Consider the following 114,591-nt stretch of genomic DNA (forward strand, 5'->3'; position numbering starts at 1 on the left):
CCGCCGACGTCGGGCGCCACCACCCTGGCCCCCACCCGCCGGGCCATGCGCTGCACGAACCGCTCCAGGCTGGGATCGTTGCCGAGCCGGAAGAACGTGGTTTGGGTACCACCGCGGCCCAGCCGGTCGAGCTCCGCTACGGTGACCCGGATGGTTTCCGGATCCGAGGGCCAGCAGAACCACGGCTCGCCATCGGGCAGCAGGTGGGCGGTGGGTTCGCCGTCGGTCACCAGCAGCAGGACGTGCTGCATTGACGGGTGCCGGCGGAAGAAGCGGCCGGCCAGCAGCAGGCCGTGGTGCAGGTTCGTGCCCTGTTCCCGCCGCGACGGCAGTGCCGTCAGCTCGGCGATGTCCATGGACCGGGCATAGCGCCCGAACGTGATCAGTTCGAGGCGGTCGCCGCGGAAGCGCGTGGAAATGAGGTGGTGCAGGGCCAGGGCGGTGCGCTTCATCGGTACCCAGCGCCCCTCGGCCGCCATCGAGAAGGAGACGTCAACCAGCAGGACGACGGCGGCCTGGATGCGTGCCTCGGTTTCGCTGACTTCGATGTCGGCGGCGGTGAGCCGCAGTCCCTGGGCCGGCGTGCCGCCGTCGGCCACCGTGCGGTGTATCGCGTTGGTCATGGTGCGGGTGACGTCCCAGGGCTCGGCGTCCCCGAACTCCCAGGGCCGGCTGGAACCGGTCTGCTCGCCGGCTGCGCCGGCCGTGCGCGTGTCCCGGCGCCCCTGCCGGCCGGACAGCTGCTTCGCGGTGTCCCGCAACAGGGACCTGCCCAGTTGCCGCATGGCCTGCGGGGAGAGCCGCAGGTCGCCGTCACTTCCCTTGCGCAGGTAGCCGCCGTCCTGCATGGCCCGTTCAATCCCGGCCAGGGTGCGGGCCGTGACGGCGGCGTTCTGCCCGAGCTGGCGGGCCAGGGCATCGAGGTCCAGGTCGTCCAGGTTGGATCCGTTGTAGGACTGGGACAGCTGGTCGGCGAGTCCGTCCAGTTCGGCGATGTCCTGGAGTACTCCTGTGCCGTCGCCCAGTCCCAGGCCCTCCTGGCCCTCGAACCGCTCGGATCCGTTCCAGTCCTCACCCGGCCGCAGGGCGCGGAGGCTGTCATCGAGCTGGTCCAGCTGCGCCATCAGTTCCGGTGAGCCGAAAGCCTGGGCGGAAAGCCGCATCAGCTCCTCGCGCTGCTCAAGGGACATCGACTGCAGGAGGCGCTGGGCGGCGGCGGCGCGCCTGGCGAGGGCGTCGATCAGTTCCTCGACCGATTGTGGGTTCTCCGGGAAGAAGTCGCCGTGCTTTGCCATAAAGTCCTGGAAGTCCTGGTCCGTGTCCTCGCCGCGCCGGTGTTTGTCCAGCAGCCCGTTGAGGTCCCGCAGCATCTCTGCCACGGCTGCCTTGTCCTCGTCCGTGGCGTTTTCGAGTGCCTGCTTCATGCCGGCGAACCGCTGGTCGAGGACCTCGCGGCCCAGCAGGTCCTTGATCCGCTCGTAGGCTTCCCGGGCGGTCCCGGACTGCCAGTCATAGGAGGCCAGTTCGTTCACCGCCGCCGCCGTGGACTGCGGCAGGTTCTGCAACTGCATCTCACGGAAGGCCCGGTCGTTGTCATCCATCATCGCGTCGCGGGCGAGCTGCTTGCGTTCCTCCAGCACCGCTGTCTCAAGGAGCTTCTGGACCTCGTTGAGTGTTCCGTCCAGCCGGTGCCGGCCCAGCAGTTCGCTGCGGCGCTGCTGCACACGCCGGGCGAGGTCATCCAGGCCTTCCCGGTCCCGCCCGCCGCGGCGCAGGAACTCCTCCAGCGCATGCCGCGGCGAGTACCCGGCCATCACGTCCTCGGCGACGGCGTCCAGCGCCTCGGCAAGGTCAACCGGCGGCGCGAGCGGATCGGGCCCGCCCGTGTACCGGCCGTACCTGGCGGAGTGGTTGTGGCTGGCCATGACGCCTCCTCTGCTGTGCACCGGCGGTACTGCTTCCAGCCCGGCTAGCCGTAGATGGTTTCCTCGTCGTCGGATTCCTTCGAGATCCGGCGGGCGAGGTACAAGCCTTCCAGGGCAAGTTCGATGGCGGCGGCGCGCTGTCCCTGGTTCTTCGCTCCCAGGCGTCCGCTGATCTGGTCGTATAGTCCCGAGCCGTTCAGGGACGGCAGGTTGGCCAGGAACTCATCCGCCGTGACATGGTCCCCGGTGGTCACTGTCCGGTGGCCGTCCAGCGCGGCCACCAGCGGGCCCATGTCGATGCCCTGGAAGTGCGCCCGCACCGCTTCGGCAGTGGCCGTGCGCAGGAGGTGGTCGAGGACTGCCTGTTCCCGGCCCTCCTCACCTGATTCGAATTCGATCTTGCCCGTGAGGACGTCCACCGCGGTGCCGAGGTCAACGATCCTTGCCACGGCTTCGCCTTCCCCGCGCACGCTGGCCCGGCGCAGTGCAGCCGCCGCCACCGTTTCGGCGCCGGCGATCGCGAACCGCGCTGAAACGCCGGAGGTCTGGTTGATCGCCGGTGACTGCCGCAGCGCCCGGGTGTAGCGGGCCAGGATTTCGAGGATGACCGGCGGCACGTCGGCCACCAGTTGCCCCTCCTGCCGGATCACCGAGACCTCGTCGTCCAGCTCAAGGGGGTAGTGCGTGCGGATTTCGGCGCCGAAGCGGTCCTTCAACGGCGTGATGATCCGGCCGCGGTTGGTGTAGTCCTCGGGGTTGGCGGAGGCGACAACCAGGACATCCAGTGGCAGCCGCAGCACGTAGCCGCGGATCTGGATGTCACGTTCCTCCATCACGTTGAGCATCGACACCTGGATCCGCTCGGCGAGGTCCGGCAGTTCGTTGATGGCGATGATCCCCCGGTTGGAGCGGGGCACCAGGCCGTAGTGGATGGTTTCAGGATCGCCCAGGCGGCGGCCTTCGGCGACGCGCATCGGGTCCACGTCTCCGATCAGGTCCGCGACTGAGGTGTCGGGGGTGGCGAGCTTCTCCACGTACCGCTCCGAGCGGTGTCGCCATGCCACCCGCATCCGGTCCCCTTCGGTGAGGGCGCGGGCCCGGGACTGCACGGTGATCGGCTCGTAAGGGTGCTCGTTCAGCTCCGAATCCTCGATCACAGGAGACCATTCGTCCAGCAACCCCGCCAGCGTGCGCAGGAGCCGCGTCTTGCCCTGCCCGCGCTCTCCGAGCAGGACCACATCGTGGCCGGCGATCAGGGCGCGCTCCAGCTGGGGAATGACCGTGCGGCTGAAGCCGTACAGCCCGGGCCACGGATCGTGGCCTTCGGCGAGCGCGGCGAGCAGGTTGTCGCGGATTTCGTGGCGCAGGTCTTTCTGGACATGCCCGGCTGCACGCAATTCACCAACAGTGAAGATTTCGGGTCGATCAGTCACCACTCCACGGTAGCCCCAGGCCTGCCGGGAATCGAGGAAATTCCAGGAATCATCGCACGCGGTCCCGCCGGCCCATCTACTCTTGTGCTGATGACTGCCCAGCGCACCCTGATTCTCCTGATCCGGCATGGGGAGACGCCAACCACCGGGAAGGTGCTGCCGGGCCGCGCGCCGGGACTGCACCTGTCCGAGCGGGGCCGGGCCCAGGCCCAACGGGTGTCGGAGCGCCTCGCGGGCTTGCCCGTCGCCGCCATCTACTCCTCGCCCCTGGAACGGACCAGCGAGACGGCGGCTCCTTCCGCCACCAGCGCCGGCTTGGCGCTGCATCACGACGACGGGCTGATCGAATGCGATTTCGGGGACTGGACGGGCGCGCCGCTCGCCGAACTCGCAGCCCTGCCACAGTGGCAGGGAGTGCAGCACAGTCCCTCAACGTTCCGTTTTCCCAACGGGGAAAGCTTCACCCAGATGCAGGCGCGGATGGTTGGTGCACTCGAGGCGCTGCGGGCGGCCCACCCGGGCGCCGTCGTCGTATGTTTCTCCCATGCCGATCCCATCAAAGCGGCCGTGGCGCACGCCATGGGCACACACCTGGACCTGTTCCAGCGGATCATGATCAGCCCGGGATCGGTGTCTGCCATCGAGTATGAGGATGGCCACCCGCCGGCAGTGCTGATGGTGAATTCAACGTCTGAGCCGCTGAGCGGGCTGAGGGCGCTGTGATCACCGGGGGTAGAAAGCGAGGGGACGGCCGGTGTCCGGGCGGGAACTGACGCTGCTGGCGGAAGGGCGGGTGGACCTCATCGCACGCATCCCCCGCAGCAGCAACGCCACCTTCCTGGTCCGGGTTTCCTGGAACGGGGAGTCCGCCCATGCGGTGTACAAACCGGAGTCCGGGGAACGGCCTTTGTCCGACTTCGAGCCCGGGCTGTACCGGCGCGAGCGCGCTGCTTACCTCCTGAGCGAATACCTGCGGTGGGGCCTGGTGCCGCCTACGGTGATCCGCGATGACCCGCCCCTTGGTGTCGGCTCGCTGCAGTGGTTTGTGGCCTGTGACTACCGCGAGCACTACTTCACGTTGTACGGGGACGAGCCGCAAACCCACGGCGACCTGGCCCGGATTGCGCTGTTTGATGTCATCAGCAACAACACCGACCGCAAAAGCGGACATGTGCTGCGGGGCCGCGACGGCCGCGTGTGGGGCATCGACCACGGGCTGTGCTTTTCGGCGGACTTCAAACTGCGCACCGTCATCTGGGACTTTGCCGGGAACCCGGTCCCGGACGCCCTGCTGGTGGACATCGCGCCGCTCGCCGAGGAAGTTCCTTCCAACGTGGCGGAGCTGCTTTACCCTGCCGAAGTCCGTGCGCTGCGGCGCCGGGTTCAGCGCATATTGAGCAGTGGCGTCCTGCCGGCTGACCCCACCGGCATGCGCTACCCGTGGCCGCTGGTGTAGGTCGGTTCAACCATGCACTCCACAGCCAGGAACTGGCAGCCCGCAGACCATCTGTCCGAGCCGGCCCCCGGTGTCCATCACGTCCAGGGCCCTGCGTCGAACTGGGTGGTGGTCCGCGACCTGACGGGATTTATGCTCATCGACACCGGCTACCCCTCGGACCGGCCCCTGGTCCTGGCGTCAATCCGCCACCTGGGACTGGAGCCAGCTGACGCCCGGGCCGTACTCATCACCCACGGGCACGTGGACCACACAGGCTCCGCAGCCTACTTCGCCAGCACCTACGGGACGCCGGTCCTCTGTGCGGCGGAAGAGCTCGCCCATGTCCAGGGCAAGGAAAAGCACCAGGTCACGTTCGGCCAGGTTATGGTCCGTGCCTGGCGCCCGCGCGTTTTCCGCTGGCTGCTCCACGTCATCCGGTCCGGGGCCCTGAAGGCACAGCCGGCAACGCAGGCCAGTGCCTGGGACAGGGAAACGCTCCGGAACCTGCCAGGCCGGCCCGAAGCCATGCCGGTGCCGGGACACACACCCGGGAACTCCGCGATCCACCTCACGATGGCGGGCGCCGTGGCCGTCGGGGACTGCTTCGTCAGTGGCCATCCGCTGAGCCGGGAGACCGGACCGCAGATGCTCCACCCCATGTACCACTCGGACCCGGCGGCTGCCCTCGAATCTACGCACCGCCTGGCCGGCGTCGAAGCATCGGTGATCCTTCCCGGCCACGGTCCGGCACTGCACATGCCCTTGGCGGACGCCGTCGCGGCCCTCCGCCGCTAGGGTGGTTCCCTACTGCCCCGGAGGCATCACCGGCGGGACGAATTCGAACGTCATCCCCAGGAGCCAGACCAGCAGGAGCACCACCGGCAGGTGGAACACAAACTGCAGGAACGTGAAGCCCACCAGGTCGCGGGCCCGCAGCCTGAGGACCGCCAGCAGCGGCAGCATAAAGAACGGGTTGATGAGGTTCGGCAGCGCCTCGGCGATGTTGTAGATCTGCACGGTCCAGCCAAGGTTCATCTGCACGTCGGTGGCGGACTGCATCACGTACGGCGCCTCCACCAGCCATTTTCCGCCGCCGGACGGTACCAGCAGCCCCAGGACGGCCGTGTAGAGGGCAATCACGACGGCGAACGCGCCGTTGCCGCCGATGTCCGAGAAGAACCCGGCCAGGTGGGAGGAGATGGTCATGCCGCCGTGGCCCGTGGCCTTGGTCAGGATTGCTGCCATGGCCGCGTACAGCGGGAACTGGACCAGGATCCCGGCTGTGGCCGGGACGGCCTTGGTGACGGCCTGCAGGAAGTTCCGCGGTGTCCCGTGCAACACCAGGCCCAGGATCAGGAACACCAGCAGGTAGCCGTTCAGGCTGCTCACCACGGTGAGGAACGGTTTGGTCAGGAACTGGGAGACCAGCCAGCCGAGAGTCAGGATGCCGGCAAGGATGGGCAGGATCCGGCTGTATTCGAGCCATTCGCCCGGGCGGGACCGCGGAGCCGGTTCGCTGGGTTCGTCGTCGAGGTCGACGCCGAGATCCTCCGCCGTGCGGATGGCGCCGCCGCGGGGTGCCGAGAAATGGGCGATCACCGTGGTCAGTGCCATCAGGATGACGAGCGTGAGCAGGGACTGCCAGGTGAAGATGGTTGTGCTGAAGTCGAGGATTCCAGTGATCTTCAGCAGGGCAGGAGGCAGCGAGGCGGCGGTGGCCTGCAGCTGGGCGGCTGAAGAGGACAGGCCCAGTGCCCAGACGGCGCCAAGGCCCATAAACGCGGCCGCGCCGAGCGCCCGGTAGTCCACCGTGAGGTCCTTGCGCCGTGCAATCGCCCTGGCCAGCAGCCCGCCGAAGATCAGGCTCAGGCCCCAGTTCAGGAACGATACGGACATGGACATCAGTGCCACGAAGCTCACTGCCGTGCGGGCCGTAGCCGGGATCAGCGCCAGCCGGTTGATGAGCCTCGCCACCGGAGGGGACGTCGCCACCACGTAACCGGTGAGGACCACCATGGCCATCTGCAGTGTGAAGGCGGTCAGGTCCCAGAAGCCGTTGCCGAAGGAATCGGCGATGGACTGCGGTGAGGCCCCGATGGCCAGGGCCGCGGCGGCAATGATCACCACGCCGGCCAGGGCGAAGACGTAGGCATCCGGGAACCACTTTTCGGTCCAGGCCGCCATCCGCTGGGCAACCCGGGCCAGGCCCTGTTCTTCAGTTGCGCCTTCCGTCAAGACTGTGTTTCCCACAGGAACTACCTCTCCATCGAGTGCCACGTTGTTACCCGAGGGAGCTTAGTGCGGATCAGCACGGAAACCGGTTAATCAGCACTAACCCAGCGTGCCGCGGGCTGCTACACAGCGTCCTGAACGGCGTCCGTGTCGGTGGGCGCGGCGCGGTGGTCCACGCTCGCCGTCAGTTCGTCTATGCGTTCGACTGCCGAGTTGAGTTGCTGGACCGTTGCCCACAGAACGGGCTGCCCGTCACGGATCTCTTCAAGTGTGGCGCCGGCGGACCGCAGGGTGGCGAGGTCGAAACTGACGTTGGTGCGGGCCCCCGTCACTGCTGCCCGCAGGGCGCCGAACGCGACCACTACATCGGCAATGAGGGCCGGGTTCCCGTTGGCGGCAAGCCAGCCGAGGTCTTCAATGGCTTTGACAGCGTGGTCGCCCAGCACTGCCGATGCCTGGGCGGCGTTCACCGACGCCTGCCGGATGGCATCGTCACGTTGCGGCCCCGGTTCGAGGCGGAACGCGGCGCCAAACGCTTCGGAAGCGGCAGCATCGCCGTCGGCAAGTTCAAGCGCGGTCCGGCGCAACGTGCACGCCCGCGCGTGGACGTCCGCCAATTCCTTCCGCTGCTCTTCGCCAGGTTCGGTGTAGCCGGCCACCATGGAGGTCAGCGATGCGGCGATGGCAAGCATCACGCCGGTCCCGGCACCGCCTCCCGGGGAGCCCTTCGACTCCGCAAGGGCCTGGGTCCATGCTTCAACGGTCGAATCGTGGGTTGTCACCGCTTCAGTTTCAGCCATGGAACCTATTGTCCCCACATGTTTGGCCGATCCCGGGCAACCCGCTCAGCCCTTCCGTTCGGCCCGGTAGGCCCGCGGGCTGATGCCATGCAGCCGCCGGAACTGCCGGGAGAAGTAGAACTGGTCAGCCACGCCCACCTCTCGCCCCACCGCCGCAACCGTCAGGTCCGTGGTGTCCAGCAGGAGCCGTGCCCGCGCCATCTTCAGCGCTGTGTGGTGGGCCAGCACTCCCCCGCCCGTCGCTTCCCGGAAAAGCTTGCTCAGCTGTGAGGACGATACACCCACCAGCGCCGCCAGATCGGACAGCCGGACTGTGCCGTCCACCCTGTCCTCGAGGAACTTCATGGCTTCCTGCAGCGGCGTGCCCTGCCCGGGGACGCGGCGGTCCACGGCCAGGGTGGCCAGCAGCTTCCACGCCATCCCGGCCGTGGCCACCAGCCGGGCCGGCGACTGTTCCTGTTCCAGGGCCGAGATGATCTCGTCCAGCATGGCCGTCAGCCTGTCCACGGCCACCAGCGGAATAACGGGACGGTCCGGACGGACGCCCGACTCGGCGACGAGTTCGGCAGCGTCGGAGCCGCGGACGTGGCACCACCAGATAGTCCAGGGGTCGTCCCTGGAGGCACCGTATGCATGTGCCTCCCCCGTACCGCCGGGAAGCACGACGGCGGTGCCCTTGCCGACGTCGAACCGGGCACCTTGTGTTTCCACCCAGCCGGTTCCCGCGACGCAGAGGATGACGATGGTTTCCTGCGCGCCCTCGGGACGGTACCGGCCGTGGGCCTCAGCGAGGGGGAAGACTCCGGCGTCGGTGACCAGCAGCCGGCGGGTGACGGGACGGGCGAGTGCTTCGCGGACCAGCGGCCGCGGCACCACCACAAGCCGCTGGTTCCGGAACCCCGTTGCCCGTTCCACACCCGCTCCTTCCGTCACCAAACGTCCATACTATGGCGGACAGGATGACTCAGGCAGGCTCCTCCTGCCACGCGGCCCAGTGGATCAGTTCCACGCTGTCCAGGGCCGCCAGGTCGCCGTCGGCATCATCGCGCCTGCGCTGGGCCGCCTGCGGCACCCCCACCTTCGCGCCCTTCGGCAGGGGAAGGACCTGAAGCAGGACCTCAGCGCCGGGGCCGATTCCGGCGTCGTGCGTTTCGATGACCCAGGGGGAACCGTCCCAGAAGCGGTCGGCAACCACTGTGCCGTCAACGAGCAGCCTTGCGACGTCTCCTGCCCAGGCGATCTCCAGCTCCGCGTGCCCCTCTCCCGCCGGGAAGGGCGCCGTCGGCTCAAGCCGGTAGACCTCTGCACCTTCGTCCATGTCCCTGTCCGTGGGAGCGGCCGCCCGGCCGGCAAGGGAGCCGAAGGAATCGGGGACGGGCGCCGCGGCCCGGATGCGTTCGGCAGTGAGGGTTTGGCGCGTCGTTTCCGGGTCGGCCGCGGAGGTCCGCACATCCTCGAACCGGCGGGACTCTGCGGAGTACCGACGGATCGAAGGTGATCCCGGCGACCTTCCGGCCAGGAGTCCGTCCCCGCCGGTCCAGAGCGGATCGGCCGACAGGACCAGCAGCCTTCCGCGCCTTGTATCCAGGACCCAGGCCTGATCCGCCAGTTCAGCCGGCAGGACCAGGATGTTCAGCTCACTGCCCGAGGACCGCGCCGTCAGAGTGGCTGTCGTGGTGGGATCGGCGGCGTAGGCGTTACCGCCCAGGGCGGCAGCCGCCCCCTCAAGGACTGTTCCTTCAGGGAAACAGAGCTGCGGTTCGATGCCTGCTTCGACTGCCAGGACCAAGGTCGGTGCCGATTCGGGCCCGAGCAGGGTGAGCGGCGATGCCGTGGCCCACCTTAGGCGGACTCCGGCAATGTCGAGGTTGACCGGCCACGCAGCGATGGTGCCGGCCGGGATGGTGACAGGCTGTTGGGGAAAAGTCACCCTTACCGCCTCCAGTGACAGGCTGAACTGCGCGCCGCCGTGATCCGGCAGCGGGACGTGGGGCTGGTGCCAGGTGATGAACACGAACCCGGCCGCCCCATCCGAGCGCAGCGCCCAGCGGAGCGTCTCGGAGTCCTCCACACCGGCGGGCACCCGGTCCGGCAGCGTGGACGGCATCGGGGAGAGCCGGTGGCCGAACGCAGCCAGGAACGCGTGCTGCCTGCGCAGCAGTGCAAAGCTGCGTGCGAGCCTGCCGGCGGCGCCAATCGGTGCGTGGAAATCGTAATCGAACACCGGAAGATCGTTCGGGTAGCCGGTTGCCTGGGATTCCTGCAGGCCGCCGGGAGGATTGGTTCCGCCCGTGAACATGTAGTATCCCTGCCAGCCGGAACCGCTGCCGATCTTGTTGTTGGCCACGGCGGCCACGTCCTTGCCCGTGGGCCACGGCCGGCGCTGGTAGGCGGTGGCCATGCCGCCGGTCAGCTCGCAGGTGGCGGGCGGGTAGAGGGCCGACGGCGACCGGGGCGGCTCTGCCCCACTGCCGGAGAAATGCTCGCGGAGGTCGGCGCCGATGCCGGGGTCATCCCACTGGTGGCTGAAGAAGTAGTGCTGCCGGAAGGTGGGATCCCAGGGCGCGTCAGCGTCCACCCAGAAGCCGTCGCCGTAGCCGCCAAAGACCGGCAGGACCTCCTCCTCGGGGATGTCCGCCCCGCCCCAGGCTGTGGCGGTCCAGATTGGCGCGCTCAGTCCGGCTTCGCGGGCGAGCCTCTTGAGCTCGCTGATGTGTCCGGACTGGTCGTACAGTTCGTTTTCCAGCTGGATACCGATGACGTTGCTCTCCGGCCCGGTCAGCCCCGCCAGCTCCGTGCCGAGGCGGTTGAACCAGCGTTCCACGAGCGCCAGATAGGCGGGATCGTTCGTGCGGTGTTCGACGGCGGCTCCCTGGACCCAGTCCGGGAAGCCGCCGTTGCGGGCCTCGCCGTGCGCCCAGGGCCCAATGCGCAGGACCACGTCCAGATCCAGGGCAGCGCACAGCCGGACGAAGGCGGCAACATCCAGGTTGCCGTCGAAACGGGCCCTACCTTCGGTCTGCTCATGGTGGATCCAGAAAATGTAGCAGGCCACCACGGTGATGCCGCCCGCTTTCATCAGCCGCAGCCGGTCTTCCCAACGGGTCCTGGGGAGGCGGCTGAAGTGGATTTCGCCTGACACCGGTACGGCCGGACGGCCGCCGCATTCGATGTACTGGCTGGTGAGCCGCCATCTGCTGTGCTGGTCTTCCCTATTGCTCATGAGCGGGAGCTGAAGGGCCCGCTCGTGGGGCCGGTGAGTGGCCGTGAGGAGTTCGAGGGTGGTTTGTTCAGAAGGCATAGGGTTTCTTTCAGCTCACGGGGCGGTCAGGATGACGTTGTTCATGCGGCGCTGCCACCCGTCGTCGGCCCACAGAGGGTGGTGCGGGGCAGCGTTTGAGCACAGGACCATGCCCCAGATTCCGTGCTGCAGCGCCGTGCGGATGCCGCGTTCGGCCAGGTCCTTGCCGAGGGGGCCTTCCTCGAAGGTGCCGTGGAGCGGGGTGTAGCCGATCCAGCCTTCGCCCACCACGGCCGGCACGTTCTTCCAGCGGGCCCAGGCCGCGATGGCGATGACCCGCGACTCGACTTCCCGCCTCATCACCTCGCGGTAGGGCCCGTACTCGTTGTAGAGCCAGGTATCCCACGCCTCCGGATCAATCCAGTCGTACCCGTAGAACATCTGGTCTGTCACCACAGTGCCGCGGTACTTCCAGTCGGCCAGGCGTCCGTACTCTTCAATCGACGGCGCATCGGGGCGCAGCAGGGCACGCAGGGCCGGGTTGGGAAAGTCCGCCGTGCCTTCGGAACGGATGTCGATCTGCTGCTGCAGCGCATCCAGCACACCGTAGCTGTAGACATGGAATGCGCCGCACCGAGCCCGCCAGGGACGGTGTGCATCGCAAGGTGCGGTGGTTTGCCGTAGCTGGCGGTGACCAGGAGGTCCGGATGCAGTGACCGCAGCCGGTGCAGCTGCCCGCTGCCGCCGTCGGCCAGCGCGGGCAGGATGGAGAAATCCACCTCGTTATGCAGTTCCACCATGGCGATGCGGTTCCGGTGGCCGGCCGCAGTGAGCGCGTTGATGAGCCGGTCCCAGGCGTCCGCCAGCATGCGGTACCTGTCAGCGAGGGGGACGGAATCGATGGCGTCGAACCACTCCGGGGACCGGGCGAACACCGTGGACTGCTGGTACTCCCAGCTGGCCAGGATGACAACGAATCCGTGCCGGGCTGCGGCGTCGAAAAGTTCCAGCAGGCGCTCCCGGAGGTTCAGGCGGTAACCACCCGGCACGTCATACCAGCGCGTGCCCCGTCCGTAGATGCCGCCGTCCGGGGCCTGCCCCAGGCCCTCGATCTCAAGGTCAGTGGCCAGGTGATCCAGCCCCAGCCCGCCGAAGAGCAGCAGCGGGGCGGAGCAGATGCGGATGGTGTTGTAGCCCAGCTTTGCTGCTTGAGCGCAGGCAGCGTCCAGGTCCGCGTACGGGCCGCCGTCCTCGGCGCGGGTGTACCAGGAGAAGTCCCACAGGCTGATGGTCAGGCGGGATGGAAGGTGCGACGGCGGTGTTCCCGTCAGGGCGCTCGGGCCGGCTTCGAGCGTTCCGGAGCCGAGGTACCGCGGTGCCTCGGTCACAGGCTTGCCCCTTCCTTGTGGTGCGGGCCTTGGTGCGGGCTTCCCCGTAAAGCCCGGCCCTCCGCGGCGAGCAGGCGGAGTGAGCGGCCCGTTGTGTTCCGGGCGGCGGCTGTATCAGTATTGAACAGCAGCAGTTCGGGCAGGGACGTCGCAAAATAGTCGGGCGCGGCCGGGGCGGCCGCCAGCTCATCAGCCCGGTCTTCGAGGCACTGCCAGGCAGCTTCCGCTTCCGTCTCCCGGCCCAGCCGGGTGAGGGCCACGCCCCGCCAGTAGTCGGCGGGGCCGGCGGGTGCGGGGTCCACGGCCAACGGGCTGCTTTTCCGGCAGGCCAGATTCCACGCGCCGGTTGCTGCCCCTGAATCTCCGGCCAGTTCGAGCGCGTCCCCCAGCGCCACCAGGCGTTCGGCCATGGTGTCCGCCGGATGCCGTCCCTCGCCCAGGTTCGCCGGGGCCTCGACGCCGGCGCGCAGCAAGGCGATTGCCGCCCTCGGGTCTTGCTCCATCAGCGCCCTGGCCTGCCGGACCGCCGCGCGGTCGTAGGCTGCGAGCGCCTTCCCTTCACCGCCTTCGAAGGGCTGGAAGGTGCGGGTGGACATGATCTCCAGGGCCTCCTCGACGCGTCCTGCATCAATCAGCAGGTTGACGTAGAGCAGCACCAGGTCATCGCGGTCCAGGACCGAACGGGAGTGCTGTTCGATGGCGGCGATCCGTTCCTCGATCGGCGCCGCGCGGAGCCCGGCCAGGACGGAGCGTTCAAAAACCAGCCGTGCATCATCGGGGCTCAGTTTAAGGGCATGGTCGAAGTACCGGTCGGCGGCGTCGGGATCACCGCCGGTATTGACGGTGGCAATGGCCGCATTCCGCCAGACCACCGGATCCGCAGAACCGAGCAGCATGGACTTTTCCAGGTGGGCCAGGGCGTCGCCGGTGCGCCCGGCGTCCAGCAGCCAGCATCCCAGGAGCCCGTGTGCCACCTCGTCCCTGGGATCCGCCTCAAGGGCCCGGTGCAGCGCGTCGTATTCGTCCAGTCCATAGGGGAAGGCATAGGCGGTATCGCTGCGCCTTGCCGCCATACGTTCTGCCGCAGCCGCCTCCGGGTCCAACAGATCCTCGAACCAGGCGGAACGGAGGTAGTGTCGCAGGGGCTCCGGGTTGCCGAAGACTTTGTTGGCGCCTGCGGCTGGCGCCTGTCCGGTGAGGTCCAGTGCACGCTGCCACTGCCCTGCCCGCGCCAGCCAGCAGGCCACTGTCAGGGAGGTCTTGGGATCCACGGCGTCAAGGGAGCCATCCAGTGCCAGTGCCACGGGGTCCAGCGGATCCGACACGAGGATGTCCTGCAGCAGGCGGGCGCTTTCGTCCAGGCGTCCGGAGCCTGTCAGGGCAAGGAACAGCAGGTGCTTCGCCTCCGGGCTGGCCGGATCCAGCCGCAGTGCGGCGTCCGCGTGCCGGTGTGCTTCAGCGGGCTGTCCTGACCTCAGGGCCAGGCGGCCAAGTGCCAGGTGTGCCGGATGGGCCCAGGCCCTGTCCCACGCTGCCTTCCCGAACCGCTCCTGCGCTTCATCCAGGTGGCCCGCACGCTCCAGCACGAGGCCGAGCCGGTAGCTGGCCTCCCCGCTGGGCGGGTTCAGGTTGCGCCGGGTCAACCGCGCCAGCGCGCTTTCCAGCAGCTTCCGGGCCTGTGCGTAGTGGCCGGCCCGGTACTTGGCGGCTGCCAGGGCTGTCGACGCGCGGGAGTCCTGCGGGTCCCGGCGGAGCATCTCCTCCAAGTATGGCAGGGGCGAGCGCGTGGGATGCCGGTTCTGCGCCAGGTGGGTTGCTGTCACGAAGAGCTCGTCCGGGCCATCGACGTCCGACGGCGCTGGCGGCTCAGCCGCTATCCAGGGTTCAACAGGAGTGTCCTCGTGCTGGCGCGGAGTCCATGAGATCAGTTCCCGGTCCCCGTCCAGGACCAGCAGGGTAAGGTCGGTTTCGCATACGGGCCCGGGCAGTTCGGCTGTCGCAGTGAAAGGGTTGGCCGGTGAGATCCGGGCAGTCCATGCGCGGACGGCAACATCGCGGTGTTTGAGCACCACGGTGGCATTTTCCCGGTGGGCCGTGGCGGACACGCCGGCGGTAACCGTGCGGCCGTCCTCCTGCAGCCGGAGTGCCACGGCCACGTCCAGGTTCGCCTGGTGCGCCGGGCCCAGCTTCCGGATCGGATACCAGAACTCGCTGAAGGTGCGGGTCTCGCCCGGAGCCAGGTAGCTGAAGTCGGGCTGGTTGTCTGTAAACACGCCGGACATCAGCTCAACGTAAGGGCCGTCGTCGTCCGTCAAGTGGGCATCCCATACCGCGCCCACGGCGCCGTTCCCCCACGTCCACTGCTTTTTGCCCGGGGAAATGCTGTGGTCGGCCCAGTGGACAAAGCCGGCACCGGCGTCATGGTCGTAGCCGCCGAAGAAGCTGTCCTTGGTGTCCGTGACCATGTAGGAGGTGGGGACCGGGATGTTGGCGTAGAAATCGATGCGGTCCGCGTCCTCCCGGCCGTGCTGTCCGGCCAGCGCCGGGTAGTCCACGCCGTAGTAGGGCCGGTCGGCGCGCGGGAAGGCGGTGACCGCGCGCCGGGCGTGGTCGGCGACGTACCGGACATCGGTGGGGAAGAAGGACTGGTATTGATCGTGGACGCGGGCCGCGGCGTTTGCCCACCAGAGGAAGGTCTGGGGTTCATCGGTCCTGTTGTACAGCCGCGCCTCGACCTCGATCAGCGAGCTGCCGGGGCGCAGCCGGACACCGTGGCTGCCCCGCATCCGTTGCAACGGGTCGAGGTCGCTGTGCCACACGGTGACCTGGCCCTCGTCGCCCCGCTCCACCGAGGTTTCTACGGGGAGGAGCGTCCCGGGGCGGTGGTGCTGTGGCCAGTTGAACTCGACACCGCCGGAGATCCACGGCCCTGCCAGCCCCACCAGGCCGGGCTTGATCACGTTGTTCCGGTAGAAGAAGTCGTAGCCGGCCGTTTTGTCGAAGCCGATATGGATGCGGCCCCCAACCTCCGGGAGCAGCATCAGGCGCACGTATTCGTTTTCCAGGTGGACAGCCTGCCAGAGCCGGGGCTCCTTGGTGGCCGAGATGCTGTCGATGAACGGCAGCGGGTACACCTTGCCGCTGGACCCCTGGTACACGCGCCGGTCCAGGAACAGCGGGTAGCGGTCGGGCTCGCCGGGAGCGTACGTGTCGATGGTGACCGGCTCGGACCAGCAGGCAACACCGCCTGCATCCAGGACGGTCTGTTGGTCAGGCGGCGCGGCAGGCAGGACTATGCGGCTTTTGTTCTGATCCATCACGAATCAAAGCCTATGGACTTCGCGTGGCCTTTCCCATGGCATATCCACGCGCATACATGGACGATCGTGTACAGCAGGGGCGTGCCCTGGGTGCGGAGAGCTGTTGCGAAGCGGACACTGTGTAGAGCTGTACTGGATGCAGGGCTCGCACTGGCGTTATTCCTGGAGGAAGCGGACACCGCTTCCGCTGTACGCGTTGGAGTGGCTGCGCGGCAATCCCGGGTACGTCGTTGAACCAGCCACAACCTGGGTGCTCTGGCTGAGCTCCAGCCTGTCGAATCCCGACAGAAGTCAAACCGAAGCTGGTTTTTCCGGTCCCGCTCCGGCAGGACTGCCGCCCGGCGGCCCGGTGAGCACTGTGGGAACGTATTCGAGCAGTTGCAGCCGGCCGTCGAAGGTCCGGCTCTCCACCATCTCCAACAAGACGTCGGGGTAGCCGTCGTAAATCCGTTCGCTGCCTGTCCGGCCCGTGATCACCGGGAAGACCACCAGCCGGAACCTGTCCACAAGGCCGGCCGCCAGCAGGGAACGGCACAGGCTCAGGCTGCCGAGGGTGCTCATCGGCCCGGTTCCGGTCCGTTTCATCTCCGCGACTGCCTCCACCGCGTCTCCAGCCACCAACTGCGAGTTCGGCCAGGTTAACGGGGCCTTCAACGTGGAGGAGAAAACGACCTTAGGGACGCCAGCCAGGCCGCTGAGGCTGGCCCCCTCGTTGTCAGAAAATCCCGAGTCCCCCGCCGCGGCTTCCTCAGACATGCCGGACATCAGACGGTAGGTGTTGGCGCCCATCAGGAAGGTGTAGTTCTTTTTCCCTTCCTCCTCGAGCCAAGCCAGGTATTCCGGGCCCTCCAGGCCCCACCAGCCGGGCCAGCCCTCGGCAGAGGCATAACCGTCCAGTGAAATGATCAGGTCCACCATCAGGTTTGCTGCCGGCGTTTTTGTCGTTTCCTGGCTCATGGCCGTCTCCTCGTTGAATCGGCGGATCCCGGAGCGGCAGCCGCGCCTTCCGGGCAGCAGGATCCGGTGCGGGTCATGCTATCCCCGGGATGCCGCCGGGTCTACCCGTCCGCCGGCCTGCGTGAGAGCATACGGGCATGCCAGCCATCCAGCGCATCCGTCCCGAAGGGCTCGTTGCAAGCCCTGCCTTCAGCCATGTTGCTGTTGTCCCGCCGGGCGCCACCACCATTTATGTGGGCGGCCAGAACTCCGTGGACGCCCAGGGGGCGCTCGTTGGCGGGAGCGACGTCGCAGCACAGTCCGCCCGCGCGCTCGAGAACGCGAAGACCGCCCTCGCTGCCGCCGGCGCAAGCATCGGCGATGTTGTGCAGTGGACCGTACTGTTCGTCAACGGCGCCGACATCGCCGCGGGATACCGGGCCATCGCAGCAGAACTGGCGTCTGACGAGCCGGCACTGGTGACCGCTGCCATCGTGGCCGGGCTGGGTGTTCCCGGCGCACTGGTGGAGATCAGCGCCGTCGCCGCCGTGCTCCCGGACACGGCGCCCTAGCAGGGCGGGGAACCTGGTCTGAATAAATGCCTGCGCCTACTCGAAGCGAACGGGGTCCCACTCCAGGATCCGCGGAACGGCGAGGCCTTCCAGAACGAACGGATCGTCGGCGATGAACCGCTCGGCATCCTCGCGCGAGGTGAAAAGCCCCATGGAAGAGCCGGCCGGATCCGGTGTCAGGAACGGGCCCAGAGCCAGCAGGCCGCCACCATTGGCGCGGAACGCTTCGAAGTACGCCTGGTGGCGGGGGTATGTCTCGAGGACGCGTGCCCGGTCGGTGCCATCACTAAGGCTGTAAATAACGATGGATTCCATGCCGCAGATCCTACCTGCCGCTTGCCCAAGGGGTGCTGGGAGCAATCCCTTCCAGCCGCCGTCGGACGCCATTAGCATGGCCGTTAGCCCCTCCCCGTCCTGACCACCACAGCCACCATCCGAGGAAAGCAATGAGTACCGTCACCTCCGATCTCACCGTATCCGTCGACGGCTTCCTCGCCGGCCCCAACCAGAGTCCGGAGAATCCCCTGGGCGAGGGTGGAGAGGAGTTGCACCGGTGGCAGTTCGAGGAGCCCGCTGCCAACGCCAAAGAGCTGGAGGGCATCCTCTCCGCGGGGGCGTACATCATGGGCCGCAGCATGTTCGCCGGCCCCGGGACCGGTCCGTGGGATACGGACTGGCGCGGCTGGTGGGGCGAAGAACCGCCGTATCACGCGCCGGTTTTTGTGCTCACGCATCATCCGCGGGCGCCCCTGAAAATGGAGGGCGGCACAACGTTCTATTTCGTGGAGGACGGGATCGAACCGGCACTGGCACAGGCACGGGACGCCGCGGCAGGCAAGGACGTGGCCATAGCCGGCGGCGCGCAAACCGCCCGCCAATATCTGTCGGCCGGGCTGATCGACGAGTTGCGGCTCCATATCTCACCGCTCCTCCTCGGAGCCGGCGAGCGGCTCCTGGACGGCGTCCGGAACCTCAAGCTTGAGCCAACGGAAGTCAGCGGCACACCCCTCGTGACGCACATCCGCTACCGGTGCGGATTAGGTAGCTGAAGAGTGCCTGCGGCTCTTGACCCGCATGGGGCCCAGGCGTATACCGAGAGGGTCATAGCGCTGGCCCTCGCTGGGACTCGAGACGGAGCTGGCTGCCCTGTGGTCTCTGAGAGAATCTGGAATTGCCATGGGTAGCGATCGATTTGACGTACTCCGCGAACAGGTCCGCGGGCAGGTCATTGAAGAGGGCGATGCCGACTACGAGTCGGCCCGTCTCGTGTACAACGGCATGATCGACCGCCGCCCCGCGGCGGTGCTGCGGGTGTCCCAGGTGGCGGACGTGATGGCCGCCGTCCGCTTTGCGCGTGGTCTTGATATTGAGGTTGCCTTGCGCGGCGGCGGACACAGCGCGCCCGGCTTTGGAACGGTCGACGGCGGCCTGGTCCTCGATTTCTCGGCCCGCCGCGGGGTCCGGGTGGACCCTGCCGCGAGGACTGCGAGAGTGGAGCCGGGCGCCACGTGGGCTGATTACAACCACGCGACTCATGCGTTTGGCCTCGCCAGTACGGGCGGCATCGTCGGCTCAACCGGCGTAGCAGGTCTCACGCTGGGCGGCGGCATAGGATATCTTTCCCGCAAGTACGGCCTTGCCTGCGACAACCTGTCCTCGGCGGACGTGGTGCTTGCGGACGGAACGTTCGTGACGGCCAGCGAAGCGGAAAACGTGGATTTGTTCTGGGCCCTGCGTGGCGGCAGCGGCAACTTCGGTGTAGTCACGTCCATGGAGTTCCGCCTGCACCCAGTAGACACGGTCCATGTGGGGATCATGTTTTTTGATGCTGCCACAGGAGCTGACATCGGCGCGGCATACCGCGAATGGATTGCCGCCGAACCGGAGGAGATGGGCGCTTTCCTGGGATTCCACCAGGGCCCGCCGGTTCCCTTCCTTCCTGAGGAATGGCACGGGCGGCCGGTTGTTGTTGTTGCCGGCATGTGGACGGGGGATCTTGACGCCGGACCTGCACACTGGCAGACCATGCTGGACGCGGGGCCCGCACTGGGCAGCTTCTTTGCGCCGATGCCTTACCCGGCACTGAACATCATGTTCGACGGGCTCAGCGCCGTCCCTGGGCTCCAGGGTTACTGGAAGGCAGATTTCCTTCGGACCCTCAGCGACGATGCGCTGCGCACCGCCGTCGAATTCTCCCCCGGGATCCCCACGGTCCACTCGGCCAACCACTTCTATCCCATCGACGGGGCCGTGAATCGGGTCGCCCCTGAGGCCACCGCTTTCGCCTACCGTGATGTGAAGTTCGCTCCGGTTATCGCTGGGCAATGGCCTGACGCAGCTGACAACACGGCGAACATCGCCTGGGTCCGGGCCTATTGGAATGCGCTGCACGAGTATTCGGAGCCAGGCGGCTACATCAACTTCCAGGACGCCGATGACCAGTCCAGGATCGAGGACACCCTCGGGTCGAATTATGCACGTCTCGCAGAGCTCAAAGCGAAGTATGATCCGGACAATTTCTTCCACATCAACCAGAACATCAAGCCGGCCCAAGCCGCCACCGCGGTCCCGTCCCAGCCGCCTGCGGCACTTCAGGCAGCACCAGCGGAACCGCGTCCGGCCGAAGCGGCACTGCCGGAGGCCACGCCGCCTGAAGCAGCACCGACCGCATGAACGAAGCGGCCGCCGGGCCCTCATTGGAGGGTCCGGCGAGGTACCGCTGATGCAGCCGCTGTCCACGTCATTGGTTCTGATCGCGTTGCTGGCTGTTGCGGCGCCCCTTGCCGCCCGTTTCCTGGACCGGGTGCTCAAAGTGCCCGTCGTAGTGTTCGAAATTATCCTCGGAATCGTGCTGGGCCCCAGTCTGCTGGGTTGGATACAGTCCACGCAGTTCACTGACACCCTGGCGGATTTCGGGCTGGCCATGCTCTTCTTCGTCGCGGGCAACGAGATCGATTTCACCGCAATCCGCGGCCGGCCCGCCAACCGTGCCGCGGCTGGCTGGACCATCTCATTGGCGGCCGGCATCGGTGCCGGCCTTGTCCTGGCGCCCGGCCCGGAGGCTGCAGTGATCATCGGCGTGGCGTTGTGTTCCACCGCCCTCGGCACGCTTCTGCCGATCCTGCGCGACGCCGGCGAGTCAAAGTCCCCGATGGGTGTCACGGTGGCGGCGTTGGGTGCAGTCGGCGAATTCGGTCCTCTGGTGGCAGTCTCGCTGTTTTTCAGCGGGCGGGAACTGGGACCGGCCACAGGAGTTCTGCTCGGATTCGTCCTGTTGACCGGCCTGGCGATATTCCTGGCCTCCCGCGCACGGCATTCCCTGCTCCACTCCCAGGTCACCAGGACACTGCACACCAGCGGCCAGTTCGCCGTCCGGTCCATCATGTTCATTCTGAGTGTGCTGGTTGTCCTCAGTATGGTTCTGGGGCTGGACATGCTGCTGGGTGCCTTCGCCGCGGGCGTCCTGTGGAAGGTTGCGATCGCCCGGGCTCCCGAACACGACCGGCACATCATCGAGATGAAGATCGAAGCCATTGCCTTCGGCTTCCTGGTGCCGATCTTCTTCATCGATACCGGCATCGACTTCGAGCTGAACGCGCTGACCAGCAGCCCGGCAACCCTTGCCCTGGTCCCCCTGTTCCTTGTACTCCTGCTCGTCATCCGCGGGCTCCCGTCCCTGCTGGCCGCTCCCCCGAAATCCAGTCCCGGCGACAAACGGGCCATCGTCCTGTTCGCGGCAACAGGCCTGCCGATCATTGTTGCCGTGACCGGCATTGGCCGGGACGAAGGGCTGATCACCAGCGGAACCGCCTCCGCCCTGGTGGGGGCAGGCATGCTGTCGGTCCTCCTGTTTCCCCTGCTGGCACTCCGGCAGCACCAGCGAAGCCAGCCAGGAACCCATCGGCCGTCGGTACGGACGCGCTGATCCAAGATGCCTCCTGACCGCGGCTCTTCCGCGGCTGGTGGCACGGCACAACGAGAACCACGGTCTGCTCATCCCTGCGCGCCCGCCCCTGCCCTTGACAGGCATTACTGAGTACACTCATAATTGAGGAGAATCAAATATAGAAAGGCCAGCCATGAAAGCTTTTGTCGTTACCAAGTACGGAGAGCCGCTGCGTGAAGCGGACGTCGCCGAGCCGGCTATGGGGGAACGGGACGTGCTCGTCCAGGTGCAGGCCGCGGGCTTGAACCAGCTGGATGAGAAGATCCGCCTTGGTGAGTTCAAGCAGATCCTCCCCTACAAGCTCCAGTTAGTCCTCGGCAATGACGTGGCCGGTACGGTTATCCGCGTCGGGGCACAGGTCACCGGGTTCAAACCCGGCGATGAGGTCTATGGCCGGCCCAGCAAGGACCGCATCGGCACGTTCGCGGAGCGCATCGCCGTTGCCGAGGATGACCTGGCACTCAAACCCGTAACGGCATCCATGGCGGAGGCCGGCTCGCTGCCGCTGGTGGCGCTCACCGCATGGCAGGCCCTCGTCGAGCGGGGCAATGTGCGCCCCGGGCAGAAGGTCCTCATCCACGCAGGCGCCGGCGGGGTTGGCACGATCGCTATCCAGCTCGCCAAGCACCTTGGCGCGACTGTTGCCACCACCGGCAGCGGCTCGAACGCTGATTTCCTCCGGGAGCTCGGGGCTGACGTGGTCATTGACTACCGCACAGAGGATTTTGAGGAACACCTCGGCGGGTATGACCTTGTCCTCGACAGCCTCGGCGGCGAAAACCTCGAAAAGTCCCTGCGCGTCCTCAAGCCAGGCGGGAAGGCCATTGGGATCTCCGGTCCGCCGGATCCGAAGTTCGCCCGCGATGCCGGCCTGAATCCTGTCCTGCGCCTGGCGATCACGGCACTCAGCCGCAAAATCAGACGGCAGGCCAGGAAGCTCGGAGTCAGCTATGAATTCCTGTTTATGCGTGCCAGCGGGGACCAGCTGCGCCGGATCGCCGCGTTGGTCGACGCCGGGACGCTGCGCCCCGTCGTCGGAAAGGTTTTCGATTTCGCCCAAACTCCAGAGGCGTTGCAGTCCCTGGCCGACGGCGGCTTCCGCGGCAAAGCGGTGCTCACCCTCAACCACTGAACCGCCACTGATTCAACAGGCCAAGCAGCCAGACCAAATAGGAGAAAAATCGCTCATGGACACTACCGATCCCGCAAGGGAGTCCGCAGTCACCTCGTACGCGGAAGCACCTACCCGAACCATCACCGCAGGAGGTGTCACCTACGCCTACCGCGAACTGGGGCCCAAAGGCGGCATCCCCGTTCTCTTCTTCGTGCACCTCGCCGCTACCTTGGACAACTGGGACCCCCGCATCATCGACCCCATCGCGAAGAACCGGCACGTCATCACTTTCAACCAACGGGGCGTAGGCGCCTCCACCGGGGAGGTTCCCGGCACCATCGAGGAGATGGCCGATGACGCATACGCATTTATCACGGCCCTCGGATTCGACATGATTGATGTCTTCTCCTTCTCCATGGGCGGCATGATTGCCCAGGACCTGGCAATTAAGCACCCAGGATTGATCCGCAAGCTTGTCCTGACCGGAACCGGGCCGCGTGGAGGCAAGGACATGGACAAGGTGGTCGGCGTTACTTACTGGGATAGTTTCCGCGCGGCCTTGACGCGTTCAGACCCGAAGGAGTTCCTGTTCTTTAACCGCAACGCTACGGGAAAGCCCGCCGCGAAGGCATTCATCAAGCGCCTGCAGGAACGGGCGGACCACCGGGACAAGCCAATCAGCACCAAAGCATTCCAGACGCAACTGAAGGCAATCCAGAAGTTTGGCCGCGCCAACCCATCCGACCTGGCCAGGCTCACCCTCCCCACCCTCATCGCGAACGGTGACAATGACCGTATGGTGCCGTCGGTCCTCTCCGAAGACCTGCACAGGCGGATCAAGGGATCCGAGCTGATCATCTACCCGGATTCCGGGCATGGAAGCATCTTCCAGTACCATGCCCAATTCGGCCCGGTGGCAGCTGAATTCCTTGCTGCGCCAGAACGTCCGGTTGACTGACGACCGGCCCTGGGAGACCTTATACTCATAACTGAGTCCAGTCACTTAATCCGGAAGGAAAACCTCATGCCTGTTGCGTCCCAGCCGCTCGGACGGCGCGAGCGGAACAAGCAGCAAAAACTCGAGCGCATCACGGCCGCCGCCAGCGAATTGTTCGCCGAACATGGCGTCGAGGATGTCACGACGCAGCAGATCGCTGACAAGGCAGACATTGGCACAGGGACTTTGTTCCTCTACGCCAAAACCAAGGGCGAACTCCTTCTGCTCGTGCAGAATGCCCACTACGCCGAAGCCCTGGAACGGGGCATCGCCGACGCCGAAACCCAGGCGCATGCGCTGGATGCGGTCCTGGCCATTGTGCGGCCGATCGTGGAATGCAACCGCGTCCAGATCGGCAACGGCCGGATTTACCTGCGGGAGATGGTCTTCGGCGATCCGACGGAGCCGCACCACGGCCAGGCTCTTTCCATCGTTGCTGAAACCGAGGAGGCCATTGCCGCCGTCCTGGGCAGGCACCATGCGGCCAGCGACGGCGACGCCGCCACAATGGCCCGCATCGTCAGCGCAATCATGTTCCTCAGCATGGCGGCCAGCGTGAACGCCGGTCTGAGCATCGACGAGATTGTCCAGGACATCCGCGGCCAAGTCAGTCTGCTGATCCCGCGCTGACGCCAAACTAACCTCAGTTCCACAGAATGCCCGTGGCCTCGGACCGCACAGCTTGGGTAGGTCAGGGAGCCGGGACGAACCCGAGGCTTTTATCCACAATGTTGTGCAGCGGATCGCCGTTGCGGTAGCGCTTCAGGTTTGCCACGAACAGCTCCCCCAGGTCATCGAGGTAATTTTCTGTGTCGCCGCTCATGTGGGGGGTCAGGATGACGTTCGCCATGCTCCACAACGGGTGTTCCCCGGGCAGCGGTTCGGGGTGGACCACATCAAGGGCGGCACCGGCAATGGATCCGGCGGTAAGGGCCTCCACCAGCGCGTCCGTCTGGACCAGCTCACCGCGGCCCACGTTGATGAGGTGCGCGCCGGGTTTCATTGATGCCAGGACCTCAGGGCCCACCAGTCCCCTGGTGTCTTCCGTCAGCGGAGCTGCCAGCACCAGGTAGTCAAAGGGATGAACGCTGGTGGCCAGATCCTTTGAAGAACTGATTTCGTCGAAATGCCCGTCTCCCGGACGGCTGCTGCGGCCCGCGCCGCTGACCTGCAGGCCTGCGGCGCGGAACAGTGATGCGATTTCCCTGCCAATGGAACCCGTACCCACCACCAGTGCGCGCTGGCCCTGGATTTTCCGGGTTACCCGGTGCTGCCACCGCCGCTGCTGCTGAAGCGCCAGTGAACCCCGGGAGTCCTTGGCGATGTCCAGGACAAAGCCCAGCGCAAACTCCGCGATAGCGCGGCTGAGGACATCCCGCGAATTTGTGTAGAGCACGTCGCTGCGGATCAGCTCATCGAACAACAACTGGCTGACGCCGGCTGCTGAAACGTGAACCCACTTCAGTGACCCCGCTGCAGCCCAGCTCTCCCGCAGCGCCGGGGAAAACGAATGCCACTGGTACAGGACATCTGCCCCGTCCAGGACCTTGGCCAGCCCGTCTGCCCTGGTCAGGCGGACCTCCGCCAGCTCCTCGATCTCCGACAGGCGGGGCGGCAATGCCTCACGGTACAGGACGGCGACGACGGGCTTCCGGGTTCGACGGGGCATGGTCACGACGGCGCTGCTGCCGCCGGCGCAGCTGAGGTTCCGGAGACGAGCTGGGCAGCCACGGAGGGTAGCTCGATGGCGTCTATCGCGGCCAGAACCGCGGCAGTGAACTCCGACGTCGACGATGGTCCTCCCACATCACGGGTGCCAAGGCCATCCCGGAGGGCGGATTCGAAGGCCGCCTCAAGGTGCCTGGCCGCCACCGGGAAACCCAGGTGCTCGAGCATCATCGCTCCGGACCACATCTGGCCCACCGGGTTGGCCAGTCCCTTACCCGCAATGTCCGGGGCGGATCCGTGGACCGGTTCGAAGAGGGAGGGATAATCGCCTTCGGGATTCAGGTTGGCGCTGGGAGCCACGCCGATGGAACCGGTGACGGCGCTGCCCAGGTCCGAAAGGATGTCACCGAGCAGGTTGGAGGCCACAATGACATCGAGGGTCCAGGGCTTGAGGACGAGGTGCGCAGCCAATGCGTCCACGAGCTCGCTGGTCAGCGTCACCCCAGGATAGAGCCGGGTGGTCTCTTCCACCACCTCGTCCCAGAATGGCATGGTGTGGATGATGCCGTTGCTCTTGGTGGCGGAGGTCAGGCGGCCCTTCCGGCCGGCCGCCAGCGAGGCGGCAAAATGGGCGGCCCGGGATACCCCCAGGCGGGTGAAAATGGTTTCCTGGACGGCAGCTTCGTGCGGCAGGCCGCGGTACACCCGGCCACCCACCTCCGAGTATTCCCCCTCGTTGTTCTCACGAACAATGAGGATGTCGATCGGCTCCGTCGACGCCAGGGGCGACTTCACGCCGTCGAGCGTTTTCACGGGACGGAGGTTGATGTACTGCCGGAATTCGCGCCGGATGGGGATCAGGAGGCCCCAAAGAGATTCAGCATCGGGGACGTCCGGCGAACCTACGGCGCCGAGGAAGATGGCGTCGTGCAGCGCCAGCTGCTCCAACCCGTCCAGGGGCATCATCCGTCCATGGCGGGAGTAGTAGTCCGATCCCCAGCCGAAATACGTGAACTCCAGGCTCAAGGAGTGAATTTCGGCGATCCGCTCAAGGCATTCGACGGCGACCGGGACCACTTCCTTGCCAATGCCGTCGCCCGCGATCACCGCGATTTTATGGGTGGTCATGATGTATTCCGTTCTGAAGTACGCGTCAGCCGCTGCCAGCCGGTGGCCGGCGCGGCCAGTTTGATGATGGTGCTTTTCGGTTCGGTCATCTCACGAACGGCGTGCTTCACGCCCTCACGCCCCACCCCGGACTTCTTAAAGCCGCCAAAGGGCATCGAGTCGATCCGGACGTCGCTGGTTTCATTGATCACCACCGCCCCTACATGCAGCTTGTCTGCAATTGCCAAGGCCGTGTCGATGGATTCGGTGAAGACGCCGGCCTGGAGCCCGTACTCAGAGTCATTGGCCGCCTGTATGGCGTCGGAGACCCGGATGAACGGCGTGATGCTGACCACCGGCCCAAACACTTCTTCGCGGATGATCCGGGCGTCTGCGGGCACGTCCGTGAGGACGGTGGGCTGGTAGAACGCGTTCCGGCGCTGCCCGCCCACATGGATCGTGGCCCCGGCTTTCCAGGCCTCGTCCACCCACTCCTCCACCCGGCGCGCCTCAGCTTCGCTGATGAGGGGACCCACGTCGGTGGAACGGTCGAACTTCGCGCCGGTGCGGAGCGCCCGGGTCCCCGACACCACCTTTTCGAGTACCTGTTCGAACAGGGAAATGTGGACGTAGACACGTTGGACTGAGAGGCAGTTTTGGCCGGCTACTCCGAATGCCCCCGCCACGATCGCCGCAGCCGCCTTGCCAGGTTCGGCGTCGGCGCACACGATCGTTGCGTTGTTGCCGCCCAGCTCCGAGAGGATCCTCTTGGCTCCGGCGGCGGCAGCGATACGGTCCGCGGTCCGGGGTCCCCCAGTGAACGAGATGAGGTCCACCTGCGGGTCCGCTACGATCGCCCCGGATACCCCCGGGCCCGATACTATGGCGGCCAGGCGGCCGGCAGGGACGCCTGCTTCCAGCAGCAGCTCAATGAACGCAAGCCCGGTCAGCGGCGTCCGGCCTGACGGTTTAAGGACGACGCCGTTGCCTCCAATGAGTGCCGGGCCCAGCTTGTGCGCCACGAGATTGAGCGGATCGTTGAAGGGCGTGATGGCCGCGATGATTCCCACCGGTTTGCGGTTGTACCAGCCGATCTTGTCCGCTCCTGCCATGCTGTCCTCAAAGGAGAGGGTCTCACCGGCAAGTTCGCTTGAGGCAGCGGCGGAAAGACGGAGGGTTTCAATGCACCGGAGTACCTCGCGTTCGGCCTCCCTGATGGTTTTGCTGCTTTCCGCGGCGATGATTTCCGAAAACCGTACGGACTGTTCCGAAAGGAGACCCGCAGCCCGTTCCAGGGCTTCCCGGCGCTCCCGAAGCGGCCAGGCCTCCTCCTGGAGGCTGCGGTGCAGGTAGGCAACGGCCCGGCGCACATCCTGTGCGGAGGAAGAGCACACCGTACCGAGGAGCACACCGTCCTCGGGATCACGGATTTCCAGGTTCCTGTCCGTTGTTTGCCAGCGGCCCTCAAAAAACGCTCCCCCGGGGAGTTTGGCAGCTTTTGCCCGCCTGAACGCGGTTTCCTGCCCGGTATTCGGGCAGGCTCCAGCCACGTTTGTTACTGAGCTCATGGGAACCTTTTCCTTGGTCAGCTGAACCGGTCGATGATTTTTGCGGCCGCGCCGATGAAGGGCAGGAACCATGGCGGGCCGAAGTGGCCGGGCACCGGCGGGTTCTTGAGGTCTTCCCACACGTTCGCCTGCTTGTCTCCGGCCATGTAGTGCGCCATCTTCTTGCCCATGTGGGCGGCCATCTGGACGCCGTGGCCGCTGTAGCACAGGGAATAGAACAAACCATCATGCAGCCCTGCATGCACCATTTGGTCCATGGAGAGGTCAACCAGGCCGCCCCAGATATAGTCCACCTTCACGTTGGCAAGGTAGGGGAAAAGTTCGGTCATTGCCTTATGCAGGATTTCTGCGCTCTTGACGTCCGAATCCGGGCTGGACAAGGCGAACCGGGCCCGGCCACCGAACAGCAGCCTGTTGTCCGGGGTGATCCGGAAGTAGTAGGTCAGCATCTTGCTGTCCGAGGCCTGGCGCCTGTTGGGGAGGATGCGGTTGACAACCTCCTCCGGTAAAGGCTCGGTGCAGATGATGAAGCTGCCCACCGGGATCACCCGGCGCTGGAGCCACGGGGTGAGGTTGCCCGTGTAACCGCTGGTGGCCACCAGGACCTGCTTGGCACGGGTAATACCGCGTGTGGTGTGCACGTCGTGAACGGTCCCCGCGACCTTCTTCAACTCGGTGACCGCTGCGTTCTCACAGATATCGGCTCCGTTGTCTGCAGCCGCCTTGGCCAGCCCGTGGACGAACTTCCCCACGTGGAGCCCGGCACCCAGCGGATCCATCATTGCCCCCTGGTAAAAGTCCGTTCCAATTTCAGAGTGGATCTCGGACTTGGGGATGACTTTTACGTGGTGATCCACGAGGTTCGCGAGCAGCTCCTGGGACTTCAGGAAACCGTCATAGTGGGACGAGTGAAAAGCCAGCGAGAGCTTGCCGAACCGTTTGAAGTCGCAGTCGATGCCGTTATCGTGCACCAGCTTCTCAATGGTTTCGATGGCGTCGTTATATTCACGGAACATCTCGACGGCGCGGGGCGCCCCGTACCGCTTGACCGCGGTGCTGAAGCCGATGGCCAGCCCGGTGGTTGCCATACCCCCGTTGCGGCCTGATGCACCCCAGCCCACGGTGTGACGCTCGAAGACGGCAACGCTGGCACCTTGCTTGGCGAACTCTACTGCTGCGGAGAGCCCGGTAAAGCCGGCACCGATAATCGCAACATCGACGTTTTCCGGAACTGGAGTGCGCCGGTAGTCGCCGGAAGGTTCGGCAGTGTCCAGCCAATAGGGGACAAGTTTCATGGTGTGTGACCTTTCGCCTCGAAGTCTTCTAGAGACCCAGGTGCTTGTTGATCTCGTCCAGGGACTTAACAGTGTTGTAGTCATAGCCCCCGGTAATGGGGTCGTAGCCGCGGTCCAGCAGCCAAAGGTTACGGAAGCCCATGTCGTGCATCGGATGCATGTCGTACCGGGTGTGCGAGGAAATGTGCAGGAACTCCTCCGGCTTGGCATTCAGGGTGTCCAGCATGTACTCGAAGGCCTGGTAGCGCGGCTTGTAGGCCTGGGCCTGCTCAGCGGTGTAGACGGCGTGGAAGTCTGCACCGAGCTTGGGAATGCTGATATCCAGGAAGCTGGTGTCAGCGTTGGACAGAGCCACCAGCTTGTAGTTGTCCCCCATGAGCTTCAGTGGGGCCGGCACGTCGTCGTGTGCAACCCAGCCGCGCACAGCGTCAGCAAACTCTGCGCCCGCACCAGGGGTCGGACCGATGCCCCACCGCTTGCATACCCGGTCAAAGGAATCCTGAAGGATCTGCTCGTAGGGCTTGTAGTCGCCGAGGACCTCGTCGAACCGGTACCCGCGGAACTGCTTTTTGAAGGCAGGCCACTGCTCTTCAGGCAGGCGCCCGTCGAGCAGGCGCCGGGTGGTGGGATCGATGTCGAAGTTGATCAGCGTGCCGTAGACATCGAAGGAGATGTACTTCGGACGGAAGTGGCTCTCTGCCATGGGGTATCCGTTCTTTTTCAGGGGATGGAGGATGGTCGCTGCGCCTGCGTTTGGAAATTCGGGCAAGCGCGCCGTGAGTTGGAAGTCGCTGCCGGCACGCGGGTAGGTGCCTGTCAATACACCGACTCTAGGTGGCCAAATTGTAAATTGTCAACAGTTTCAAGGTTGCGTTTCCGCGTGCATCCGAAGTGAAAGCCGGCGACAAAAAAGATTTCGTCAATTGTTGACAATCTACGCTTTTGGGGGTTGCATTGCTTTAGATGACGGAGAGATCCGGATCACATTCCAACCCCAAAACTCCTCCCTCCCGGCGAACTCGCCAGCTGACAACCCCTCGAAGGGAAGCACAATGAAGACTTTGAAAAAGGCCCAGACTGCCGCCGCAGGCCTTGCCGTATTGCTCACGCTCAGTGCGTGCGGTGGAACAGCCAGCAGCTCGTCCACGGATGCAAGCAAAACCTCCAACACGGCCGACATTTCTGAGGGTGTCCAGCCCGACCAGGCCGCCGTGGCGCTGCTGCCCCAGTCCGTTAAGGACAAGGGTGAGCTGTCGGTGGCTATGGACCTTCACTACCCGCCCACAACCTTCCTCGCCGAGGACAACACCACCGCGATCGGACTGAACCCGGATATCGCCCGGCTGGTTGCGAAGAAGCTGGGCCTGAAGGTGACGTTCGTGGACACGAAGTTCGACACCATCATTCCCGGCCTCGACGGCGGCCGCTTCGACTTCACCGCCACCACCATGTCCAAGACCGACGAGCGGCTCCAGGTTCTGGACATGATCGACTACTTCAAGGCCGGCAACTCCGTGGCCGTGGCGGCGGGAAACCCGCTGAAGCTCACCGTTGAGACCTTGTGCGGGAAGAGTATTGCCGTCACCCAGGGCTCAACAGGACAGCTCAAGCGCCTTCCGGCCCTGAGTGAGCAGACCTGCACCTCCAAAGGCCAGCCGGAGATCAACGCCGTGACGCTGCCGAATGTCCAGGAGGCCCTGACACAGCTGCATTCCAAGCGGATCGACGGTGTCCTGTATGACACCACCGCACTCGGCTGGGCGGCAAAGCAGCAGCCGGATTCCTTCACCCTGCTGGGCCGTGTCAATGTGGGCTCCAGCGACCTGACTGCCGTCGGCCTGAAGAAGGGCTCAGCCCTGACCCCTGCCCTTCAGGCAGCGGTCCAGTCCGTTCTTGAGTCCCCCGAATACAAGGAGTCCCTCGGGACCTGGGGCCTTGATTCCGGTGCCATCACCGACGCCAAGCTCAACTAGTGGGTTCACAAATGAAGCAAGCAATTATTGAAAGAAGCGAACCGGCAATGAATGGGATCGATTCAGCGCTCAAGCCTCGGCTTCGCCGGCGAAGCACATTTGAGTATGTGGCGTGGGTGGTATGCATCCTGCTCGGCTTGGGAATCCTGGTTTCCGTGTCGACGAATCCGAACTTCAAGTGGGGCGTGGTGGCGAAGTACTTCACCCACGAGTCGATTCTCCGTGGCCTGATGCTTACGCTCTTCCTCACGGTTGCGAGTATGGTCCTGGGCACGCTGCTGGGTCTTGTCATGGCCATCATGCGGGCCTCGAGCATCAAGCCGATCGCTGCGACAGCCGGGGTGTACATTACGTTGTTCCGCGGCACCCCGGTCCTGGTCCAGTTGATCTTCTGGTTCAACATCGCCGCCCTCTACCCGAACCTGACCATCGGGATCCCCTTCACGGACATCAGCACCGCGATCGATGTGAACGCCCTGATGGCACCGATCACCGCGGCATTGATCGGGTTGACCCTGAACGAGGCCGCCTATATGGCCGAGATCATCCGCGGCGGGTTCTCCGCCGTGGGCAAGGGCCAGCTCGAGGCAGCCGACTCGCTGGGCATGAGCGGGGCGATGAAGATGCGCAAGGTCATCATTCCCCAGGCGATGCCCGCGATCATTCCCGCCACCGGCAACCAGGTCATCGGCATGTTCAAGGAAACCTCGCTGGTCTCCGTCCTGGGCGTTGCCGAGCTGCTCCAAAGCGCCCAGCTGATCTATGCCCGCACCTACGAGACCATCCCGCTGCTGATTGTTGCCAGTCTCTGGTACCTGGTGATGACACTGGTCCTGAGCTACCCGCAGTCCCAGCTTGAGAAGAAGTATTCGCATACATCCGCCCGGGTCCCCCGCAAGGCCAGGAAGGTTGTCTTGACCGCACCGGAAGGAATCGCACGATGAGCAACGACGGCACCATCCATGCCCGGCGGATCCGGAAATCCTTCGGACCCAAAACGGTTCTCCACGACATCGACCTCGATATTGCCAGCGGCGAGATCTGCTGCATCATCGGCCCCAGCGGCTCCGGCAAATCCACCGTCCTGCGCTGCATCAACGGCCTGGAAACCGTCGACTCCGGGGTCCTGAAAGTCAACGGCGATGATTTCGGTTACTACGAAACCGACAACGCCTACCACGCCCTGCCGCCCAAAAAGCTCGCCGAACAGCGCACCAAGGTGGGCATGGTCTTCCAGCAGTTCAACCTCTTCCCCAACATGACTGCGCGCGAAAACGTCATGGCCGGCCCCGTCCTGGTCAAACGCGCGGACAAAAAACAAGCGACTAAACGCGCGGATGAACTGCTCGCCAGCGTCGGGCTTGGCAACTTCGGGGACTACTACCCCGCCCAGCTCTCCGGCGGACAACAACAGCGCGTCGCGATCGCCCGCTCCCTGGCTATGGACCCCGAAATCATCCTCTTCGACGAACCCACCTCCGCCCTGGACCCCGAAAAAGTTGGCGAAGTCCTCGCCGTCATGCAGGACCTGGCCAAGAAGGGCATGACCATGGTGGTGGTCACCCACGAAATGGGCTTCGCCCGCGAAGTAGCCGACTCCCTGATCTTCATGGACGACGGCTACGTCGTCGAACGCGGGGACGCCCGCGAAGTCCTCGCCAACCCGCAGGAACCCCGCACCCAGGCCTTCCTGAAACAGGTCCTCTAAACCATGGACGGAAAACTCGCCGTCATCGGCCTGGGCAGCATCGGATCCATGGCCCTCTGGCAAGGCTCGCGCCTGACCGACTCCGTCACCGGATTCGAAGCCTGCTCCCCCGCCCACGCCAGGAGCGCCGTCGGCGGCGACACCCGGCTGTTCCGCATGATCTACCGCGGCAACCCCGGCTACTACCCCATCCTGGAACGCTCCGCCGGTCTCTGGGCCGAACTCGAAGCCGAAACCGGCCAGGACATCCTCACCCGCTGCGGCGGACTGTCCATCGGCACCCAGGACGGCGCCTACCTCAGCGCCCTGCTCGAAACCACCCGAACCAACAACGCCGAGCATCACATCCTCACCCACAAAGACATGACGGAGCGCTACCCCCAGCACAACCTCCGGGCCAACGACATCGCCGTCTACGACCCCAATGCCGGCGCCCTGCGCACCGACCGCGCCGTCACAGCCGCCATCACCGCGGCCCAAGCGAACGGCGCAACCGTCCACACGAACACCCCCATCACCAGCATCGAAGAAACCAACAATGGCGTAACCATCACCGCCGGCGACAAGTCCTGGACCTTCGAAAACATCATCATCGCCTCGGGCGGCTGGTCCCAACGCCTTATGCCCGACAGCCTCAAAACCCACGTCCACACACGGCGTATCTTCCTCACCTGGTTCCTCGCCCGCGACCCGTCACAATTCACCCCGGGCAGGTTTCCCGTCTTCAGCAGGATTTATGAGGACAGATCCATGTACGGCGCCCCCGCCGTCGACGGAACCACCGTCAAAGCAACCCTCGACGGACGCGGTGCACCGACCCCCGACGCCGCCAACGTGCCCAGGGAACTCACCCACGCGGAAATCAGTGAAACCACCGAAACCGTCACAGAGTTCTTCCCCGGACTCCACCCATCCATCGTCCGCTCGGACGCCTTCCCGGACCTCTTCACCTCCGACACCCAACCCCTGCTCGGCTTCCTTAACCACTCCCGCAGGATCTACTCGGCCACTGGATTCTCCGGCGGCGGATTCAAAATGGCCTCAGGCTATGGCGAAATCGCCGCACACGAAGCTCTCGGCAAGCGGTGGATCGACGGCTTGGACTTCGTGCGGCCCCAGAGGTTTCAGGACTAGGCGCTCCTAACTTCTCCAACCCAACACGCAATAGTACATTGTTGACAATCTACAGTTATCAGGAAAGTATAAAGCCATGGCAACACTCAGCCCCATCCTGAAGCAGGCGACGCCCGTGGTGGTCGATCACGCGTCCGGCAGCTGGATCCACGCCACCGACGGCAAGAAGTATCTGGATTTCACCACCGGGATTGGGGTCACCAGCACCGGCCACTGCCACCCGGATGTGGTGGCCGCAGCCCGTGAGCAGGTGGGCAAGATTATCCACGCCCAGTACACCACCGTGATGCACAAGCCGTTGCTGGAACTCACCGAACTCCTGGGCGGGGTACTGCCCGAAGGATTGGACAGTGTCTTCTACGCCACTTCGGGCTCAGAAGCCGTCGAGGCGTCCATCCGGCTGGCCCGGATGGCCACCGGCCGGCCGAACATCATCTCCTTCCATGGTGGATTCCACGGCCGCACCGTCGCTGCGGCTTCACTAACCACGGCGGGCAGCAAGTTCCGCTCCGGGTTCTCCCCCCTGATGGGCGGGGTGCACGTAGCCCCATACCCGCACTGGTACCGCTACGGCTGGGATGAAGCAACCGCCGTCGAATTCGCCCTGAAAGAACTCGATCACCTCCTTCTCACCATCAGCACCCCGGCCGATACCGCCGGGTTCATCATCGAGCCCGTCCTGGGCGACGGCGGATACATCCCCACCCCTGTCGCTTTCCTCCAGGGCCTGCGCGAGCGCGCAGACAAGCACGGAATCGTACTCATCCTCGATGAAGTGCAGGCCGGCGTGGGCCGCACCGGAAAGTTCTGGGGCCACAACTGGGCAGGGATCCGTCCCGATGTGCTGATCACGGCCAAGGGCCTTGCCAGCGGCTTCCCGATCTCAGCGATCGCCGCCTCCGCCGACCTGATGGGCAAGGCCTGGCCCGGTTCCCAAGGCGGCACTTATGGCGGGAACGCTGTTGCCGCAGCAGCCGGCGTCGCCACCCTCGGTGTTATCGAGCGCGAAAACCTCGTAGAAAACGCACTGCTGCGCGGCGACGAACTGCGCACCGGCCTCGATGCCCTGCAGGCGGAATTCGCCGGGATCGGCAACGTCCGCGGACGGGGCCTCATGCAGGGTGTCGAATTCACCGCGGCGGACAACACCCCGGATGCGGCTACGGCACTGGCGGTCCAACAGGCTGCAGTCAAGGAAGAACTCCTGCTCCTTACATGCGGCCCGCACGGCAACGTCATCCGCCTTATCCCCGCCCTGAACGTTACCTCCGACGAAATCCAGTCAGGCATCACCAGATTCACCCAGGCACTCAAAGCGGCAACGTCCTAGCCCCCTGATTCTTGAAAGAGCGACCATGACCCCCACCTTTGATCCCAGCACTCTCCAGACGGATTTGTTCATCGACGGCGCCTGGCAAAAAGCCGCGAGTTCAGCCACTTTCCCGGTCGAAAACCCGGCTACCCACGAAATCATTGCCCACGTCGCGGACGGGGGCCCCGAAGACGCCGCACGGGCCATCGAGGCCGCCGGCCGTGCCCAGGCGGCATGGGGCAAGTCCACTCCCCGGGAACGGGCCGAAATCCTGCGGCGCGCTTTCGACCTGGTGATCGCCAATACCGACCGGCTCGCGGCCATCATGACCGCCGAAATGGGCAAGCCCCTTGCAGAAGCAAAAGGCGAGGTGGCCTACGGCGCCGACATGCTCCGGTGGTTCGCCGAAGAAGCTGTCCGTGTGGGCGGCGACAGCACAACATCGGTGGATGGCAATACCCGCATCCTCATCACCAAGGAACCGGTGGGCCCCGCAGTGCTGGTCACCCCCTGGAACTTCCCGCTCGCCATGGGCGCCCGCAAAATCGCCCCGGCCGTCGCAGCCGGCTGCACCATGGTGTTCAAACCGGCGGAACTCACGCCGTTGACGTCCCTGGCCCTGGTCGCCATTTTCAAGGAAGCCGGACTTCCCGACGGTGTATTGAACGTTGTGACCACGTCGAGCGCTTCCAGCGTGGTGCGGACGTGGACGGACAGCGGCATCGCCCGCAAAATCAGCTTCACCGGCTCCACCGAAGTGGGCAAAGTCCTCCTTCGGCAGGCTGCCGACAACGTCATGCGGTCCTCGATGGAGCTTGGCGGGAACGCGCCGTTCATCGTGCTTGCCGATGCGGACGTTGAGAAGGCCGTGGACGGGGCCATGAAAGCGAAAATGCGGAACATGGGCGAAGCCTGCACAGCCGCAAACCGCTTCTTCGTCCACCGTTCCGTCGTGGCTGAATTCGGTGAGAAGTTCGCCAAAAAGATGTCAGAATTGCAGACAGGCAATGGCGCCGTGGCCGGCACCGACGTTGGGCCCCTGATCGAGCAGAAGGGGCTGGACAAGGTCGAAAGCCTGGTTGCCGATGCCGTCTCCAAAGGTGCACGGGTACTGACGGGCGGAAGCCGTCCGGAAGGCCCCGGCTACTTCTACTCCCCCACCGTCCTGGTGGACGTGGCACCGGAATCCGAGCTGATGAGCACCGAAATCTTCGGCCCGGTGGCCGCCATCACGGCCTTCGACAGCGAGGACGAAGTCCTCCGCCTGGCCAACGATACCGTCTGGGGCCTCGTGGGCTACGTGTTCACCGAGAGCCTGGATAAAGCGATGCGGTTCTCGCGGGACCTGGAAGTCGGAATGGTCGGACTGAACACCGGCCTGGTTTCCAACCCGGCAGCTCCGTTTGGCGGCGTCAAGCAATCCGGGCTCGGACGCGAAGGCGGAAAAATAGGGATTGAAGAATTCCTGGAGTATAAATACACCGCACTGGCGGTCTGACAGTTTCAAATTGCCGAAGCATGAAATGAGGGGATGTCAATGGCGGCACCGGAGGGAATGTTCGTACTGGAGGGCCGGCCCACGGCGCAGCTGATCGCTGATCAGTTGCGTGAGCTTATTGTCCAGGGCGCGTTCAGGCCTGGACAGCAGGTCAACGAATCTGCGTTGGCCAGCCAGCTCAGCACGTCACGGGGTCCACTCCGTGAGGCACTGCAGCGGCTGTGCCAGGAGGGCATCCTGGTGAGCAAACGCAACCGCGGGGTCTTTGTACTGGAGCTTTCCGGCGAAGATGTCAAAGAGATCTATGCGGTGCGTGAGGCAGTAGAACTGGCCGCGGCCAATACCCTCCTGGACTCCGCGCCGGAGCAGGTCACGGATACCTGCCGGGAGCTCAAAGGCATCATCAGGAACATGGCGAAACAGGTTGCGGCATCGGACTGGCAGGCGATTGCCCGTCTCGACATGCAATTCCATACCGCCTTTGTTTCAGGCACCGGAAATACCCGCCTGATCCGCATCTATCAGACCCTTGCAGCGGAATCCAGGATGTGTATCTTGAGCCTTGAGGTCGCCTATCCCCGCATTGATGTGCTGGTGCAGGAACACCAGACGCTCCTGGACTTGCTGGAGGCCCGCGACCGGAGCGGTCTCCAACAGGCCATCAAACGCCATATGCAAAAGGCCGTAGAGGACCTGACTTCCCCACCGGAGGCATCCGGGATTACGGCCTAGACATGGCGACTTCTCCAATATGGGGAATCGCCAGCGCAGGGAGGGCCCGGTTCATCCGAACTGGGCCCTTCTACGTATCAGACCGCATCGGGGAGCGGCGGCTTTTCCATATCGATGACGGCTTCTTTGTTGCACCGCAGGGTGGCGGAGTCCCGAACCGCTGGTCCCGGCAGGCCTGCAAGAGTAGCGTCAGTGTGACGATGCAGCGGGATACAGGCCCGGAACCATGTCCAGGGCCGGCCGTGCTCGTCTTGGGAGTGGTCACATGGCTGGATGGAACGCTGATACGGCGGCCGGTCCCCTCGGCGCCGGGACGGTCACCCTGGTGGAAGGAACTTCCTTCTGCATCTCGTTGCCCAACGGGGATATTCATCCGGACCAGCCGCACGGAATGTTCTTCCAGGACACCCGGATACTTTCCGATTGGGCCCTCTCCGTCAACGGCCAACCAGTGGAGCCCTTGACCGCGCAGACGAAAGAGCCGTACCGGGCCGTCTTCGCCGGCCGGATCACGAGGTCCGATGGATACGCGGATACTCCACTGATCGTGGAGCGGATGCGGGAAGTAGGCATTGGAATGGTGGAGCACCTCACCGTGCGCAACTACTCAATGGAACCCGTGGAATGCACAGTAGCCATGGATGTCGGGTCAGATTTCGCAGATGTCTTTGAGGTCAAGGAAGCACGGGTCCAAAGGCAATGGGAAGAGTCCCGGGAAGTGACACCGAACGGCTTGACCATCCGGGGCCGATGGAAGGACATCCGGAAGTCCGTCGTCGTAAGTTCTGACGCTGCCGAAGCAACTGCCCGTGGCTTTGCCTGCCGGACCACCATCCCGGCACGTGGCCACTGGAGTGTGGTCCTTACCGTGGCGCCCGGCAGTGAGGCGGCGGCAGCTGTGGTGCGTCCCGCCGTCGGCGAATTGTCCCGCAGCGACCGCCGGCGCCAGGAATGGGTGGCAAGGATTCCTGTACTGCAGATGGGCAACCGCTCCATCGAAAAGACGCTTCGGCGCAGTTATGACGATCTTGGCGCGCTCCGCATCGAGGATCCCGCCCACCCTGACAGGGTTGTGGTGGCGGCCGGCGCGCCCTGGTTCATGACCTTGTTCGGGCGTGACTCGTTGTGGGCATCAGAGATGGCTATGCCCGTTGATCCGTCACTGGCCCTGGGCACGCTGCAAACGCTGGCCGACCGGCAGGGCAGGGTTGTTGATCCGGTGAGCGAGGAGGAACCGGGAAAAATCCTTCATGAGGTCAGGCTGGACGTCTCCAGTGGCCTGGCTCTGGGTGGCAAATCCGTCTATTACGGGAGCATCGACGCCACTCCCCTGTTCGTGGTGGTCCTGGGTTCGGTCAGCCGCTGGGGTTTTGCCAAGGACACCATCGCGGCCCTGCTGCCCAACGCCGACCGGGCGCTTGATTGGATCCGGGACTATGGGGACAGGGACGGTGACGGGTTCGTCGAGTATGAGCGCCTCAACGACCGCGGGTTAATCAACCAGGGCTGGAAGGACTCGTGGGACGGGATCAACTTTGCAGACGGCCGCCTCGCAGAGCCACCCATCGCACTATGCGAGGTACAGGCCTACGTTTATGACGCCTACATGGCCCGAGCCTGGATGGCATACGACGCCGGTGACGCACCTTTAGCATCCGAACTCGCCGACCGGGCGGTGCAGTTAAAAGTTCGGTTCAACGAGCAGTTCTGGATGCCCGACCGGGGGTATTACGCCATTGCCCTGGACGGCAAAAAACGGCAGGTGGACGCATGCGCCTCCAACATGGGCCACTGCCTGTGGGTAGGGCTGGTTGACGACGACAAAGCGCCGCTGGTAGCCGAGCGCCTGATGTCCCCCGAGATGTTCAGCGGCTGGGGCGTCCGCACCCTGGGTACCGACATGGGTGCCTACAACCCGGCCAGCTACCACAACGGATCCGTTTGGCCGCACGATAATGCCGTCATCGCGGCAGGCCTGATGCGGTACGGGTTCGTGGCGGAAGCCCAAAGGATTTCCACGGCACTTCTTGAGGCTGCCGACTACTCCGAAGGCCGGCTTCCCGAGCTGTTCTGCGGTTTCAGCCGGGAGCAGTACAGTGAGCCGGTCCCCTATCCCACCGCTTGCTCGCCACAGGCCTGGGCCGCGGCCTCCCCCATTCAGCTTGTCACGAGCCTGATGAGGTATGACGCACATGTATCCCGCGGCGGATTCTGGATGGATCCAGCCCTGCCGCCCTCCTACGGCGACCTGCACATTACCAACGCGCCCATGGCGGGCGGCCGGGTGACCATCGACATCGCCAATTCCGTGCCCATCGTAAAGGGACTCCCGGAGGGGATGGTGTTCCATCAAGGACACAGGCCGTGGCTGACGGAGCTGGTGCAACAGGCAGGACTGCGGAAAGAGAACTGACCCTGAACGGACGTAGGGACCCAGCGGAGGGCCGGCCCTGAGGAAGCCTGCCAGTACCGGCAGGCTCCCTTTGCCTTTCGCCTCCCCTGTGGTTGTTTTTACTCCGCCGGCTTGCCCACCATTAAAGGGTGGGAATGAAGTACGGGCGGCACATGCTCGCGTTCGCTGTGTGCCTGCTGATCCCCCTGGGCGGAACGGCGGGCTGCACCTATGAATACCCCGAGCCCTCCCAGACACAGGCATCCGACGCGGAGCGAGTGCATGAGCCAACAGTCGAGCCTGCATCGGACACGGGTGCCCCGAAACCGTACAGCGATCCCCACGTACTCGAGCAGGAGGCCGTGAACTACGCCCAGCTGGACCGGCTCCTGGGAGCATCGCCGGAGCCAGACCTGCTTTCGGAGGTGGGCCCGTTGGACGGCCCACTCAGGGGATTTGGCAATACCGGAAAGGTGCCGGCGGCCGGGCGGTACACCGTCACGGCGGCCTGCGTTGGTGCTTCCGGGGCCAAGGTGTCCGTGGGGCAGGAGCACCCGGGTGCCCCCTTCCGTCCGCTGGAGCTCGCCCTGGATTGCACCGGCCCCACATCGGAGGTCATTGCACTTGAGCAGGGGTCCGTATTCGCACATCTGTCCCTGTCCGCCCCCGGCGATACGCCGTGGACGGGTGCGGTTGGTGGTGTCCGTGTGGGCGCTGCCCCTACGGAGTGACAGTCAGGGGTTCGGTCCTGGCCGCGCACGAGGCCCGTTGCAAACCTGACGGGTGCGCCATCCGGTTGTTCCGGCCCGTATCGTCGCACCAGTCCAGGGCATAGGGAACAGCTTCAACCGATGCCTCCCCTGCGGACGCCCGTTGCGGGAGGACGAAGCGGAAACTGAATCCGCCGGCGTCGTTCATCGGGGCAGTTTCCCTGATGACATTCCGGCCGGCTGCATCGGTCACGGTGACCTGAACGAGGGCATCCTGGCCGTAGCGGGGATTGCAGCGCGCGTCCTCGGCATGAACCGTGATGCTGTCGCCGGGCTTCGCAGATGACGGGCTTACGGCGTAGTCGGGCGGCAAACACGGCGGCTCGTCCTGCCAGGAAGAACGGCAAGCGGAGGAAGCCGCAACGAGAAAAACGCCAGTTGCCGCTACCAGGGTTGTCCTCTGACAAATCTGGGCCGCCCCATCCGTTACGAGTCCCATGGGCCCATTATGGAGGGCACTGACGGCAGGTAGCCCCTGTCGCCGGGGAATTTTCCACGGCTCTATTGAGGGAATAGATTCTGAGCGTGGTCAGTTATGAGGATAACCACTAGAACAACCTCCGCATCGATCCTGCCGCGCACCTGACAACAAAGAAAGAATTCAAAATGCCTTCACTCACTGGAGCAGTCGTCCTCGTCACCGGAGCAAACGGCGGCATCGGAACCAACTTCGTCCACCACGCGCTCGCCCGCGGCGCCAGCAAGGTTTACGCCACAGCCCGAAATCCCCGGACCTGGGATGACGAGCGCATTGTGCCGCTCACCCTCGATGTCACAGATCCCGCCTCAATCCAGGCAGCAGCCGCGGCCGCCGGGGACGTCACGGTGTTGATCAACAACGCAGGAGCCTCTGTGGCCAGCGCGGGGATCCTCACCCACACCGCTGAGGAAATCCGGACCAACGTCGAGACGAACTTCCTCGGCCCGCTGTTCCTCGCCCGAGCGTTCGCACCGATCCTGTCAGCGAAGGACGAATCGGTCATTATCGACATCCACTCGGCCATGAGCTGGTACGCCGTGGGTGGCATTTACAGCGCCACCAAAGCCGCACTCTGGTCGGCCACCAACTCCTTGCGCCTGGAACTCGCTCCCGCAGGGGTCCACGTGGTGGGCGTTCACGTCGGTTATGTCGACACTGCCATGGCTGCCAACGCCACCGACCCCAAGATGGAACCGGCCAATCTTGTCCGCATGGTTTTGGATGCGGTCGAAGCCGGCGAGTACGAAGTACTCGCCGACGAGACATCCGTCCAGCTCAAGGCCGGACTCAGCGCCCCGATTGAGGCCATGTACCCACAGCTGGCAGCAAAGAACGTGTAGAAATGCCTGGTCGCCGTACCAGATTCTCTTCCTAACCGGCGGGCACGCCATCACATGCTAGGCTGCCCGGAACCCCACGCGGCTGTATATAGGCTGCAACCACCCAGGAGGTTCGCGGTGCCGGATACTACCTGCCATATGTCAATCTCGCTGGACGGCTTTGTGGCCGGACCGGACCAGAGCCTCGAGAACCCCTTGGGAAGGCGGGGTCTGGAGCTGCACGGCTGGCACATCGGCGACCCTCGGGCCAACGATGCGGACAGGGTCGCGAACGAGTGGCTCATGCGTCCACGTGGAGCGTACGTGATGGGGCGGAATATGTTCGGCCCCATCCGCGGGGACTGGGACGAGGAATGGAGCGGCTGGTGGGGCGCCGAACCGCCGTATCATGCTCCGGTGTTCGTGCTGACCCATCACCCGCATGATCCCATCCAGATGAACGGCGGGACGACCTTCCACTTCGTGACCGAGGGGTTCGATGCCGCCTACGCAGCAGCGCGCGAGGCTGCCGGGGACAACGGCGTAGATATCGCCGGTGGAGCCTCGACCGTCCGGCAGGCACTGATCGCCGGCGTCGTGGACGAACTCACCCTCGACATCGCCCCGGTCCTGCTCGGTTCAGGCGAGCGCATCTTCGACGGGGTGGAATCCTTCGACTTCGTGCCCACCGAGGTGCTTCACTCACCGCTGGCCACCCACATCCGCTATCGCCGGGTCGGCTGACCGCATAGTCGGAAACGGTATCCTGGCAGTCTCCATGCGGCGGGAAATGCCCGGTTCATGGAACGGCCCGCGGGTCCGGGGGCTACCGGGCAAAGAGGGCGGTTCCTCCGCAGTGCCAATGGATTCAACCATGGCCAGGATTGCCCAGGTCCAGCAAGTCGCACTCCAGGGCGGTAGGGAGCAAGCGACGGCGGGCTTTCTTGGCTTGTGGGACCAGATCGGCACCGACGGCCTGCCGCTGCACCGCGTTACCATCGCGCACTACCTCGCAGATTTGCAAAACGACCTGGCGGAAGAACTGCTATGGAATGAACGGGCACTTGCAGCTGCCGACGCAGCGCAGTCCAAAGAAGAAGCAGACGCCGTACGCCCCTTGCTTGCATCTCTCAATTTGAACACCGCCCAGACGCTGTTTCGGCTCGGCCGACGCTCCGAGGCGCTCCGCCACTTGAGCAAGGCAGAGCAGGCGCAGACGCACCTGCACCATGACGGCTACGGGGAAATGCTTCGAATTGAGATTGCTGCATTTCGCGCGAAGATTGATCCCCAGCCTGAGCTCCCGCTGTAGCCGGTGGCGGGGCACCCCGCGCCTGTCGAAGCGCTACGGCATGGGCACCTTCGCCGACGGTCGGCTCTCGGGCCGGTGGCGGAAGGACTCCGTGTCCCGGCCCATCTCCGGCGCCCGCCCCAGCATGTGGTTCGGCATGACCAAGCCGCGAACCAGCGCAAGCCCGACATCGTGGAGGAACTGGCCCAGGTAGCCCAATGGGCCAGCGTCGCGCTCATCGAGCCTGCCATCGCGTTCGTCATCAATCACCGGGCGTCACCTCAGCCTCGTGTGACCGCACCATGGAACAGCAGGAGTGCCGCTTTCGCTCCCAACGGCAACGCGTGATGAGCCAGGTCCTCCTGGCCTCACACGAGTTAGGTATGCTGATTCGAAAGGCAAGGGGATCGGGATGGGCAAACGTAAAGCGACGGCACTGGACGTGGCGCAACGGGCGGGGGTGTCCCGCAGTGCGGTCTCGCTGGTGCTGAACGGCAGGGCGGACGGCAACGTCACCGCCGAACGCCAGGAGCGCGTGCTCCGCGCCGCGGCAGAGCTGGATTACACGCCCAACTCCGTTGCCCTCAGCCTGCGCAACCAGCAGACATCAACGATCGGCATCATTACCGATGACATCGTCACCAGCCCCTTCGCCGGCCGGCTGATCAGCGGCGCCTCACGTACCGCCCTGGCCCGCGGGTACATGGTCCTGGTGGTCGATTCAGAACATGACACGTCCCGCGAGAGCGCCGCGGCACAGCAACTTGTGCACCGGCAGGTGGACGGGATCATGTATGCCACCGGCAGCCTGCGCGAAATTACCTCCCCGCCGGCGATGCTCACCCTGCCGGCCATTCTGGCCAATTGCACTGATGCCGGCTCCCAGCTCCAGTCGGTGATACCGGCAGAGGTGGACGGCGGGCGATCAGCGGCACAGCTGCTGCTTGACCTGGGCCACCGCCGTATCACCCTCTTGACCGGAACTCTCAGCTCGCCCGCCGCCCCGCAACGCGAACAGGGTTACCGCGCGGCGATGGAGGAGGCGGGGCTGGGCCTTGAACAACAGCACGTCCACATGACCGGATGGGACATCGACGAGGGCTACCGGGCCGCTTCCGCTGTCCTGGCCGGCAAAGACCGGCCGACGGCGATCATTTGCTCCAACGACAGAGTCGCCACCGGCGTTCTGCTGTATGCCGCTGCCGCAGGACTGCGCGTACCGCAGGACCTCTCCGTGGTGGGCTACGACGACCAGCAGAACCTCGCCGCCAACCTGGTTCCCGCCCTGACCACGGTGGCACTTCCGCATGCCGAAATCGGAGCAGCGGCCATGTCCCTGCTGTTGGATGCGGTAGAAGGAAAAGCCCCGGCAGCCGGAAAAGCGGAGACGGAAACGTTCCACATGCCCTGCCGGATCATCCCGCGGGCCTCCACCGCAACGGTCCCGGCCGGGTAAACCAGGCGGGACGCCGTCCAGCCACCTGGCTGCGGAAACCTACGGCACAGATGATGTGTCCCAGCTGCAGCGGAAGCCCGCTGCCCGCACGTCCTCCAGAGGCCTGCAAATTCCGCCTGCAAATTCCAGTCCGATAAATGCCCGACAAGTGCCACTTGACACGTGTTAGGCCTGCTCACTAACGTACTTAACACGTGTTAGGAGGAGACGACAATGACGTCTGAAAAGACACCGGGGCAGGCAAGTCCCCCGGATGGCCTGCGGTCCGGCAGCGGACTTTCGCAGCTCACGCGGCGTTCCATGCTGGGCCTTACCGGGCTCGCTGTTGCGGGAGCCACGGTGGGCGCCTGGCCCCGCCTGACCGGAAGTGACATTCCCGGCCGCGGAAGCAAAGCCCTGAACATCGCCATCCTCGGAACGGCAGCGGATGCGTCCGCCCGCCAGGGTCTGGTGAACGCCTTTACCGCCGCCCACCCTGATATTCCGGTCCGCTTGCAGGCCATTCAGGGCGCGGACTGGAAGGATTTCTTTTCCAAGATCCTCACCATGGCCGCCGCCGGCACACCGCCGGACGTTGTCTACGTAGCCACCGAGGGCGCCCAGCTGTTCGCCGACAAGCTTGCCGAGCCGCTGGATGACTATGTCCGCCGGGATGCCGCGGACATGGGCGACTACTTCGATGACGTTCATCCGAGCCTGCTGGAAGCCTTCATGTACCAAGGCAACCTGTACCAGCTTCCGCTGGACTGGAACGCGGCGAACATGTACCTGAATACCACCACCTTCGCCCAGGCCGGGCTGGACCGGCCCAAGGACGATTGGACACAGGACGACTTCAGCGCCACGCTCCGCGCCCTGCGGAAAGCACGCCCGGCCGACTTCACCCCGTACTACTGGACCAACCGGCTTTTCGGCGGAGTAGTACCGTGGCTCTACGCCAACGACACCAGCTTTCTGACCGAAACCAAGGCCTCCGGCGGGGACTGGCTTTGGGACCGTTTCTACCCGAACGATCCCGCCCGGGCCACCCGCGGGGGCGGCTACCAATGGCTGGCTCCGAATGCCGAAGACGGGCGGGTTATCGAAACCTTTGACTACCTGCGCGAACTCGTCGCCGAAGGACTTGGCGTGCGTCCCGAATCCGGGGGCGGCAACGCCCTGGTTGGCCTGTTCGGCAACAACCGCATCGGCACCACGCCTGCAGGGGGCTACTGGGCGCAGGGCCTGCACGACGCCGGAATGACCGCCGGCCAGTTCGACGTCCAGTTCTTCCCCCGTTGGCGGACGCAGCGGCATCAGTTCGGTGCCGCCGGCTACGCGATCATGCGCACGGCCAAAGACAAGGACGCCGCCTGGGAATGGGTCAAGTTCTGCTCCAGCCGCGAAGCGATGCAGTTGGCCATTCCCAAGCCGAACACCACGCCCACCCGCCGTTCGATGGTCAACGAGTCCTTTTACGCGGCCACCGGACCCAGGCACTGGAAAGTCTTCTACGACACCCTGGACAGGTTCCCCACCTCCGGCCCCATTCCCGCTCCGCCCCAGCAGGCCGCCGTCGAAACTGCCCTGATGAAAAACGTTTCCACCGCCGTCAGCGGCAGCTCCGCTGATGTAAAGGCCGCAATGGGCACCCTGCAGCGCGATCTCGAACTGGCCCTGAGGAGGACCTCATGACCACCACTTCCACCGTTCCACACCACACCGTGCAACCAGCTGCCGCGCGCCGCTCGTTCGTCGAGCGGTGGCTGGCCACGATCTTCCTTGCCCCAACAGTGCTCGGGATGGCCCTGTTCACCTTTCTGCCGATCATCGGCTCACTGGTGCTGGCCTTTTTCCGCTGGGACATCATTTCGGCACCCCAGTTCGTCGGTTTCGCCAACTTCGCCTCGCTGGCAGAGGATCCCACTGTCCGGGTGTCCTTCCTGAACACCATCGTGTTCGTCATTGTCGCAGTGGTGCTTCAACTGGGCATCGCCCTGGGTCTGGCTTCCATGCTGCAAGCCAGGATGCCTTCCTGGCTGAGGGTGTTCCTTCGCTCCACCTTCTTCTTCCCCCTGGTCCTTTCCGCCGCGTCGGTATCCATCTTCATGCGGTACATGTTCAACGAACAGTTCGGCGTAGTGAACTGGCTCCTGTCCCTGATCGGCATTCCCGCAGTGCCATGGCTGACCAGTCCCGTGGCATCCGCAGCCGTGGTGGTCCTGGTCTACGTATGGCAGAACTTCGGATTCTCCTTCCTGCTCTTCCTCGGCGCCTTGACCAACATCCCCAAGGAACTGCACGAGGCCGCGAACCTGGACGGCGCCACAGGCTGGAAACAATTCAGCAATGTCACCCTTCCGCTGATCAGTCCCACGGTGCTCGTTGCCTCCGTCATGGCCATCATCAGTGCCCTGCAGGTCTTCGACCAGCCCTACGTCCTGACCAACGGCGGACCCGGCGATTCCACCCGCACCGCCGTCATGGTGATCTTCGAATCGGCCTTCCAGCAGCTGGAGTTCGGCGAAGCATCGGCCATAGGCCTGATCCTCACCGTGCTCATCCTTGCCGTCACCGCACTGCAATTCCGCCTCAGCCGCCGCTTCGTCTTCTACCAGTGAGGTCCCCATGTCCAGCCAGATCCTGCACACCGGGACCGACAAGTATTCCGGTTCCACCACCGGCACACCCTCCACACCCAAGCGCTACCGCAACCGCCGCCGGCCGGCTGCCGGAACCGTCGGCAGATACACCGCACTGGCCGTGGCGGCCGCGCTGACCCTTGGGCCAGTCCTGTGGACCCTGTCCACCTCCCTGCGGACGCCGTCGGAATCCTTCAACCTGCCACCGTCCTTCCTGCCCATCAACCCGGACTTCACCGCTTACCAAGAGGTGTTCAAACAGATCAACGTGGGCCTCCTGGTCCTGAACAGCGCGCTGGTGACCGGGCTGATCGCACTTGGCCAGATGGCGTCGGCCACCCTGGCCGGCTACGCCTTCGCCCGCCTGGACTTCCGCGGCAAGAAGGCCATCTTCTCGCTGGTCCTGGCCACCATGATGGTCCCGGTGCAGGTCACAATCGTCCCGGTGTTTATGCTCATTCGAGGGATGGGTCTGTCAGACACCCTGCTGGCCCTGATCCTGCCGGCCATCCCCACAGCCTTCGGCACCTTCCTGATGCGCCAATACTTCCTCGGCCTGCCAAACGACTTCGCAGAAGCGGCCGCCCTGGACGGCGCCGGACCATGGCGGATCTTCCGTTCTGTCTACGTCCCGCTGGCGGTCCCCGGCATGGCCATCGTCGGCATCCTGGCCTTCAATTTCCACTGGAACGAATTCTTCCGGCCGCTGATCCTCACCATCAGCGAACAGAACTTCACCCTCCCCCTCGGCCTGGTCACACTCCAGGGCAACCTCGGCACCGGGAGCATATCCGTGGTCCTCGCCGGCGTGATCCTGTCCATGCTGCCCGCACTTGTGGTCTTTATCTTCGGCCAGCGCACCCTCCGCGAAGGCCTCACGGCCGGCGCGAGCAAATAACACAAACCCTCAAAAGGAACCTCGTGGATACACTTACTCCGACTCACACGGCAGCCACAGCAGGCAGCTACCGCCCGGCCCTGCACTACACCGCACAAGACACGTGGCTCAACGATCCCAACGGCCTGATTTTTCATGAAGGCGTCTATCACCTCTACTACCAGAACAACCCGCTGGGCAACGTGTGGGGAAACATGTCCTGGGGCCACGCCACCTCTACCGACCTGCTGACCTGGACCGAGCACCCCGTCGCCATCGCCTGCGACGAGAACGAAGACATCTTTTCCGGCAGCATCGTCTACGACCGTCACAACACCAGCGGATTCGGCACCGGGTCCGTTGCCCCGCTCGTGGCGATCTACACCAGTGCCTTCAAACCGGGCTCCGCGCATGAGGGCACCCAGGCCCAATCGCTGGCCTACAGCCTGGACGGGGGCTACACCTGGACAAAACACAAGGGCAACCCGGTACTGAACCGCGGGTCCGCCGAATTCCGCGACCCCAAAGTCTTCCGGTACGACGGCGACGCGGGCAGTTACTGGGTGATGGTCGCCGTCGAAGCCACAGACTTCCAGGTGGTCCTCTACAAGTCCGCGGACCTGAAGGACTGGGAGCTGCTGAGCACCTTTGGCCCCGCAAACGCCACCGGCGGGGTCTGGGAATGCCCCGACCTCTTCCCCCTGCCCGTGGACGGCGATCCGGAAAACCTCAAGTGGGTCCTTACCGTCAACCTCAATCCAGGCGGGCCCAACAACGGCTCAGCCGGCCAATACTTCATCGGCCACTTCGACGGAACCACGTTCACCTCCGCCAGCACCGTCACAGAGGGCACCCAAGACCCCGACCGGCTGGCCGAATACTTGTGGCTGGATTGGGGCCGGGACTACTACGCCGCCGTCTCCTTCAGCGACGCCCCGGACAACCGCCGCCTCATGATCGGCTGGATGAACAACTGGGAGTACGCCAACCACATCCCCACCACACCCTGGCGCAGTCCCATGAGCCTCGCCCGCGAAATTTCACTGCAGACAAGGAACGGAAAACTGTGCCTGGTCCAGCAGCCGGCGGGTGACTGGGCTGCGGTGGCCGGTCAGGAGACATTCTCCCTTTCTGGAGCCACCATCCACGAGGGCGTGCAGGTCCTGGCCGGCGCGGCCGGCACGGTCCAGCGCATTGACGTCAGTTTCACCCCCGGAAGCGCAGAGGAATTCGGCCTCGTCCTGCGCGGGGACGGCGCCAACGGAACCCGAGTGGGAATCCGCCCCGATGAAGGAACCCTGCTGATGGACCGGCGGGAATCCGGGCGGACAGATTTCCACGCATCGTTCGCCTCCATCGACACCGCTCCCGTCCCGGCAAAGCAGGGGACCTACGACCTCACCATCTTCGTGGACCGCTGCTCGGCTGAAGTCTTTGCCCAAGGCGGCCAGGTGACCATGACCGAACTGATCTTCCCTGCCGGGAGCAGCACCGACCTCGCCGTTTACGCCGTCGGCGGCACGGCAACCCTCAGCAGCATCCAGGTCACGCAGCTCGCCTAGGCGGCACTTAAGGCAAGGAAAAAAGACATGCACATCAACGGCAAGCCGAGACCTCCGCGGCAGGCGTTGGACGTCGTGGTTATCGGGGAAGCCCTGATCGACGTCGTCACCACACCAAAGGGCACCATCGAATACCCGGGCGGGTCGCCGGCCAATGTCGCCTACGGCCTGGCCCGGCTGGGCGTTGGCACCGGGCTGCTCACTTCCCTGGGCGCCGACCGCCGCGGTGATGCACTCGAGAAGCACCTCACCGGCGCCGGGGTGACGCTCTTGCCCGGCTCCCGCTCGCTGGAGAAAACGTCGACGGCGACCGCCACCATCGCCAGTGACGGCTCGGCGACCGCCACCATCGCCAGTGACGGCTCGGCGGGCTACGCCTTCGACATCGCCTGGGATGTGGAACCGCCGGACCTTGCGCACACCCCGCCCAAGGTCCTTCACACCGGGTCGATCGCAAGTTTCCTCTCACCGGGCGCCGGCAAGGTCAAGGCCATCCTCCAGCAACTCCAGGATGCGTGCACCATCACCTACGACCCCAACATCAGGCCGGCCCTGCTCGGAACCCACGCCCAAGCACGGGGCACTTTCGAGGAACTGGTGCACCTCACCAACGTCGTAAAACTCAGCGACGAGGACGCCCCGTGGCTCTATCCGGAAAAGACCCTGGAGGAAACCGCATTGCACCTCCTGGATCTGGGCGCGGATCTGGCGGTCATCACCAGGGGCTCATCAGGCTCGTTGCTCGCAACCCCCTCCGCCTCCCTCAGCATTCCTGCCGCTAAGACCTCAGTTGTTGACACCATCGGCGCCGGCGATTCTTACATGTCCGCCCTGATACTGGGACTCCTTACCCGCGGAGCCGGCGGCCTGGCGCCTTCTGTCCTTGACCAGCTGGGGCGCACGGCGGCCGCTGCGGCCGCGATCACCGTATCCCGGGCCGGCGCCCGGCCCCCCACTGAAGACGAACTCCGCGCAAAACTCCAGCAGCCTGCACACGCGTAGCACGCGCCCTCCACGTGACAGCGTGGAGGTAACGTCGCTTCGGTCTCGGAGCCGACAAGTTTTCCTCTTGACAGCCATTGAGTAACGCGCGTAACCTAAATCACAGGTAACGCGCGTTACCTTCCACCGCAGCATCACTCACACCACCGGAGCATTCAATGGCGAAGACCACCACCTCGAACCCTGCCGGGGCTGCACGGCAGCGGGGTGTCACCATGAATGATGTCGCCAAGCACGCCGGCGTTTCCCGGACCGCCGTCTCCTTCGTGCTGAGCAACCGCGAAAATGCCAGCATCTCCGAGGAGACCCGCGCCCGGATCAACGACGCTGTCCAGGCCTTGGGCTACCGCCCGAATGCCGGGGCACGGGCGCTGGCATCCCAGCGCAGCGACTGGTACGGGATCGTTACCGAGATCGTGACGGCACCGTTCGCCGTCGACATCATCAAAGGCGCCCAGGACCAGGCCTGGCTGGACCGCAAGTTCCTGCTCATCGCGCCCTCCGACCAGGCCGATGCTGTAGGACCGAACCAGGGCCTGGAAGATGCCGCCATTGAAAAGCTGCTGGAACAACGCGTCGAAGGCCTGCTCTACGCAGCCACGTACCACCGGGGCGTGCACGTTCCCGAGAGCGCCAGTGAAGTACCCACCGTCCTGATCAACTGCTTCGATGCGGACGGAAGGCTGCCCTCGATCGTCCCCGACGAGCGTGCGGGCGGCCGCGTCGCCGTCGAACGACTGCTCCAGGCCGGCCACCGCCGGATCGGAGTGATCAACCTGGACCCGGATATTCCGGCAGCTGTCGGCCGTTTGGCGGGTGCCCGCGAAGCACTCGCCGAGGCCGGGCTGAAGCTGGACCCGCAGCTCGTGGTGCCCGGGCATGCAACCGCGGACGGCGGGTACGAGGCCGCGTGCCAAATCCTGGACCGCTACACGGAAAAGGACAGGCCAACCGCGCTGTTCTGCCTCAACGACCGCATGGCGATGGGCGCTTACGACGCCATCAAGGAACGGGGCCTGACCATCCCCGCAGACATCGCCGTGATTGGCTTCGACAACCAGGAACTGATTGCGGCCTACCTCAGGCCCAAGCTGACCACGGTTGCGTTGCCGTTCGAAAAAATGGGCGCCCTGGGAGTCCAGACGCTCGCAGCTCTGACAGCGGGACAGCCGATAATTGCCGACCAGCAATTAGTCGGCTGTCCGCTGCTAGAACGCTCTTCGGTCTGACCGCGAAATCAATAGCGAAGAGCAACCCCTCCCCCACCCCTTCACCTTGCTGATGAAGATAGGAAAGAGATAACCATCATGACACAACCCCGATTCCTGAGGGCTGCCCGCGTGACGGCAGCCGGACTGGCGGTAGGCGCACTGCTGCTGACCGGCTGTGCAGCCAACAAGCCTGCCGGCACCGACGCCGCAGCGAACGCCAGCGCATTTCTCACCATTCCGCGCGAGGACATGGGCACGTTCGTCCAGAACTTCAACCCGTTCGCGCCCACCGTCAGCCCGATGGTCCAGCAGTCCATCTACGAGTCGCTGCTGGTCTTCAACCCGGCCAAGGGAGACACCGTGCCGTGGCTCGCCACAGAGTGGAAGGCCGCCGACGACGGCAAATCCATCACCTTCACCCTCCGGGACGGCGTGAAGTGGTCTGACGGCCAGCCCCTCGTGGCCGAGGATGTCGCCTACACCTTCGAGCTCCAGAAGAAGATTAAGGGTGGCTACGACTACCTGGACACCGTTGCCGCCGAAGGGACCAACAAGGTCACCTTCAACTTCAACAAGCCATGGTCCCCGGCCCTCCACGACGTCGGACAACTCAGCATCCTGCCCAAGCACATCTGGTCCGCCCTCGCCGATCCGGAAAAGGACGCCAACGCCAAGCCCGTCGGCACCGGCCCGTACACCGAGGTTGACAGTTTCCAGGCCCAGTCCTTCGTGCTGAAGAAGAACCCCAACTACTGGCAGCCGGAAAAGCAAAAGATCGCAGGCATCAAGATGCTCGCGTTTGCCGGGAACGACGGCGCCAACCTCGCCGCCGCGAACGGCGACGTGGACTGGGCCCCGCAGTACATCCCGAACATCGAAAAGACGTTCATCTCCAAGGACAAGGACCACCGCCACTACTGGTTCCCGGCCACGGGCTCCATGATCAACTGGCAGCTCAACACCACCAAGGCCCCCTTCAACGATGTTGACGTCCGCAAGGCCCTGAGCATGGCTGTTGACCGGGAGCAGGTCACCAAGATCGGCATGAGCGGCTACGCCAAGCCCGCAGACTGCACCGGACTCTCCGGCAACTACGAGACCTGGAAGAACAACGCAGTCAAGGACAACTGCACCTGGACCAAGCTGGACGTCCAAAAAGCCAACGAGCTGCTGGACAAGGCGGGCTACCCGAAGGGTGCTGACGGCAAGCGCACTCTCAAGGACGGCAAGCCCTTCGAATTCAAGATCTCCGTGGGCGCGACTTCTTCTGACTGGCTGTCCGTAGCCAACGTGATCGCGCAGAACCTGGCAGAGGTCGGGGTCACCGTCAAGGTGGAGTCCCCGGACTGGGCTGCTGTGGTTGCCGGTTACGAAACCGGTGACTTCGACTCCGGAATCGTCTGGAGCGCCAACGACCCCAGCCCGTACAAGTACTTCAGCACCTCCATGGGCACCGCCACCGTGAAGCCTGTCGGCACCAAGACGTTCGACAACTACCACCGCTTCGGCGATCCCCAAGCCGACGCCCTGCTCGCAGAGTTCGCTGCAGAGGCAGACGAGTCCAAGCAGAAGGACATCGCCAACAAGCTGCAGGAAGAGTACAACGACGCCGCACCGCTGGTGCCGCTCTTCTCCGGCCCGGAATGGGGCGCCTTCAACGACACCCGCTTCACCGGCTGGCCCACCGAGGACAACCCTTACGCCACCCTCTCGGTGAAGTCGCCCACCACAGTGCTCGTTCTGACCACACTGGAACCGCGCAACTAAACGCAGCGGGCCGCCCCGGGCGGACCCCACACTGCACGCCCGGCGGGCGGCCAACCCCCGCCGGGCGTGCCCCAAATTCCCCGCAATTCCCGAAATGGAGGGAAACCGTGCGCTTCATCCTGCGCCGCCTGGGTTTCTACCTGATCGCCTTCTGGGCATCCATCACCCTGAATTTCCTGCTCCCGCGCTTCATGCCCGGGGACCCCGTCTCCCGCATGTTCGCCCGCTCCCAGGACAGAATGCAGCCTGAACAGATCGAGGCCCTGCGCAAGCTGCTCGGCGTTGACGACCGGCCTCTCTGGGAGCAATACATTGACTACCTTCACAACATCGTCACCGGGCAAATGGGCGTCTCCATCTCACGTTTCCCCACCCCGGTGACCGAGGTCATTTCGTCCCAGATCGGCTGGACCCTCCTGCTCGGTGGAACCGCACTGGTGATTGCCGCCGTCGTAGGTAACCTGCTGGGCATCCTGGCCGCCTGGCGGCGAGGCGGCGCGGTCGACTCCGCACTCCCCCCGCTGCTCGTGTTCATCGGCTCGTTCCCGTACTTCTGGCTGGCCATGGGTGCCCTGTACCTGTTCGGCGTGGTGCTGAACTGGTTCCCCATCCGCCACGCCTTCACCGATGGCTTGGAGCCCGGGTTTACGTGGGAGTTCATCGGCGACGTCGGCGCCCACCTGGTGCTTCCGGCCCTTACCATCGTGCTGGTTTCCGTCGGCGGCTGGATGCTGGGCATGCGGAACACCATGATCGCCACCAACTCCGAGGACTACATCACCATGGCCGAAGCCAAGGGACTCCGCCCGGGCCGCATCATGCTCCGCTACGCAGCACGGAACGCCATGCTGCCATCGGTTACGAGCTTCGGCATGGGCCTGGGATTCGTAGTGGGCGGTGCGCTGCTCACCGAGGTGGTGTTCGCCTACCCCGGCGTCGGCTATCAACTCCTCAACGCCGTCCAGGGCCTCGACTACCCCCTCATGCAGGGCCTGTTCCTGACCATTACCGCCGCCGTGCTGCTGGCCAACTTCCTGGTGGACATCCTCTACGTCCGCCTCGACCCGCGCGTGCGCAGCAACTAGAGGAACCAATCATGACAACCGCACTTCTGAAGCAGCCAACTCAAACCCCGGCTGTCCGCAAGCCCAACCGCAGCTTCGTCCACGGCCTCCTCAGCAACAAAAAAGCCCTGACGGGCATGGCTGTGATGCTCGTCTTCATCGCACTGGCCCTGCTGGCACCGGTGCTTTTCCCCGGCGACCCGTCGCGGATCACCGCCATGGCCTCCCTGGAACCATCGGCCGAGCACTGGCTGGGAACTACGGCCAAGGGACAGGACGTCCTCGCACTGACCGTCCACGGCTCCCGGAGTTCCCTGTTCGTCGGGCTGACAGTGGGCTTCGCGTCCACCTTCATCGGCATCCTGGTGGGCCTTGCCTCAGCGTACTTCGGCAGGTTCATCGACGAAGCACTGTCCCTGGCAACCAACGTCTTCCTGCTCCTTCCCGGCCTGCCGCTGCTGGTCATCCTGGCCGCATTCCTGCCTCCGGGCCTGGGCACCGTCATTCTGGTCCTCGTCGTCACCGGCTGGGCAGGCTCAGCACGCGTCCTGCGCTCACAGGCCCTGTCCATCCGCTCCAAAGACTTTGTGGCCGCCGCGGTAGTGTCCGGCGAACGGGCCGGCCGGATCATGTTCCGCGAAATCCTGCCCAACATGGCCTCGATCGTGATGGGCACCCTGCTGGCCTGCGTCATCTACGGCATCGGCGCACAAGCGGGCCTGGAGTTCCTGGGCCTGGGCGATGTCAGCACGGTCTCCTGGGGCAACAACCTCTTCTGGGCCGGCAACGAAGGCGCCCTGCTCACCGGCAGCTGGTGGGTTTTCATCCCCTCGGGTGTCTGCATCGCGCTGGTCGCCTTCGCGCTCGCGCTGATCAACTACGCCGTGGACGAGGTCACCAACCCGCGGCTCCGGAAGATCAAAACCCCGAAAAATACCGAAAGGAGCGCCTCCAAATGACCATCTCCCAAGTCTCCTTCGGCTCCCACGAGCCCGTCCTGGACGTCAAGAACCTCACCGTCAAGTACATCGGCGACACCCGCTCAACCACCGCCGTCGACCGCGTTTCCTTCAGCATCGGCACCGGCGAGGTGTTCGGCCTTGCGGGAGAGTCCGGCTGCGGGAAGTCCACCATCGCCAACTCGATCATGCGGCTCCTGAAGGATCCCGCGAAGATCGCAGGCGGCAGCATTTCCTTCGGCGGCAAGGACGTCCTGGCCATGAGCGCGGAGGAGCTGCGGCGCTTCCGCTGGCAGGACGTGGCCATGGTGTTCCAGTCAGCAATGAACTCGCTCAACCCCGTGTTAACCATCGGCGAACAGATCGTGGACATCTTCACCACCCACGCCGGCTACTCACGCAAGGAATCCCTGCGGCGGGCCGGCGAACTGCTCGACCTTGTGAGGATCGACCCCGCGCGCCTCAAGTCCTACCCGCACCAGCTCTCGGGCGGGATGCGCCAACGGGCTGTCATAGCCATGGCCGTGGCGCTGAAGCCGTCGCTGCTGATCCTGGACGAACCCACCACCGCGCTGGACGTGGTGGTTCAGCAGGAGATCATGGCGCAGATCAAGGAACTCCAGCGCGAGCTCGGCTTCTCGGTCCTCTTCATCACGCACGATATGTCCCTCATGGTGGAACTCTCGCACCGCATGGCCGTGATGTACGGCGGCAGGATCGTGGAGACCGCGAAGGCACAGGACGTATACGCCACTCCCCGCCACCCCTACACCCAGGCACTGATGGGTGCGTTCCCGCCGCTCACCGGCCCGCGTATTCCGCTCACGGGGCTGCCCGACGGCGTGAAGTTCCGCAATATCCCGGACCTCAGCGAGGCGGCTCCCGGCCACTTCGTGGCTCCGGTTGGTGCCGACGCTTCAGTGATCGATTCCGCAAACCTGGCAGGAGCCGCACGATGAGCCACTCCCTGACGTCGCCCGCGGCCGGCTCCACCGCCAGCGCCCCCGCCCTTGAAATCCGTGGCCTGGGCAAGTCCTTCCCTATTGGCGGGCTGTTCTCCCGCGGATCGGTCCGCGCCCTGCACGGTGTGGACCTGACTCTTGGCCGCGGCGAGATCGTGGCGCTCGTGGGCGAATCCGGTTCCGGCAAGAGCACCCTGGCCCGCTGTGTTGCCCGGCTTGAGAAGCCGACCGCCGGCGCGATCCTGATCGACGGCGTCGACATCCTCAAGCGCGACCGTTTCCAAGCCTCCCGGGCGTTCCGCTCGCAACTGCAGATGGTCTTCCAGGACCCCTTCGGTTCCCTGAACCCGGCCCACAGGATCGAGCACTTCCTGCGTCGTTCGTTGGCGATCCACGGCAAGGGCGGCGGTTCCGGGGAGGAGACCCAGCGGCGGCTCGAGGAACTGATGGCCACTGTGGGCCTGCAGTCTGACATGCTGAATTCATATCCGCACGAGCTCTCCGGCGGCCAGCGCCAGCGTGTTGCGATTGCCCGGGCCCTCGCTGTTGAACCGCAGGTCATCCTGGCCGACGAACCCACCTCCATGCTTGATGTTTCCGTCCGGATCGGCGTGCTGAACCTGATGCGCAAACTCCGCGACGAGCAGGGGATCTCCATGCTCTACATCACCCACGACCTCGCTTCGGCCCGCTACCTGGCGGACCGGACGGCGGTCATGTTTGCCGGGGAACTCGTTGAGGAAGGCGAGTCCCTGGACCTGCTGTCAAACCCCGCGCACCCCTACACCCAACTGCTGGTTTCGGCTGTGCCGGACCCAGCCCGGGCAGGCTCGTACGATCCCGTGCGCCGCGCGGAACTGCGGCAAGCGGTGATGGCTTCGACGCAATGCGCTTACGACGGCGACCCGAACCAGGCGTGTTCGGCCCAAGAACCCGTGCGCCATCAGGTGGGAGACCCCGAAAACCGCCATTGGGTGCGCTGCCACCTCTACCAGCCGTGGGCTGGTGCCGACGGCCATGCCCTGGCAGGCGAACCGGCGCAACCCGACCTCCCGGCGTCGAATGCCAAAGAAAAGGCCTCCGCATGACTGAACTGACGCACCCGCTCGCCACCGTTCCCCAGGATGAGTTGGTGGCCCGCGCCGAGGCCGATCCCCTCCGGCCACGCTTCCACTTCGTGTCGCCGGCCGGCTGGCTCAACGATCCCAACGGCGTCAGCCAATGGAACGGCGTCTACCACCTCTTCTACCAGTACAACCCGGAGGGCGCATTCCATCACCGCATCCAGTGGGGCCACGCCACCAGCACGGACCTCGTCACCTGGACGGACCAGCCCGTTGCCTTGACACCGTCCGAAGGACCCGACGCCGAGGGCTGCTGGTCCGGGGTACTGGTGGACGACGGCGGCACGCCCACCCTGGTGTATTCGGGGCGGTTCGAGGGCAAGGAGCTGCCCTGCGTCGCCGTAGGATCCCCGGACCTTTTGAGCTGGACGAAGGACCCGGGAAACCCCGTGATCTCAGCGCCCCCGGCTGGAGTAGACATCACGGCTTACCGCGATCACTGCGTCTGGCGTGAAGGAACGAAGTGGCGGCAGTTGGTGGGATCGGGCATTCGTCAGTACGGCGGTACGGCGTTTTTGTACGAGTCCTCCGATCTGCGGCAATGGGACTATATCGGGCCGTTGTTCATCGGCGATGCCTCACAAGGCGATCCTGCAGATACTGACTGGACGGGGACCATGTGGGAGTGCGTGGACCTGTTCCGGGCGGGGCAGGGTTCGCTGGGGTCCGCACCTTCTGACGGGGCGCCTGACGTACTGGTCTTCTCCGCCTGGGACGACGGCGACACCCGCCACCCGCTGTACTGGACCGGCCGGTACTCCGGGGACAGCTTCGAGCCCGCGGCGCTGCACCGCCTCGACTACGGAGGCCGTTTCTTCTACGCACCGCAGTCGTTCCAGGATGAGTCCGGCCGGCGGGTCATGTTCGGCTGGATGCAGGAAGGCCGAACCGACGCCGCGATGGTGGAGGCCGGCTGGTCAGGGGTCATGAGCCTGCCGCGAATCGTCACGGCGGCGGAGGACGGGACTCTCCGCTTCGCGCCCGTACCTGAAATCAAAAAGCTGCGCCGTGAGCACACCAGTTTCCCCGGACAGGTGCTGACCGGCACGTCAGGGCCCTTGGAAACCGGCGTGTCCGGCAAGCAACTCGACCTCGAACTGGGCTTCCAACTGGCACCGGGCGCTCTGCTGCGGCTTGGCGTCCTGGGCTCCACGGAGCCGGGCACCTTCGGCAGCCCCCGCGAGGAAACGATCATCGAGCTGCGCAGGGCGGCTGACGAAACCACCGGTGGCACGCTCCGCCTGGACCGCAAGGCAAGCACCCTGGATCCAACTGTTGATGTGGAAGACAAGTCCGGCCCCGTTCCCATGCCCGAGGGGCGGGTGCACCTGCGGGTCATCCTGGACCGGTCCGCCGTCGAAATCTTTGCCAACGGAGTCCCGCTCACAGCCCGCGTCTACCCCACCTTGGGCGGGGATCAGGTCAGCCTTGCCGCCGAAGGCACAGTACAGATACTCTCCCTCGACGCCTGGACCATGGCCGACATCCATGAGGGTACGCGGCCCCTCTTCCCCTGACGCGCGGGACCAGTACATCGAAACCCACTGACACAGCAGCATCGAGGCTGCCCAAAAACACGAAGGAACTCATGGAAGATTCACCTACGGTCTCTCGTCGTTCACTCCTTACCGGAAGCGGGGCGGCGGCACTCGGCGGATCGCTCGCACTTTCAGCAGCGTTCGCGGCACCCGCCACAGCCGTACCAGCCAAGACACGTGACCCCGGATCAAAAGGCTCAATGTCAAAAGGATCACGCCGGATGCGCCCGACCTATCACTTCAGCGTCCCCGACAACTGGAAGAACGACCCCCAGCGCCCCATCTATATGGACGGGGAATACCACTACTACTACCTGTACAACGCTGACTACCTGCAGGGCGGCGGAGGCACGTCATGGCGCCGCGCGACGACCACCGATCACGTGGTGTTCACTGACCGCGGCGTAGCCATCCCTAAGTTCAGCGACGGCAACGGCGACTGCTGGTCCGGATCCGTTGTGGTCGACGAGCAGAACACCGCCGGATACGGCGAGGGCGCGGTGATCGCCCTCGTGACGCAGGCCCCCGAAGGGCGCCAGGCCCAGTACCTCTGGTACTCGACCGACCGCGGACGCTCGTTCCAGGCCGGCGGTTCAGCCCCGGTACTCCCGAACCCCGGAGTGCAGGACTTCCGCGATCCCAAGGTGATCCGGGACGCTGACCGCCAGCAATGGTTCATGGTGAACGCCGAGGGGCAAAAACTTGGCTTCTACACATCCGCCAACCTGCGGTCGTGGCGTCGGGTCGGCGAGTTCTTGCGTACTGATCTGGGGGTGCTGGAATGCCCAGATATCTTCCGTATGACGGCTGATGATGGCAGCTCGCACTGGATCCTCGGTACGAGCGCCAACGGCAAAGGCCGCGGCCTGCCCGCAACGTACGCGTACTGGACGGGCGCTTTCGATGGGGCATCGTTCACGCCTGATCGGGCCGAGCCCGAATGGCTCGACTACGGCTTCGACTTTTATGGGGCAGTCACCTATCCACATCACGACGCATCGGGTGCGGAAGATGAGACCCTCCGCCGGGCTATCGGGTGGGCGAACTTCTGGGACTACCCCCACAACACGCCGACGCTTGAGACGGATGCCTACAACGGGGATGACATGATCGTGCGCGACCTCAGCCTCAAACAGGCGGACGACGGGTACCACCTCGTCTCCGCCCCCACGTCGGCACTGGAAAATCATGTGAAGCGCACCCACGTGCTGGGCGACGTAGTTGTCAGCGGCACCCGCGACCTCGACGTCCGCGCAGCCGCTTACGACCTGACCTGCGAGCTCGTGTGGGACCCTGCTTCCGCGCCTGCCAACCTGGGTTTCGAGCTGTGCCGCGCAGAGGGCGGCGGCAGGCACGTCGCCGCCGGCGCCTTCCTGCGGGGCCCCTTCGCCTACCTCAACAGGCGGCCAACGATCAACCCCACCGGCGGCGAAACCCAGACCCCGATCGACCCTTCGGCAGGACGGCTCACCCTCCGCATCCTCGTGGACCTCACGAGCGTGGAAATGTTTGTCGGAGACGGGCGGGTGGTGCAGTCACACCGGGTATTCCCGCTGGAGGGCGACAACGGAATCGGCCTTTACTCCCATGAAGGAGCCGCGACTTTCCGGAACCTGACCATTCGCGAAATCAAGGCAACGCAATAGTCCACGCGCCAACGGTCCGGCAGGGGCCTGCAATTGCCAACGTACCTGCCGGTTCCGTTGCCGCAGGCAAATATCACGCCTGCTCTGGACTCTTTGGCCGGGCGCAACCAGACTGTCTACAACAGCTGGCCCGGCGGGCCGGAGTTAGGACATTTTGACCTCCAACGTTGGACGGCTGGGTTATTCGACGCTTTACGCGATGCCTGTTCCATTCCTTGAAAGGATCTGGTCATGCCGGACTTCTCAGCGTTCTTCCGCTTCTCGCCACGATTCTGGGGGTGCTGTTCGCCATCGCCGTCATTTGGGTGGCGACAAAGCTGATGTGGAAGGTGGCTGAGCCCAACGAAGCACTGATCATTTCCGGGCTGACCCGCGGAACCCTTGAAACCAGAGCGGGGATGGATTTCAAGATTGTCACGGGCAAGGGTGCCCTGGTGCTTCCGGGCCTTCAGACGGTGCGGGCCCTGTCCCTCACGCTGAACGAAACTGAGCTGAAGGTTTCCTGTGTTACCTCCCAGGGCATCCAGGTCATCGTGGAGGGCGTGGTCATTTACAAGATTGGCGACGCACCGCCGTTTATCGCCAATGCGGCCCGGCGATTCCTCGGCCAGCAGCCCAAGATGGAAAGCCAGGTGTACAACGTGTTTGAGGGCCACCTGCGCTCCATCATCGGCAGCATGACGATGGAGGAAATAATTCGGGAACGGGACAAGCTCGGTTCCCAGGTCCGGAGCGCCAGCGGTGTGGAGATGGAAAAACTAGGTCTTGTGGTGGACTCGCTGCAGATCAAGGACCTGCAGGATCCCACAGGGTACATCGAGAACATCGCAAAGCCGCATATCGCCCAGGTGAAGATGGAGGCACGCATTGCCGAGGCCACCCGCAACCGGGAGGCGGCAGAGAAGGAAGCGGAAGCGGCGGCCCTGATCGCGGACGCGCAAAGCGTTTCGGCTATCAGGCAGTCGGTAGCGCAGGCGAACGCCGAGCGCGCCAAGGCGAATGCCGCCCAGGCCGGCCCCCTGGCCGATGCCACCGCGAGGCAACAAGTGGTGGTCCAGGAAACTGAAGTGGCCAAGCTCGAGGCGGACCGCGAAGAGCAGAAGCTCCAGACAATCGTCAGGAAACCGGCCGATGCAAAAGCCTATGCCACGCGAACCGAAGCGGAAGGCAAGAAGGCGGCGGACATCAGCGCCGCGGAGGCACTGGCACGCCGCACCGAGCTGGAAGCCCAGGCCAACGCCCGCCGGACGGAACTCCTGGCCCAGGCAAACGCCACCGCAGCGGCTGCCACTGCCGGAGCCACCAAGGTCACCGGCGAAGCGGAAGCCGCGGCAACCAAGGCCAAAGGTGATGCTGCGGCTTCTGCTATCAAAGCAAAGGCGCTGGCCGAGGCAGACGGCATTAAGGCGCGGGCTGAGGCCTTGGGGACCAACCAGGACGCCGTGATTTCGCAGCAGCTCGCCGAGAACATGCCGGCCATCATCGCCGCAGCCGCCGAGCCGTTCTCCCACGTGGGCCAGATGACCGTCCTGAACGGCGGCGACGGCGTCAACAAAATGCTCGGCGGGATCCTGGCACAGGCGGGCGACTACCTTCCCGCCCTGGCCTCCGCCCTCAAGAACGGCAAGGACCCCAAGCGGACGCCGCCGGCTCCGGGCGCCTAGGGACACTGGATGCACCGCGAGGTTGACCGGAGCCTGACCGGGAAGGTCGGACGGGTAACCGGACGCATCGGGCCCGGCACCATCGGCGAAGTCATGCTGCCGTACCTCGGCGGCACCATGGCTTTCCACGCCCACCCATTCGACAAGACCAGCGTCTTCGCCGTGGGTGATGAAGTGCTGGTGATCTACTTCGAGCCCCCGCAGACGGTGTACGTGGACGAACTGCCTGACGTGCTGAGGCATGGGGAATGAGTGCCGCAGGTCGACCGCACGCTTTTCCCCTGCGGGAGGGCACGCGGCGGTTTCGGCCTCGGCTTTCACGTCGGCCTTCTCGGTGTTGTACAGGGTGTCCGCCGCTGGTGGACGGCGGGCACCCTGGCTGTATCGATTACGTCAGTTGCTACATTCCCGGGATTTGCTGGGCCTCGTGGACTTCGATTTCACAGCCTCCGGGCATGTTAAGGTGCGGGTGGACTTTGGCCAGCTGCACGGCGGCATCCAGGTTGTCCGCCTCGATGATGCTGTATCCGGCTACTTCGCGCTGGCTTGGCGCCGTGGAGCCGTCAGCCGCCACGCGGACTCCATTGGCGAGCGGCGTGCCAAAGTCCACCAGGCCATTGCCCACCTTGCCTGCCCAGGCGTTCCACTCCCCCATCACTGCTGCCATGTCCTCAGGCGCTGGAGGTGCTGCTTCGGCCGGGGTCATGGGTGCGTGATAAACAAAAACATACTTGGACATGATGGTCCTTCTTTTCTTGATTGTTGGGTTCAGAGGGTGACATTGCGGCCGGTGAACGCCAGCAGCCGCTCGAGGCTGCTTGCCGTCTCGGCGGTCGGCTGCGCCGGCGCGAAACTGCCGCTCGAACGCACCTGTTCGGAAATGGTCTGCTGCGCCAGTTCCGTCACGAAATCGCTGACGACGTCGGACACGGCCACGTGCTGTCCGGTCGCCGTCGCGAAGTCCCAGGCATGAACCAAAAGCTCCAGGTTCAGGATCCCGGCAACCATCGTTGCGGGGAGTTCCGCAAATCCCATATCCACGTTTCCTTCGACGCCGCGATACGTGAAGGCCTCCACGGTGGGTTGCGCGAGTTCGGCGATGCGTGCTTCGGGGGCGGCCTCCTTGACGTCCACCGGGTCCGCGCCGAGCGCGCGGCCAATGTTCTGCAAGGATCCAGCGAGGTGGTCCAGCAACTGGGCGACGTTGAAGTCCTCACAGGGAGTGGCCTTGTCCGAGTCGGCTGCGGTGACGTTGCGCAGCACGCCCAGGAGGATGGCCAACGTTGCATCGGCAGAGCTCAGGTAGTCGATGGGGTCCGGCGCCCAGGCCCAGTCGTCGGTCCCGGCCCCGCCGTCGGATGTGGTTTCAGCCACGAGGCGGTCCAGGTAGTGGTTCCATCCCATGGCATGCGATGCGGCCTGCTCCTCGGTGAGTCCCTCGTGCACCAGCCGCAGGGATGTTCCATTGGCCTCAGGTTCCAGGGTGATGGTCACCGTGGACGCCCCCGGCGGAAGATCGCCGCCGCCTTCCCAGCCCCAGGTGAAGACGACGCGCTTGCCCGGCTCTATCTCCTTGAACGTTCCGGCTGCGTTGTGTCCAGGGGTGACTGTCCAGCGGAAATCACCGGCGATCCGGAGATCCACCCTGGCGGCAACCGTCTGCCAGCGCCTCAGCCGCTCCGGCTCCGTCAGCAGCGCGAACGCTTCATCGGCCGTGACCGGCAGGTGGATGGTTTTGTCGAAACTCATGTGCGTCCTCGCCTAAGAAAAATTGTTAGTGATCGGGCTGTTCGTGTTGGGCATTACCCCGCCGGTCGGCGAGGGCTGCGGCGTCGGAGGACAGCAGGTCCAGTTCATCGGTCCAGAACTGGGCGACAAGTGATCGGAGGCGGCCCATCCCCTGGGGGTTGAGCCTGTAGTACCTGTTCCTCCCTTCCCTGCGCGCCGTTACAAGGCCTGCCTTCTCCAGCAAAAGCAGGTGCTGGGAGATGGCGGAGCGGCTGACGTCGAAATGTGCAGCCAAGTCGCTCACCGCCTGCTCCTTGCCGGCCAGGAGATGCAGCAGCCGACGCCGATTGGGCTCAGCTGCTATCTCCAAGGCGTCCAACACAATTAGTACGTTAGTGGTCACTAACGTATTAAGCAAGGATGGGCCCTGCGAGGAGCACGTTGACGAGGGGCCGCTGTAAGTGCCCGGCAGGCGCGGGCTAAAGCAGGGTTTCGCTTTTGACGACGTTGATCATCGGTGACAGCAGCTGCATGAGGGTGAGCGCCTGCTCATGTGCGGCGTCGCTCTGGCCTGCGCAGGCGTCCTCGACAACCGTTACGTAGCGGCCTGCGTCCGCGGCACCAAGGGCGGTAGCCAGGACGCAGCAGTCGGTTGCCACGCCTGTAAGGATGAGTTCCTCACCGACCGGGATTCGTTGAGCCATTGCTTCGCCCCACTTGGTGAACGTTGGAAGGTCAATGGAACTGCGGGCGTCAACACCAGGCAGTACGAGATCCCAGATAGGATCCGCAGGATCCCGGCGCATGCCGGGCCAGCGGTTGTAATAGGAGGACCACGAACCCAATTCCGCCGGGTCCGGGACAAACCGTGTGGTTATTGGTTCAAATCCTGCGCCTGCAAGGCGTGCGATGGTTCGCGCCGCCTCGTCATACCGCGGGATGTGCCAGTCGCCTGGTTGACGGAAGGCCTGCTGCATATCGATCACAACCAGCTGGCCCTTTACTCCGCTGGTTGCGGCTTCAGGCTTGGGGCTGTTCATATTTTCTGCCTTCCTGGCCGGCGTAGGGGTCGGCGATGCCGATGTACTGGGTGGTGGTGTATTCGGCGATGCCTTCTGATCCGCCTTCGCGTCCCAGGCCGGATTGCTTGACTCCGCCGAAGGGGGCTGCGGCGTTGGAGATGACTCCGGCGTTGAAGCCGACCATGCCGAACTCGATCTGTTCGGCCACCCGAAGCAGCTTGTTGAAGTCGCGGCTGTAGAGGTAGGACGCGAGCCCGTACTCGCTGGCGTTGGCCAGCCGGATGGCGTCGTCCTCCGTGGTGAACGTGGTCACCGGAGCGACGGGTCCGAAGATTTCCTGGCCCAGGATCGCGGCGTCATTGGGGACGCTGCTGAGGACCGTCGGCTGGTAGAAGTAGCCCGGCCCATCCACGGGCGCGCCCCCGGTAATGGCGGTCGCCCCGGCGTCGACGGCGGCGGTGACGAGGGCGTGGACGTCGTCGCGGGCGCCGGCGTCGATGAGCGGGCCGACCTGGGCTGCCGGGTCAGTGCCCCGCCCGGTGACCAGCGCGCGCATCGCGGCGGCAAACTTCCGCGTAAATTCCTGGGCCACGGATTCGTGGACGAGGAACCGGTTGGCAGCGGTGCAGGCTTCGCCCATGTTCCGCATTTTGGCGGCCATGGCCCCTTCGACGGCGGCGTCGAGGTCTGCGTCTTCGAACACGATGAAGGGGGCATTGCCGCCGAGTTCCATGGAGGTCCGGAGCACGTTCTGGGCGGCGTCGGCCATCAGCCGCTTGCCGACCGGGGTGGAGCCGGTGAACGAGACTTTCCGCAGCCGGGAATCCTTGAGCAGCGGCCCGGAGATCCCGGAGGCGGACGAGGAGGCGACGACGTTCAGGACCCCGGCGGGCAGGCCGGCGTCGAGCATGGTCTGCGCGAAGTACTGGGCGGTGAGGGGTGTGAGTTTCGCGGGTTTGAGGACCATGGTGCAGCCGGCCGCGACGGCCGGTGCGACCTTGCGGGTGGCCATCGCGAGCGGGAAGTTCCACGGCGTGATGAGCAGGCAAGGGCCGACCGGTTTGTGCTGGACCAGGATCTTGTTCTTGCCCTCGGGGGTGGTGAGGTAGCGGCCGTAGTCGCGGACGGCTTCCTCGGAGAACCAGCGCAGGAACTCGGCCCCGTAGGTGACTTCGCTGCGGGCTTCGGCCAGGGGCTTGCCCATTTCCAAGGTCATCAGCAGCGCGAAGTCCTCGGCACGTTCGGTGACCAGGTCAAAAGCCCGGCGCAGGATCTCGGCCCGCACCCGGGGCGCTGTCCGCGCCCAGGACGCCTGCACGGCGTCGGCTGCGTCGAGGGCGGCGACAGCGTCGTCGCTGGTGGCGGAGGCGAGGGTGGCGAGCACCTCCCCGGTGGCGGGATCATGCACGTCAAACGTGCCGCCGTCGGACGCCTCCCGCCACTGCCCGCCAATCAATAGGCCGGTAGGAACGGCGGCGAGCAGGCTTGCTTCTTGGTCAATCGTCAAAGTCGCGTGTGCGGCCATAGCCGACTCCTTACTATGTGTAGCTCAATTGGGGGTTGCCGGACCCGTTGCCGGCAGAACCCCGCGGGTTCGGACCACGGGAGCGGGGTTCTTTGCAGTGGGAAGCGTGCTGTCGAGGACGATGTCCAGCCAAGGAACCCGGTTGGAGAAGCGGCTGATCTTGGCGGGAGCGGCCCAGCGGTAGGCGTCGTGCTCGTCATTGATTGTCAATCGACGCCACTTGCTGACGGCAGTGTAGGTATGGACCTGCCACGGGATGCCCGCGGGGTCAGGAATGAGAAGCTGTTCTCCGGCCTGGAAACCGGCGAGATCTTGAAGGGTCAGGCCTGCTTCTTCCTTGAGTTCAGTCAAGGCCTGCTCCTGTGGGGCTACGCCGGGCTCGAGGTATCCGGTGATGCAGTGCCAGAGGCCTCGCTCGTGTCCAACAGACTGGCTGCGTTTGAAGAGGGCAATCCGTCCGCGCCATTCAATGACCACGGCCACCACCGCCCGGGGCGGGCAGGCAGCGATGAAGTCCTCTGCCGTGCCCGTTCCTTGCAGTGTTGCGGTACTCATCTGGCGCTCCTGGCAGTTCCCCGGCAATCGGTCGTGGTCGTGCAGAGGTTGGGGAGGATCCTGGCGGGACCCTCCCCAATCTCTGCCTCATTGGTAATTACAGGGTTTGAGCCGCGGGGCTGCTGTCCAGCATTTCCAGGCCTGAGAGGCGCTTGCGGCGGTGGGTTGCGAAGTAGACTCCGGCTGCGACGGCAGCGCCAATGTAGTAGGAGAGGTCGCCCATCTCCGGGAAGGCGGCAGCAATGGGGCCCGTGTAGATCGAGGACATCCAGAACGGGGAGGAAAGGACGACGCCGGCCGCCCAGGCCACGAAGCCCCATTCGAACTTCCGGCTCTTATCGAAAAGTTCCCGCAGTCCCCGTTCGGTGCGCCGGCCTCCGAACAGGTAGTCACAGACCAGGACAGCAACGTAGGGCGCGATGCAATAGGCCGTCAGGTTGAGGAACGCGGTGAAGCCTTCGTTGAACCCGGTCTGGCCCCACTGCGCCACGAGGTATGACGCGATGCAGATGAAGACGACTGCGGTGTGGCGCTTGACGGGAACGCCCATGGTCTGGATCGAAATGGCACCACCGTAGACATTGAGGAAGTTCTGGGTGAAGGAGGACAGTGCGACGACGCCGAGGCCGACGGCGGCCCAGGGACCCATGAGTTCCTTCAGCGCACCGATGCTGTCGGACGCCGTGGTGGTTGTTCCCAGGAGGGTCCCGAGGATACCCATCCAGACAAGGGTGACGAAGTTGCCGAGCATGGTGGCCCAGCCGGCCCCGCGCCTGTTCCCGGCCGTGTTGGGAAGGTAACGGGAGTAGTCGGAGGCGAAGGGCATCCAAGCGACGATGAAGGAGAAGAACCAGCCGAAGAAGATGATCCAGCCGCCCACGCCGTCAAAGCCCTTCGCAGCGGTATTGAAGTCAGTTTCGACGCGTCCGTTGGCTGCTGCCACGATCGTGATGAAGACGAAGCCGATCACCAGGACAAAGGACAGGATCCGCTGCAGGAAGTGGATCAGGTTGTAGCCGATGACGGCCACACCAAGCTGGATTGCCATGAGGATCAGCGATGAGAGCCAGAAGGGGATGTCGGTGAGCAGGGCGATGGCCTTCCCGCCGAGGATGACAGTCACGGCAGCCCAGCCGATTCCGGCGAACACATTCACGTAGGCCACCGGGAAGAGGTTGCCGATGAACCCAAGCGGTCCGCGGCCCTGCATCTGCTGGGGAACGCCTAGGCGGACTCCCATCGCTGACAGGTAGCCCATTCCTGCCGAGGAGGTCACGCCGGCAAGGATGATCGCCAGGGCCGCGGCCCAGAATGGCAGGCCGAAGTAAGTGGCGCTGAAGCCCAGGACGACGATGGGAAAGTTCATTCCGGCGGCAAACCAGAGGAAGAACTGGGACCGGGGTTTGCCATGGCGTTCGACGTCGGGGATGTGCTCGATGCCGTAAGGCTCGATTTTGGTGAGGCTGTCGCGGTACCCGCGGTCTTCGGCGACGCTGCTTTCAGCAGCGCGCATGGTATCTGGGCTCATTTTTGTCCTAATGTTGGAGGCGCACCTCGGTGCGCTGCTTACGAGCAGTTCGGTCGGCGCGGTTCGTTTCCTGTCCGGGATTGTTGGCCGCGCCGGCCGTCTAAAGTTCGGCGAGTTCGGCGCCGTGGAAGAAGTGCCCGGCCTTGTAGACCATCGGCGCAGTATCGCCGATTTCCGCATGGCGGACCCTGCAGATGAAGACCGTATGGGTCTTGGCTTGGAAACGTTCCTGGATTTCAGCTTCAAGGGAAGCGGCAGAACCGTCCAACAGCGGGCTTCCTTTGGGCCCTTCGTGCCAGTTGAGCTCGGCGAACTTGTCCGCGGCCTTCGAGGCGAAAGTCTTCACCGTTCCGAGTTGCTCCGTGCCCAGGATGTTGATGCCCAGGTGGCTTGAGGAGAAGAGCGCGGGGTAGGTGCTGGATGTCTTCTGGACGCAGACCAGCACCAGCGGGGGTTCCAGGGACACTGAGCAGTAGGAGTTGGCGGCCAGCCCCTTCGGGGTATCCCCTTCCTTTGTGGTGACAACGGTAACTCCGGTGATGAACTGGCGGTTGAAAGCCTTCATCAGGTCCGGATCCAACTCGGGAAGCTCACCTCCATCCGGGACCACAGGGGAAGCGATGCCACGGAGCGGCCGGATTCCAAGGCTGGCGAGCAGCTCGCTGCCGTCCCAGGTCACGGTTTCCTTCAGGATTTTGCCGTCCTGAAGGACCAGGATGTTCGAGCCCCGGGTCTGGACGGTGAGTCCGGTGGCCGGGACGCCGAGGTATTCATGGATGTGGGTGCCGGTGGAGGTCCAGAAAACGGCGACGGTGCCGTCCCCCTCGACGACGTCGTCGACCGTAGTGCACAAATCGGGGAAAGCCTCCCGAACGGCCGCGATCTCTGACTTGAGCCCGGCGAGGTCGACAGTTGCACCTGTCGCCTTGCTGGTGCGCGTATAACCGGGAGCTACCAGGCCGTCCAGGGCGTCAAGGTCTCCCTTGTCCCAAGCGGCGAGCCAAGCGGACGTGATAAGTGGTTCGAGCGTCTGTTGCATACCACTGACGGTAAGGCAGGTCACATCACCAGGTCAAGAGGCCGTCGAAAAATAGCGAGATGGCGGGAAGAGTCGCGCATTCATAGAAATTGCTTCGCACCTGTTGACGGGACTGATGCATGCAACATACGCTTTGATGTATGCAAGAGAGACTCGAAGTAGTGAGTGAAGCCGCTGAACGGGACGGACTTCTAGATCGGATCCGCCGGCTTGTCCTGGGAGGCGACTTTCCTCCTGGCGCAGTTGTTCCTGAGGCTTTCCTGGCCCAGGAGTTTGAGGTAAGCCGGACCCCAATCCGGGAAGCCCTCAAGCAGCTTCAGCACGAAGGGCTGGTTGAGATCCGACCGAAGGTGGGAACCTTCGTGCGGGAGCCAACCCGCCGGGAGATCATCGAGCTCTTCCAGCTCAAGGAGTCGCTGGAAGGACTCGCGGCCTCCCTGCTTGCCCGGCGCGGTGAAGTCCAGGAACTCTCGATCCTGCGGCGGAACCTTGAGGAGTCCGAGATGACCTCCCTCACCCATGACACTGACGCCTATGCCCGGCTGGTGCACGAGTTCCATTGGACGATCGTTCGCGGCTCCGACAACCGGAAGCTCGTTGAGCACTACGAGCGGCTTATGAACCAGCTGGCGTATCAGCGGCTTGTCCTGCGCACGGTTGAACACCCCGGCAGGCTCGAAGCCTCCACCCGCGAGCACCGCGCCGTCCTGGAGATGATCGAGCATAAAGACCCCTTCGGGGCCGAATCCGCTATGAGGAACCACGTTCACGCCTCATCGAGAGAAGCCCTGACCGACCCGGCTCCGGATGGCCGGCACTGAACCACCACGACGAAAGGAAGCCGTGTGCTTCTCCATGACCGAAAAGATTCGACGATGAACGACCAAAGACTCGGCATCCGCAAGATTGTGTACTACAGCGAGGAGATCCTGCTCGAAAACGGTCTCTCCCCCGCCGTTCCGGCAGTACGCGCAACGGCAGCTGCCGTGGTCACCAACCCCTGGCTTGGCGGCAGTGCGACCGATGACCTGGGCGAGGAAGTAGTTCAGCTCGCTCCTGTGCTCGCACGTAGACTCACTGACCTCCTGGCGGCCAACCTCGGCGGCGTGGAGTCCATCGAGGCCTTCGGCAAGGCCGCACTCGTCGGCACCGACGGCGAAATTGAGCACGGTGCTGCCCTCATCCACACACCGTTCTTTGGCAATCTCGTCCGTGAATACTTCGAAGGCGAATCCATCATCTGCTTCGCCGACGACCGTGGCGACGCCGGCACTTCGCTCGTCGTGCCGCTCTGGCACAAGAACGCCGCCGCCACCCGCACCCACTACCAAACCATCAGCACACGCATCGGTGACGCTCCCCGCCCGGGTGAGATCGTCGTCGTCCTCGGCGCCTCGACCGGGCCCAGGCCGCACTCGCGCATCGGGGACCGCCGCACCGATCCCGTAGTCAAAGCAGACACCCTAGGAGAACTGGTTTCATGAGCATCCGTAAGATCGTCACCCTGACCGAAGACGTCCTAATCGAAGGAGGCCGCGAAGTCAGCCCGGCCGCAAGAGTCGCCGTCGTCGCAGCCATCGTCAAAAACCCCTGGGCTGGACAAGGCTTCGTCGAGGACCTTTCAGCGGGAATCGACGGGAACGCCTCCGATATCGGCGCCCTGCTCGCCCCCCGCGTGCTCGAAGCGCTCGGCTCCCCCGCCGAAGCGTATGGGAAGGCTGCCATCGTGGGCCTGAATGGCGAGATTGAGCATGGTTCCGGGCTCATCCACACGCTGGCCTTCGGAAACCATTTCCGTGACGCTGCCAATGCCACCACCCTCTTGCCGGCAGTGGAAAAGCGTGGCCCTGCCGGTGTCGTGTTCGACATTCCGCTCAAGCACATCACTGATGCAACCATTCGGTCCCACCACCAGAGCATCGAGGTCCGGATTAACGACGCGCCGCATGCCGATGAAATCGTGATCGCCCTCGCTGCGGCAGCCCAGGGGCGACCCCAGCAGCGCCTCGCCGCCTTCAGCACCGAAGCGAATTAAGGGAGACTGCCTCGTGGGCCGCGAACGGATCGCACTCATACACGGAGTCGGCCTCGACGGGTCGATGTGGGGGCCGCTCCGCGATTTCCTCGAACCGGAATTCGACATCCAGATCATCGAACTCCTCGGCCACGGACGCCGGCAACAGGTCGCCCCGGAAGGGGTCACCCTGGCAGAGCTCGCCGCGGATGTCGCGGAACTCCTGGAGCCCGGCACCCACGTCGTGGGATTCTCCCTGGGCGCCCTCGTCGCGCAGCACCTCGCCCGCTTCCGGCCAGATCTGGTGGCATCCCTGGTTTCGGTCGGATCAGTTTGTGACCGGACAGTGCAGGAGCGCGCTGCGGTTACAGCCCGGTTGGAGTCAGCTGCCTCCGACTTCCCCGGGACCGTGGAGGCGTCCATCCTCAGGTGGTACCCCGCCGGGTCCCCGGTCCCAGCCGGAATGGTCGAGGCCACCAGGGAAGTCCTGTTGCGCAATGACCCCGGTTCCTTCCTGGCCTGTTACCGCGTATTCGCCACAGCAGACGCGGAAATCGCGCCGGAGCTTCCGCGGATCACCGTTCCAGCCCATGCTGTCACCGGTGAGCTGGACCCCGGATCGACGCCGGAGATGAGCGCCCGGCTGGCCGCCGCCATACCGGGCTGTACGTACTCCGTCATCAGCGGGGCCCGGCACATGATGCCCGTCGAACGTCCCCAAGAGCTCGCCAACGAACTGACAGCCTTCATTAAGGAGCATTCGCATGTCCACTGAACGCCGCTACGAGCACTTCATTAACGGCGAATGGGTCGCGCCATCGAATGGGGATTACTTCGACAGCACCAACCCAGCAACCCTCGAGGTGCTGTACCGGGCCGCACGCGGCAACGAAGCCGACGTCTCCAAAGCAGTTTCAGCCGCATCTGCAGCCTTCGAAAACCCTGCCTGGCGGGACCTCAGCCAGACCAGGCGCGGTCACCTGCTGCGCCGCCTCGGTGACCTGGTGGGCGAGCACGCCGACGAACTCGCCCGCATGGAATCACTGGACAACGGCAAGCTACTGCGTGAAATGCGCGCCCAGCTGGCCGCAATGCCCGAGTACTACTACTACTACGCAGGCCTCGCCGATAAGATCCAGGGCGACACCATCCCGGGCTCAAGCCGGGCCATGCTGAATTACACCCTGCGCGAACCACTCGGCGTCGTCGGTGCCATCACCCCGTGGAACTCACCGCTGACACTGACCACGAGCAAGCTCGCCCCGGCCCTTGCTACGGGCAACACCATCGTCATCAAACCCTCTGAATACACTTCAGCCACCGTCCTGCGCCTTGCCGCGCTGGCCGATCAAGCAGGCTTCCCGCCCGGCGTGATCAACGTCGTCACTGGATTCGGTGCAGAAGCCGGCGCCGCGCTGGTGGAGGACCGCCGCCTGGCAAAGATCTCGTTCACCGGCAGCACCGCCACCGGCGCCCGCATCGCTGCCTCGACCGCTTCCCGGTTCATCGGCTCCACACTGGAACTCGGCGGCAAGTCCCCCAACATCGTTTTCGGTGACGCTGACGTTGCCAACGCCTCCATGGGCGTGGTGGCGGGCATCTTCGCCGCAGCCGGCCAGACCTGTATCGCCGGAAGCCGCGTGTTCGCCCACAAGTCCGTCTATGACGAGCTGCTCGAGCGCGTAGCCAACCGTGCCCGCAGCATCGTCATCGGAGATCCACTCCTTGACGCCACCGAACTGGGCCCGTTGGCCTTCCAGGACCAGCGCGACAAGGTGGCCAGCTACGTTGATCTTGGCGTCTCCGAAGGAGCCACCGTCCTGACCGGCGGCGGCCGCCCGAACATTGGCCTGGGCGGCTACTTCTTTGAGCCCACCGTCCTCACCGACGTTGACAACTCCATGCGAGTGGTCCGGGAGGAAATCTTCGGGCCCGTCGCCGCGATCATGCCCTTCGAAACTGAAGAGGAAGTCCTCCGCCTGGCGAACGACACCACCTACGGACTCGCAGCCGGCGTCTGGACCACCAACCTGGCCCGGGCGCACCGGATGGCCAGCCGCCTGGAGGCGGGAACGGTCTGGGTTAATACCTACCGCACCATGTCCCCCCAATCACCGCGCGAAGGCTTCAAGACCAGCGGCGTCGGCGTCGAGCACGGCATGGAAAGCATCCGTGAATACACCCGGGTTAAAAGCATCTGGATCAACACCGATGAATCCCCCATTGCCGACCCCTTCATCATGAGGAGCTGACCGCCTTGCCCCTGATCGAAGTCTCCATTGCCCGGGGCCGGACGCCCGCCCAGCTCCGCTCGCTCATCGATGGGCTTCACCGCGCCGCCGAAACCTCTGTGGGCGCAGCGCCCGAAAACACCACTGTCATCATCCGCGAAATTGAGCACGAACACTGGTCCCGCGCCAATCAGACCATCGCCGAACGCACTGCAGCAGCCCAGGAAGCTGCACCGAACACCGATTCGCCGGCGCAGACCGCCGCAGAACCAAGGAGCCACTAATGCGCTTTTCCCTCTTCGTCCACATGGAGCGCTGGGACGAGTCCGTCTCGCACCGGGAATGCTTCGAAAACCTGACAGAGCTGACGCTTCTCGCGGAAGCCGGAGGATTCAGCACCGTCTGGATCGGTGAGCACCACTCGATGGAATACACCATCTCCCCCAGCCCCATGCCCCAGCTCGCCTACCTTGCAGCGCGTACCTCCCGCATCCGGCTCGGCGCAGGAACCATCATCGCCCCCTTCTGGAACCCGCTCCGCGTGGCCGGCGAGACCGCACTGCTGGACGTCATCAGCAACGGAAGAATGGAAGTAGGGCTGGCCCGCGGCGCCTACCAGTTCGAGTTCGACCGCCTTATGGGAGGCATGTCCGCAGTCGACGGCGGCAAGCACCTGCGCGAGATGGTGCCCGCTGTGCGCGCGCTCTGGCAAGGCGACTACGCCCATGACGGCGAGGTCTGGCAGTTCCCGACCTCCACCAGCGTCCCGAAGCCGATTCAAAAGCCGACGCCGCCCATGTGGATCGCCGCCCGCGACATTTCCTCGCACGAGTTTGCTGTCGCCAACGGCTGCAACGTCATGGTGACACCCCTCATGAAGGGCGACGAGGAAGTCGAAGACCTCGCGCGTAAATTCGATACCGCCGTCGAAAACAACCCCGATGTCCCCCGCCCGGACCTCATGGTGCTCCGACACACCCACGTGCACTCCGCCGACGATCCCGAAGGCTGGCGGCGCCCGGCCGAGGGCATCAACAAGTTCTACCGGACCTTCGACGCCTGGTTCGGAAATAAGAGCACACCCCAGAACGGCTTCCTCGAACCCAGCCCTGAAGCGAAGTTCGCGGACCGCCCGGAGTTCACGCCTGAGTCCCTGCACCAGACAGCGATGATCGGGACGCCCGATGAGGTCATCGAGCGGCTCCGCCACTACGAGGCACTGGGCGTCACCGAATTCAGCATCTGGTCAGACAACAGCCTCACCCACGAGGAGAAGAAACGCTCCCTCGAACTCTTCATCGAGCACGTCGTACCTGCCTTCCAGGAACAACCCGCCGCCGCTGCACGCTGACAGCAGCCGCCGGCTGAACGGGCACCCGCTCCCATGCCTTGCCGGACGGGTCCGAGGCTGAGTCCCCGCCTGATCACATCGGGCGGGGATACCGCCATCGTTGAAGCACTTTTCGTTCAGCGGGCGGTCACCTTGCAACGATAGGAGGGGCAAGGACAGGGCCTGCCTCTTCCTCGGGAGTCCCGGCTCGGGATCCGGTTCGCTTCGCTTCGGCTCTTAGTCCCGCAAGGGCTCCGAGGAGGATTGCCAGGGGCACGAGGATCGCCAGGAAGATGGCGGAGAGACCCAGGCCAGCGCCAATCAGGGTGCCCCCGGCCGCTCCCCCGGCCGCCGAACCAAGCCGGGCGCCAAGTTCTGTCATACCGACACCGGTGCCGCGGACCGCCGTCGGATAAGCAGCCGCGGCGAGGATGTTTCGTGTCGGGCCGAAACCTGTCGGCAGGATGAAACCGGCAATCGTGAAGAGTGGCAGCAAGCTGGAGAACCCCGGGCTCGGAATGAACGCGATGACGAGGGTCATCACGACAGACATTGCGAGGACAATGCTGATTGTCATGTAGCGGGAGACCTTCATCAGAATGACCCCGAGGAGCAGCCCGCCAAGAACGCTGGAGAATCCGTACGCGCCTACGATTGTGCTGCTCTGCACAGTATTCAGGCCAGGGAAGGGCTGCTGGAGGAGCGTCGGAAGGTACTGTGCGATCAGCAGTTGTGTACCAAGCGAGAAGAACCCGAACACCCAGAGGAGCACCGTCGTCCGGGCGAAGCGTTTGGTCAGAATGACCCTGATGGAATCCTTGTTCTCCTCCTTCGCCGGTGGTGTCAGATCTACATTGGCCAGGTCAGCCTGCGGAACAAGGCGGGCCAGTCCTTGCCTGGCCCTCTCTGTTGCCCCGCGCACAGCGTAGAAAGCAGGGGGCTCGGGCACAACCAAAGCCAGCACAATGATGATGGCGACCGGGGCCAGGCCGCCTGTAACTAGAAGCGACCGCCACCCGCCAGTGGGTATGAGCGTCCCGGCCAGTGCCGCACCAACCGTGGTCCCCAGTCCGACACCTGCGTATGCAGCGGCAACCATTGCCCCGCGCCGCTTTGCGGGAACGAGATCAGCAAGGAGGGTGACACCGGTAGGCATCACTGCGCCGATACCGAGGCATGCGATAAGCCGCCACACCGCGAAGCCGGTGAAATCCTGGGATGTTGCCCCAAGTGTCGTCGCGATGGAGAAGAGCCCGGCGGCGCTTGTCAAAACTGTCTTTCGTCCAGCCAGATCCGCAAGGCGGCCGGCGATCATCGCGCCGGCTCCCATGGTAATGAAGCCGGCGGTTACAACGAGGGTGATTCCGCCGCCGACGGAGACACCCCACTCCTTGACGAGCGACGGGAAAGTGTGGCTGATCAGCGTCACTTCCATCCCGTCTGCCAGGAGGATGAGGGTGATGAGGGCGAAGTAGAGCCAGTGGCGCCAGGTAAGGCCGGCAGAGTCTGTAAAAGACGACAGACTCTGCTTTGCTGTGGGTGATGCAGTCATAATCCAATGAACCTCTCTGTTCAACGGTCCCGCTCGTCGTTAGGCGACGGCGATTTTGTCCCGGGGTTTACGTCGTCTGCAGTCGTGTCATGACTGGACGTCCCCACGTGGGATGCGGTTAGTTAGCGCGGACAGGCTCTGCCGACACGGCCAGGCTGCGCCGGTCAGGAACGAGTGCGCCGACTTCCTGTTCGGCCTGGTTCCGGATGGAAAGGTCAATTCCTGACCGGTCCCGCACCAGGGAGACGGCGACGAGGGAGATGACCGTCATCCCTGCGAGATACAGGGAAACGGCGTCTGTTCCGCCTGTGGCCTGCACGAGGGCTGTGGCAATGGTCGGGGCAAAGGCGCCGCCCAGGATCGCCCCCAAGGCGTAGGAGATGGACACGCCGGAAAAGCGGACTGAGGCTGGGAACATTTCTGCATAAAGGGCTGCCTGTGGGCCGTAGGCCAGTCCCAGGCCAATAGTGAATATCGTCATTGCCAGGTAAAGCATCGGCAGGGATCCTGTATTGATCATCCAGAAAAGCGGAAAGCAGGAGAGCAGCTGGGCGCCGAAGCCTATGAGGTAGGTGCGCTTTCGGCCAATCCTGTCTGCGAGGAAACCGGCGAGGTAGGTGAAGACGAGCCAGACTGCAGAACCGTAAGCGACGGCGATGAGCACGTCAGTGCGTCCGTGACCAACGGCCGGGCCGGTGGCATAGCTGGGGATGAACCCGCCGGTTGCCATGTAGCCTGCGGCGTTGTTGCCGGCGAAGATCAAAGCGGCGACGATCACGAGCAACCCATGGCGTCGAAACAGCTCGACGATCGGTACCCGGGGTTGCTTTTTGGCTGCTGCAATCTCCTGAAAGATGGGGGATTCGTCCACCGCGCGGCGTACGAAGTAGCCGACGACGATGAGGACGATGCTCAGCAGGAAGGGCACGCGCCATCCCCATTCGAGGAATGCCGCTCCCGGGGAGATGGCACCGGTCATGAGCGCCGTGACGCCGGTGGCCAGCAGCAGCCCCAGCGGAACGCCCAGCTGAGGGAACGCTCCTGCCCGCCCGCGGCGGTCGCTCGGGGCGTGCTCAACTGCCATGAGGACGGCCCCTCCCCATTCACCGCCGGCGGAGATGCCCTGCAGAATCCTCAGGAGCAGGAGCATGACGGGGGCGATAACACCGGCGGTTGCATAGGTTGGCAGGAAGCCGATCAAGGTGGTTGCCGCACCCATAAGGATCAAGGTCATCACGAGCATGGCGCGGCGCCCGATCCTGTCTCCATAGTGGCCGGCCAGGAAGGCACCGAGGGGCCGGAAGAGAAAGCTGATGCCGACGGAGGCGAAGGACAACAGCAGGCCGATGGACGCGCCGGCCGGTTCGAAGAACAGCTGGGCGAACACCAGGCCGGCGGCGGTGGCGTAGATGAAGAAGTCGTACCACTCAACAGTGGTACCGATGACGGTGGCGAAGGCGACGCGACGTTGGTTCGCCGTTGAGCTGTGGGTGGACGTGCTCATTTCTCTCCAATTGGGTGTGAGCGTGTAACCCCCTGGGGAAGCCCTGGGGATGGAACATGCCGCAGATTCTTGAGGTGGGGACGGAAGAACGGTCAGGCAGAGACGGGGATGATGGGCCTGCCGGCGGCAGCCTTGAGGGTGAACCCCCCGCTATCCGCTTGGCCACGGGTGATGGCAGTGCCGGCGGAGAGTAGTTTGCGGGCTGCCATATGGTCCGCAGCGCTGTTCACCGATTCCACGGCCGCAAGGATGCCGTCCCTGAAACAGAGGACGGAGAACTTTGCTGCCCCCTGATCGCCGAGGACCAGGATGTCGTCATCGGGTCGTGGAATTCCTGCCATCTGAAGCTTGTATGGGCCCTGCGTGGACCAGAACCACGGAAGGGCCATGTAAGGGTGCTCCGCTCCCAGGATGGTACGTGCCGCATGGCGGGCCTGGTCGGTTGCGTTTTGGACTGATTCCAGCCGCAAGCGGCCCTGGGCGTGTGCGCTGGGGAAACTGGCGCAGTCCCCAATCGCCAAAACAGCAGGGTCCGATGTGCGAAGCGTTTCGTCGACGACGATTCCGTTGCTGGTTTCGATGCCGCTGTCTGCAGCGAGCGCGTCGTTGGGCTGCACCCCGATGCCGACGAGGACGAGATCCGTCGGGTAGGAAGCTCCTGTGGTGGAGATTGCCGCTCCGACGCGGCCATCAGTGCCAGGCTCGAAGCGGTCGATGCCCTCGCCCAGGCGCAGGTTGACGCCTTGCGAGCGGTGGGCGGCAGCGAACCATTCGCTCATGGCCGGAGTCAGTGCCCGTCCCATCGGGCGTGGCGCGAATTCCAGGACGGTGACGTTGCATCGGTGTGCCAGTGCTGCTGCGGCAAATTCCAGCCCGATGAACCCGGCGCCGATGATCACAATATTGCGGGCGTTGGGCAGCGCCGCGTGCAGCGCCTCTGCATCGGCCAGGGTTTTCAGTCCGTGGATGCCGGGCAGGGAAGCGCCCGGGCAGTTCAGCATCCTGTTTCTCGCGCCGGTCGCGAAGACGAGGTGGTCATAGTGGAGTGAACCTTCGGTGGTCTGTACCTTGCGTTCGGCCCGGTCGATACCCGTTGCCTTGACGCCGGCGTGGAGCGTGACGTTCTTGTCAGGGAAGAACGATGCGCCTCTAAGCGGCAAGGGAGCCGCCTCCTTGCCCGGGGCGAGGTAGTCCTTCGACAGCGGCGGCCGTTGATAGGGCAGCCCTGGTTCCTCGGCGATCACGTCGATTGTTCCGTCATATCCTTCGGTCCGCAGCGTGTCAGCGACCTGCAGCCCTGCCTGTCCCCCGCCAATGATGACAACGTTCATGTCGCGTCCCCGCTTCTAAAGTTGGCCGGCAGGGATGTCGACGACAATCTCTGGCAGGTCAGCAACGATTTCGATCTGGCAGGCCAGCCGGGAGCTGTCCATACGCTCTGCGGTGGTGCAGTCAAGCATTTCGTCTTCGTCGTCGCTGATGCCGGGCAGTGCCTGTGCATATTCCGGCCGGACGTAGACGTGGCATGTGGCGCACATGGCCTGGCCTCCGCATTCGCCAATGATGCCGTCAATGCCGTTGTTGACGGCGGCGCGCATCAGGGTAGTGCCTGCCTCGACCTGGAGGACTTGCTGAGTGCCGTTGGGCTGGGTGTAGGTGATGGTGGGCATCGTTGCTCCTTTAGTACTTCGGATTGCTTTTAGTTCCAGGTGACGGGCAGGCTGGTCAGGCCGCGGAAGACCCAGCCGTCCCAGCTCTCATTCCGTCGTTCGTCCACGCGCAGTCCGGGGAAGCGCTTGTAGGCCATGGGCACGGCGATCTGGCCAATGGAGGCCTTCGCTGCCCAGTGTCCGGCGCACAGGTGGACGCCGCTGCCGAAGGCGAGGTGGGGGCGCTTGGGCCGGTGGATATCGAATTCTGCCGCTGTTGCGCCGAAGTGGGCGTCGTCGCGGTTAGCGGATGCCACCACAACGCCGATCCCGGCGCCCGCGGGGAGACGGACGCCGTCGAGGATAGTTTCCCGTGTGGTTTCGCGTGGGTACATGCCGATGGGTGATTGCCACCGGACCGCCTCGTCAAACACGGATGCCCACAACGATGGGTCGGCGAGGACCTGCTCGCGCTGTTCGTGGTGGTTGCTCAGGGCCCAGACAATGTTGGTAACCATGTGCTGGGGTTCGTTCATCCCACCGGAGATGGTCAGTTTGACGTTGGCCGCAATGTTGGAAGTGGGCAGCCCACTGTTGGCGAACGCGGACAACATCGAGGCGTCCGGGTTTTTCCGGTAGAAGGGGATCAGTTCCTCCAGCACGCGGTCAGCCTCCGCGGTGGCGGCGTCGCATCGGTCCCAGATGGACTGGTCGTCCAGGACATTTCCCATGCCTGCGATGAAGGCGTGGGACCAGCGGCGCACCTGCTCGACGGACACGTCCTTCAGCCCCAGCAGGTCAATCAGGTTCTGCGATGCCACGGGGGCTGCATAATCCCGGTTGAGGTCCGCTTCCTCTGGTCCAATCTCGGCAACTTTCTGGAGGTAGGTTTCGGCGTTGCGCTCAAAGACCGGTCCCCAGATTTCCTTGATCGATTTGGGACGAAGAACGGGATTCACCGGTGCCCGGTCGAGCGAGTGCTCCGGATCGTCCTTGCGCAACATCGGCCGGGCGCCGATAGCCCTGGTCATGGTTGCACCGGAAACGTTGGCGCTGAAAATCTCCTGGTCTTGTTCAACCGTGTGGCAGCCCGCATAAGTGGTGACAAGGAACTTATTGAGCTGGGGAACCCAGGCGACCGGGGACTCTGCCCGAAGGCGGGCGTAGGACGGATAGGGATTGGTTGCAAGGGCGGTCACGTCTACCCAGTCAGCCACAGGGGCGCCTGCGGCATCCGTTGATACGGGAGTGGGAACCTCGCCACCCTTGAGTTCCACCGAGGCCGGCGTGGGACGTGTAATCTCTGGATTCGCCCGGAACGGGCACTGCCCGGTTTTTGTGGTCATGTGTTGCTCCTACTGGCACGTCATTGTGTACCCCGGCACTGCTGGTACGTCTTGGTTGTAATCAGTGTCACGGGAAAGCATTCCCCAGTAAACTGCGGATATCAGAAGAACTAATTCGATTCCTTAGGAAAAGAGGCGGCGGTGCCGAAATTCACTTTTCGACAGCTCGAACTTTTTGCGGCACTGCCCGAACACAGCACCTTGGGGTCAGCTGCACAGCAGCTGCACATCTCCGAATCGGCGCTTTCCCATGCCATTAGTGAACTGGAGGCAGCACTCGGGGAACAGCTGTGCATCCGCAGGAAAGCCAAGGGAATGCACCTGACACCGACGGGGCGCCACTTCGCCCGCCGCGCCGGGGAACTGCTGCGGGAAGCCAGCCTGCTGGCAGACGGGTTGGGAGAGATCCGCGGCGAATTGAAGGGGCCGGTGGCGTTGGGCTGCTACACAGGCCTGGCAAGCAATGTCCTCCCCGCCGTGCTTGAGGGCATGGCGAAGCTGCACCCAAAAATCGATATCAGCATCACCGTAGGAGATCACTCCGAGCTGCTGCCTGCCCTCGAAGACGGAAGCCTGGACACCGCCGTCGTCTATGACATCGGCCTGTCCGAGGATGTGGAGCGCACATTGATCTACGAGACCGAAGTTATGGCCGTCCTGGCCGCCGACGATCCTCTTGCCCGCGAGGAGGACATTGAACTGGCAGATTTGGCCGGCAAGCCGCTGATCATGCTCAACACGGCACCCAGCACGGAATACACGCAGTTGATGTTCTCCCAGCGCGGACTCAAACCACACCTTGGCGCGGTCGTCCCGCAAATCGACCTCGTCCGGGCAATGGTCGGGCGCGGACTCGGCTATAGCCTGCTGATGTCCCGGCCCAACCAGATCCCGGTTTCGAGCGAAGGCAAAGGGCTTGTCACCAGGCACCTCCGCCCCCGGGCAGGCCAAACCTCCGTGGTCGCCGTATGGCCCAAGGAAACAATCCTCACTAACCGGGCCAAGGCGGTTGTGCAATACGCCGTCGAGGTCCTGGATGCAGCCAACCCGGAAGGAACCGGTGATCGGCATTCGCGTGCTGGCGAACCTCAGCCAAAGGAGGCATAAAAGGGGATTGACTCCACGAGTCAATCCCCCTTTTATGCCGGTACCGCTCTATGGTGATACGGCCTGCCGGTCAAGGGCAAACCTGGCATATTCTTCCAACAGCCCCGCGTTATCCACCGACCCGGGATCCGCTACGGTCTCCAGCGGTGATCCCTGCAGCAGCCGCTTTACGGGGACCTCCAGCTTCTTTCCGGTGCGGGTATGCGGAATCCCCGGCATGAACACGATGTCGTCGGGCAGATACCGAACGGACAGATTTTCGCGGATAGATCTGGCGATCGCTTCCCGGGCGGCGCTCTGGTCTGCGCCATCGGCCAGGTGGACGAACAATGGCATGTAGTAATCGGTGCCCAGTTCCGCACCGACTACCAGGGCCTCGGCGACGTCCGGCAGAGATTCAACCACGGCATAGATGTCCGCCGAACCGAGCCGCAGCCCGTGGCGGTTGAGAGTTGAGTCGGACCGCCCATGGATGAGGATTCCCCGGAGCGTGAATTCGATGAAGTCCCCGTGCCGCCAGACCCCCGGATACATCGCGAAATAGCTCTCGTGATACCGGCTGCCGTCATCGCCCCAGAAGCTCAGCGGCATCGATGGCATCGGCTGGGTCACCACCAGTTCGCCTTTGCCCCGCGTGGGATTGCCGGCTTCGTCCCATGACTCCACGCGCACGCCCAGGGCGGGTCCCTGGATGTAGCCCACATGGACGGGCAGTGTCGGTGACCCTCCGACGAAAATGGAGGCGATGTCGGTCCCGCCGCTCATCGAGTTCAACCAAAGGTCACCCACCTTGCCGTATACCCAGCGATAGCCGTCCGCGGAGAGCGGCGAACCGGTGACCTGGAGAGACTTCAAGGCACCCAGGTCATGGTCGTGCATCGGCGCAAGGGATGCCTTGGCGCAGGCGTGGACGAAGCCGGCACCGACGCCCAGAACCGAGACCCGCTCTGCTGCGGCGATCTGCCAGACCCGGTCGATCGACGGAAAGGTGGGGTTTCCATCGACGAGTACGGCTGTGGCACCGACTCCCAGCGCGGAGACGAGCGAGTTCCACAGCACCCAACTCGTCGAAGCGACGTTCAGGTACCGGTCCCCGGGCCGCAGGTCGGAATGGATGAGGAGCATTTTCATTTCCTCAAGCAGTGCTCCGCCGTGCCCGTGGACAATACCCTTGGGAATACCAGTGGTCCCCGAGGAGAACAGGACCCACAGGGGGTGGCTGAACTCGACCTCTTCGAAGACCAGCTCCGCCGGTTCAGCAACAGCCTGCTCCCAGGCCACGGCTGGAACCTGGGTGGGGATACCTGGCATGGAGGTATGCCGCCCCACCCAAATAATGTGCTCGAGCGTAGGGAGCTGGGCAATAATGTCCCCCAGCTCAGCACGGCGGTCCCGGTCCTTCCCGCCGAGCCGGTAGCCAGGCGCGGCAAGGAGGATTTTAGGGTCGAGCTGGGCGAACCGCGTCACGATTGCGCCCGGTCCGAACTCCGGAGCACAGACCGACCAGATGGCTCCAACGGAGGCGGCGGCAAGCAGCCCGACGACGGCTTCGGCAACGTTGGGAAGTATTCCGACGACGCGGTCCCCCTTGCCCACACCACGGGCACGCAGGTACGCGGCCAGGGAGGCCACGTCCCGCCTTAGGGCATCCCAGCTCACCTCCTCACGCGTACCGTCCTCTGCGATGCCGATAAGTGCGGTCCCCTCATGGCCCTCCAGCAGGTGCCGCGCGAAGTTGAGGGTGCGTCCCGGGAACCAGCGCGTGTGCGGCATGGCATCACTCGTGCACACCGGCCCCGCCGTTCCACCAAAATCGACGCCGGCAAACTCGGCGAACAGTTCCCAGAACTGTTCCGGCTCATCCACCGACCACTGCCACAGCTCCTCGTAGCCGGAACCAACCTCAATGTTGCGGCCTTCCAGGAAAGCGGCGAATCGGCCGACGCCGGTCTCCTCAGCGAATGCGGGGTCGGGTTGCCAGATCACCTCGCCGTCCGCGGCCTGGGCGCTGGTGATCATGCGCTCTCCAAGTGCCGGGAGGCCTCCCTGCGCTCAGCGATCTGTGCTGCCGTGAGTGGTTCGGTTCCGATCAGCACGAAGAGAACCCTGGCGGTCTGGTCAGTGCGGTTGGACCACGCGTGGCTGGTGGCGCGCTGCACGGCCACATCGCCGGCACGCATGGTTGACTCACCTTCATCCACCAGCAGGGTGATCTCACCCTGAAGAACGACGGCGTAGTCCAGCGAGTCCGTGCGATGGAACCAGAAGTGCTTGGACCCGCTGTGCTCGGCCCCCGCTTCGGCTTCGTCATGCCCGTCGAGCTCGCTGAAGATCACCGAGCCCGCATCATCCGGATACACCGAGTCCGGGGGAAAGTCGGCGATGCGCAAGATCGTCTGTCCCGGGGCGGGAAAGCTGGGGATCTCGGCGTCCGCGCTCGCTGGATCCTCGTCACTGACATGATCGATCACCCCAGGCTCGGTCAGCCAGGGGACTGTGGCACCGAATCCCGGAATCATGTCCGAAGACCAGTGGTTGGGTGCCGCTCCGTCCGAGAGGATGACGGCGCGTCCCTTGTCGTCGTGGCCGGTGACGACGCGGCGGACTGGGGGCCGGGTCATCAAGCCACCCATTCTTCGTGCGGGTAGGTGCGCGGTTCAGGCCACCAGGGCGCCTTGTGGCGCTCGGCGGAAATCGGAGTGCGCAGTGTGCCTACGCCCTCGAGTTCGAGTTCAATAACGTCGCCGGGTTGCAGGAACTTGCCGATCTCCACGCCGGCGCCGAAGCCCATGGTGCCGGAACCGATGATGTCCCCTGGCTGCAGGCGGTCGGAGATCGAGACGTAGGCCAGCAACTCGGCAGGGGTGTACACGAAGTCCTCGACCTTGGTGTCGGAGAGGACTTCCCCGTTGACCCGCACCTGGCCGCGCAACCCCTCAATGGATGCGATTTCATCCACTGTGGTGACCCAAGGGCCAATGCCATAGCCGAAGTCCTTGCACTTTTGCGGGCCCATGCCGATGGCCATTTCAGCGGCTTGGATATCGCGTGCGCTGAAGTCGTTGAAGATGGTAATGCCGAAGAGATGGTCCAGCGCTGTCTCCGGGGTCAGGTCGCTCCCCGACTTGCCCACCACGTAGCCAACCTCAAGCTCCCAGTCCAGGGCCTGCGTGAAGTCGGGATAGGGCAATTCCTGGTTGTGCCCGTAGGACATGGCCGTGGTGCCCTTGAAATAGCCTGGCCGGTCGTAAATCGAGCGGGCCGGCTGCGCCTTGGCGACAATACGATGGAAGTTTTGGATGTGCTGCTCGAACGTCAGGCCGTCCCGTATGACGGGAGAGTCGACAGCAGCGCGCCACGAGACCTCGTCGATCGGGTACGAGGCGTCGTCGGCAGCGGCAAGCGCGTCGTGGGCCGCGTCCAGGAAAATGGAGCCTCCCCCAATTCCGGCAGCCAGGCTCCCGGGGAGGACCGCCAGGGCCAGCGCCCGTGCCCGGTCAGGATCGGCGGCCTTGCGCTGAAGGGTTAGGGCATAGGCGCGTGCCAGATCAATGACCCGTCCTTGTTCAGGCTGGGCCGCGACGAGCCGGATCTGTTCGCCGTCGGGCGTGGGCACTGCTATCCGTCCCAGTTTCATGGTTACTCCTAAGTTTCATCCATACGATACGTACAGTATCGCATTGAATTTGTGCGGTTGCAATGGGGCAATCCCAGGGGTCGTGCCGTAGGGCCAATGCAGTTGTTCTGAATCTATGACTGGTGGAGGGAGGGCTGCATTGCCCTCCGCAGCGGTTCTGAGTCGCAGAGCTCCTCCAGGGCAACGGTGCCCGGAAGCATGTCCAGGCTTTGCCGGATTCCGGTCAGCAGCTCCAGCCCGCGATGATCCACTGCAAGCGTGCGTGCCCGTGAGTGCCACGCACTTGCGGCTCCGGCCTGGTATCCGCAGCGTTCAAGCAACTCGATGCCCTGCATATCCGGCATCCGTCCTCCGGCTTCCACCCCGCGTAACAGGGCATTGAGGTAGCGCTCCAACTCCTCGGATTCGAGAATGTCGGCGCGCACCACCAGTCCTTGGCCGGGCAGTTCCGGCAGCCATGCATTGATGTCGACGACGCGGGCGAACCCGGCCTTTTCGGCCAGTTTGTCGAACGGCGCCCCGAGCAGCGTCGCTTCCACGTCGCCGGCGAGCAGTGCATCAAGGCGTTGGCGCACACCACCCACCACTACGTAGTCAACCTCGACGCCGGCGTCCCGAAGCAGGCGCTTGGCGATAAGCGCAAAACCGTTGTTGGGAGCGTCAACGGCAAAGCGGCACCCTGCCAGGTCCGCCAGTGTTGCGAGGCCGCCGCGGGCATGGATGCCCAGTGGCGTAGTCGCCTCGACCTGGGCCACCAGGCGCAGGTCGGCCCCGGCCAAGGTCCATTCGAACAGGTTGTCGATCGCGGTGACAGCCATGTCCTGCTCCCCGGAGAGCAGGGCCCGAAGCTGCTCGGCGCTCGAGGTAGTCCGCGTGAGCAGCACCTGTGCTCTTTGCAGGAATCCCAGGTCTTCCGCCAGCAGGCAGGACACCGGCGGGACGAAGTGGCTCTGGCGCAGGGTCACCGGGCAGCTCCGCCGGCGGCAGCGACAGCGCCTGGCCGATCAACGTACCAGGGAGGCAGTTGCCCGCTGGGCCCTCGGACCGTCGAACGCTGGGTACCGAGTCCGCTGATTTCCGCCTCCATCACGTCGCCATCCCTCAGGTAACGGCCCCAATGGGAACCGTTGCCCGCCGGCGAACCGGTAATGAGAACATCCCCGGGCAGCAGTACGGCCACCGAGGAGGCGTAAGCGATCAGGCTCGGAATATCGAAGAGCAGGTCATCGGCCAGGGCGTCCTGCATCAGACTGCCGTTGAGGCTCAACCGGATCCGCAGCTTCGCCGGGTCTGGGACGAACCGTGCTGGCATCAGGTAGGGTCCGGTCGGGAAAAAAGTGGGCTGGTTTTTAGCGCGGAACCAGTCGGTGCCCATCATCGCGATGTCGTTACGGGGGACCAGCGTGCGGGCGGTGATGTCATTGACGATGGTGTACCCGGCCACGTAATCAAAGGCTTCCCCGGCCGAGACACGATGAGCCCTGCGTCCGATGACCACCCCGAGCTCCAGTTCCCAGTCGACGTTGCCGCCCACATCCGGCAACAGCACCTCGTCATAGGCCCCGCATACTGCCGATGGTAATCCGGTCCAGACATAGGGATCACCCGAGCGGCCGCGCTCGTCGATTTCGGCTGCCGCGTCGGCTGCCAGTTGCGCCGCATCCGCACCTTCCCTGCCCAGCTTGTGGGCCACGCTCATCTGCAGGACGTGCTCCCGGTAGTTTGCCCCGGCTGCGATGATGCTGCCCACCGGCTGCACCGGCGGCAGCACGTCCAGCGCTTCCAGGGGGCGGGCACCAGCCGCAGCCGGGTCGATGGACGCGAGTACATCCAGGTGCGCGTCCCAGTCGGCGAAGAGATCGCTGACGCGGGAAATTCCCGGCAGCACGGTGCGCAGGTCAACCACCCGGTCCCCGAAGACCGCGCCGGGGAATTCCTCCCCGGCCACTTCGAAGGTGCCCAGCGCGAAAGCGCTTGTCTGTTGTTCTTCCATGAATCCTCTTTGAGTCGCTATTTTGGTGATTAAACCGGCGGGGGGACGTAGAGTCCCTTGTCCTGGTCGTTGAACATCTCCCGGGCGATGAATTCGTCCATATCGCCCCCGGTTCCCCACTGGTCGGAAGTCTCAGGGTCACGCGTGTCGAAAATGCTCGGGTGCCACGTGTCCTCGTCCACTGAGTCCAGCTCCGTGGTGTATTCCATGGTGTTGCCGTTGGGATCGTGGAAGTAGGTAAAGGTGTTGTCGCCGGCCTTATGGCGGCCCGGGCCCCAGATCTTCTTGAACCCCGAACGCAGCAGCCTGCCGCTGCCGCGCATGTACTCGTCGATGCCGCGCAGCTCAAAGGACGCGTGCTGCAGCGAAGCATGCGGGCCGCGGGAGATGGCGATGGAGTGGTGCTGGGCATTGCAGCGCAAGAAGTAGAAGAGGTCACCCATGTGCGGGTGCTTCAGGGTGTCAGAGAGGCGGAAGCCCAGGTGCTGCTCATACCAGGCGCGCATCTTTTCCGGCTCAGGAGAGTTGAGCACCACGTGGGAGAGCCGGACCGGGATCGCCTCGCGTTCCTCGATCTTGCGGTGCTGGCGCACTTCGACGTCCGAGGAGACCTCGATAGTGCGTCCCTCGAGGTCGAAAAAGCGGAAGCCGTATCCCCCGCCCAAGGTCTTGAGGTCATCGGGTTCCCCGATAAGCTTGACCCCTTTTGCAATAAGGTCCGAGGCGAGCTGCTCCACAGAGGCTTTGTCCGCCGCGCCGAACGCGACCATGTCAAGGCGCTTCTCCTCGGCCTGGCGGACGCGGACCGAATACTGTTCCGGTGAACCTTCTGCGGCGAAGTAGGTCACGCCGCCGTCGTTCTCCATTTCAGTGAGTCCCCAGTGGTTTTTGTAGAACTCAACCTGCTTTTGGTAGTCAGGGACCGCGATATCGAAGTGCCTCAGGTGTGTGATCGGGCTGAATGCCATGATGGGCTCCTGTATTTCGTCCGTCTGGTGGGTTTGTGGGTATGCGGAATGTGCTTTAGAGGGGTGCCGGCACGTCGCGGCCAACGCCCGGGATGCTGGAAATGAGGCGTTCGAACGCCTGGGGGGTGTCGCCGAGGCCCAGGATGTAGCGATCGGGGCGGACGATAACCACCTGGGCCCCCGCGGCTGCAAGGAGCTGGCCCACCTTGGCCGGATCGAACAAGACCACGATGTCGTCGTTATCCTCCAGTTGTTCACGCAATGCTGCCGGGACGGTGGAATAGATTTCGCGGGTTGTTGCCAGCAGGAAACGCGCTCCCACCATGTCATCCAGGCGCACCCCATCGCTGAGGATCGGTTGCATGGCGAGCCTGCCGGCGCGCTCATCAGTGCCACCTTCGTGCAGGCCCGGGCCCAATGGTGGGGCGACTGGTGCCGAGGCAGCCGGGTTTGCCCGGATGAAGGCATCGCGTTGCCTGGCGATCCCGGCGTCGGTGGTTTGCATAAAGCCCGCGGCCCGGGTGGCCTGCTCCACCCAGAACCGTGCATGCGGCTTCCGTTCGCCCTCATAGGTGTCAAGCAGGCTATGGTCTGCTGCTCCGCGTTTGACGGCGCCCAGCTTCCAGACAAGGTTTGCCACATCACGTATCCCTGCGCAGAGGCCCTGCCCAAAAAGCGGTGGCGCCTGGTGGGCGGCATCCCCCGCCAGGAAGATGTTCCCTGCCCGCCACTGCCGTGCGATGCGCCCCCGGAAGGTATAGATAGCGAGCCGGTCCGCAGTGAACTTGTCTGCCGGCAGCACACCGTGGCTGATCCTTTCAACACCCGCGGGAGTCGCTAGTTCCTCGGGGTCATCCCCCGGCATCATCATGAATTCCATCCGCACGCGCTTACCGGGGAGGCGGATCCACAGGGAGGGCCGGGTGTGGTGGCCCAGGAAGATCATGTCGGACGAGAGCCCTGGGCTGTCTTCCAAGATGCCGTCGGCGACGAGCCACTGCGCATCCTCGCCCAGCTTCTCGCACTCGATACCCAGTGCCTGGCGGCTGGGTGAACGTGCGCCGTCCGCTGCAATGGCCCAGCGCGCGCGGATCAAGTGTTCAGCGCCGTCGGAGTCACGCACGGCCACTTCGACGCCCGGCCCCTCATTTCGCACGGAAAGCACGTTGGTGCCTCGGCGGAGCTCGACGCCGGGAAGTTCTTCCACGACTTCCCGCAGCAGGACTTCGATGTCGGGTTGATGAAAGGTGAGGTCGTCATGCCAGCCCTGGGCGCCAAACTGACCCGTGGGAACGGACACCAGGACTTCCCGTTCCTCGTTCTCGATGTGGAAGGAGGACATTGGCAACGTTGCCTCGGCGAAGCGCTCGGCTACTCCCAGCGATTGGAGGGTACGGAAGGTTTCGCCATCAAAATGCACAGCGCGGGCCGTCGGCCAAACCTTCACGTCGCGCTCCACCCCTATGGCGGTCAGGCCCGCCCGCCCCAGCAGGGCCAGCGCAGTGACTCCTACGGGGCCTCCCCCGATAACTACCACGTCGACGTTGACGTCCGTCATCTTACTCCTTCAAGTTCAGTACGTATCGTTTCGAATAAAAGTAACATGCGTCACCTGGTCGCACAAGGGTTTGCCGGTAAGGCGCGGGACCACCTACGCCTTCCAGACGGTCTTGAGGTTGCAGAACTCCCTGATGCCGTCCGCCGCCAGTTCCCGACCAAACCCGGAGCGCTTGATTCCGCCGAAAGGAAGCTCCTGGTAAGAGACCGTCATGCCGTTAATGAACACTGCCCCTGCATCAAGATTTGCCAGGAACCACTCCTCTTCCTGGGCATCGGCCGTCCAGACTGAGCTGGAAAGCCCGAAGACAGTCTGGTTGGCAATCCTCAAGGCATCCTCGCGGTCCCGGGCGCGGTACAGCGAGGCCACGGGGCCAAAGGCCTCTTCCTGGATGATCCGCATCTCTTCAGTGAGTCCGGCCAGCACCGTGGGGGCATAAAAGAACCCAGGGCCCTCCGGAGCCGTCCCGCCGGTCAAGACCTGGGCGCCCAGGGCGCGGGCATCCTCGACAAGTTCAGCCAGCTCGTCGCGTCCGGCCAGAGTGGCCAGCGGCCCCACCTGGGTTGCGGGATCCAGCGGGTCTCCTACGACAAGACCAGACATCAAATTCACGAATTCGGCAGTGAATGCGTCGTAGACCTCGGTGTGCACGATGAAACGCTTGCCGGCGATGCAGGATTGCCCATTGTTGCTGATCCGCGCACGCACGGCGGTCGCTGCCGCCTCCGCGACATTGGCTGAGGGCATAACAATGAAGGGGTCAGAGCCACCGAGCTCCAGCACGGATTTTTTCACGTTGTCAGCGGCGATGGACGCCACCGAGCGCCCGGCCGGCTCGGAACCGGTCAGGGTGACAGCTTTGACCCGCTCATCAGCCAGGACGGCAGCCACCCCGGATCCGCCGATCAGCAGGGTGCGGAAGGAGCCGATAGGGAACCCCGCCCGCTCGAAGAGCGTGTCAAGGAAGAGTGCAGCCTGCGGCACGTTGGAGGCATGCTTGAGCAGGCCGGAGTTTCCGGCCATAAGCGCCGGGGCCGCGAACCGAATGACCTGCCACAGCGGGTAGTTCCACGGCATGACGGCCAGGACGGTCCCGAGAGGCTCGTAGCGGGTCCATGCCCGGCTCGCGCCCACCGATGAGGGGTCCTCCAAAGGGGCATCGGCAAGAAATTCCTCGGCCCGCGCGGCATAAAACCGCATGGCCTTGACGCACTTGTGCACCTCGGCGATCGATTGGGCAATGGGCTTACCCATTTCGACGGTGATCAGCTCACCCAGGCCCTCCGCCTGGTCCTCGAGGATTTCCGCAGCGGAAAGCATCCAGCGGGCGCGCTGGGCGAAGCTTGTCCCGCGCAAAACTTGCGCTGCTTTGGCGGCTTCCTCGATGCGTTCCCCGACCTCCTCCGCCGTGTGGGGTTCAACGATCAGCTCGGTGGCTCCGGTGGTGGGGTTGACAGTGGCGATTGCCATATTGGGATCCTCTTCCTTGAGACGTGTTCTCCGTCACGACTATATAGGATACGATTCGTATCGGATACTATTTTTGTTCTCTCGTGAGCTATTCACACGCTGCAGCCCAGGGCGGCTGCCTGACACAAAGGAGTGCACGTGAGCACTGACGGCGAGCTACCGAAGAATCTTCCGCTCTTTCTCACCGACGCCGACGTGGCCAGTCTTTCGGACTGGCCGGCGGCGATAGAGGCGGTCCGGACCGCCTATAAGGCACCCGGCGACGAGGCAGGCACTCCTGGACGGATTTTCGCCCAGACGCCCCGGGAGTGGCTGCGGATCATGCCCTCCGTACCGCCCAGCGGGCAACTGTTCGGGGCGAAATCCATCGCAGGGTCCTTTGCTGATGGGCTCCGCGTCAGCTATTTGATCTCCCTCTTTGACAAGGACACCGCGGACCTGGTGGCGCTGGTGGACGGGAACCGCGTTACCGGTCTGCGTACCGCTGCGACTACTGCGGTGGGCACCTCCACTATCGTTCCGCCACGGCCGCTGACCCTTGGGGTGATCGGTTCGGGTTTTGAAGCCCGTTCCCATCTGACGGCCTTTTCCCACGTCCTTGAGTTCGCGGACATCCGGGTGTTCAGCCCGACAGCGGCCAACCGTGAGGCCTTTGCCGCCGAGTTCGACGGTGCCTTCGGTGCACCCGCCCGCGCTGTCGGTTCCGCCAGCGAGGCTGTGGAAGGTGCCGACCTGATTTTGTGCGCGGCCCGCTCCCGGGACGAGTCCCCCACACTGCAGGCCGAATGGGTCGGCCCCAACTCGGCGGTCGTCTCGATCGGTTCCACCACCCCGGCCCAGCGGGAACTGCCCGTGGAACTGATCGCCAGGGCCGCGACGGTGGTGGTGGATACGCGAGACGAGGTGGTGCACGGCAGCGGGGACATGATCGCGGCCCGGGCACACGGTGTCGAGGTGGATTCACTCGTCGTCACGCTCAATGCTGTGCTGACCGGAGAAACCGAAATCGACGTCGAGCGTGGAATCCGGATCTATAAGTCGACCGGTTCCGGGCTGCAGGACATCGTTGTAGCCGAGATGCTCGTGGACCGCGCCCGCGCGGAGGGCATTGGCACGGTTCTGCCCGTCGGCATCGTGACAAGCCGCAAATAGCCCCAGAGACAAGACCCACTCAAAGAATCAAGGAGTACACCATGGTGGACTACACCAAATCCGAGGCACGTTCCTGGGCACGGGAAAACTTTGTCGGCACAGTCGCCGTCACGCACCCGTCCTTCACCCCGGATTTCTCCGGTATCAACGAAAACGCAATCCGCCACGACATCCTCCTGCTCAAGGAACGCGGCTACAAGGGTTCCCTGCTGATCGCCGAAGCCAATATCACCCCGGAAGAGAATGCCCGGATTACGGAGGTGGCCCGTGAGGCAGCCGGGGATGACTTCGGGCTCTTTTTCCACGCCATTTTCGGCACCCTGGAAGAAAATATCCATGCCGCGAACCTGGCCACGAAGGCCGGTGCGGATCGGGCCCTGCTGGCCTACCCTTCATCGTTCTGGCCGACGTCGTATGACGAGGTGTTTGACTACACCAAACGCTTCACCGACGAAACCGACCTGGCCACCATGCTGTTCCCGCTGCCGGCCTGGGGGTTCGAACGCATTCACCCAGCAGGCATGAGCGTTGACTTCGTGCGCCGCGTCCTTGACGCGATGCCGAGTATCGTCGCCATCAAGGCCGAACAGGGCTACCCGGGTATTCCCGGGGTCATGGAGATGTACCACCACTTCCGGGACGAAGTGGTGATTTCCTGCCCCATAGAGGCTGAGATTATCCCCCTGATGTCGGTTCTGGACGTCCAGTTCTCCGGTACCGCGAACACGAACTGGATGGGTGATTACTACCCGAAGACCTTTGAACTGGCGCGCAACGGCAAGTGGGAAGAGGCCATGGAGCGCTACTGGGAGGTCCAGCCCGCCCGCGCCGCCAACATGGCCGTGTCCTCAACCTCCACGCCAGGTACAAGCTCCATCAACCGCACCCAGTGGAAGTACCAGGAGTGGCTCTCCGGCTTCAATGGGGGCGCCCTGCGTGCCCCGGCAGTCAGGCTGCCGGACCGCTTCATGAAGCAGCTGCGCGCAAGCCTGGAAGCCTCGGGCCTGCCCGTCACTGACACGCCGGACTCCGAGTTCCTGCGCGGACGCGTCAGCGCCTAAAGCGAACCCTTTCCCAGCGCCGTTCGGCTGGTGGGTCAATAGGGCCCCTTGGATCACCGACGTTACATGCAGCCGGGCGATCCAGGGGGCTTCCTCTTGTGAAGAAGGACCAGCAGGGGGAATTGAGGGCATGGGCAGGGCCCCTTCCAAATTGGATGCTAAGTGCGCGTCCAACCTGGAAGGGGCCCTAGACAATTCCGGCCAAGCAACGGCCAGAAGTAGTTCAGCGCCCTCTATGCTCCGGCGGCTGAGAAGAAGAGGTCGAGTTTGTCAGCGGGAAGGTAGTCCTCCGGGTCGCCGGCCAGGTCCGTCAGGTCGTTCTGGTCCCACGACGGGTCCGATACATCGGCGAGATTGTCCCGGGACACGATCACCGACGGTTCCACAATCTGGTTGACCTTCGGCCCCTCGCCTTTCAGGATGCGCAGGGCGACGTCCACCACCGCCTCACCGGTTCGCACTGATGGCGTCGTGGTGCCGAAGTACGGATAGTCAGGGTTCGCCAGCGCCCAGGAGGAGAACCCCTGACTGGAACCGTCGTCGGCGATGGGCGGTGCCTCCAGACCTGATTCCTCGAAGGCGTTGCGGATACCTACACCCATGGTGCCGGCCTGCAGCACAGCATCAACCCCGGCAGGATGGGTCGCCAGGAACTTCTGGACTTCCGCCTGGGCGGTTGCCGGCTGGAAGAAGCCGGTGACCGAGCCGGCAACCTTGATCTCGGGACAGTTCTTTAGGACTGCGTCAATGCCCAGTGCTGCGAAGGTCGAAACCGGAATGCCCGGGATGCCGTCGACGCGCAGGACGTTGCCCTTGCCGCCAATAGCCCTCACGGTACCGGCGGTGACCTGGGCGATGGCCAGGGGCGTGTTCCTCGTGACGCTGACTGCGTACTCGGAGTCGATGGGCACCTGGGCGGCAACTAGCGGAATGCCCGCGTCATGGGCAGCCTTGGCCAGGTCCACGGAAGGTTCGGGTGCGATGGCGGTGTAAATGATCACATCCGGCTTCAGCGACAACGCCTCGTTGAACTGCTGGAGCTGCAGGGGCACGTTCGACGGGTCATCCGGGGCGAATTCGCCGACGATCCTGACCCCTTCAGCCTTCAGGCTGGTGCGGATGGCCTCAGACATGGAGGCGATGAAGGGGCTGGCCGGCGGCATGCCCACAATTGCGGCGGTAAAACCGCCATTCTTCGTCGATTTGTAGCCCGCCCACGCTGACTTCCGGATCTCGTACGGGTAGAGGTTGTAGCCTTCGGCGACCTCCTTGGGAAAGGCAGCCAGCAGGCCGTTCGGGTCCTTCGCAGCGTCCGCTGGCAACGCTCCACAAGTCCCGGCGGCCGCTGGCGACGAGAGGTCTGCTGCAGCCCCCTTGGAGGAATCGGTGGTCGCCGGCGCCGGTGCCGAGCAACCTGTGAGGACAAGGGCCCCTACGCCCAGGATCGCGGCAGCCCCTGTGGAGAACCGGGGGAAAGAAGTGGTCTTCATGGTTGATCTCCTTGCGGAATGAACGGTTCGTACCGTATGGCATCAGGGTGCCACATGCGGTACGATTCGTCTAGTTTCGAATATGAGCTGCACCACATTTTTTCGGCCATCAAAGGAGATCAGCCGTGAATGACCACGCCCCCGGCCTGGCGCTCGCCGGAGTAAGCAAACGGTTCGGCGCTACCCGCGCCCTCATCGATGCCCAGCTGAGCCTTCGGCCGGGCGAAATCCATACGCTGCTGGGTGAGAACGGCTCAGGGAAGAGCACGCTCGTAAAAATTCTGGGCGGGGTGCACTCTCCTGACACGGGGTCTGTCACCCTGGATGGCGTCCCCCTCAACAGCCGGTCGCCTCGGGAAGCTATGGGCCTGGGGATTGCAGTGGTGTTCCAGGAAGTGCTCACCGCGGCAAGCCAGTCAGTCCTTGAAAATGTTTGGCTCGGCTCGGACGGGACGTTCCGTCGCCGGCTGGGCCGCTCCCGGCAGCGATCAATCGCCCAGGACGTACTCTCGAAGATTTCCGGCGGCATACCCCTGGATCTTCCCGCCGGGCAACTCTCGCTCTCCCAGCGGCAGTCCGTGTGCATCGCACGGGCGCTCGTACGCAAACCCAAAGTACTCATACTTGACGAGTCCACAGCGTCCTTGGACGTTGAGTCCCGGGATCTGCTCTTCGTCGAGCTGCGCCGGCTCAAGGCCGAGGGAACTGCCATCCTGTTTATCTCGCATCGAATGGACGAGGTCGAGGAGATTTCTGACCGCGTTACCGTGCTGAGGTCCGGGCGCAGCGTGTCCACCGTTGAACGTTCCGATCTGTCCGTCGGCCGGTTGATCGCGGATATGACCGGAAGCTCCGGCCACGACGAGACCCGGCGGAAACCACACGATCCCGGGGACGTCATCCTCCAGGTTTCGGGCGTCCGCCTGTCGGCCGCCGCGGCCCCCATTGACTTCGAGTTGCGTGCCGGTGAAGTCGTAGGCCTGGCAGGTCTTGAAGGGCACGGCCAAGACCAGTTCATCAAGCGGCTGGCAGGCTTGCAGGCCGGACATGGCAGTGTTGTTCGGCTCCGGCCCGAGGGCGGAGCCGAACTCACTGAGCGGAACGGTGACGCTCTTGGGGTCGCATACCTCCCCCGCGAACGCCGGGGTGAGTCGCTCTTTGAGTCCATGTCGATCCGGGAGAACTTCGCGCTTCCAACCTTGCGGCAGGACCGTCGCGGCGGGTTGCTGGACAGCCGAAAAACCGCCATACGGTTCGATGCCTTCGCCCAGTCCCTGTCAATGCGCTTCGGTGCCAGCCAGGATCCCATTTCAACCCTGTCAGGCGGCAACCAGCAAAAGGTGCTGCTGGCCCGCTGGCTGGCTACCGACCCAAAGGTCCTGCTGCTGAACGACCCCACCCGCGGCGTCGACATCGGAACCAAACGGGAGATTTACGCGATTCTCAACGGGCTCAGCGCCCAAGGCATGAGCATCGTCGTTCTCTCCAGCGAGGTGGACGAACTCGTCGACCTCGCCGACCGGGTCCTGGTCTTCCGGGACCAGGCAGTGTTCGCCCAGATCCCCCACTCCGGGCTTTCCACCGACTCCATCGTCGCCGCCTACTTCGGCCAGAAATCAGAGGTCCACACATGAACCGCGTCCTGACCTTGTTCCAGCGCTGGCCCTTTGCCTTTGCCTTGTTGCTCGCACTGGTGCTGCTGGTGCTGAACCTGATCGTCTCACCGTCCTTCCTCTCCCCCGCACGCCTGCCCGGAACCCTGGCTACGCTGGCTCCGTTCGTGTTGGTGGGTTTCGCCTCCACCCCCTCGATCCTTGCGGGCGGCATTGACATATCGGTTGGTCCACTGGCCACGTTCATCAACTGTCTGTTCGTCGCCATCCTTATTCCGGCGGGACTGGGCGACTGGCATCTGGCGGCGCCCATCCTCCTGGCCGTTGCCGCCGGGGCCGGAGCGTTGAACGGAATCCTGGTCGCGGTGGTTCGCCTGCACCCGGTGGTTGCAACCACGGGGATGCTCTTCCTGCTTGTGGGCTTGTCGCTGAGCATCGCCCAGAACCCAGTGGCCGCCCCGGACAACTGGACGGAGGTCTTCGCCGGGGGCGTCGGCATTGTCCCTGGCGCGCTCTTAACGGTCGGTGTTGCCGGGCTGATCTGGTTCGCCCTGCGCCGCACGGCCTTTGTCAGCAATCTCCTTGCAACCGGCGACAGCGATGTCTCCGCCTACGGTTCCGGAGTAAATATCAAGTCAGTACGTATCCTGGCCTACACGCTCGGCGGACTGTTTGCCGGGATCGCCGGAATCGCTTTGACCGCTCTCGTTCAATCGTCGCAATCTTCGCTCGCTTCAACCTATGCCCTGCTGGGGCTCGCCGCTGCGGTTCTGGGCGGAACCAGCCTGGCCGGGGGCCGCGGCGGCCTGCTGGGTGCACTCTTCGGAGCGGTCGCCATCTATCTCCTGCAGCAATTGCTCACCGCCTCCGGTGTGGCGCCCAGCCTCATCCAATTCGCCTACGGCGCCGTCCTGGTCGTCGGCGTCGTCCTGGGCGCGACGCTCCTGGCCCCCCGCATGAAGAGGAACCCATCATGAGCAGCGATACCCTGTCACCTGCCCAGCCACCCCTTGCCCCAAACACCCGACAGATGGCCTGGACCAGGTTCAGAACCTGGGTCTTCGAGGTACCGGCCCTGCAGGTCCTCGTCGTCCTGGTCCTCGCGGCCTGGCTGGTGGCCACCATGCCGGCCATGGCCAACCCAAGGTCAATCACCTCGATACTTGTCATTACCTCACTGCTGGCCCTGGCGGCCATGGGCCAAACACTCGTTGTGATCTTGGGCGGGCTGGACCTGGCGGTTCCTGGATACATCCTTTTCGGTGCGTTTATGGCTGCCAACGTCGCCGGCAAGCTCGCTGTACCGGCCGTCGTCGCGCTGCTGGTCACCGCTCTGGCCTGTGGTGGCATTGGGGCCGTGATCGGCTGGATCTGCCACCGCTTCGCGGTCCAGCCACTGGTCGTTACCCTGGGTGCCGGCGCCGCCATTACCGGCGGGACACTGTTCCTTGCCGACGGCGACTACTCCTCCGCCCCTCCGAACGGGCTCCGCTCCCTGGCGAGTTTGAGGGCGGCCACCTTCGGCCTGCCGTTCCCTCCGATCATCCTGATTGTGCTCCTGTGCGGGGTGGGAATGTGGCTCTTCCTTACTCGTACGACGGCGGGGCGTCGCTTCCGTGCGACGGGAATCAATTTCCGGGCCGCTCGATTCACCAGAATCCGGACCTCTACCGTCTGGACCGTTGGCTTTGCCGCCTCCGGCGCCCTTGCCGGTATTGCCGGCGTCTTCATCGCATCCTTCGGCTCGGGATGGTCCCAGACCATCGGGGAACCCTACCTGTTTTCCGGCCTGGCGGCCGTCCTCGTCGGCGGCACCATCTTCGGCTCGATCCGCGGCAGCTACACCCGGACACTGCTGGGCGCACTGATCCTCACCCTCCTGTCCACGATTATCGTCAGCAACGGGCTCACCGAAGCGCAGAGCCGCATTGTCTTCGGCGTCATCATCCTTGCCGTGGTCTCGCTTTACGGCCGCGAACGCCATGTGCGCGACAGGTTCTAAGGCTGGACACCACTAAGCCGCCAGCACGACCCGATGTAGATTCACGCACCATCCCTCACTGCTTCCACTGAAAATCAAGGAGATAAATGTCTGCCGAGACCGCCACCGTTGCCGAGGTCCTTTCCAGCCCTTGGAAGATCAATGGCCTCACCATCAAGAACCGTTACGTCCTTAGCCCCATGGCCGTTCTCCAGCCCACCAAGGACGGCCACCCCAGCGACCAGACCATCGCGTTCCTCACCGCACGGGCACGCGGTGGCGCAGGGCTGCTGATCATCGGCGGCGGCGTGGCTACGGAGCGCGGGAACCAAGAGGCACCTTTCCGGCCCCTGATGCGTTTCGACGCCGATGAGTTCCTTCCCGGTCTGCGCCGCATGGTGGATGCTGTGCACGAGCATGATGTGCCGATCTTCGCGCAGATCTTTCCGAGTTTCGGCGCCATGGGCGTGCCCGGCCAGGGTCGGCCGACCAGGGCTGCCAGCCCCAAGCCGGTTCGTATGGCCGCACCCCGGCTGCCGAAGGGTTTTTACATACCCGGCGGGAGAACGAACCCGACTCCCGAAGAAATCAGCAAGGAAGAAATACTCGAGGTCCAGGAACAAACCGTTGCCGCAGTACTTCGTGCCAAGGCGGCAGGCTTTGACGGGGTCGAGTTGGGGGCGCACATGCGCTATCTCTATTCCTCATTCCTGTCACCGCGCACCAACTGGAGGACCGACGAATACGGCGGCAGCGCAGAAAACCGTGCCCGCATCCTGGTTGACACGGTCCGCGCCATCCGGTCAGAAGTCGGCCCCGACTATCCGGTGGGCCTGAGAATGAGTACGAACGACCATCTTTCCGATGGCCAGGGGCCCGAAGGGTTCGCAGAGGTGGCGGCCGTCGTTGAGAAGGAGGGGCTGGGCTACATCGCGCTGAGCGATGCCAACTACGAGTCGATGGACGACAACGTCACCTCGCGGTCGGGCGCAATCCTGGACCACGGAGAGCCGCAGGCATTCCGCGCTGCCATGCCAGCGGTCCCCTTGCTCCTCAGCAGCACCTACGACCCGCAACAGTGCGCCGACGCAATAACCGCCGGATTCGCTGACGGGATCATGCTGGCCCGCCAATTGCTGGCGGATCCGGAATTTCCGAACAAGGTTCTGCAAGGACGGCAGGAGGAGATTGTGTGGTGCGACCATGACAACTCCTGCCTGCGCCGCCTGATCTTCAATGTCCCTGTACGGTGCCACAAGAACCCGGCCATGGGACGCGAAATGTTCCTCACGGGGGCGAAGGAACCTGTCTCGCTGAAGCTCCAGCGCCCGGCCCAGGACCTGTTGATCGCCGCCACCGGATCTCCGTTGCTCATGGGCCTGGCCGACAGGCTGGCGTCCGCGGGTCAGAAGGCGTCCAAGAACTGACACGGCACTGTGCGGGCCGGCCTTCTGGCGGAGGGCCCGCACAACAGCCTTGGACACGTGCATGAGTGTGCCCCGATTCCGATGGAGTCGGGGCACACTTTTAGCTCTGACGGCGGCAGGTTTCGTAGAACTTCAGTCCACCGGTCGCAGGGCGCGGCCCGTGCCACGGTAAATCGCGACCGTCCGCTCCCCTGCCCGCACCACTACATCGACAATCATCCGGCGACCCTCGTGAAAGGTCACTTCAGCGCAGGCGATCAATTCCTCAGAGATCCGCGCCGGGGAAATGTAGGAGATGGAAGCCTCCGCGGTCGCGATTCCGGCGCCGAACGTGTTTGCCGCCATGGCGAACGCCGTATCTGCCAGTGCAAAGACAAAACCTCCGTGCGCGATGCCATGCCCGTTGGCCATCTGGGGAGTGACGGTCAGGACTGCCGTGGCGCGCCCTTCGCTCGCGTTCAACACGTGAATACCGAGGCCTTCCAAGGCGCGGTCTGCAGCGAGCATGGAGCGGGCCTGGTCTGCGATAAGAGTGGACTGCTTCACGAGAGGCGCTCCACTACCATCGCCATGCCTTGGCCTCCGCCCACGCACAGCGTGGCCAGGCCGAGGGATCCGTCAGTGGTTTGCAGCCCGTTGATGAGCGTTCCAACCAGCCGCGCACCGGTCGCGCCGAAGGGGTGGCCCAAAGCGATTGCCCCGCCGAACGGGTTGACCCGCTCCGGATCTGCGCCGAGCTTGCGGACTACGGGGACCACCTGCGCGGCAAAGGCCTCATTCAGCTCAACAGTGTCAATGTCATCGATTGAGAGTCCCAGTCGATCAAGCACGCGACGGGATGCGTCGACGGGCCCGAGTCCCATGATCTCCGGCGAAAGGCCGCTTGCTGCGCTCCCCAGAATGCGGGCCAGTGGCCGCAGCCCGAGTTCGGCCGCGCGGCGGGCGCTCATCACCACCAAGGCCGAGGCGCCGTCGTTCAGCGGGCTGGCGTTGCCCGCGGTCACTGTTCCGGACTCGTGGAACACCGGCTTCAGGGCTGAAAGTGCCTCCAGGGTGGTTCCCGGCCTGGGACCGTCATCGGCTCTCACTACGCTGCCGGCAGCCGTGGCCACCGGTACGATCTCCCTTGCAAAATACCCGTCCTGGACAGCTTGCACGGCCCGGCGCTGCGACTCCAGGGCCCATTCGTCCTGGTCAGCGCGCGAGGTCCCGGTTTGACGGGCCACGAACTCGGCGGTCTTGCCCATTGAGACATACACGTCGGGCAGCGCCCCACCGCCGCGCGGGTCGACCCAAGGCTGGCCGGCGTCGAAGATCAGATTGGCACGAAGGGCTGCCTCCGCGAAGGCGGGGTGCGGGTTTTCAATCACTGGCGGCGTTGAGCTGGTCGATTCGACGCCGGCAACCAGGAACGCGTCGCCGTCGCCAGCCCGCACGGCGTGGGCTGCCATCGCCGTGGCCTGCAATGACGACGCGCAAAACCGGTTCACCGTTGCCGCGGCGACGGTGTCCATTCCTGCAAGTACCATGATGCGGCGCCCAACATTGTCGCCCTGGGCGCCCTGCGGGACAGCGCAACCCACATAGGCATCCTCAAACTCGGCAGGGTCCAGCTGTGGAACAGCAGCCAGTGCTCCCCGGATGGCTGCCAGCGCGAGGTCCTCGGGGCGCTCAGCAGCCAACGAGCCCTTGCGCGCCCGGCCAATCGGCGTTCTGCGGTAAGCGACAACAACAGCGTCACGCGGCTCCAGCCCGGTCTTCACCATCAAGCGCTCCTTTCGTTAGGGTCCACCTGTATCCGGCGACCCTGTGGGCGGGAAGGACTGGAACGAAGAGGAATTCATCGTCCAGCGTCCCAACGCCAAGAACTGCTCCCGGCTTCCCTGGAGTAAACCTATACGAGCCGTATCGTATTGCACAAGAGGCCGCCGTTAGGCAGGCACCCCGACGCGGTCAGTACTACCCTGCGGCGAGCCCCTCCAGGACAGTCTGCATGACGGCGTCAGTGGCCTTGGCTTCGAGGGGTCCCGATTGGAACAACAGGCGGAAGTAGATGGGTGCGTAGAGAAGCTCCGTGACCACCTGCGCATCGAGGTCCCTGCGTATTGAGCCCTCGCTTATGGCTCGCTCAACGAGGGAGGTTACCGCCTCCGCGCGCGGGATCCAGAAGTGTTTCTTAAATTCGGTCATGGCAGCTTCGTCCTGCTGGCACTCACCAATGAGTTGCGCAACAAGCCGACCCTCGTTGCCGGCGTACACCTCGGCCAGCGACGCCATATGTTCACGCAGCGCTTCGATGGCCGGAACGTCGTTGCGGACGGGAGTCCGGGCGACATGGTTGTCCAGGAAAGTGTCGATGACTACCGCCACCTTGCTTGACCACCACCTGTAGATGGTGGTCTTGCTGACTCCTGCTTCGCGGGCGATGCGCTCAATGGAGAGCTTTTGCACCGTAAACCCGGTGGGCCCTGAATCTTCAAGCAACTTCATGGTTGCTTCCAAAATGGAGCGACGACTTTCTTCACTTCTGACTGCCATGGATCAACACTACGTCGAATATCATTCAATACGAAACGTACACCCTCGGCTCGATCGTCAACGGGAACCAAGCTGCCTTTTGCTTGCAAAGGTGATGCACCTTACACTCAATACGAAACGCATCGGATTACAAGGAGCGGTCGTGACCGGATCTCCCCCGGGTATAGAGATTTTGGATACCCGCTCGGTTCCTCCTGCCGAGCGCCGGGACTACTGGTCAGCGGGGATCGCGGAACGCTTCTTCCCGATGTACGTCCAGTCGGTCGGGGCGCCGTCTTTCGACGCCCGGATGGCAAGTGGGCAGGCCGGCCCGGTTGGCATCCGGTCTATCCAAGGACTTGCGCACCGCGTAGCCCGCACGGACCGGATGATCGCTGCTGCCGATCCGGAAAGCATCCTGATGTATCTGATGACCAAGGGCGAGGTCCACATTGAACAGGACGACCGCAGCTGTGCCCTCCGCCCCGGAGAAATCGGGTGCCACGATACCTCGCGGCCTTCTATTTTCGAGGGCCGGGCGAGCTTCGAGGTGCTTGTCTTCAGCATTCCCAAATGGTTCATCGGCGGGCAGGCAATCCCCATCGCCCGGCATTCCGCAACAAAGGTGGACGCGGGCCGGGGACGCCTCGCGGGGTCGGCCACCCCTTTCCTTGCGCAGCTGGCCCGGACCGCCATGAGCGGCGGCGGGCTCTCCATTGCTGACGGGGAAGGCGCTGCACAGATGCTGCTGCCCTTGCTTCGGAGCATGTACGGCGGGCAGGAGTCCGCCAGTCCGCGTTCACGCGCCGAGGCGCTGCTTGTCCGGATGCAGCGTTACGCGATGGACCACCTGCACGAACCGGAACTCGGGCCGGAGCGCATCGCGCAGGCCCACTACGTCTCCACGCGCTACGTCCACAAAATTTTCACGGACGCCGGCAAAAGCGTCTCGGCCTGGATCCGCGAACGGAGGTTCGAGGGGGCTGTGGACGAGTTGCGGCAGCACCCCGAATTGACGATCGCGACAGTCGCGGCGAGGTGGGGATACCGCAACCCTGCAAGCTTTAGCAGGGCCTTCCGGGAAGTCCATGGTTGCCCTCCGAGCGCGGCCAGGGACATGCCGGGGATGGCGGGATAACTGCCGGATTGGTCCCCGCCAACAATGACGGAGGCGCTGCCCGGGCCGTCAACGGAAGTTCGTGGGCAATGGTTGGTTACGCGAGGCCCGCCCGTCCGAGGGGGCGGGCCTCACGATGAGGTGCTAGGCCTGCGGAAAACCTGCCTGCCGCAGGCGGGTGCCCCAAATCCCGGACTTGCCCGGGGCGATGATCCCGTTCGGATCCAGCGTGTCCTTGATCGTTTCATTGAAGCGCCGCAGCGCGTGGTTGTTGAAGCCGAACTGTTCGGCTGCCAGGTCCATAAAGCTCAAGTGCGCCCGGTATTCGCCGTAGCCGCGCTTGCCCGCCTCGGCAACCATCCGTCTGGCCAGGGCATAGGCCTTGTCGACCTGTTCCGGGTTCTTCGTGTCAAAGGCGATCACGTTGATGAAGGTGGTTGAACGGGCATTGATGGGGAGCATGCCACCCAGGAAATCAAGGCCCTCCGCGGCACACATCTCTTTCATCAGCTTCTGCGCGGCCACGGCGTGCTGGGCGGTGAGCGGGATGACCGGCGAGAAGTCGACGTGCCCGCCGTCCTCGCCGCCTGACCAGCCTGCCATCTTGTACAAGTCCTGGCTTGGAACCCCGATCTGCACCCGCTCGTGCGGGTTCGGCAGCGTCTCCCACGCATCGGCGCCATGCTTTTGGCCCGCGAGGTCCACGCCGGGGATCTGCAGGAAGCGGGCCTCGAGCTTGGCGAAGTTGTGATCCACCACAGCCTCATCGCCGTAGAGCGCGAAGCGCATCATCCAGCGGCCGAGGCCCATCTCCTTCGCGATCTTGTCGATGACTTCCTCGGGCAGCGGGCCGTCGCCCGTGTACCACTCGGCGCGGGTGGTGAGCATCGACGCCATGCACAGCGTGTTGGACAACTGGGGGCGCATGTCAATGGTGCCGTCGAGCATGAGCTCACGCAGCGCATCAACAACGGCCGGCATCCGTTCTTCGTCCCAGACGCGCAGCCACAGCGGCATGTATACCTCGGGCTTGGGCATCAGCCAGTAGCCCATTTTGGTGACAATGCCGTAGTTGGACTGCATGAACATTTCTGTGGAGGTGGGGCCGAGCCCGCGTTTGTACAGTGGCCAGGTGGGGTTGTTGTCCATCGCGCCCGAGCCGGTGCGCATCAGCTCACCGTTCGGAAGCACCACTTCGAACCCGCAGTGGGAGGCCTGGTCGATCGAGTACGGCATATAAGTGAGTCCGTGTTCAAGAGTGTTCGAAACGACCCCTCCCCAGCCGATATCGACGATGGAAGCCACCAGGTTGTGCCCACCGGCCTTAATGGCATCGTGCAGGTCGTACCAACTCACGCCGGGCTCCACAATCGCGTAACCGAGCTCCTCATTAATCTCCAGCACGCGGTTCATGTTCCGGAAGGAAAGCATCACCGAACCGCGCACCTGCGGCGCAGCGCCCCCGTAGCCGTTGTTCTTGCCGCGGCTGATGGGCCATAACGGGATGCGGTATTCGTTGGCGATCCGAACTACCGCCTGGACGTCTTCGGTACTCGTCGGGCTGATGACAGCACACGGGAGATTCTTAGCAGAACCGGGAACCTGGAACGGATCCTGGAAGTCCTGAAGGGATTCGGCATCGCTGGCCACCTTAGCGTCGCCGACAGCAGCGGCGAACGCGTCGAGGGCTTTCTCGAGGTCCCTTTCAGTGACGCCGGGCGGAAGGGGGCGGAGCGTCGTCTCAGGGGTAATAGTCATCTTCAGCATCTCCTTTGATGTGGCTGTGTCTTGTAACACGTGCTGCTCATCCTGTGCCTTCCGATCCCCGGGCTGCGGATTTAGGGCCTGATAGTGCAGTCCGCGCACAGCAGCGTGCACGGACTGCACCATCGCGCACGGGGCATCCCTGGCCCCTGAACGCCGTGATTGCATGAGCGCACTACATCAATCGAGGGGAACGGAGAAGGAACCATGGCCAGTGGTCGCCTGGAGGGAAAAATCGTCCTGCTGACGGGGATCGGGGGCGGAATGGGACGAGTGACTGCCCGGCTGTTCGCCCGCGAAGGTGCAACCGTCGTCGGCTGTGACCTTGATGCCGAGGGAGCTGCGGAGACGGTCCGCCTGGTAGAGCACGAGGGAGGCATCATCGAATCAAGCGCGCCCGTGGACCTGGGCAACCGGGAGGACATCGATGGCTGGATCCGGGATGCGATTGAGCGCCACGGCCGCATCGATGTGCTCTACAACAACGCCAGCAAGCCGAGATTCGCACCGTTCGCGCAGATGAGCGGCGAGGATTACCGGTTCACCCTGCAGAACGAACTCGACCTCGTGTGGCACGCATGCCAAAGCGCCTGGCCGCACCTGGCCGCCTCCGGCGGCGCGATCGTTAACATTGGTTCGGGTGCCGGGATCCTGGGCGCCCGCGCCCTGCCGCAGGCTGCACATTCTGCGGCGAAGGGCGCCGTCATCGCCCTGACCCGGCAGCTTGCCGCGGAGGGTGTAGCCGTCGGCGTTCGGGTCAACTGCGTGAGCCCTGGCGTGATGGCCACTCCTCCTGTACTGGCGATGTTGGAAGAATTCGGGGAGAACGCACCGGTCGCCCCAATTATTGAGCGCACGATCGACTGTAAGGCCGGGGACCCTCTCGCCGTCGCCTATGCCGGCCTCTACCTGGCGTCCGACGAGGCGCGATGGGTCACCGGGTCCCATCTCGTCGTCGACGGCGGAGCCAGCGCCATAATGTAGGTTCAGTCAGGAATGCATCGCTTCGTGGATCTGGAGCGCCAGCCACAGCTGCGCGAGCGTGGACGTTTCACTCATGTCCAGGCCCGTCAGCTCGCCGACTTTACGGATCCGGTAAATGATGGTTTGGCGGTGTGTGAACAAAGCGGCGGCCGTTTTTTGCCAGGAGCGCTGCAGGTCCAGATAAGCCTTCAATGTGACCATCAAGTCGCCGTCCTGGCTTTGCTCATAGTCGAAAATTGGGCCCAGGAGGCGGCGCACCAAAGCCGCGCCCTCCTCGACTCCCGTCAAACCCAGCCAGCTGGGGCCTTCCGCGTACCGGGCCAGCCGAAGCTTGTTCGCCCTGGCCGACCCCAGGGCCCACAGCGACTCCTGCAGGGCATGATGCAGGCCTGCAACCGTTGCCGCCGAACTGATCCCGATGGTGGTTTCGGGGCTGGCACAGTGGATCAGCAGCTCATCCGCCACATCGGCGGCGACCACCACATGCAGGCGGTTGTTCCGCCGCAAGGAGGCCGCAGAAACTCCGTGCCGCCACAGTTCGATATGGACGTTCGCCAGCCCGTCGCCGTCGTCCGCTGACAGTGAGGCGACCACAAAATCCTGGGCCGGAACCTCGAAGGCCGCCAGCCGGCGTTCCATTTCAGCGCTCCCCAGCCGGCCGTCGAGGGCCTGCAGCAGGAACTCGCCGGCCAGCCGGTGCCTGCCCTCCAGCGAAAGGACAACGCGGGCCAGCTGAAGCCCCAGCACGGTTGCGGCGTGAAGAAGGACGACGGCGTCAGGGTGCGGTTCGTTAAGGGGAAGCACCACCATGAGCGCATTGGCGTGCGTGGGAATGTCCATGGTCAGGACATGCCTGCCCCTGACCCTGTGCCACTGGAAATTCTTGCCCGCAACAGACACCTGGCCAGGGTGCGGGGACCACTCTTCCGCCAGGAATCCCGGGAGGGGCTTCCCGTCAGGGTGCCAGGAGTGGAGGCACCGGCGGTCCACCACAAACAGCTCCGCATCCAACTCCGTGGCAAGCCTCAGGACGAGGCTCTGCCAGTGGTCCTCGGACGCGCCCGCGGTGCGGAGAAGGTCGTAGACCCGCGCCGTCTGGCGCAGCCGGCGTGATTCCTCCAGCAGCGACGACTCGGCTACCGACCGGGCAATGGCAATGAACGGAAGGGGGTAGGGAATGCTGATCAGTGGCAGTGGAAGTTTGTTGCACGCCTCGATGAATTCGGCCCTCAGCGGCGGCGCGTGCATCTTCTCGCCGATCGCCAGGGCGCTTGCCCCGGAATCCACCAGGGCTTCGGCGAGCGCAACCTGGCCCGCTGCATCCGCTGGAATGGAGAGCCCGTTGGTCATCATGAGCTCACCGCCCGTGACCCATTCCCAGAGCCTGGGCAGATCCGAGGTGTGGGCCCACGTGATCCGGTTGTTTGTCCCGTCAGCCCCGGCGAGGAGTGTCAGGCCGAGCTGCGGTTCGGCCACGAGTTCGGCGACGGTGATAGCCATCCCTGTGTCTCCTTGCCTTGGGCGGGGCTTCTGAACCTTTTAGACATTCGTCTAAGCGTCTCGGCCATTTGTAGTCAATGTACCGCTATCCGGAGTGATCCGGGTCACCAAGAATTGAGGTATGCACTTCCCGCTCAACGGCGAGCACCCAGCTACCGAAGGATCCAGCCATGACTACGCATCAGCCCATTGGCCCCGTGGACGCAACCAAAGTACCCCGCTACGCGGGCTTGGGAACCTTCGCCAGGCTCCCCCAAATCGACCGTGTCCCGGACTATGACATCGCCATTGTCGGCGTGCCGTTCGACGGCGGAACGTCCTTCCGGCCAGGGGCCCGTTTCGGTCCTGCCGCTGTCCGCGAAGCCTCCCGGCTGCTCCGCCCCGGCTACCACCCTGAACTGGATGTTGAGCCCGTGTACGAGGCACAGGTAGTGGACGCCGGCGACATCGCCTGCACACCGTACGACATCGCCCGGGCCGTCCGCGAAATTGAGGAACAGGCACTTCCCCTGATCAGCGCGGACAAGCGGCTGATCTCGATCGGGGGCGACCACACCATCGCCCTTCCCATGCTGCGGGTGTTGAACAAAGTCCACGGGCCGGTGGCCTTGCTGCACTTCGACGCCCACCTGGATACATGGGACACGTACTTCGACCAGCCCATCACCCACGGCACCATCTTCCGCCGCGCCTTCGAGGAAGGCTTGCTGGTGGAGGACAAGTCCATGCACGTGGGTATCCGCGGGCCGGTGTACGACCGCAACGATTTCCTCAGGGACCACGAGTTCGGGTTCCAGATCATCCGTTGCTCAGACCTGGACGTCATAGGTGTTCCGGCGGCCATCGCCCAAGTGAAGGAGCGGCTCGGCGACACCCCGGTGTACGTCTCCATCGACATCGACGTTTTGGATCCCGCCTACGCGCCAGGCACCGGCACGCCGGAGATGGGCGGGCTCCACTCCCGCGAACTCCTGGCCCTGCTCCGCGGACTGGACGGCATCAACATTGTGGGCGCCGACGTCGTGGAGGTAGCCCCGGCCTACGACCATGCGGATATCACCACGGTGGCCGCGGCCACCCTGGTCTTCGACCTGCTGGCATTGATGGTTAACCGCAGCAAGGCCACCGGGGTACGCGAACTCGAGTCAGCCGCCCGGAGCGCGTCATGAGCACGCCGATTGCAGAAGTACCCCGGCTGGAAGACAAGACCATCCAGCCCATCCCGGCCAACGAACGCCACGGCAAGGCACGGGACCTGTTTACCATCTGGTTCGGCTCCAACATCATGATCATGACCATCGTGACCGGCGGCCTCGCCACCACGGTGTTCGGACTGGGCTTTGTGCCCGCGGTCGCGGGCATCATCATCGGCAACGTGGTGGGTGGCATCTTCATGGCGCTGCACTCAGCCCAGGGCCCGCAACTGGGCGTGGCACAGATGATCCAGACGCGCGGCCAGTTCGGCTCCTTCGGGGCGCTACTGATCGTGGTGATTGTGGTCGTCATGTACGTCGGCTTCTTCGCGGCAAACCTGGTCTTTGGCGGCGAAGCAATGGCCGCCGTCAGCCCCGGCATCAGTGTGGACGCGGGCATCATCATCATTGGCGTGGTCAGCGTTATCGCGACAATTTTTGGCTACCGCCTCATTCACGCTTATGCCCGTGTCCTCAGCGTCGCGGCCGGCCTGGCGCTGCTCCTGGCATTCGGCTGGATCCTGGTGGTCCACGGACTGCCCGGCAATTTCCTGGAGACGGGTGACTTCAACTGGGTCGGCTTCATGGGGACCATCTCCGTCTCGGCCCTGTGGCAGCTGGCCTACGCACCCTACGTCTCCGATTACTCCCGCTACATGCCGCAAGGCACGGGTTCCGCTCCGGCGTTCTGGGCTTCCTACTCAGGCTGCGTCCTGGGAACCCTGTTCCCCATGATCCTTGGCGCCCTCGTGGGCACGCTCGCCGTCTCCATGAGCACCGGCGACGTCGAAATCGTCGGCAGCCTGGGCGCATTACTCCAGCCCTGGACCCTGATCATCGTGGGCATCTTCTGCCTGGGCGTCGCTGCCTCGAACGCCATGAACCTGTACTGCGGCGTCCTGTGCACCCTCACCATCGGCCAGACCTTCAGGCCCTCCTGGCTGCCACGCGCCAAGACCCGCAGCATCGCGGCGGTCGTCCTCTTCGTGGTCGCCGTCTCCATCGCCCTCTTTGCCCGCGACAACTTCATCCTCTTCTATACGAACTTCCTGTCCTTCCTGATGTACGTCCTGGTCCCGTGGACGGCCATCAACCTTGTGGACTACTACCTCCTGCGGCACGGCGAGTACCGGGTTGAAGACTTCTTCAAGCGCGACGGCGGCGTGTACGGGCGGTTCAATTGGGTCGCCATCGGCTCCTACCTGGCAGGCGCCCTGATCCAGGTTCCCTTCTCGGCAACCGCACTCTACACAGGCCCGCTGGCGGCTGCCTTGGGCGGTGTGGACATCTCCTGGATTGTCGGGCTCGTGGTTGTTGCCCCGCTCTACTACGTGGCGGCCCGTGTCTTCCGGAAGAAGACCGAAGCCGCACCCTTTCCCGCCGCTGCACTCACCCCAGACCTCATCTGAAAGCGAATGATCATGACTGCCACCCAGACCGAACACTTCACCGTCCGGCGCTCCCCCGCTGACACGAGCGTCCTGCCCCTCCCCCTGCAACTGCCGCTGCCTCCGGCGGGGCACTTCATCAACGGATCCTTCGTCCCGGGCTCCTCGGGAGAGTGCATCGACGTCGTGGATCCCACCACCGAGGCCATCATCACCTCCGTGCAGGCCGGCACGGCCGATGATGTGGACGTCGCTGTTGCCGCCGCCGTCGCAGCCCAAAAGACCTGGGGTGCCACCACGCCGAAGGAACGCGCGGATGTCCTGAACCTCATCGCGAACATCATCGAGGAGAACCGGGAAGCGTTCGAGGCCATCGAGTCCGCCAACACCGGCAAGCCGCAGGCCGTGTCCGAGGACGATGTCTCCAGCACCATCGACACCTTCCGCTTCATGGCCGGCGCGTCACGCACCCTGACCTCCATGGCCGGCGGTGACTACGCCACGGACCACACATCCGTGATTCTCCGCGAACCCGTGGGGGTTGTCGGCGTCATTACTCCGTGGAACTACCCGCTGCTGATGGCGGCGTGGAAGATCGCCCCCATCCTCGCCGCCGGCAACAGCATCGTCATCAAACCCTCCGAGCAAACCCCGTTGTCCACGCTGAAGCTGGTGGAAGTTCTGGCCGGACGCATTCCGGACGGCATCCTCAATGTGGTCACCGGCCGTGGCCGGACCGTCGGGCAGCGGCTTTCCGAGCATCCTGACATCGCCCTGATCGCCCTCACCGGCAGTGTTGTCAGCGGCCAGGCGGTGGCCGAAACTGCAGCACGGTCCGTGAAACGCGTCCACCTGGAGCTCGGTGGCAAGGCCCCTGTGTTGGTCTTCCCCGACGCCGACCTCCGCGCCGCCGCCGTCGGCGTGCGGAACGCCGGCTTCTGGAACGCCGGCCAGGACTGCGGTGCCGCCTGCCGCGTGTTGGTGCACGAGTCAGTGGCCGAAGAATTTACCGAACACCTGGTGCGTGAGGTCAGCACGCTGGTCATCGGGGCACCGGATGCCGGCGACGACGTGGAAATCGGCCCCATGATCTCCCGCCCCCACTTCGAGCGCGTCAAGGAATCCCTGGAAGAAGCCAAAGCGGCCGGCCTGACCATCGCCGTTGGCGGTTCCGTACTGCAAGGCACGGGTTACTTCATTGAACCGACCGTCATCACAGACGTTCCATCCGGGGCACCCATCGCTACCCACGAGATTTTCGGGCCGGTGGTCACCGTGGAGACGTTCTCCAGCACGGAAGAAGCAGTGAGCCGTGCCAACGAAAGCCCCTACGGCCTTTCCGCCTCGGTGTGGACCCGCGATTCCAGCCTCTCACTGCGGATACCAAAGCAACTCGAGTTTGGCACCGTCTGGGTCAATGCACACCTGGTCCTGGCATGCGAGGTACCGTGGGGCGGATTCAAGGGATCCGGTTACGGCCGCGACCTGTCGCTCTATGCCCTGGATGACTACTCGCGCACCAAGCACGTCATGATCAACCACGGCGCATGACCACCGGACAAGCAACGGAGCTTTCACCATGACCACGCACCTTCCCGCAGTGGGAATACCGGCCACAGCCACCCCCACAGCCCCTTTCAGCACGGACGCCACCTGGACCAACTGGGGCGGTAACCAGAGCGCCACCCCCGCCTTCACCGTGCGGCCCCGGAATGAACAAGAAGCGCTCGACGCCGTCCGCTTCGCCATCCGCGAGGGCCTGCCTGTCCGGGCGGTCGGTTCGGGGCACTCGTCTTCCCCCCTGGTCCAAACGGGCGGAGTGCTGATGGATATGTCCGGTTTGTCGGCGATCACCGGTACAGACCGGGTGGGGCGTCGTGCGAGGGCCTTGGCCGGAACTACCATCAACGCCTTCGGTGATGCCTTGTGGGAACAGGGACTGGCCTTGGGTAACCAGGGGGACATCGACAAGCAGCAGATCGCCGGCGCCCTGGCCACCAGCACTCACGGCTCCGGAAAGAACCTCGGCAGCTTTTCGTCCAGTCTTCGCTGGGTGAAGCTGATCAACGGTTACGGCGACATTGTGGAAATCGGCGAAGGCCAGCTCCGCGAGCTCTGGGCTGCACAGGTGGCCCTGGGCACCCTGGGCATCTTCCTTGAGGTCGAACTGGCGGTCGAGGACAAGTACTACCTGCAGGAAGAGATCACCTATCCCACCTGGGCGGAGACCGCCGGAACCTGGCAGTCCGACATTGACTCGAACCGGCACTATTCGTTCCTCTGGTGCCCGGATGATGACTCGTGCGGGCTTCTGGATCTGCCGGGTTCGCCGAAGTACGGCATGGGAGGCCGGAGCTACACCAAGAAGTACAACATCGTGGACGTCCAGGACGAACGCCAGACTTCAGGCATTGAAGGTGCCCGGCTGGACCGCTCGTACCGGATCTATCCCGGCGGCTTCACCACCCAGTTCCACGAACTTGAGTACTTCGTCCGCAGCGAGGACGGCCTGGCCGCCGTCGAGGCCGTTCAAGACCTGATCCGGACCAAACATCCGGACCAGAAGTACCCCGTGGAGGTCCGCTGGGTGAAAGCTGACGACGCCTACATGTCCCAGTTCCAGGGACGCGACAGCACAGTGGTCACCCTGACCACCGAGCCCGGCACCGACTACTGGCAGTTCTTTCGTGATGCCGACGCTGTCCTGCAGGAGTTCGAACCTCGGGCACACTGGGGGAAAATCCACTTCATGACCAGGAGGCGGCTGGAGCGCCTCTACCCCGGGCTGGATACCTTCATCCAGGTCCGGCGCGAGTTCGATCCGCGGGGCATGTTCCTCAACGACCACACCCGCGCTTTGCTGGCCTGACGCTCCGCAGCCTGTGCCGGCATGCCCGCCTTTCACCGCAGGCCGCACATACCCAATCCCGACGTCGCCACCCACCCCGGGTGCCGACGTCGGGATTGCCGTGCCGAAATGACACTCGAACGGAGGTGGCCGCCGTGAGACTAGGCGGTCCTGTTCAGGGCCGGCGACTGATCGTTCTCGCGGTCTTCCAAGGCTCCCGTCGCTGCAGCTGTGAGGCTGTGGGCGATGTGAACCCTG

At 64.3% G+C, this 114,591-nt stretch carries 104 protein-coding genes (1 of these 104 only partly in view); 58 read left to right on the plus strand and 46 right to left on the minus strand.

The genetic code is table 11. The annotated features are described in order from the left end of the window. Both FNL14_RS13535 and FNL14_RS13540 read right to left on the minus strand, forming a co-directional pair. Window positions 1-1,925 (minus strand): VWA domain-containing protein (locus tag FNL14_RS13535; RefSeq protein WP_142060822.1); only part of this gene is annotated, 1,925 nt, incomplete at its 3' end. Between the two features lie 44 nt (window positions 1,926-1,969). Beyond that, window positions 1,970-3,358 carry a sigma 54-interacting transcriptional regulator gene (locus tag FNL14_RS13540; RefSeq protein WP_142060824.1) on the minus strand — a complete coding sequence of 463 codons (1,389 nt, stop codon included), beginning with the start codon at window positions 3,356-3,358 and terminating at the stop codon, window positions 1,970-1,972. Between the two features lie 90 nt (window positions 3,359-3,448). On the opposite strand from FNL14_RS13540, the gene FNL14_RS13545 reads away from it, so the two are divergent. Genes FNL14_RS13545 through FNL14_RS13555 form a run of 3 tightly spaced genes read left to right on the plus strand, consistent with a single transcriptional unit; the run spans window position 3,449 to window position 5,591 of the window. Beyond that, window positions 3,449-4,081 carry an MSMEG_4193 family putative phosphomutase gene (locus FNL14_RS13545; RefSeq protein ID WP_142060826.1) on the plus strand — a complete coding sequence of 211 codons (633 nt, stop codon included), beginning with the start codon at window positions 3,449-3,451 and terminating at the stop codon, window positions 4,079-4,081. Between the two features lie 31 nt (window positions 4,082-4,112). Then, entirely contained in the window at window positions 4,113-4,814 is a 702-nt protein-coding gene (locus tag FNL14_RS13550) for an SCO1664 family protein (protein ID WP_142060829.1), read from the plus strand. Between the two features lie 12 nt (window positions 4,815-4,826). After that, window positions 4,827-5,591: an MBL fold metallo-hydrolase gene (locus tag FNL14_RS13555; protein WP_142060831.1), complete on the plus strand. Its 765-nt coding sequence runs from the start codon at window positions 4,827-4,829 to the stop codon at window positions 5,589-5,591. A 9-nt stretch (window positions 5,592-5,600) separates the two neighbouring features. On the opposite strand, the gene FNL14_RS13560 is transcribed toward FNL14_RS13555, so the two are convergent. The 8 genes from FNL14_RS13560 to FNL14_RS13590 form a co-directional block, all read right to left on the minus strand. Next, window positions 5,601-7,046, minus strand: coding sequence for a short-chain fatty acid transporter (locus FNL14_RS13560; protein WP_142060832.1), 1,446 nt, complete (start codon window positions 7,044-7,046; stop codon window positions 5,601-5,603). Window positions 7,047-7,150: 104 nt separating this feature from the next. Further along, window positions 7,151-7,828, minus strand: coding sequence for a cyclodeaminase/cyclohydrolase family protein (locus FNL14_RS13565; RefSeq protein ID WP_142060834.1), 678 nt, complete (start codon window positions 7,826-7,828; stop codon window positions 7,151-7,153). Window positions 7,829-7,873: 45 nt separating this feature from the next. Then, window positions 7,874-8,743 carry a helix-turn-helix domain-containing protein gene (locus tag FNL14_RS13570; protein WP_142060836.1) on the minus strand — a complete coding sequence of 290 codons (870 nt, stop codon included), beginning with the start codon at window positions 8,741-8,743 and terminating at the stop codon, window positions 7,874-7,876. Between the two features lie 49 nt (window positions 8,744-8,792). Then, a complete protein-coding gene (locus FNL14_RS13575) occupies window positions 8,793-11,129 on the minus strand; it encodes a beta-galactosidase (protein WP_142060838.1) in 2,337 nt (778 codons plus the stop codon). Between the two features lie 15 nt (window positions 11,130-11,144). Then, complete coding sequence (locus tag FNL14_RS23650; RefSeq protein ID WP_255470835.1) at window positions 11,145-11,525, minus strand: cellulase-like family protein; 381 nt, start codon at window positions 11,523-11,525, stop codon at window positions 11,145-11,147. Further along, on the minus strand, window positions 11,519-12,457 hold the full coding sequence (locus FNL14_RS13580) for a cellulase-like family protein (protein WP_255470836.1): 939 nt from the start codon (window positions 12,455-12,457) through the stop codon (window positions 11,519-11,521). The genes FNL14_RS23650 and FNL14_RS13580 overlap by 7 nt, the downstream gene beginning before the upstream one ends. After that, window positions 12,454-15,774, minus strand: coding sequence for a DUF5107 domain-containing protein (locus FNL14_RS13585; RefSeq protein ID WP_142060840.1), 3,321 nt, complete (start codon window positions 15,772-15,774; stop codon window positions 12,454-12,456). The genes FNL14_RS13580 and FNL14_RS13585 overlap by 4 nt, the downstream gene beginning before the upstream one ends. A 294-nt stretch (window positions 15,775-16,068) precedes the next feature. Beyond that, window positions 16,069-16,734, minus strand: a complete 666-nt coding sequence (locus FNL14_RS13590; protein WP_142060842.1) for a dihydrofolate reductase family protein — start codon at window positions 16,732-16,734, stop codon at window positions 16,069-16,071. 137 nt (window positions 16,735-16,871) lie between these two features. Between FNL14_RS13590 and FNL14_RS13595 the strand changes: the two genes are divergently transcribed. Then, window positions 16,872-17,285: a RidA family protein gene (locus FNL14_RS13595; RefSeq protein ID WP_142060844.1), complete on the plus strand. Its 414-nt coding sequence runs from the start codon at window positions 16,872-16,874 to the stop codon at window positions 17,283-17,285. Window positions 17,286-17,321: 36 nt separating this feature from the next. Here FNL14_RS13595 and FNL14_RS13600 read toward each other — a convergent pair whose 3' ends face one another. Further along, the gene (locus FNL14_RS13600; protein ID WP_142060846.1) at window positions 17,322-17,600 is read right to left on the minus strand and encodes a YciI family protein; all 279 of its coding nucleotides are present in this window, start codon (window positions 17,598-17,600) and stop codon (window positions 17,322-17,324) included. Between the two features lie 131 nt (window positions 17,601-17,731). On the opposite strand from FNL14_RS13600, the gene FNL14_RS13605 reads away from it, so the two are divergent. The 6 genes from FNL14_RS13605 to FNL14_RS13630 all read left to right on the plus strand — a co-directional run bounded on the left by FNL14_RS13605 (window position 17,732) and on the right by FNL14_RS13630 (window position 23,972). Next, entirely contained in the window at window positions 17,732-18,334 is a 603-nt protein-coding gene (locus tag FNL14_RS13605) for a dihydrofolate reductase family protein (protein WP_142060848.1), read from the plus strand. Window positions 18,335-18,461: 127 nt separating this feature from the next. Continuing rightward, window positions 18,462-19,958, plus strand: coding sequence for an FAD-binding oxidoreductase (locus FNL14_RS13610; protein ID WP_255470837.1), 1,497 nt, complete (start codon window positions 18,462-18,464; stop codon window positions 19,956-19,958). A 49-nt stretch (window positions 19,959-20,007) separates the two neighbouring features. Further along, window positions 20,008-21,210, plus strand: coding sequence for a cation:proton antiporter (locus FNL14_RS13615; RefSeq protein WP_142060850.1), 1,203 nt, complete (start codon window positions 20,008-20,010; stop codon window positions 21,208-21,210). Between the two features lie 154 nt (window positions 21,211-21,364). Then, on the plus strand, window positions 21,365-22,363 hold the full coding sequence (locus FNL14_RS13620) for an NADP-dependent oxidoreductase (RefSeq protein WP_142060852.1): 999 nt from the start codon (window positions 21,365-21,367) through the stop codon (window positions 22,361-22,363). A gap of 55 nt (window positions 22,364-22,418) precedes the next feature. Next, window positions 22,419-23,303, plus strand: coding sequence for an alpha/beta fold hydrolase (locus FNL14_RS13625; protein WP_142060854.1), 885 nt, complete (start codon window positions 22,419-22,421; stop codon window positions 23,301-23,303). 66 nt (window positions 23,304-23,369) lie between these two features. Then, the gene (locus FNL14_RS13630; RefSeq protein WP_142060856.1) at window positions 23,370-23,972 is read left to right on the plus strand and encodes a TetR/AcrR family transcriptional regulator; all 603 of its coding nucleotides are present in this window, start codon (window positions 23,370-23,372) and stop codon (window positions 23,970-23,972) included. Between the two features lie 61 nt (window positions 23,973-24,033). On the opposite strand, the gene FNL14_RS13635 is transcribed toward FNL14_RS13630, so the two are convergent. The 5 genes from FNL14_RS13635 to FNL14_RS13655 are packed head-to-tail and all read right to left on the minus strand — an operon-like array spanning window position 24,034 to window position 29,683. Continuing rightward, a complete protein-coding gene (locus tag FNL14_RS13635) occupies window positions 24,034-25,011 on the minus strand; it encodes a D-2-hydroxyacid dehydrogenase (RefSeq protein WP_142061304.1) in 978 nt (325 codons plus the stop codon). 2 nt (window positions 25,012-25,013) lie between these two features. Continuing rightward, a complete protein-coding gene (locus FNL14_RS13640; protein WP_142060858.1) occupies window positions 25,014-26,138 on the minus strand; it encodes a tartrate dehydrogenase in 1,125 nt (374 codons plus the stop codon). Next, window positions 26,135-27,685 carry an aldehyde dehydrogenase family protein gene (locus FNL14_RS13645; protein WP_142060860.1) on the minus strand — a complete coding sequence of 517 codons (1,551 nt, stop codon included), beginning with the start codon at window positions 27,683-27,685 and terminating at the stop codon, window positions 26,135-26,137. The genes FNL14_RS13640 and FNL14_RS13645 overlap by 4 nt, the downstream gene beginning before the upstream one ends. Before the next feature lie 17 nt (window positions 27,686-27,702). Further along, window positions 27,703-28,980 carry an FAD-binding oxidoreductase gene (locus FNL14_RS13650; RefSeq protein WP_142060862.1) on the minus strand — a complete coding sequence of 426 codons (1,278 nt, stop codon included), beginning with the start codon at window positions 28,978-28,980 and terminating at the stop codon, window positions 27,703-27,705. A 28-nt stretch (window positions 28,981-29,008) separates the two neighbouring features. Further along, window positions 29,009-29,683, minus strand: coding sequence for a haloacid dehalogenase type II (locus FNL14_RS13655; protein ID WP_091418918.1), 675 nt, complete (start codon window positions 29,681-29,683; stop codon window positions 29,009-29,011). Window positions 29,684-30,032: 349 nt separating this feature from the next. On the opposite strand from FNL14_RS13655, the gene FNL14_RS13660 reads away from it, so the two are divergent. From FNL14_RS13660 to FNL14_RS13700, 9 genes are all read left to right on the plus strand, one after another. Further along, entirely contained in the window at window positions 30,033-30,953 is a 921-nt protein-coding gene (locus FNL14_RS13660) for an ABC transporter substrate-binding protein (protein WP_142060864.1), read from the plus strand. 155 nt (window positions 30,954-31,108) lie between these two features. Then, a complete protein-coding gene (locus FNL14_RS13665) occupies window positions 31,109-31,897 on the plus strand; it encodes an amino acid ABC transporter permease (RefSeq protein WP_255470838.1) in 789 nt (262 codons plus the stop codon). After that, complete coding sequence (locus FNL14_RS13670; RefSeq protein ID WP_091418668.1) at window positions 31,894-32,661, plus strand: amino acid ABC transporter ATP-binding protein; 768 nt, start codon at window positions 31,894-31,896, stop codon at window positions 32,659-32,661. The genes FNL14_RS13665 and FNL14_RS13670 overlap by 4 nt, the downstream gene beginning before the upstream one ends. Before the next feature lie 3 nt (window positions 32,662-32,664). After that, entirely contained in the window at window positions 32,665-33,795 is a 1,131-nt protein-coding gene (gene solA, locus FNL14_RS13675; protein WP_142060868.1) for an N-methyl-L-tryptophan oxidase, read from the plus strand. Window positions 33,796-33,871: 76 nt separating this feature from the next. Further along, complete coding sequence (locus tag FNL14_RS13680; RefSeq protein WP_142060870.1) at window positions 33,872-35,125, plus strand: aspartate aminotransferase family protein; 1,254 nt, start codon at window positions 33,872-33,874, stop codon at window positions 35,123-35,125. Window positions 35,126-35,150: 25 nt separating this feature from the next. Further along, a complete protein-coding gene (locus FNL14_RS13685; protein ID WP_142060872.1) occupies window positions 35,151-36,605 on the plus strand; it encodes an NAD-dependent succinate-semialdehyde dehydrogenase in 1,455 nt (484 codons plus the stop codon). A gap of 57 nt (window positions 36,606-36,662) precedes the next feature. Then, window positions 36,663-37,337: a GntR family transcriptional regulator gene (locus tag FNL14_RS13690; RefSeq protein WP_255470856.1), complete on the plus strand. Its 675-nt coding sequence runs from the start codon at window positions 36,663-36,665 to the stop codon at window positions 37,335-37,337. A 265-nt stretch (window positions 37,338-37,602) separates the two neighbouring features. Continuing rightward, complete coding sequence (locus FNL14_RS13695; protein ID WP_142060874.1) at window positions 37,603-39,750, plus strand: glycogen debranching N-terminal domain-containing protein; 2,148 nt, start codon at window positions 37,603-37,605, stop codon at window positions 39,748-39,750. A 134-nt stretch (window positions 39,751-39,884) separates the two neighbouring features. Further along, entirely contained in the window at window positions 39,885-40,460 is a 576-nt protein-coding gene (locus FNL14_RS13700) for a hypothetical protein (protein ID WP_181762629.1), read from the plus strand. Here FNL14_RS13700 and FNL14_RS13705 read toward each other — a convergent pair. Next, window positions 40,450-40,812 carry a hypothetical protein gene (locus tag FNL14_RS13705; RefSeq protein ID WP_255470839.1) on the minus strand — a complete coding sequence of 121 codons (363 nt, stop codon included), beginning with the start codon at window positions 40,810-40,812 and terminating at the stop codon, window positions 40,450-40,452. The two genes, FNL14_RS13700 and FNL14_RS13705, sit on opposite strands and share 11 nt — an antisense overlap. 293 nt (window positions 40,813-41,105) lie before the next feature. On the opposite strand from FNL14_RS13705, the gene FNL14_RS13710 reads away from it, so the two are divergent. From FNL14_RS13710 to FNL14_RS13720, 3 genes are all read left to right on the plus strand, one after another. Then, the gene (locus tag FNL14_RS13710) at window positions 41,106-41,819 is read left to right on the plus strand and encodes an SDR family oxidoreductase (RefSeq protein WP_142060876.1); all 714 of its coding nucleotides are present in this window, start codon (window positions 41,106-41,108) and stop codon (window positions 41,817-41,819) included. Between the two features lie 138 nt (window positions 41,820-41,957). Further along, on the plus strand, window positions 41,958-42,542 hold the full coding sequence (locus FNL14_RS13715; RefSeq protein WP_220126173.1) for a dihydrofolate reductase family protein: 585 nt from the start codon (window positions 41,958-41,960) through the stop codon (window positions 42,540-42,542). 130 nt (window positions 42,543-42,672) lie between these two features. Then, window positions 42,673-43,110, plus strand: coding sequence for a hypothetical protein (locus FNL14_RS13720; RefSeq protein ID WP_091418656.1), 438 nt, complete (start codon window positions 42,673-42,675; stop codon window positions 43,108-43,110). Between the two features lie 33 nt (window positions 43,111-43,143). On the opposite strand, the gene FNL14_RS23325 is transcribed toward FNL14_RS13720, so the two are convergent. Next, window positions 43,144-43,359 (minus strand): hypothetical protein, encoded by a 216-nt coding sequence (locus FNL14_RS23325; RefSeq protein WP_181762630.1) that lies wholly within the window; start codon window positions 43,357-43,359, stop codon window positions 43,144-43,146. Between the two features lie 142 nt (window positions 43,360-43,501). On the opposite strand from FNL14_RS23325, the gene FNL14_RS13730 reads away from it, so the two are divergent. The 16 genes from FNL14_RS13730 (at window position 43,502) to FNL14_RS13805 (ending at window position 62,794) form a co-directional block, all read left to right on the plus strand. Beyond that, window positions 43,502-44,545 (plus strand): LacI family DNA-binding transcriptional regulator, encoded by a 1,044-nt coding sequence (locus FNL14_RS13730; protein WP_142060880.1) that lies wholly within the window; start codon window positions 43,502-43,504, stop codon window positions 44,543-44,545. A gap of 213 nt (window positions 44,546-44,758) precedes the next feature. Beyond that, complete coding sequence (locus tag FNL14_RS13735) at window positions 44,759-46,219, plus strand: extracellular solute-binding protein (RefSeq protein ID WP_142060882.1); 1,461 nt, start codon at window positions 44,759-44,761, stop codon at window positions 46,217-46,219. Beyond that, entirely contained in the window at window positions 46,216-47,145 is a 930-nt protein-coding gene (locus tag FNL14_RS13740; protein ID WP_142060884.1) for a carbohydrate ABC transporter permease, read from the plus strand. Before FNL14_RS13735 ends, FNL14_RS13740 begins: the two co-directional genes overlap by 4 nt. A gap of 7 nt (window positions 47,146-47,152) precedes the next feature. Next, on the plus strand, window positions 47,153-48,064 hold the full coding sequence (locus FNL14_RS13745) for a carbohydrate ABC transporter permease (RefSeq protein ID WP_142060886.1): 912 nt from the start codon (window positions 47,153-47,155) through the stop codon (window positions 48,062-48,064). A 23-nt stretch (window positions 48,065-48,087) separates the two neighbouring features. Next, the gene (locus tag FNL14_RS13750) at window positions 48,088-49,605 is read left to right on the plus strand and encodes a glycoside hydrolase family 32 protein (RefSeq protein WP_142060888.1); all 1,518 of its coding nucleotides are present in this window, start codon (window positions 48,088-48,090) and stop codon (window positions 49,603-49,605) included. A gap of 27 nt (window positions 49,606-49,632) precedes the next feature. After that, entirely contained in the window at window positions 49,633-50,607 is a 975-nt protein-coding gene (locus FNL14_RS13755; protein ID WP_142060890.1) for a carbohydrate kinase, read from the plus strand. 158 nt (window positions 50,608-50,765) lie between these two features. After that, window positions 50,766-51,836 (plus strand): LacI family DNA-binding transcriptional regulator, encoded by a 1,071-nt coding sequence (locus FNL14_RS13760; RefSeq protein ID WP_142060892.1) that lies wholly within the window; start codon window positions 50,766-50,768, stop codon window positions 51,834-51,836. A 78-nt stretch (window positions 51,837-51,914) separates the two neighbouring features. Further along, window positions 51,915-53,585, plus strand: coding sequence for an ABC transporter substrate-binding protein (locus FNL14_RS13765; protein ID WP_142060894.1), 1,671 nt, complete (start codon window positions 51,915-51,917; stop codon window positions 53,583-53,585). Between the two features lie 107 nt (window positions 53,586-53,692). Further along, the gene (locus FNL14_RS13770; RefSeq protein WP_142060896.1) at window positions 53,693-54,670 is read left to right on the plus strand and encodes an ABC transporter permease; all 978 of its coding nucleotides are present in this window, start codon (window positions 53,693-53,695) and stop codon (window positions 54,668-54,670) included. A gap of 11 nt (window positions 54,671-54,681) precedes the next feature. After that, on the plus strand, window positions 54,682-55,608 hold the full coding sequence (locus tag FNL14_RS13775) for an ABC transporter permease (RefSeq protein ID WP_142060898.1): 927 nt from the start codon (window positions 54,682-54,684) through the stop codon (window positions 55,606-55,608). Beyond that, on the plus strand, window positions 55,605-56,567 hold the full coding sequence (locus FNL14_RS13780; RefSeq protein ID WP_142060900.1) for an ABC transporter ATP-binding protein: 963 nt from the start codon (window positions 55,605-55,607) through the stop codon (window positions 56,565-56,567). Before FNL14_RS13775 ends, FNL14_RS13780 begins: the two co-directional genes overlap by 4 nt. Next, a complete protein-coding gene (locus tag FNL14_RS13785) occupies window positions 56,564-57,658 on the plus strand; it encodes an ATP-binding cassette domain-containing protein (RefSeq protein WP_142060902.1) in 1,095 nt (364 codons plus the stop codon). The genes FNL14_RS13780 and FNL14_RS13785 overlap by 4 nt, the downstream gene beginning before the upstream one ends. Further along, the gene (locus FNL14_RS13790; protein ID WP_142060904.1) at window positions 57,655-59,211 is read left to right on the plus strand and encodes a glycoside hydrolase family 32 protein; all 1,557 of its coding nucleotides are present in this window, start codon (window positions 57,655-57,657) and stop codon (window positions 59,209-59,211) included. The genes FNL14_RS13785 and FNL14_RS13790 overlap by 4 nt, the downstream gene beginning before the upstream one ends. Window positions 59,212-59,453: 242 nt before the next feature. After that, window positions 59,454-60,878: a glycoside hydrolase family 32 protein gene (locus tag FNL14_RS13795; RefSeq protein ID WP_142060906.1), complete on the plus strand. Its 1,425-nt coding sequence runs from the start codon at window positions 59,454-59,456 to the stop codon at window positions 60,876-60,878. A gap of 278 nt (window positions 60,879-61,156) precedes the next feature. Beyond that, complete coding sequence (locus FNL14_RS13800; RefSeq protein WP_255470840.1) at window positions 61,157-62,542, plus strand: flotillin family protein; 1,386 nt, start codon at window positions 61,157-61,159, stop codon at window positions 62,540-62,542. Window positions 62,543-62,551: 9 nt separating this feature from the next. Continuing rightward, the gene (locus tag FNL14_RS13805) at window positions 62,552-62,794 is read left to right on the plus strand and encodes a hypothetical protein (RefSeq protein WP_091418631.1); all 243 of its coding nucleotides are present in this window, start codon (window positions 62,552-62,554) and stop codon (window positions 62,792-62,794) included. A gap of 148 nt (window positions 62,795-62,942) precedes the next feature. Here FNL14_RS13805 and FNL14_RS13810 read toward each other — a convergent pair whose 3' ends face one another. The 8 genes from FNL14_RS13810 to FNL14_RS13845 form a co-directional block, all read right to left on the minus strand. Continuing rightward, window positions 62,943-63,281: a YciI family protein gene (locus FNL14_RS13810; protein WP_142060910.1), complete on the minus strand. Its 339-nt coding sequence runs from the start codon at window positions 63,279-63,281 to the stop codon at window positions 62,943-62,945. 29 nt (window positions 63,282-63,310) lie between these two features. Beyond that, entirely contained in the window at window positions 63,311-64,291 is a 981-nt protein-coding gene (locus tag FNL14_RS13815) for a TIGR03086 family metal-binding protein (RefSeq protein ID WP_142060912.1), read from the minus strand. 25 nt (window positions 64,292-64,316) lie between these two features. Continuing rightward, complete coding sequence (locus FNL14_RS13820) at window positions 64,317-64,673, minus strand: metalloregulator ArsR/SmtB family transcription factor (protein ID WP_350224006.1); 357 nt, start codon at window positions 64,671-64,673, stop codon at window positions 64,317-64,319. A gap of 76 nt (window positions 64,674-64,749) precedes the next feature. After that, window positions 64,750-65,310: a cysteine hydrolase family protein gene (locus FNL14_RS13825; protein ID WP_142060914.1), complete on the minus strand. Its 561-nt coding sequence runs from the start codon at window positions 65,308-65,310 to the stop codon at window positions 64,750-64,752. Continuing rightward, window positions 65,291-66,817: an NAD-dependent succinate-semialdehyde dehydrogenase gene (locus tag FNL14_RS13830; RefSeq protein WP_142060916.1), complete on the minus strand. Its 1,527-nt coding sequence runs from the start codon at window positions 66,815-66,817 to the stop codon at window positions 65,291-65,293. The genes FNL14_RS13825 and FNL14_RS13830 overlap by 20 nt, the downstream gene beginning before the upstream one ends. A 24-nt stretch (window positions 66,818-66,841) precedes the next feature. Continuing rightward, on the minus strand, window positions 66,842-67,372 hold the full coding sequence (locus FNL14_RS13835) for an NUDIX domain-containing protein (protein WP_142060919.1): 531 nt from the start codon (window positions 67,370-67,372) through the stop codon (window positions 66,842-66,844). A 97-nt stretch (window positions 67,373-67,469) separates the two neighbouring features. Then, on the minus strand, window positions 67,470-68,900 hold the full coding sequence (locus FNL14_RS13840; RefSeq protein WP_142060921.1) for a cytosine permease: 1,431 nt from the start codon (window positions 68,898-68,900) through the stop codon (window positions 67,470-67,472). A gap of 100 nt (window positions 68,901-69,000) precedes the next feature. Then, on the minus strand, window positions 69,001-69,939 hold the full coding sequence (locus tag FNL14_RS13845; protein WP_142060923.1) for a flavin reductase: 939 nt from the start codon (window positions 69,937-69,939) through the stop codon (window positions 69,001-69,003). A gap of 161 nt (window positions 69,940-70,100) precedes the next feature. Between FNL14_RS13845 and FNL14_RS13850 the strand changes: the two genes are divergently transcribed. The 7 genes from FNL14_RS13850 to FNL14_RS13880 are packed head-to-tail and all read left to right on the plus strand — an operon-like array spanning window position 70,101 to window position 75,535. Further along, window positions 70,101-70,760, plus strand: coding sequence for a GntR family transcriptional regulator (locus FNL14_RS13850; protein ID WP_255470841.1), 660 nt, complete (start codon window positions 70,101-70,103; stop codon window positions 70,758-70,760). 54 nt (window positions 70,761-70,814) lie between these two features. Then, window positions 70,815-71,423, plus strand: coding sequence for an amino acid synthesis family protein (locus FNL14_RS13855; RefSeq protein WP_142060927.1), 609 nt, complete (start codon window positions 70,815-70,817; stop codon window positions 71,421-71,423). After that, on the plus strand, window positions 71,420-71,974 hold the full coding sequence (locus FNL14_RS13860) for an amino acid synthesis family protein (protein WP_142060929.1): 555 nt from the start codon (window positions 71,420-71,422) through the stop codon (window positions 71,972-71,974). Before FNL14_RS13855 ends, FNL14_RS13860 begins: the two co-directional genes overlap by 4 nt. A 13-nt stretch (window positions 71,975-71,987) precedes the next feature. Continuing rightward, entirely contained in the window at window positions 71,988-72,728 is a 741-nt protein-coding gene (locus FNL14_RS13865) for an alpha/beta fold hydrolase (RefSeq protein ID WP_142060931.1), read from the plus strand. Continuing rightward, on the plus strand, window positions 72,718-74,205 hold the full coding sequence (locus FNL14_RS13870) for an aldehyde dehydrogenase (RefSeq protein WP_142060933.1): 1,488 nt from the start codon (window positions 72,718-72,720) through the stop codon (window positions 74,203-74,205). Before FNL14_RS13865 ends, FNL14_RS13870 begins: the two co-directional genes overlap by 11 nt. A 5-nt stretch (window positions 74,206-74,210) precedes the next feature. After that, window positions 74,211-74,468, plus strand: coding sequence for a tautomerase family protein (locus FNL14_RS13875; RefSeq protein ID WP_142060934.1), 258 nt, complete (start codon window positions 74,211-74,213; stop codon window positions 74,466-74,468). Then, entirely contained in the window at window positions 74,468-75,535 is a 1,068-nt protein-coding gene (locus FNL14_RS13880; protein ID WP_142060936.1) for an LLM class flavin-dependent oxidoreductase, read from the plus strand. Before FNL14_RS13875 ends, FNL14_RS13880 begins: the two co-directional genes overlap by 1 nt. Before the next feature lie 127 nt (window positions 75,536-75,662). Here FNL14_RS13880 and FNL14_RS13885 read toward each other — a convergent pair whose 3' ends face one another. From FNL14_RS13885 to FNL14_RS13905, 5 genes are all read right to left on the minus strand, one after another. After that, window positions 75,663-77,066, minus strand: coding sequence for an MFS transporter (locus FNL14_RS13885; protein ID WP_142060938.1), 1,404 nt, complete (start codon window positions 77,064-77,066; stop codon window positions 75,663-75,665). Between the two features lie 118 nt (window positions 77,067-77,184). Beyond that, the gene (locus FNL14_RS13890) at window positions 77,185-78,570 is read right to left on the minus strand and encodes an MFS transporter (RefSeq protein WP_142060940.1); all 1,386 of its coding nucleotides are present in this window, start codon (window positions 78,568-78,570) and stop codon (window positions 77,185-77,187) included. 92 nt (window positions 78,571-78,662) lie between these two features. Next, window positions 78,663-79,901 carry an NAD(P)/FAD-dependent oxidoreductase gene (locus tag FNL14_RS13895; RefSeq protein WP_142060942.1) on the minus strand — a complete coding sequence of 413 codons (1,239 nt, stop codon included), beginning with the start codon at window positions 79,899-79,901 and terminating at the stop codon, window positions 78,663-78,665. 15 nt (window positions 79,902-79,916) lie between these two features. Further along, window positions 79,917-80,240, minus strand: coding sequence for a 2Fe-2S iron-sulfur cluster-binding protein (locus FNL14_RS13900; RefSeq protein WP_142060944.1), 324 nt, complete (start codon window positions 80,238-80,240; stop codon window positions 79,917-79,919). A 29-nt stretch (window positions 80,241-80,269) separates the two neighbouring features. Beyond that, window positions 80,270-81,565, minus strand: coding sequence for a cytochrome P450 (locus FNL14_RS13905; RefSeq protein ID WP_142060946.1), 1,296 nt, complete (start codon window positions 81,563-81,565; stop codon window positions 80,270-80,272). A 141-nt stretch (window positions 81,566-81,706) separates the two neighbouring features. On the opposite strand from FNL14_RS13905, the gene FNL14_RS13910 reads away from it, so the two are divergent. Continuing rightward, window positions 81,707-82,672: a LysR family transcriptional regulator gene (locus tag FNL14_RS13910; RefSeq protein ID WP_142060948.1), complete on the plus strand. Its 966-nt coding sequence runs from the start codon at window positions 81,707-81,709 to the stop codon at window positions 82,670-82,672. Between the two features lie 48 nt (window positions 82,673-82,720). On the opposite strand, the gene FNL14_RS13915 is transcribed toward FNL14_RS13910, so the two are convergent. The 8 genes from FNL14_RS13915 to FNL14_RS13950 all read right to left on the minus strand — a co-directional run bounded on the left by FNL14_RS13915 (window position 82,721) and on the right by FNL14_RS13950 (window position 92,298). Beyond that, window positions 82,721-84,691, minus strand: coding sequence for an acetoacetate--CoA ligase (locus FNL14_RS13915; RefSeq protein ID WP_220126174.1), 1,971 nt, complete (start codon window positions 84,689-84,691; stop codon window positions 82,721-82,723). Beyond that, window positions 84,688-85,293 carry a cupin domain-containing protein gene (locus FNL14_RS13920; RefSeq protein WP_220126175.1) on the minus strand — a complete coding sequence of 202 codons (606 nt, stop codon included), beginning with the start codon at window positions 85,291-85,293 and terminating at the stop codon, window positions 84,688-84,690. The genes FNL14_RS13915 and FNL14_RS13920 overlap by 4 nt, the downstream gene beginning before the upstream one ends. Next, window positions 85,293-86,309, minus strand: a complete 1,017-nt coding sequence (locus FNL14_RS13925) for a fumarylacetoacetate hydrolase family protein (protein ID WP_142060952.1) — start codon at window positions 86,307-86,309, stop codon at window positions 85,293-85,295. The genes FNL14_RS13920 and FNL14_RS13925 overlap by 1 nt, the downstream gene beginning before the upstream one ends. 113 nt (window positions 86,310-86,422) lie before the next feature. Beyond that, window positions 86,423-87,274, minus strand: a complete 852-nt coding sequence (locus tag FNL14_RS13930) for an ABC transporter substrate-binding protein (protein ID WP_142060954.1) — start codon at window positions 87,272-87,274, stop codon at window positions 86,423-86,425. Then, window positions 87,271-88,302: a fumarylacetoacetate hydrolase family protein gene (locus tag FNL14_RS13935; protein WP_142060956.1), complete on the minus strand. Its 1,032-nt coding sequence runs from the start codon at window positions 88,300-88,302 to the stop codon at window positions 87,271-87,273. The genes FNL14_RS13930 and FNL14_RS13935 overlap by 4 nt, the downstream gene beginning before the upstream one ends. A 29-nt stretch (window positions 88,303-88,331) precedes the next feature. Next, window positions 88,332-89,270, minus strand: coding sequence for a VOC family protein (locus FNL14_RS13940; protein WP_142060958.1), 939 nt, complete (start codon window positions 89,268-89,270; stop codon window positions 88,332-88,334). A gap of 55 nt (window positions 89,271-89,325) precedes the next feature. After that, on the minus strand, window positions 89,326-90,828 hold the full coding sequence (locus FNL14_RS13945; protein ID WP_142060960.1) for a bifunctional 3-(3-hydroxy-phenyl)propionate/3-hydroxycinnamic acid hydroxylase: 1,503 nt from the start codon (window positions 90,826-90,828) through the stop codon (window positions 89,326-89,328). Window positions 90,829-90,921: 93 nt separating this feature from the next. Beyond that, complete coding sequence (locus FNL14_RS13950) at window positions 90,922-92,298, minus strand: aldehyde dehydrogenase family protein (protein WP_142060962.1); 1,377 nt, start codon at window positions 92,296-92,298, stop codon at window positions 90,922-90,924. A 138-nt stretch (window positions 92,299-92,436) separates the two neighbouring features. Between FNL14_RS13950 and FNL14_RS13955 the strand changes: the two genes are divergently transcribed. Next, on the plus strand, window positions 92,437-93,450 hold the full coding sequence (locus FNL14_RS13955; protein WP_142060964.1) for an ornithine cyclodeaminase family protein: 1,014 nt from the start codon (window positions 92,437-92,439) through the stop codon (window positions 93,448-93,450). Window positions 93,451-93,491: 41 nt separating this feature from the next. After that, window positions 93,492-94,511: a dihydrodipicolinate synthase family protein gene (locus FNL14_RS13960; protein ID WP_142060966.1), complete on the plus strand. Its 1,020-nt coding sequence runs from the start codon at window positions 93,492-93,494 to the stop codon at window positions 94,509-94,511. Between the two features lie 233 nt (window positions 94,512-94,744). Here FNL14_RS13960 and FNL14_RS13965 read toward each other — a convergent pair whose 3' ends face one another. Next, on the minus strand, window positions 94,745-96,001 hold the full coding sequence (locus FNL14_RS13965; RefSeq protein ID WP_142060968.1) for a substrate-binding domain-containing protein: 1,257 nt from the start codon (window positions 95,999-96,001) through the stop codon (window positions 94,745-94,747). A gap of 125 nt (window positions 96,002-96,126) precedes the next feature. On the opposite strand from FNL14_RS13965, the gene FNL14_RS13970 reads away from it, so the two are divergent. The 4 genes from FNL14_RS13970 (at window position 96,127) to FNL14_RS13985 (ending at window position 101,022) form a co-directional block, all read left to right on the plus strand. Then, window positions 96,127-97,635: a sugar ABC transporter ATP-binding protein gene (locus tag FNL14_RS13970; protein WP_142060970.1), complete on the plus strand. Its 1,509-nt coding sequence runs from the start codon at window positions 96,127-96,129 to the stop codon at window positions 97,633-97,635. After that, complete coding sequence (locus FNL14_RS13975) at window positions 97,632-98,591, plus strand: ABC transporter permease (RefSeq protein WP_142060971.1); 960 nt, start codon at window positions 97,632-97,634, stop codon at window positions 98,589-98,591. The genes FNL14_RS13970 and FNL14_RS13975 overlap by 4 nt, the downstream gene beginning before the upstream one ends. Next, a complete protein-coding gene (locus FNL14_RS13980) occupies window positions 98,588-99,616 on the plus strand; it encodes an ABC transporter permease (RefSeq protein WP_142060974.1) in 1,029 nt (342 codons plus the stop codon). The genes FNL14_RS13975 and FNL14_RS13980 overlap by 4 nt, the downstream gene beginning before the upstream one ends. An 86-nt stretch (window positions 99,617-99,702) precedes the next feature. Continuing rightward, the gene (locus tag FNL14_RS13985) at window positions 99,703-101,022 is read left to right on the plus strand and encodes an NADH:flavin oxidoreductase (RefSeq protein ID WP_142060976.1); all 1,320 of its coding nucleotides are present in this window, start codon (window positions 99,703-99,705) and stop codon (window positions 101,020-101,022) included. 132 nt (window positions 101,023-101,154) lie between these two features. Here the strand turns inward: FNL14_RS13985 and FNL14_RS13990 are convergent, their stop codons facing one another. The 3 genes from FNL14_RS13990 to FNL14_RS14000 form a co-directional block, all read right to left on the minus strand. Next, a complete protein-coding gene (locus tag FNL14_RS13990; RefSeq protein WP_142060978.1) occupies window positions 101,155-101,568 on the minus strand; it encodes a hotdog fold thioesterase in 414 nt (137 codons plus the stop codon). Then, window positions 101,565-102,788 (minus strand): acetyl-CoA C-acyltransferase, encoded by a 1,224-nt coding sequence (locus tag FNL14_RS13995; protein WP_142060980.1) that lies wholly within the window; start codon window positions 102,786-102,788, stop codon window positions 101,565-101,567. The genes FNL14_RS13990 and FNL14_RS13995 overlap by 4 nt, the downstream gene beginning before the upstream one ends. A gap of 193 nt (window positions 102,789-102,981) precedes the next feature. Then, window positions 102,982-103,560, minus strand: coding sequence for a TetR/AcrR family transcriptional regulator (locus FNL14_RS14000; RefSeq protein WP_142060982.1), 579 nt, complete (start codon window positions 103,558-103,560; stop codon window positions 102,982-102,984). Between the two features lie 142 nt (window positions 103,561-103,702). Between FNL14_RS14000 and FNL14_RS14005 the strand changes: the two genes are divergently transcribed. Continuing rightward, a complete protein-coding gene (locus FNL14_RS14005) occupies window positions 103,703-104,677 on the plus strand; it encodes a helix-turn-helix domain-containing protein (RefSeq protein WP_181762632.1) in 975 nt (324 codons plus the stop codon). Window positions 104,678-104,800: 123 nt separating this feature from the next. Here FNL14_RS14005 and FNL14_RS14010 read toward each other — a convergent pair whose 3' ends face one another. Further along, window positions 104,801-106,414, minus strand: coding sequence for an FAD-binding oxidoreductase (locus FNL14_RS14010; protein WP_181762633.1), 1,614 nt, complete (start codon window positions 106,412-106,414; stop codon window positions 104,801-104,803). 213 nt (window positions 106,415-106,627) lie between these two features. Here FNL14_RS14010 and FNL14_RS14015 point away from each other — a divergent pair, with 213 nt between their 5' ends. Next, window positions 106,628-107,404 (plus strand): SDR family NAD(P)-dependent oxidoreductase, encoded by a 777-nt coding sequence (locus tag FNL14_RS14015; protein ID WP_142060988.1) that lies wholly within the window; start codon window positions 106,628-106,630, stop codon window positions 107,402-107,404. A 6-nt stretch (window positions 107,405-107,410) separates the two neighbouring features. Here FNL14_RS14015 and FNL14_RS14020 read toward each other — a convergent pair whose 3' ends face one another. Then, window positions 107,411-108,904: a PucR family transcriptional regulator gene (locus FNL14_RS14020; RefSeq protein ID WP_142060990.1), complete on the minus strand. Its 1,494-nt coding sequence runs from the start codon at window positions 108,902-108,904 to the stop codon at window positions 107,411-107,413. 170 nt (window positions 108,905-109,074) lie between these two features. Here FNL14_RS14020 and speB point away from each other — a divergent pair, with 170 nt between their 5' ends. Genes speB through FNL14_RS14040 form a run of 4 tightly spaced genes read left to right on the plus strand, consistent with a single transcriptional unit; the run spans window position 109,075 to window position 114,354 of the window. Next, on the plus strand, window positions 109,075-110,073 hold the full coding sequence (gene speB / locus FNL14_RS14025; protein WP_181762634.1) for an agmatinase: 999 nt from the start codon (window positions 109,075-109,077) through the stop codon (window positions 110,071-110,073). Continuing rightward, the gene (locus FNL14_RS14030) at window positions 110,070-111,506 is read left to right on the plus strand and encodes a cytosine permease (protein ID WP_142060994.1); all 1,437 of its coding nucleotides are present in this window, start codon (window positions 110,070-110,072) and stop codon (window positions 111,504-111,506) included. The genes speB and FNL14_RS14030 overlap by 4 nt, the downstream gene beginning before the upstream one ends. A gap of 12 nt (window positions 111,507-111,518) precedes the next feature. After that, window positions 111,519-113,036, plus strand: coding sequence for an aminobutyraldehyde dehydrogenase (locus FNL14_RS14035; RefSeq protein WP_255470842.1), 1,518 nt, complete (start codon window positions 111,519-111,521; stop codon window positions 113,034-113,036). A 28-nt stretch (window positions 113,037-113,064) separates the two neighbouring features. After that, a complete protein-coding gene (locus FNL14_RS14040) occupies window positions 113,065-114,354 on the plus strand; it encodes a D-arabinono-1,4-lactone oxidase (protein ID WP_142060996.1) in 1,290 nt (429 codons plus the stop codon). Window positions 114,355-114,494: 140 nt separating this feature from the next. Here the strand turns inward: FNL14_RS14040 and FNL14_RS14045 are convergent, their stop codons facing one another. Then, window positions 114,495-114,591: the end of a GntR family transcriptional regulator gene (locus FNL14_RS14045; RefSeq protein ID WP_142060998.1), read on the minus strand. The gene runs 605 nt beyond the window's last position; only the last 97 of its 702 coding nucleotides appear in the window; its start codon lies beyond the right edge, outside the window; the stop codon is at window positions 114,495-114,497.

This window comes from Pseudarthrobacter sp. B4EP4b (assembly GCF_006680095.1).
Taxonomy (GTDB): domain Bacteria; phylum Actinomycetota; class Actinomycetes; order Actinomycetales; family Micrococcaceae; genus Arthrobacter.

What these genes read in the sequence shown, in the direction of transcription:
- FNL14_RS13710 (WP_142060876.1), top strand. Translation starts at nt 41,106, where the DNA reads ATGCCTTCACTCACTGGAGCAGTCGTCCTCGTCACCGGAGCAAACGGC.
- FNL14_RS14020 (WP_142060990.1), bottom strand. Translation starts at nt 108,904, where the DNA reads ATGGCTATCACCGTCGCCGAACTCGTGGCCGAACCGCAGCTCGGCCTG.
- speB (WP_181762634.1), top strand. Translation starts at nt 109,075, where the DNA reads ATGACTACGCATCAGCCCATTGGCCCCGTGGACGCAACCAAAGTACCC.
- FNL14_RS13655 (WP_091418918.1), bottom strand. Translation starts at nt 29,683, where the DNA reads ATGGCAGAGAGCCACTTCCGTCCGAAGTACATCTCCTTCGATGTCTAC.
- FNL14_RS13765 (WP_142060894.1), top strand. Translation starts at nt 51,915, where the DNA reads ATGACACAACCCCGATTCCTGAGGGCTGCCCGCGTGACGGCAGCCGGA.
- FNL14_RS13995 (WP_142060980.1), bottom strand. Translation starts at nt 102,788, where the DNA reads ATGGTGAAGACCGGGCTGGAGCCGCGTGACGCTGTTGTTGTCGCTTAC.
- FNL14_RS13895 (WP_142060942.1), bottom strand. Translation starts at nt 79,901, where the DNA reads ATGAACGTTGTCATCATTGGCGGGGGACAGGCAGGGCTGCAGGTCGCT.
- FNL14_RS13790 (WP_142060904.1), top strand. Translation starts at nt 57,655, where the DNA reads ATGACTGAACTGACGCACCCGCTCGCCACCGTTCCCCAGGATGAGTTG.
- FNL14_RS13890 (WP_142060940.1), bottom strand. Translation starts at nt 78,570, where the DNA reads ATGAGCACGTCCACCCACAGCTCAACGGCGAACCAACGTCGCGTCGCC.
- FNL14_RS13980 (WP_142060974.1), top strand. Translation starts at nt 98,588, where the DNA reads ATGAGCAGCGATACCCTGTCACCTGCCCAGCCACCCCTTGCCCCAAAC.
- FNL14_RS14030 (WP_142060994.1), top strand. Translation starts at nt 110,070, where the DNA reads ATGAGCACGCCGATTGCAGAAGTACCCCGGCTGGAAGACAAGACCATC.
- FNL14_RS13720 (WP_091418656.1), top strand. Translation starts at nt 42,673, where the DNA reads ATGGCCAGGATTGCCCAGGTCCAGCAAGTCGCACTCCAGGGCGGTAGG.
- FNL14_RS13545 (WP_142060826.1), top strand. Translation starts at nt 3,449, where the DNA reads ATGACTGCCCAGCGCACCCTGATTCTCCTGATCCGGCATGGGGAGACG.
- FNL14_RS13785 (WP_142060902.1), top strand. Translation starts at nt 56,564, where the DNA reads ATGAGCCACTCCCTGACGTCGCCCGCGGCCGGCTCCACCGCCAGCGCC.
- FNL14_RS13715 (WP_220126173.1), top strand. Translation starts at nt 41,958, where the DNA reads ATGTCAATCTCGCTGGACGGCTTTGTGGCCGGACCGGACCAGAGCCTC.
- FNL14_RS13885 (WP_142060938.1), bottom strand. Translation starts at nt 77,066, where the DNA reads ATGACTGCATCACCCACAGCAAAGCAGAGTCTGTCGTCTTTTACAGAC.
- FNL14_RS13920 (WP_220126175.1), bottom strand. Translation starts at nt 85,293, where the DNA reads ATGACCCGGCCCCCAGTCCGCCGCGTCGTCACCGGCCACGACGACAAG.
- FNL14_RS13830 (WP_142060916.1), bottom strand. Translation starts at nt 66,817, where the DNA reads ATGGCCGCACACGCGACTTTGACGATTGACCAAGAAGCAAGCCTGCTC.
- FNL14_RS13575 (WP_142060838.1), bottom strand. Translation starts at nt 11,129, where the DNA reads ATGCCTTCTGAACAAACCACCCTCGAACTCCTCACGGCCACTCACCGG.
- FNL14_RS13805 (WP_091418631.1), top strand. Translation starts at nt 62,552, where the DNA reads ATGCACCGCGAGGTTGACCGGAGCCTGACCGGGAAGGTCGGACGGGTA.
- FNL14_RS13925 (WP_142060952.1), bottom strand. Translation starts at nt 86,309, where the DNA reads ATGAAACTGGGACGGATAGCAGTGCCCACGCCCGACGGCGAACAGATC.
- FNL14_RS13935 (WP_142060956.1), bottom strand. Translation starts at nt 88,302, where the DNA reads ATGGAAGAACAACAGACAAGCGCTTTCGCGCTGGGCACCTTCGAAGTG.
- FNL14_RS13565 (WP_142060834.1), bottom strand. Translation starts at nt 7,828, where the DNA reads ATGGCTGAAACTGAAGCGGTGACAACCCACGATTCGACCGTTGAAGCA.
- FNL14_RS13950 (WP_142060962.1), bottom strand. Translation starts at nt 92,298, where the DNA reads ATGGCAATCGCCACTGTCAACCCCACCACCGGAGCCACCGAGCTGATC.
- FNL14_RS13620 (WP_142060852.1), top strand. Translation starts at nt 21,365, where the DNA reads ATGAAAGCTTTTGTCGTTACCAAGTACGGAGAGCCGCTGCGTGAAGCG.
- FNL14_RS13855 (WP_142060927.1), top strand. Translation starts at nt 70,815, where the DNA reads ATGAACGACCAAAGACTCGGCATCCGCAAGATTGTGTACTACAGCGAG.
- FNL14_RS13735 (WP_142060882.1), top strand. Translation starts at nt 44,759, where the DNA reads ATGACGTCTGAAAAGACACCGGGGCAGGCAAGTCCCCCGGATGGCCTG.
- FNL14_RS13845 (WP_142060923.1), bottom strand. Translation starts at nt 69,939, where the DNA reads ATGCAACAGACGCTCGAACCACTTATCACGTCCGCTTGGCTCGCCGCT.
- FNL14_RS13960 (WP_142060966.1), top strand. Translation starts at nt 93,492, where the DNA reads ATGGTGGACTACACCAAATCCGAGGCACGTTCCTGGGCACGGGAAAAC.
- FNL14_RS13645 (WP_142060860.1), bottom strand. Translation starts at nt 27,685, where the DNA reads ATGAGCTCAGTAACAAACGTGGCTGGAGCCTGCCCGAATACCGGGCAG.
- FNL14_RS13945 (WP_142060960.1), bottom strand. Translation starts at nt 90,828, where the DNA reads ATGACGGACGTCAACGTCGACGTGGTAGTTATCGGGGGAGGCCCCGTA.
- FNL14_RS13860 (WP_142060929.1), top strand. Translation starts at nt 71,420, where the DNA reads ATGAGCATCCGTAAGATCGTCACCCTGACCGAAGACGTCCTAATCGAA.
- FNL14_RS13605 (WP_142060848.1), top strand. Translation starts at nt 17,732, where the DNA reads ATGAGTACCGTCACCTCCGATCTCACCGTATCCGTCGACGGCTTCCTC.
- FNL14_RS13610 (WP_255470837.1), top strand. Translation starts at nt 18,462, where the DNA reads ATGGGTAGCGATCGATTTGACGTACTCCGCGAACAGGTCCGCGGGCAG.
- FNL14_RS14000 (WP_142060982.1), bottom strand. Translation starts at nt 103,560, where the DNA reads ATGGCAGTCAGAAGTGAAGAAAGTCGTCGCTCCATTTTGGAAGCAACC.
- FNL14_RS13585 (WP_142060840.1), bottom strand. Translation starts at nt 15,774, where the DNA reads ATGGATCAGAACAAAAGCCGCATAGTCCTGCCTGCCGCGCCGCCTGAC.
- FNL14_RS13775 (WP_142060898.1), top strand. Translation starts at nt 54,682, where the DNA reads ATGACAACCGCACTTCTGAAGCAGCCAACTCAAACCCCGGCTGTCCGC.
- FNL14_RS14010 (WP_181762633.1), bottom strand. Translation starts at nt 106,414, where the DNA reads ATGACTATTACCCCTGAGACGACGCTCCGCCCCCTTCCGCCCGGCGTC.
- FNL14_RS13640 (WP_142060858.1), bottom strand. Translation starts at nt 26,138, where the DNA reads ATGACCACCCATAAAATCGCGGTGATCGCGGGCGACGGCATTGGCAAG.
- FNL14_RS13825 (WP_142060914.1), bottom strand. Translation starts at nt 65,310, where the DNA reads ATGAACAGCCCCAAGCCTGAAGCCGCAACCAGCGGAGTAAAGGGCCAG.
- FNL14_RS14040 (WP_142060996.1), top strand. Translation starts at nt 113,065, where the DNA reads ATGACCACGCACCTTCCCGCAGTGGGAATACCGGCCACAGCCACCCCC.
- FNL14_RS13670 (WP_091418668.1), top strand. Translation starts at nt 31,894, where the DNA reads ATGAGCAACGACGGCACCATCCATGCCCGGCGGATCCGGAAATCCTTC.
- FNL14_RS13880 (WP_142060936.1), top strand. Translation starts at nt 74,468, where the DNA reads ATGCGCTTTTCCCTCTTCGTCCACATGGAGCGCTGGGACGAGTCCGTC.
- FNL14_RS13915 (WP_220126174.1), bottom strand. Translation starts at nt 84,691, where the DNA reads ATGATCACCAGCGCCCAGGCCGCGGACGGCGAGGTGATCTGGCAACCC.
- FNL14_RS13690 (WP_255470856.1), top strand. Translation starts at nt 36,663, where the DNA reads ATGTTCGTACTGGAGGGCCGGCCCACGGCGCAGCTGATCGCTGATCAG.
- FNL14_RS13760 (WP_142060892.1), top strand. Translation starts at nt 50,766, where the DNA reads ATGGCGAAGACCACCACCTCGAACCCTGCCGGGGCTGCACGGCAGCGG.
- FNL14_RS14035 (WP_255470842.1), top strand. Translation starts at nt 111,519, where the DNA reads ATGACTGCCACCCAGACCGAACACTTCACCGTCCGGCGCTCCCCCGCT.
- FNL14_RS13975 (WP_142060971.1), top strand. Translation starts at nt 97,632, where the DNA reads ATGAACCGCGTCCTGACCTTGTTCCAGCGCTGGCCCTTTGCCTTTGCC.
- solA (WP_142060868.1), top strand. Translation starts at nt 32,665, where the DNA reads ATGGACGGAAAACTCGCCGTCATCGGCCTGGGCAGCATCGGATCCATG.
- FNL14_RS13745 (WP_142060886.1), top strand. Translation starts at nt 47,153, where the DNA reads ATGTCCAGCCAGATCCTGCACACCGGGACCGACAAGTATTCCGGTTCC.
- FNL14_RS13940 (WP_142060958.1), bottom strand. Translation starts at nt 89,270, where the DNA reads ATGGCATTCAGCCCGATCACACACCTGAGGCACTTCGATATCGCGGTC.
- FNL14_RS13700 (WP_181762629.1), top strand. Translation starts at nt 39,885, where the DNA reads ATGAAGTACGGGCGGCACATGCTCGCGTTCGCTGTGTGCCTGCTGATC.
- FNL14_RS13695 (WP_142060874.1), top strand. Translation starts at nt 37,603, where the DNA reads ATGGCTGGATGGAACGCTGATACGGCGGCCGGTCCCCTCGGCGCCGGG.
- FNL14_RS13780 (WP_142060900.1), top strand. Translation starts at nt 55,605, where the DNA reads ATGACCATCTCCCAAGTCTCCTTCGGCTCCCACGAGCCCGTCCTGGAC.
- FNL14_RS13965 (WP_142060968.1), bottom strand. Translation starts at nt 96,001, where the DNA reads ATGAAGACCACTTCTTTCCCCCGGTTCTCCACAGGGGCTGCCGCGATC.
- FNL14_RS13685 (WP_142060872.1), top strand. Translation starts at nt 35,151, where the DNA reads ATGACCCCCACCTTTGATCCCAGCACTCTCCAGACGGATTTGTTCATC.
- FNL14_RS13985 (WP_142060976.1), top strand. Translation starts at nt 99,703, where the DNA reads ATGTCTGCCGAGACCGCCACCGTTGCCGAGGTCCTTTCCAGCCCTTGG.
- FNL14_RS13650 (WP_142060862.1), bottom strand. Translation starts at nt 28,980, where the DNA reads ATGAAACTTGTCCCCTATTGGCTGGACACTGCCGAACCTTCCGGCGAC.
- FNL14_RS13870 (WP_142060933.1), top strand. Translation starts at nt 72,718, where the DNA reads ATGTCCACTGAACGCCGCTACGAGCACTTCATTAACGGCGAATGGGTC.
- FNL14_RS13810 (WP_142060910.1), bottom strand. Translation starts at nt 63,281, where the DNA reads ATGTCCAAGTATGTTTTTGTTTATCACGCACCCATGACCCCGGCCGAA.
- FNL14_RS13625 (WP_142060854.1), top strand. Translation starts at nt 22,419, where the DNA reads ATGGACACTACCGATCCCGCAAGGGAGTCCGCAGTCACCTCGTACGCG.
- FNL14_RS14015 (WP_142060988.1), top strand. Translation starts at nt 106,628, where the DNA reads ATGGCCAGTGGTCGCCTGGAGGGAAAAATCGTCCTGCTGACGGGGATC.
- FNL14_RS13595 (WP_142060844.1), top strand. Translation starts at nt 16,872, where the DNA reads ATGCCAGCCATCCAGCGCATCCGTCCCGAAGGGCTCGTTGCAAGCCCT.
- FNL14_RS13900 (WP_142060944.1), bottom strand. Translation starts at nt 80,240, where the DNA reads ATGCCCACCATCACCTACACCCAGCCCAACGGCACTCAGCAAGTCCTC.
- FNL14_RS13740 (WP_142060884.1), top strand. Translation starts at nt 46,216, where the DNA reads ATGACCACCACTTCCACCGTTCCACACCACACCGTGCAACCAGCTGCC.
- FNL14_RS13835 (WP_142060919.1), bottom strand. Translation starts at nt 67,372, where the DNA reads ATGAGTACCGCAACACTGCAAGGAACGGGCACGGCAGAGGACTTCATC.
- FNL14_RS13630 (WP_142060856.1), top strand. Translation starts at nt 23,370, where the DNA reads ATGCCTGTTGCGTCCCAGCCGCTCGGACGGCGCGAGCGGAACAAGCAG.
- FNL14_RS13590 (WP_142060842.1), bottom strand. Translation starts at nt 16,734, where the DNA reads ATGAGCCAGGAAACGACAAAAACGCCGGCAGCAAACCTGATGGTGGAC.
- FNL14_RS13555 (WP_142060831.1), top strand. Translation starts at nt 4,827, where the DNA reads ATGCACTCCACAGCCAGGAACTGGCAGCCCGCAGACCATCTGTCCGAG.
- FNL14_RS13600 (WP_142060846.1), bottom strand. Translation starts at nt 17,600, where the DNA reads ATGGAATCCATCGTTATTTACAGCCTTAGTGATGGCACCGACCGGGCA.
- FNL14_RS13660 (WP_142060864.1), top strand. Translation starts at nt 30,033, where the DNA reads ATGAAGACTTTGAAAAAGGCCCAGACTGCCGCCGCAGGCCTTGCCGTA.
- FNL14_RS13840 (WP_142060921.1), bottom strand. Translation starts at nt 68,900, where the DNA reads ATGAGCCCAGATACCATGCGCGCTGCTGAAAGCAGCGTCGCCGAAGAC.
- FNL14_RS13795 (WP_142060906.1), top strand. Translation starts at nt 59,454, where the DNA reads ATGCGCCCGACCTATCACTTCAGCGTCCCCGACAACTGGAAGAACGAC.
- FNL14_RS13615 (WP_142060850.1), top strand. Translation starts at nt 20,008, where the DNA reads ATGCAGCCGCTGTCCACGTCATTGGTTCTGATCGCGTTGCTGGCTGTT.
- FNL14_RS13905 (WP_142060946.1), bottom strand. Translation starts at nt 81,565, where the DNA reads ATGACCACAAAAACCGGGCAGTGCCCGTTCCGGGCGAATCCAGAGATT.
- FNL14_RS13635 (WP_142061304.1), bottom strand. Translation starts at nt 25,011, where the DNA reads ATGCCCCGTCGAACCCGGAAGCCCGTCGTCGCCGTCCTGTACCGTGAG.
- FNL14_RS13815 (WP_142060912.1), bottom strand. Translation starts at nt 64,291, where the DNA reads ATGAGTTTCGACAAAACCATCCACCTGCCGGTCACGGCCGATGAAGCG.
- FNL14_RS13730 (WP_142060880.1), top strand. Translation starts at nt 43,502, where the DNA reads ATGGGCAAACGTAAAGCGACGGCACTGGACGTGGCGCAACGGGCGGGG.
- FNL14_RS13680 (WP_142060870.1), top strand. Translation starts at nt 33,872, where the DNA reads ATGGCAACACTCAGCCCCATCCTGAAGCAGGCGACGCCCGTGGTGGTC.
- FNL14_RS13755 (WP_142060890.1), top strand. Translation starts at nt 49,633, where the DNA reads ATGCACATCAACGGCAAGCCGAGACCTCCGCGGCAGGCGTTGGACGTC.